This is a genomic window from Bacillus sp. FDAARGOS_1420, assembly GCF_019344915.1.
GTDB classification, from domain to species: domain Bacteria; phylum Bacillota; class Bacilli; order Bacillales; family Bacillaceae_G; genus Bacillus_A; species Bacillus_A mycoides.
In genome coordinates, this window is the sequence record NZ_JAHWJB010000001.1 from 705,001 (window position 1) to 820,343 (window position 115,343).

Annotated in this window: 125 protein-coding genes, 9 tRNA genes, 3 rRNA genes, 2 pseudogenes and 3 riboswitches (2 of these 142 only partly in view); of the genes and pseudogenes, 27 read left to right on the forward strand and 112 right to left on the reverse strand. The window is 37.0% G+C overall.

The features are described from left to right. Positions 1 to 305, reverse strand: partial view of a SprT family protein gene (locus tag I6L50_RS03675; RefSeq protein ID WP_219300594.1) — the 5' portion only. Its footprint begins 151 nt before the window's first position; only the first 305 of its 456 coding nucleotides appear in the window; it begins with the start codon at positions 303 to 305; the stop codon falls past the left edge of the window. 210 nt (positions 306 to 515) lie between these two features. On the opposite strand from I6L50_RS03675, the gene cmpA reads away from it, so the two are divergent. Then, positions 516 to 632 (forward strand): cortex morphogenetic protein CmpA, encoded by a 117-nt coding sequence (gene cmpA / locus I6L50_RS03680; RefSeq protein ID WP_001143642.1) that lies wholly within the window; start codon positions 516 to 518, stop codon positions 630 to 632. A 57-nt stretch (positions 633 to 689) separates the two neighbouring features. Here cmpA and I6L50_RS03685 read toward each other — a convergent pair whose 3' ends face one another. From I6L50_RS03685 to acpS, 6 genes are all read right to left on the reverse strand, one after another. Next, positions 690 to 2,858 carry a Tex family protein gene (locus tag I6L50_RS03685; RefSeq protein ID WP_002029442.1) on the reverse strand — a complete coding sequence of 723 codons (2,169 nt, stop codon included), beginning with the start codon at positions 2,856 to 2,858 and terminating at the stop codon, positions 690 to 692. Between the two features lie 68 nt (positions 2,859 to 2,926). Continuing rightward, positions 2,927 to 3,277 (reverse strand): type II toxin-antitoxin system endoribonuclease NdoA, encoded by a 351-nt coding sequence (ndoA, locus tag I6L50_RS03690; RefSeq protein ID WP_000635965.1) that lies wholly within the window; start codon positions 3,275 to 3,277, stop codon positions 2,927 to 2,929. Positions 3,278 to 3,281: 4 nt separating this feature from the next. Further along, positions 3,282 to 3,569, reverse strand: a complete 288-nt coding sequence (locus I6L50_RS03695) for an antitoxin EndoAI (protein WP_000004570.1) — start codon at positions 3,567 to 3,569, stop codon at positions 3,282 to 3,284. 311 nt (positions 3,570 to 3,880) lie between these two features. After that, positions 3,881 to 5,050, reverse strand: coding sequence for an alanine racemase (gene alr / locus I6L50_RS03700; protein WP_002009971.1), 1,170 nt, complete (start codon positions 5,048 to 5,050; stop codon positions 3,881 to 3,883). A 117-nt stretch (positions 5,051 to 5,167) separates the two neighbouring features. Further along, positions 5,168 to 6,118 carry a LolA family protein gene (locus I6L50_RS03705; RefSeq protein WP_219301287.1) on the reverse strand — a complete coding sequence of 317 codons (951 nt, stop codon included), beginning with the start codon at positions 6,116 to 6,118 and terminating at the stop codon, positions 5,168 to 5,170. 156 nt (positions 6,119 to 6,274) lie between these two features. Then, complete coding sequence (gene acpS, locus I6L50_RS03710; RefSeq protein WP_002029438.1) at positions 6,275 to 6,634, reverse strand: holo-ACP synthase; 360 nt, start codon at positions 6,632 to 6,634, stop codon at positions 6,275 to 6,277. A gap of 92 nt (positions 6,635 to 6,726) precedes the next feature. Between acpS and I6L50_RS03715 the strand changes: the two genes are divergently transcribed. After that, complete coding sequence (locus tag I6L50_RS03715; protein WP_219300596.1) at positions 6,727 to 7,275, forward strand: rhomboid family intramembrane serine protease; 549 nt, start codon at positions 6,727 to 6,729, stop codon at positions 7,273 to 7,275. A gap of 171 nt (positions 7,276 to 7,446) precedes the next feature. Here I6L50_RS03715 and uvsE read toward each other — a convergent pair whose 3' ends face one another. The 14 genes from uvsE to I6L50_RS03785 all read right to left on the reverse strand — a co-directional run bounded on the left by uvsE (position 7,447) and on the right by I6L50_RS03785 (position 19,247). After that, positions 7,447 to 8,409, reverse strand: coding sequence for a UV DNA damage repair endonuclease UvsE (gene uvsE / locus I6L50_RS03720; protein WP_002029436.1), 963 nt, complete (start codon positions 8,407 to 8,409; stop codon positions 7,447 to 7,449). Positions 8,410 to 8,501: 92 nt separating this feature from the next. After that, a complete protein-coding gene (gene cshA, locus I6L50_RS03725; protein ID WP_002063522.1) occupies positions 8,502 to 10,118 on the reverse strand; it encodes a degradosome RNA helicase CshA in 1,617 nt (538 codons plus the stop codon). A 306-nt stretch (positions 10,119 to 10,424) separates the two neighbouring features. Then, positions 10,425 to 11,801 (reverse strand): UDP-N-acetylmuramoyl-tripeptide--D-alanyl-D-alanine ligase, encoded by a 1,377-nt coding sequence (murF, locus tag I6L50_RS03730; protein ID WP_219300598.1) that lies wholly within the window; start codon positions 11,799 to 11,801, stop codon positions 10,425 to 10,427. 60 nt (positions 11,802 to 11,861) lie between these two features. Beyond that, complete coding sequence (locus I6L50_RS03735; RefSeq protein WP_219300600.1) at positions 11,862 to 12,950, reverse strand: D-alanine--D-alanine ligase; 1,089 nt, start codon at positions 12,948 to 12,950, stop codon at positions 11,862 to 11,864. A 300-nt stretch (positions 12,951 to 13,250) separates the two neighbouring features. Then, a complete protein-coding gene (locus I6L50_RS03740) occupies positions 13,251 to 14,525 on the reverse strand; it encodes an MDR family MFS transporter (RefSeq protein WP_002009960.1) in 1,275 nt (424 codons plus the stop codon). A gap of 245 nt (positions 14,526 to 14,770) precedes the next feature. Continuing rightward, positions 14,771 to 15,943 (reverse strand): homogentisate 1,2-dioxygenase, encoded by a 1,173-nt coding sequence (locus I6L50_RS03745; RefSeq protein ID WP_113938346.1) that lies wholly within the window; start codon positions 15,941 to 15,943, stop codon positions 14,771 to 14,773. Beyond that, a complete protein-coding gene (locus I6L50_RS03750; RefSeq protein WP_113938345.1) occupies positions 15,909 to 16,865 on the reverse strand; it encodes a fumarylacetoacetate hydrolase family protein in 957 nt (318 codons plus the stop codon). The genes I6L50_RS03745 and I6L50_RS03750 overlap by 35 nt, the downstream gene beginning before the upstream one ends. Before the next feature lie 66 nt (positions 16,866 to 16,931). After that, on the reverse strand, positions 16,932 to 18,050 hold the full coding sequence (gene hppD / locus I6L50_RS03755; RefSeq protein WP_219300602.1) for a 4-hydroxyphenylpyruvate dioxygenase: 1,119 nt from the start codon (positions 18,048 to 18,050) through the stop codon (positions 16,932 to 16,934). A 310-nt stretch (positions 18,051 to 18,360) separates the two neighbouring features. Beyond that, complete coding sequence (locus I6L50_RS03760) at positions 18,361 to 18,471, reverse strand: DUF3948 family protein (RefSeq protein ID WP_001083697.1); 111 nt, start codon at positions 18,469 to 18,471, stop codon at positions 18,361 to 18,363. A 42-nt stretch (positions 18,472 to 18,513) separates the two neighbouring features. Next, complete coding sequence (locus I6L50_RS03765) at positions 18,514 to 18,630, reverse strand: DUF3948 family protein (RefSeq protein WP_002029425.1); 117 nt, start codon at positions 18,628 to 18,630, stop codon at positions 18,514 to 18,516. A gap of 35 nt (positions 18,631 to 18,665) precedes the next feature. After that, a complete protein-coding gene (locus tag I6L50_RS03770; protein ID WP_374108350.1) occupies positions 18,666 to 18,776 on the reverse strand; it encodes a DUF3948 family protein in 111 nt (36 codons plus the stop codon). Positions 18,777 to 18,819: 43 nt separating this feature from the next. Then, positions 18,820 to 18,939 carry a DUF3948 family protein gene (locus tag I6L50_RS03775; protein WP_002074222.1) on the reverse strand — a complete coding sequence of 40 codons (120 nt, stop codon included), beginning with the start codon at positions 18,937 to 18,939 and terminating at the stop codon, positions 18,820 to 18,822. 34 nt (positions 18,940 to 18,973) lie between these two features. Further along, positions 18,974 to 19,084, reverse strand: a complete 111-nt coding sequence (locus tag I6L50_RS03780; protein WP_001058532.1) for a DUF3948 family protein — start codon at positions 19,082 to 19,084, stop codon at positions 18,974 to 18,976. Between the two features lie 43 nt (positions 19,085 to 19,127). Then, complete coding sequence (locus I6L50_RS03785) at positions 19,128 to 19,247, reverse strand: DUF3948 family protein (protein ID WP_002009865.1); 120 nt, start codon at positions 19,245 to 19,247, stop codon at positions 19,128 to 19,130. 465 nt (positions 19,248 to 19,712) lie between these two features. Between I6L50_RS03785 and I6L50_RS03790 the strand changes: the two genes are divergently transcribed. Beyond that, a complete protein-coding gene (locus I6L50_RS03790; RefSeq protein ID WP_219300606.1) occupies positions 19,713 to 20,585 on the forward strand; it encodes a Cof-type HAD-IIB family hydrolase in 873 nt (290 codons plus the stop codon). A gap of 181 nt (positions 20,586 to 20,766) precedes the next feature. On the opposite strand, the gene I6L50_RS03795 is transcribed toward I6L50_RS03790, so the two are convergent. The 5 genes from I6L50_RS03795 to I6L50_RS03815 form a co-directional block, all read right to left on the reverse strand. Next, entirely contained in the window at positions 20,767 to 21,732 is a 966-nt protein-coding gene (locus I6L50_RS03795; RefSeq protein WP_219300608.1) for an ABC transporter ATP-binding protein, read from the reverse strand. Next, positions 21,729 to 22,709 (reverse strand): ABC transporter ATP-binding protein, encoded by a 981-nt coding sequence (locus I6L50_RS03800; protein WP_002091396.1) that lies wholly within the window; start codon positions 22,707 to 22,709, stop codon positions 21,729 to 21,731. Before I6L50_RS03800 ends, I6L50_RS03795 begins: the two co-directional genes overlap by 4 nt. A 10-nt stretch (positions 22,710 to 22,719) precedes the next feature. Next, positions 22,720 to 23,640: an oligopeptide ABC transporter permease gene (opp4C, locus tag I6L50_RS03805; RefSeq protein WP_219300610.1), complete on the reverse strand. Its 921-nt coding sequence runs from the start codon at positions 23,638 to 23,640 to the stop codon at positions 22,720 to 22,722. Between the two features lie 12 nt (positions 23,641 to 23,652). Further along, complete coding sequence (locus tag I6L50_RS03810) at positions 23,653 to 24,609, reverse strand: ABC transporter permease (RefSeq protein ID WP_061689743.1); 957 nt, start codon at positions 24,607 to 24,609, stop codon at positions 23,653 to 23,655. Positions 24,610 to 24,716: 107 nt separating this feature from the next. Further along, positions 24,717 to 26,444, reverse strand: a complete 1,728-nt coding sequence (locus tag I6L50_RS03815; protein WP_219300612.1) for an ABC transporter substrate-binding protein — start codon at positions 26,442 to 26,444, stop codon at positions 24,717 to 24,719. A gap of 348 nt (positions 26,445 to 26,792) precedes the next feature. Here I6L50_RS03815 and I6L50_RS03820 point away from each other — a divergent pair, with 348 nt between their 5' ends. Beyond that, positions 26,793 to 26,990: a hypothetical protein gene (locus I6L50_RS03820; RefSeq protein WP_000369259.1), complete on the forward strand. Its 198-nt coding sequence runs from the start codon at positions 26,793 to 26,795 to the stop codon at positions 26,988 to 26,990. A gap of 15 nt (positions 26,991 to 27,005) precedes the next feature. On the opposite strand, the gene I6L50_RS03825 is transcribed toward I6L50_RS03820, so the two are convergent. From I6L50_RS03825 to I6L50_RS35645, 7 genes are all read right to left on the reverse strand, one after another. Beyond that, on the reverse strand, positions 27,006 to 28,151 hold the full coding sequence (locus I6L50_RS03825; RefSeq protein ID WP_219300614.1) for an ABC transporter permease: 1,146 nt from the start codon (positions 28,149 to 28,151) through the stop codon (positions 27,006 to 27,008). 11 nt (positions 28,152 to 28,162) lie between these two features. After that, positions 28,163 to 29,359, reverse strand: coding sequence for an ABC transporter permease (locus I6L50_RS03830; protein ID WP_219300616.1), 1,197 nt, complete (start codon positions 29,357 to 29,359; stop codon positions 28,163 to 28,165). Positions 29,360 to 29,374: 15 nt separating this feature from the next. Next, positions 29,375 to 30,307 carry an ABC transporter ATP-binding protein gene (locus tag I6L50_RS03835; protein WP_000960163.1) on the reverse strand — a complete coding sequence of 311 codons (933 nt, stop codon included), beginning with the start codon at positions 30,305 to 30,307 and terminating at the stop codon, positions 29,375 to 29,377. A gap of 138 nt (positions 30,308 to 30,445) precedes the next feature. After that, entirely contained in the window at positions 30,446 to 31,102 is a 657-nt protein-coding gene (locus I6L50_RS03840; RefSeq protein ID WP_063218196.1) for a response regulator, read from the reverse strand. Beyond that, positions 31,099 to 32,292: a sensor histidine kinase gene (locus I6L50_RS03845; RefSeq protein ID WP_078185466.1), complete on the reverse strand. Its 1,194-nt coding sequence runs from the start codon at positions 32,290 to 32,292 to the stop codon at positions 31,099 to 31,101. The genes I6L50_RS03840 and I6L50_RS03845 overlap by 4 nt, the downstream gene beginning before the upstream one ends. Before the next feature lie 153 nt (positions 32,293 to 32,445). Next, entirely contained in the window at positions 32,446 to 34,332 is a 1,887-nt protein-coding gene (gene abc-f / locus I6L50_RS03850; protein ID WP_113938338.1) for a ribosomal protection-like ABC-F family protein, read from the reverse strand. 124 nt (positions 34,333 to 34,456) lie between these two features. Beyond that, positions 34,457 to 34,591: an RAxF-45 family protein gene (locus I6L50_RS35645; RefSeq protein ID WP_002139888.1), complete on the reverse strand. Its 135-nt coding sequence runs from the start codon at positions 34,589 to 34,591 to the stop codon at positions 34,457 to 34,459. Between the two features lie 420 nt (positions 34,592 to 35,011). Here I6L50_RS35645 and I6L50_RS03855 point away from each other — a divergent pair, with 420 nt between their 5' ends. After that, on the forward strand, positions 35,012 to 35,146 hold the full coding sequence (locus I6L50_RS03855; RefSeq protein WP_219300618.1) for a spore coat protein B: 135 nt from the start codon (positions 35,012 to 35,014) through the stop codon (positions 35,144 to 35,146). Positions 35,147 to 35,281: 135 nt separating this feature from the next. Further along, the gene (locus I6L50_RS03860) at positions 35,282 to 36,076 is read left to right on the forward strand and encodes a DUF4931 domain-containing protein (RefSeq protein WP_434088081.1); all 795 of its coding nucleotides are present in this window, start codon (positions 35,282 to 35,284) and stop codon (positions 36,074 to 36,076) included. 11 nt (positions 36,077 to 36,087) lie between these two features. Here I6L50_RS03860 and I6L50_RS03865 read toward each other — a convergent pair whose 3' ends face one another. Then, positions 36,088 to 36,621, reverse strand: coding sequence for a transglycosylase SLT domain-containing protein (locus tag I6L50_RS03865; protein WP_000713256.1), 534 nt, complete (start codon positions 36,619 to 36,621; stop codon positions 36,088 to 36,090). Positions 36,622 to 36,869: 248 nt separating this feature from the next. Between I6L50_RS03865 and I6L50_RS03870 the strand changes: the two genes are divergently transcribed. Beyond that, positions 36,870 to 38,519: a DUF2334 domain-containing protein gene (locus I6L50_RS03870; RefSeq protein ID WP_219300620.1), complete on the forward strand. Its 1,650-nt coding sequence runs from the start codon at positions 36,870 to 36,872 to the stop codon at positions 38,517 to 38,519. 31 nt (positions 38,520 to 38,550) lie between these two features. On the opposite strand, the gene I6L50_RS03875 is transcribed toward I6L50_RS03870, so the two are convergent. The 5 genes from I6L50_RS03875 to I6L50_RS03895 form a co-directional block, all read right to left on the reverse strand. Next, positions 38,551 to 39,321, reverse strand: coding sequence for a TatD family hydrolase (locus I6L50_RS03875; protein ID WP_219300622.1), 771 nt, complete (start codon positions 39,319 to 39,321; stop codon positions 38,551 to 38,553). A 744-nt stretch (positions 39,322 to 40,065) separates the two neighbouring features. Next, a complete protein-coding gene (locus tag I6L50_RS03880) occupies positions 40,066 to 40,422 on the reverse strand; it encodes a YxeA family protein (protein WP_002029403.1) in 357 nt (118 codons plus the stop codon). Between the two features lie 260 nt (positions 40,423 to 40,682). Continuing rightward, positions 40,683 to 41,519, reverse strand: coding sequence for a YitT family protein (locus I6L50_RS03885; protein WP_002009911.1), 837 nt, complete (start codon positions 41,517 to 41,519; stop codon positions 40,683 to 40,685). 117 nt (positions 41,520 to 41,636) lie between these two features. Further along, positions 41,637 to 41,966, reverse strand: coding sequence for a PH domain-containing protein (locus tag I6L50_RS03890; protein ID WP_002139893.1), 330 nt, complete (start codon positions 41,964 to 41,966; stop codon positions 41,637 to 41,639). A gap of 160 nt (positions 41,967 to 42,126) precedes the next feature. Further along, positions 42,127 to 43,104, reverse strand: coding sequence for a LacI family DNA-binding transcriptional regulator (locus I6L50_RS03895; RefSeq protein WP_113938335.1), 978 nt, complete (start codon positions 43,102 to 43,104; stop codon positions 42,127 to 42,129). 305 nt (positions 43,105 to 43,409) lie between these two features. On the opposite strand from I6L50_RS03895, the gene I6L50_RS03900 reads away from it, so the two are divergent. Further along, positions 43,410 to 43,505: a DUF3948 family protein gene (locus tag I6L50_RS03900; RefSeq protein WP_002124767.1), complete on the forward strand. Its 96-nt coding sequence runs from the start codon at positions 43,410 to 43,412 to the stop codon at positions 43,503 to 43,505. Positions 43,506 to 43,575: 70 nt separating this feature from the next. Here I6L50_RS03900 and I6L50_RS03905 read toward each other — a convergent pair whose 3' ends face one another. Then, entirely contained in the window at positions 43,576 to 44,181 is a 606-nt protein-coding gene (locus tag I6L50_RS03905; protein ID WP_002063482.1) for a lysophospholipid acyltransferase family protein, read from the reverse strand. Between the two features lie 336 nt (positions 44,182 to 44,517). Between I6L50_RS03905 and I6L50_RS03910 the strand changes: the two genes are divergently transcribed. Continuing rightward, on the forward strand, positions 44,518 to 44,613 hold the full coding sequence (locus tag I6L50_RS03910) for a DUF3948 family protein (protein ID WP_002124767.1): 96 nt from the start codon (positions 44,518 to 44,520) through the stop codon (positions 44,611 to 44,613). A gap of 69 nt (positions 44,614 to 44,682) precedes the next feature. Here the strand turns inward: I6L50_RS03910 and I6L50_RS03915 are convergent, their stop codons facing one another. Further along, on the reverse strand, positions 44,683 to 44,823 hold the full coding sequence (locus tag I6L50_RS03915) for a YrzO family protein (RefSeq protein ID WP_002063481.1): 141 nt from the start codon (positions 44,821 to 44,823) through the stop codon (positions 44,683 to 44,685). A gap of 21 nt (positions 44,824 to 44,844) precedes the next feature. Beyond that, positions 44,845 to 45,813 (reverse strand): DMT family transporter, encoded by a 969-nt coding sequence (locus I6L50_RS03920; RefSeq protein ID WP_219300625.1) that lies wholly within the window; start codon positions 45,811 to 45,813, stop codon positions 44,845 to 44,847. 105 nt (positions 45,814 to 45,918) lie between these two features. Between I6L50_RS03920 and I6L50_RS03925 the strand changes: the two genes are divergently transcribed. Together I6L50_RS03925 and I6L50_RS03930 are read left to right on the forward strand one after the other, a co-directional pair. Continuing rightward, positions 45,919 to 46,785, forward strand: a complete 867-nt coding sequence (locus I6L50_RS03925) for a LysR family transcriptional regulator (protein WP_219300627.1) — start codon at positions 45,919 to 45,921, stop codon at positions 46,783 to 46,785. A 254-nt stretch (positions 46,786 to 47,039) separates the two neighbouring features. Next, positions 47,040 to 47,141, forward strand: a complete 102-nt coding sequence (locus I6L50_RS03930) for a DUF3948 family protein (protein WP_219300629.1) — start codon at positions 47,040 to 47,042, stop codon at positions 47,139 to 47,141. A gap of 65 nt (positions 47,142 to 47,206) precedes the next feature. Here the strand turns inward: I6L50_RS03930 and I6L50_RS03935 are convergent, their stop codons facing one another. Further along, positions 47,207 to 48,154, reverse strand: coding sequence for a helix-turn-helix transcriptional regulator (locus I6L50_RS03935; protein ID WP_113938332.1), 948 nt, complete (start codon positions 48,152 to 48,154; stop codon positions 47,207 to 47,209). Between the two features lie 134 nt (positions 48,155 to 48,288). On the opposite strand from I6L50_RS03935, the gene modA reads away from it, so the two are divergent. From modA to I6L50_RS03950, 3 genes are all read left to right on the forward strand, one after another. Further along, positions 48,289 to 49,095, forward strand: coding sequence for a molybdate ABC transporter substrate-binding protein (gene modA / locus I6L50_RS03940; RefSeq protein ID WP_219300631.1), 807 nt, complete (start codon positions 48,289 to 48,291; stop codon positions 49,093 to 49,095). A 5-nt stretch (positions 49,096 to 49,100) separates the two neighbouring features. Next, entirely contained in the window at positions 49,101 to 49,775 is a 675-nt protein-coding gene (modB, locus tag I6L50_RS03945; protein ID WP_002029397.1) for a molybdate ABC transporter permease subunit, read from the forward strand. A 297-nt stretch (positions 49,776 to 50,072) separates the two neighbouring features. After that, positions 50,073 to 50,924 carry a GRP family sugar transporter gene (locus I6L50_RS03950; protein ID WP_002009926.1) on the forward strand — a complete coding sequence of 284 codons (852 nt, stop codon included), beginning with the start codon at positions 50,073 to 50,075 and terminating at the stop codon, positions 50,922 to 50,924. 67 nt (positions 50,925 to 50,991) lie between these two features. Here the strand turns inward: I6L50_RS03950 and pnuC are convergent, their stop codons facing one another. Then, positions 50,992 to 51,642 (reverse strand): nicotinamide riboside transporter PnuC, encoded by a 651-nt coding sequence (gene pnuC, locus I6L50_RS03955; RefSeq protein WP_002091429.1) that lies wholly within the window; start codon positions 51,640 to 51,642, stop codon positions 50,992 to 50,994. A gap of 196 nt (positions 51,643 to 51,838) precedes the next feature. Here pnuC and proC point away from each other — a divergent pair, with 196 nt between their 5' ends. The 4 genes from proC to I6L50_RS03975 all read left to right on the forward strand — a co-directional run bounded on the left by proC (position 51,839) and on the right by I6L50_RS03975 (position 57,655). After that, a complete protein-coding gene (gene proC, locus I6L50_RS03960; RefSeq protein WP_113938330.1) occupies positions 51,839 to 52,642 on the forward strand; it encodes a pyrroline-5-carboxylate reductase in 804 nt (267 codons plus the stop codon). Position 52,643: 1 nt separating this feature from the next. Continuing rightward, positions 52,644 to 53,477, forward strand: a complete 834-nt coding sequence (locus I6L50_RS03965; RefSeq protein WP_002063472.1) for an aldo/keto reductase — start codon at positions 52,644 to 52,646, stop codon at positions 53,475 to 53,477. 154 nt (positions 53,478 to 53,631) lie between these two features. Beyond that, a riboswitch (SAM riboswitch) is annotated at positions 53,632 to 53,736 on the forward strand. Positions 53,737 to 53,868: 132 nt separating this feature from the next. Beyond that, the gene (locus I6L50_RS03970; protein WP_219300633.1) at positions 53,869 to 55,509 is read left to right on the forward strand and encodes a peptide ABC transporter substrate-binding protein; all 1,641 of its coding nucleotides are present in this window, start codon (positions 53,869 to 53,871) and stop codon (positions 55,507 to 55,509) included. 505 nt (positions 55,510 to 56,014) lie between these two features. Continuing rightward, entirely contained in the window at positions 56,015 to 57,655 is a 1,641-nt protein-coding gene (locus I6L50_RS03975; RefSeq protein WP_219300635.1) for a peptide ABC transporter substrate-binding protein, read from the forward strand. A 45-nt stretch (positions 57,656 to 57,700) separates the two neighbouring features. On the opposite strand, the gene I6L50_RS03980 is transcribed toward I6L50_RS03975, so the two are convergent. The 3 genes from I6L50_RS03980 to I6L50_RS03990 are packed head-to-tail and all read right to left on the reverse strand — an operon-like array spanning position 57,701 to position 59,730. Further along, a complete protein-coding gene (locus I6L50_RS03980) occupies positions 57,701 to 58,840 on the reverse strand; it encodes a YhgE/Pip domain-containing protein (RefSeq protein WP_219300637.1) in 1,140 nt (379 codons plus the stop codon). A 58-nt stretch (positions 58,841 to 58,898) separates the two neighbouring features. Continuing rightward, on the reverse strand, positions 58,899 to 59,480 hold the full coding sequence (locus tag I6L50_RS03985) for a TetR/AcrR family transcriptional regulator (protein ID WP_113938326.1): 582 nt from the start codon (positions 59,478 to 59,480) through the stop codon (positions 58,899 to 58,901). A gap of 55 nt (positions 59,481 to 59,535) precedes the next feature. Then, positions 59,536 to 59,730: a hypothetical protein gene (locus I6L50_RS03990; RefSeq protein ID WP_113938325.1), complete on the reverse strand. Its 195-nt coding sequence runs from the start codon at positions 59,728 to 59,730 to the stop codon at positions 59,536 to 59,538. Positions 59,731 to 59,883: 153 nt separating this feature from the next. On the opposite strand from I6L50_RS03990, the gene I6L50_RS03995 reads away from it, so the two are divergent. Next, positions 59,884 to 60,351 carry a YusW family protein gene (locus I6L50_RS03995; protein WP_113938324.1) on the forward strand — a complete coding sequence of 156 codons (468 nt, stop codon included), beginning with the start codon at positions 59,884 to 59,886 and terminating at the stop codon, positions 60,349 to 60,351. A 29-nt stretch (positions 60,352 to 60,380) separates the two neighbouring features. On the opposite strand, the gene I6L50_RS04000 is transcribed toward I6L50_RS03995, so the two are convergent. Genes I6L50_RS04000 through I6L50_RS04020 form a run of 5 tightly spaced genes read right to left on the reverse strand, consistent with a single transcriptional unit; the run spans position 60,381 to position 65,660 of the window. Next, positions 60,381 to 61,970 (reverse strand): peptide ABC transporter substrate-binding protein, encoded by a 1,590-nt coding sequence (locus I6L50_RS04000; RefSeq protein ID WP_219300639.1) that lies wholly within the window; start codon positions 61,968 to 61,970, stop codon positions 60,381 to 60,383. Between the two features lie 13 nt (positions 61,971 to 61,983). Next, complete coding sequence (locus I6L50_RS04005; RefSeq protein WP_219300641.1) at positions 61,984 to 62,757, reverse strand: ABC transporter ATP-binding protein; 774 nt, start codon at positions 62,755 to 62,757, stop codon at positions 61,984 to 61,986. Beyond that, on the reverse strand, positions 62,754 to 63,764 hold the full coding sequence (locus tag I6L50_RS04010) for an ABC transporter ATP-binding protein (RefSeq protein WP_219300643.1): 1,011 nt from the start codon (positions 63,762 to 63,764) through the stop codon (positions 62,754 to 62,756). The genes I6L50_RS04005 and I6L50_RS04010 overlap by 4 nt, the downstream gene beginning before the upstream one ends. After that, positions 63,721 to 64,725: an ABC transporter permease gene (locus I6L50_RS04015; RefSeq protein ID WP_219300645.1), complete on the reverse strand. Its 1,005-nt coding sequence runs from the start codon at positions 64,723 to 64,725 to the stop codon at positions 63,721 to 63,723. The genes I6L50_RS04010 and I6L50_RS04015 overlap by 44 nt, the downstream gene beginning before the upstream one ends. Positions 64,726 to 64,742: 17 nt before the next feature. Next, positions 64,743 to 65,660 (reverse strand): ABC transporter permease, encoded by a 918-nt coding sequence (locus I6L50_RS04020; protein WP_113938320.1) that lies wholly within the window; start codon positions 65,658 to 65,660, stop codon positions 64,743 to 64,745. Between the two features lie 137 nt (positions 65,661 to 65,797). Further along, a riboswitch (SAM riboswitch) is annotated at positions 65,798 to 65,903 on the reverse strand. A gap of 173 nt (positions 65,904 to 66,076) precedes the next feature. Between I6L50_RS04020 and I6L50_RS04025 the strand changes: the two genes are divergently transcribed. Continuing rightward, complete coding sequence (locus tag I6L50_RS04025) at positions 66,077 to 66,292, forward strand: DUF3951 domain-containing protein (RefSeq protein ID WP_000371390.1); 216 nt, start codon at positions 66,077 to 66,079, stop codon at positions 66,290 to 66,292. Between the two features lie 18 nt (positions 66,293 to 66,310). On the opposite strand, the gene I6L50_RS04030 is transcribed toward I6L50_RS04025, so the two are convergent. The 6 genes from I6L50_RS04030 to I6L50_RS04055 form a co-directional block, all read right to left on the reverse strand. After that, complete coding sequence (locus I6L50_RS04030; protein WP_219300647.1) at positions 66,311 to 66,814, reverse strand: hypothetical protein; 504 nt, start codon at positions 66,812 to 66,814, stop codon at positions 66,311 to 66,313. A 249-nt stretch (positions 66,815 to 67,063) separates the two neighbouring features. Further along, a complete protein-coding gene (locus tag I6L50_RS04035; protein WP_088038167.1) occupies positions 67,064 to 68,323 on the reverse strand; it encodes a multidrug effflux MFS transporter in 1,260 nt (419 codons plus the stop codon). Positions 68,324 to 68,440: 117 nt separating this feature from the next. Next, on the reverse strand, positions 68,441 to 70,159 hold the full coding sequence (locus tag I6L50_RS04040) for a DUF3981 domain-containing protein (protein ID WP_012260186.1): 1,719 nt from the start codon (positions 70,157 to 70,159) through the stop codon (positions 68,441 to 68,443). Between the two features lie 78 nt (positions 70,160 to 70,237). Further along, positions 70,238 to 70,771, reverse strand: a complete 534-nt coding sequence (locus I6L50_RS04045) for an MFS transporter (RefSeq protein WP_219300649.1) — start codon at positions 70,769 to 70,771, stop codon at positions 70,238 to 70,240. Further along, positions 70,768 to 72,204, reverse strand: coding sequence for an FAD-binding oxidoreductase (locus tag I6L50_RS04050; protein ID WP_219300651.1), 1,437 nt, complete (start codon positions 72,202 to 72,204; stop codon positions 70,768 to 70,770). Before I6L50_RS04050 ends, I6L50_RS04045 begins: the two co-directional genes overlap by 4 nt. Before the next feature lie 118 nt (positions 72,205 to 72,322). Then, on the reverse strand, positions 72,323 to 73,087 hold the full coding sequence (locus I6L50_RS04055; protein ID WP_219300653.1) for a hypothetical protein: 765 nt from the start codon (positions 73,085 to 73,087) through the stop codon (positions 72,323 to 72,325). 156 nt (positions 73,088 to 73,243) lie between these two features. Between I6L50_RS04055 and I6L50_RS04060 the strand changes: the two genes are divergently transcribed. From I6L50_RS04060 to I6L50_RS04075, 4 genes are all read left to right on the forward strand, one after another. Beyond that, positions 73,244 to 74,152, forward strand: coding sequence for an NAD(P)-dependent alcohol dehydrogenase (locus I6L50_RS04060; RefSeq protein WP_219300655.1), 909 nt, complete (start codon positions 73,244 to 73,246; stop codon positions 74,150 to 74,152). 80 nt (positions 74,153 to 74,232) lie between these two features. Beyond that, a riboswitch (SAM riboswitch) is annotated at positions 74,233 to 74,346 on the forward strand. Positions 74,347 to 74,431: 85 nt separating this feature from the next. Next, positions 74,432 to 75,244: a MetQ/NlpA family ABC transporter substrate-binding protein gene (locus I6L50_RS04065; RefSeq protein ID WP_219300657.1), complete on the forward strand. Its 813-nt coding sequence runs from the start codon at positions 74,432 to 74,434 to the stop codon at positions 75,242 to 75,244. A 12-nt stretch (positions 75,245 to 75,256) separates the two neighbouring features. Continuing rightward, entirely contained in the window at positions 75,257 to 76,297 is a 1,041-nt protein-coding gene (locus tag I6L50_RS04070) for a methionine ABC transporter ATP-binding protein (RefSeq protein WP_219300659.1), read from the forward strand. Continuing rightward, positions 76,272 to 76,940, forward strand: a complete 669-nt coding sequence (locus I6L50_RS04075) for a methionine ABC transporter permease (RefSeq protein WP_002124718.1) — start codon at positions 76,272 to 76,274, stop codon at positions 76,938 to 76,940. Before I6L50_RS04070 ends, I6L50_RS04075 begins: the two co-directional genes overlap by 26 nt. A 48-nt stretch (positions 76,941 to 76,988) precedes the next feature. Here the strand turns inward: I6L50_RS04075 and I6L50_RS04080 are convergent, their stop codons facing one another. Then, the gene (locus tag I6L50_RS04080) at positions 76,989 to 77,765 is read right to left on the reverse strand and encodes an SDR family oxidoreductase (RefSeq protein ID WP_002124715.1); all 777 of its coding nucleotides are present in this window, start codon (positions 77,763 to 77,765) and stop codon (positions 76,989 to 76,991) included. A 373-nt stretch (positions 77,766 to 78,138) separates the two neighbouring features. Between I6L50_RS04080 and I6L50_RS04085 the strand changes: the two genes are divergently transcribed. After that, entirely contained in the window at positions 78,139 to 78,645 is a 507-nt protein-coding gene (locus I6L50_RS04085) for a DoxX family membrane protein (RefSeq protein WP_219300662.1), read from the forward strand. Between the two features lie 181 nt (positions 78,646 to 78,826). Here the strand turns inward: I6L50_RS04085 and I6L50_RS04090 are convergent, their stop codons facing one another. From I6L50_RS04090 to I6L50_RS04190, 22 genes and pseudogenes are all read right to left on the reverse strand, one after another. After that, positions 78,827 to 80,794 carry a S9 family peptidase gene (locus I6L50_RS04090; RefSeq protein ID WP_219300664.1) on the reverse strand — a complete coding sequence of 656 codons (1,968 nt, stop codon included), beginning with the start codon at positions 80,792 to 80,794 and terminating at the stop codon, positions 78,827 to 78,829. A 78-nt stretch (positions 80,795 to 80,872) separates the two neighbouring features. Next, positions 80,873 to 81,045 (reverse strand): annotated as a pseudogene (locus tag I6L50_RS35650) (TnsA endonuclease N-terminal domain-containing protein); the annotation flags it as partial. A 109-nt stretch (positions 81,046 to 81,154) separates the two neighbouring features. Continuing rightward, on the reverse strand, positions 81,155 to 82,957 hold the full coding sequence (glmS, locus tag I6L50_RS04095; protein WP_002139926.1) for a glutamine--fructose-6-phosphate transaminase (isomerizing): 1,803 nt from the start codon (positions 82,955 to 82,957) through the stop codon (positions 81,155 to 81,157). Between the two features lie 12 nt (positions 82,958 to 82,969). Continuing rightward, positions 82,970 to 83,155 (reverse strand): annotated as a pseudogene (locus I6L50_RS04100) (hypothetical protein). A gap of 285 nt (positions 83,156 to 83,440) precedes the next feature. Beyond that, on the reverse strand, positions 83,441 to 84,787 hold the full coding sequence (gene glmM, locus I6L50_RS04105; RefSeq protein WP_002139928.1) for a phosphoglucosamine mutase: 1,347 nt from the start codon (positions 84,785 to 84,787) through the stop codon (positions 83,441 to 83,443). Beyond that, positions 84,780 to 86,255, reverse strand: coding sequence for a CdaR family protein (locus I6L50_RS04110; RefSeq protein WP_219300666.1), 1,476 nt, complete (start codon positions 86,253 to 86,255; stop codon positions 84,780 to 84,782). The genes glmM and I6L50_RS04110 overlap by 8 nt, the downstream gene beginning before the upstream one ends. Further along, positions 86,248 to 87,069 (reverse strand): diadenylate cyclase CdaA, encoded by an 822-nt coding sequence (cdaA, locus tag I6L50_RS04115; RefSeq protein ID WP_002091475.1) that lies wholly within the window; start codon positions 87,067 to 87,069, stop codon positions 86,248 to 86,250. Before cdaA ends, I6L50_RS04110 begins: the two co-directional genes overlap by 8 nt. 248 nt (positions 87,070 to 87,317) lie before the next feature. Further along, entirely contained in the window at positions 87,318 to 88,211 is an 894-nt protein-coding gene (rocF, locus tag I6L50_RS04120) for an arginase (protein WP_113938306.1), read from the reverse strand. Positions 88,212 to 88,481: 270 nt separating this feature from the next. Next, a complete protein-coding gene (locus tag I6L50_RS04125; RefSeq protein ID WP_219300668.1) occupies positions 88,482 to 89,627 on the reverse strand; it encodes a glycerate kinase in 1,146 nt (381 codons plus the stop codon). 126 nt (positions 89,628 to 89,753) lie between these two features. Further along, positions 89,754 to 89,826, reverse strand: a tRNA-Ala gene (locus tag I6L50_RS04130). 10 nt (positions 89,827 to 89,836) lie between these two features. After that, positions 89,837 to 89,908, reverse strand: a tRNA-Gly gene (locus I6L50_RS04135). A gap of 5 nt (positions 89,909 to 89,913) precedes the next feature. After that, positions 89,914 to 89,989: transfer RNA gene (locus I6L50_RS04140), tRNA-Lys, on the reverse strand. Between the two features lie 5 nt (positions 89,990 to 89,994). Continuing rightward, a tRNA-Gln gene (locus I6L50_RS04145) sits at positions 89,995 to 90,069 on the reverse strand. 65 nt (positions 90,070 to 90,134) lie between these two features. Further along, positions 90,135 to 90,218 (reverse strand) — tRNA-Tyr (locus I6L50_RS04150). Between the two features lie 16 nt (positions 90,219 to 90,234). After that, positions 90,235 to 90,310 (reverse strand) — tRNA-Val (locus I6L50_RS04155). 5 nt (positions 90,311 to 90,315) lie between these two features. Continuing rightward, positions 90,316 to 90,390, reverse strand: a tRNA-Glu gene (locus I6L50_RS04160). Between the two features lie 23 nt (positions 90,391 to 90,413). Continuing rightward, positions 90,414 to 90,486 (reverse strand) — tRNA-Thr (locus I6L50_RS04165). A 4-nt stretch (positions 90,487 to 90,490) separates the two neighbouring features. Next, positions 90,491 to 90,565 (reverse strand) — tRNA-Asn (locus I6L50_RS04170). A gap of 9 nt (positions 90,566 to 90,574) precedes the next feature. Further along, positions 90,575 to 90,690, reverse strand: a 5S ribosomal RNA gene (gene rrf, locus I6L50_RS04175). Between the two features lie 91 nt (positions 90,691 to 90,781). Then, a 23S ribosomal RNA gene (locus tag I6L50_RS04180) occupies positions 90,782 to 93,703 on the reverse strand. A 146-nt stretch (positions 93,704 to 93,849) separates the two neighbouring features. Further along, a 16S ribosomal RNA gene (locus tag I6L50_RS04185) occupies positions 93,850 to 95,401 on the reverse strand. Together the 16S, 23S and 5S rRNA genes with 9 tRNA genes alongside form the textbook arrangement of a ribosomal RNA operon. 224 nt (positions 95,402 to 95,625) lie before the next feature. Next, positions 95,626 to 95,844, reverse strand: a complete 219-nt coding sequence (locus I6L50_RS04190; RefSeq protein WP_002139933.1) for a hypothetical protein — start codon at positions 95,842 to 95,844, stop codon at positions 95,626 to 95,628. 193 nt (positions 95,845 to 96,037) lie between these two features. Here I6L50_RS04190 and pdaB point away from each other — a divergent pair, with 193 nt between their 5' ends. Beyond that, a complete protein-coding gene (gene pdaB / locus I6L50_RS04195; RefSeq protein WP_113938444.1) occupies positions 96,038 to 96,802 on the forward strand; it encodes a polysaccharide deacetylase family sporulation protein PdaB in 765 nt (254 codons plus the stop codon). Between the two features lie 124 nt (positions 96,803 to 96,926). Here the strand turns inward: pdaB and kbaA are convergent, their stop codons facing one another. Then, entirely contained in the window at positions 96,927 to 97,538 is a 612-nt protein-coding gene (gene kbaA, locus I6L50_RS04200; protein ID WP_002167158.1) for a KinB signaling pathway activation protein KbaA, read from the reverse strand. Positions 97,539 to 97,677: 139 nt separating this feature from the next. Between kbaA and gerD the strand changes: the two genes are divergently transcribed. After that, positions 97,678 to 98,292 carry a spore germination lipoprotein GerD gene (gene gerD / locus I6L50_RS04205; protein ID WP_002009716.1) on the forward strand — a complete coding sequence of 205 codons (615 nt, stop codon included), beginning with the start codon at positions 97,678 to 97,680 and terminating at the stop codon, positions 98,290 to 98,292. Between the two features lie 53 nt (positions 98,293 to 98,345). Here the strand turns inward: gerD and I6L50_RS04210 are convergent, their stop codons facing one another. The 30 genes from I6L50_RS04210 to rpmC all read right to left on the reverse strand — a co-directional run. Continuing rightward, positions 98,346 to 99,413 carry an Mrp/NBP35 family ATP-binding protein gene (locus I6L50_RS04210; RefSeq protein WP_113938445.1) on the reverse strand — a complete coding sequence of 356 codons (1,068 nt, stop codon included), beginning with the start codon at positions 99,411 to 99,413 and terminating at the stop codon, positions 98,346 to 98,348. A gap of 144 nt (positions 99,414 to 99,557) precedes the next feature. Continuing rightward, positions 99,558 to 100,271, reverse strand: a complete 714-nt coding sequence (cwlD, locus tag I6L50_RS04215) for an N-acetylmuramoyl-L-alanine amidase CwlD (RefSeq protein ID WP_219300670.1) — start codon at positions 100,269 to 100,271, stop codon at positions 99,558 to 99,560. Positions 100,272 to 100,337: 66 nt separating this feature from the next. Next, the gene (locus I6L50_RS04220; RefSeq protein ID WP_002029335.1) at positions 100,338 to 100,766 is read right to left on the reverse strand and encodes a DUF2521 family protein; all 429 of its coding nucleotides are present in this window, start codon (positions 100,764 to 100,766) and stop codon (positions 100,338 to 100,340) included. Between the two features lie 162 nt (positions 100,767 to 100,928). Next, complete coding sequence (gene rpsI, locus I6L50_RS04225) at positions 100,929 to 101,321, reverse strand: 30S ribosomal protein S9 (protein ID WP_002009728.1); 393 nt, start codon at positions 101,319 to 101,321, stop codon at positions 100,929 to 100,931. A 21-nt stretch (positions 101,322 to 101,342) separates the two neighbouring features. Next, the gene (gene rplM / locus I6L50_RS04230; RefSeq protein WP_002029337.1) at positions 101,343 to 101,780 is read right to left on the reverse strand and encodes a 50S ribosomal protein L13; all 438 of its coding nucleotides are present in this window, start codon (positions 101,778 to 101,780) and stop codon (positions 101,343 to 101,345) included. 152 nt (positions 101,781 to 101,932) lie between these two features. Further along, positions 101,933 to 102,676: a tRNA pseudouridine(38-40) synthase TruA gene (gene truA, locus I6L50_RS04235; protein ID WP_002124694.1), complete on the reverse strand. Its 744-nt coding sequence runs from the start codon at positions 102,674 to 102,676 to the stop codon at positions 101,933 to 101,935. A gap of 14 nt (positions 102,677 to 102,690) precedes the next feature. Continuing rightward, positions 102,691 to 103,485 (reverse strand): energy-coupling factor transporter transmembrane component T family protein, encoded by a 795-nt coding sequence (locus I6L50_RS04240; RefSeq protein WP_219300672.1) that lies wholly within the window; start codon positions 103,483 to 103,485, stop codon positions 102,691 to 102,693. Beyond that, entirely contained in the window at positions 103,473 to 104,354 is an 882-nt protein-coding gene (locus tag I6L50_RS04245) for an energy-coupling factor ABC transporter ATP-binding protein (protein WP_219300674.1), read from the reverse strand. The genes I6L50_RS04240 and I6L50_RS04245 overlap by 13 nt, the downstream gene beginning before the upstream one ends. Continuing rightward, positions 104,330 to 105,172 carry an energy-coupling factor ABC transporter ATP-binding protein gene (locus I6L50_RS04250; protein ID WP_219300676.1) on the reverse strand — a complete coding sequence of 281 codons (843 nt, stop codon included), beginning with the start codon at positions 105,170 to 105,172 and terminating at the stop codon, positions 104,330 to 104,332. Before I6L50_RS04250 ends, I6L50_RS04245 begins: the two co-directional genes overlap by 25 nt. A gap of 106 nt (positions 105,173 to 105,278) precedes the next feature. Continuing rightward, positions 105,279 to 105,641, reverse strand: a complete 363-nt coding sequence (gene rplQ / locus I6L50_RS04255; RefSeq protein WP_000331490.1) for a 50S ribosomal protein L17 — start codon at positions 105,639 to 105,641, stop codon at positions 105,279 to 105,281. Between the two features lie 35 nt (positions 105,642 to 105,676). Next, positions 105,677 to 106,621, reverse strand: a complete 945-nt coding sequence (locus tag I6L50_RS04260) for a DNA-directed RNA polymerase subunit alpha (RefSeq protein ID WP_002009743.1) — start codon at positions 106,619 to 106,621, stop codon at positions 105,677 to 105,679. A 180-nt stretch (positions 106,622 to 106,801) separates the two neighbouring features. Further along, positions 106,802 to 107,191, reverse strand: a complete 390-nt coding sequence (gene rpsK, locus I6L50_RS04265) for a 30S ribosomal protein S11 (RefSeq protein ID WP_002009745.1) — start codon at positions 107,189 to 107,191, stop codon at positions 106,802 to 106,804. Between the two features lie 24 nt (positions 107,192 to 107,215). Continuing rightward, positions 107,216 to 107,581, reverse strand: a complete 366-nt coding sequence (gene rpsM / locus I6L50_RS04270; RefSeq protein ID WP_002063431.1) for a 30S ribosomal protein S13 — start codon at positions 107,579 to 107,581, stop codon at positions 107,216 to 107,218. 21 nt (positions 107,582 to 107,602) lie between these two features. Beyond that, positions 107,603 to 107,716: a 50S ribosomal protein L36 gene (rpmJ, locus tag I6L50_RS04275; protein WP_000868344.1), complete on the reverse strand. Its 114-nt coding sequence runs from the start codon at positions 107,714 to 107,716 to the stop codon at positions 107,603 to 107,605. 35 nt (positions 107,717 to 107,751) lie between these two features. Continuing rightward, positions 107,752 to 107,970 carry a translation initiation factor IF-1 gene (gene infA / locus I6L50_RS04280; protein WP_001029884.1) on the reverse strand — a complete coding sequence of 73 codons (219 nt, stop codon included), beginning with the start codon at positions 107,968 to 107,970 and terminating at the stop codon, positions 107,752 to 107,754. A 68-nt stretch (positions 107,971 to 108,038) separates the two neighbouring features. Continuing rightward, positions 108,039 to 108,785, reverse strand: a complete 747-nt coding sequence (gene map, locus I6L50_RS04285) for a type I methionyl aminopeptidase (protein WP_113938447.1) — start codon at positions 108,783 to 108,785, stop codon at positions 108,039 to 108,041. Further along, positions 108,785 to 109,435: an adenylate kinase gene (locus I6L50_RS04290; RefSeq protein WP_113938448.1), complete on the reverse strand. Its 651-nt coding sequence runs from the start codon at positions 109,433 to 109,435 to the stop codon at positions 108,785 to 108,787. The genes map and I6L50_RS04290 overlap by 1 nt, the downstream gene beginning before the upstream one ends. A gap of 54 nt (positions 109,436 to 109,489) precedes the next feature. Next, complete coding sequence (secY, locus tag I6L50_RS04295) at positions 109,490 to 110,791, reverse strand: preprotein translocase subunit SecY (RefSeq protein ID WP_002124688.1); 1,302 nt, start codon at positions 110,789 to 110,791, stop codon at positions 109,490 to 109,492. Beyond that, entirely contained in the window at positions 110,791 to 111,231 is a 441-nt protein-coding gene (rplO, locus tag I6L50_RS04300; RefSeq protein ID WP_002009754.1) for a 50S ribosomal protein L15, read from the reverse strand. Before rplO ends, secY begins: the two co-directional genes overlap by 1 nt. A gap of 33 nt (positions 111,232 to 111,264) precedes the next feature. Then, on the reverse strand, positions 111,265 to 111,447 hold the full coding sequence (rpmD, locus tag I6L50_RS04305; protein WP_001085231.1) for a 50S ribosomal protein L30: 183 nt from the start codon (positions 111,445 to 111,447) through the stop codon (positions 111,265 to 111,267). Between the two features lie 13 nt (positions 111,448 to 111,460). Beyond that, positions 111,461 to 111,961, reverse strand: a complete 501-nt coding sequence (gene rpsE, locus I6L50_RS04310; RefSeq protein ID WP_002063426.1) for a 30S ribosomal protein S5 — start codon at positions 111,959 to 111,961, stop codon at positions 111,461 to 111,463. A 21-nt stretch (positions 111,962 to 111,982) separates the two neighbouring features. Next, a complete protein-coding gene (rplR, locus tag I6L50_RS04315) occupies positions 111,983 to 112,345 on the reverse strand; it encodes a 50S ribosomal protein L18 (protein WP_002009761.1) in 363 nt (120 codons plus the stop codon). A gap of 31 nt (positions 112,346 to 112,376) precedes the next feature. Then, on the reverse strand, positions 112,377 to 112,916 hold the full coding sequence (gene rplF, locus I6L50_RS04320; RefSeq protein ID WP_002063425.1) for a 50S ribosomal protein L6: 540 nt from the start codon (positions 112,914 to 112,916) through the stop codon (positions 112,377 to 112,379). 32 nt (positions 112,917 to 112,948) lie between these two features. Further along, the gene (rpsH, locus tag I6L50_RS04325; RefSeq protein WP_002091529.1) at positions 112,949 to 113,347 is read right to left on the reverse strand and encodes a 30S ribosomal protein S8; all 399 of its coding nucleotides are present in this window, start codon (positions 113,345 to 113,347) and stop codon (positions 112,949 to 112,951) included. Between the two features lie 29 nt (positions 113,348 to 113,376). After that, positions 113,377 to 113,562 carry a 30S ribosomal protein S14 gene (gene rpsN / locus I6L50_RS04330; RefSeq protein ID WP_001085700.1) on the reverse strand — a complete coding sequence of 62 codons (186 nt, stop codon included), beginning with the start codon at positions 113,560 to 113,562 and terminating at the stop codon, positions 113,377 to 113,379. A gap of 33 nt (positions 113,563 to 113,595) precedes the next feature. Next, positions 113,596 to 114,135: a 50S ribosomal protein L5 gene (gene rplE, locus I6L50_RS04335; protein WP_002091528.1), complete on the reverse strand. Its 540-nt coding sequence runs from the start codon at positions 114,133 to 114,135 to the stop codon at positions 113,596 to 113,598. Between the two features lie 26 nt (positions 114,136 to 114,161). Beyond that, positions 114,162 to 114,473 carry a 50S ribosomal protein L24 gene (rplX, locus tag I6L50_RS04340; protein WP_000558201.1) on the reverse strand — a complete coding sequence of 104 codons (312 nt, stop codon included), beginning with the start codon at positions 114,471 to 114,473 and terminating at the stop codon, positions 114,162 to 114,164. 38 nt (positions 114,474 to 114,511) lie between these two features. Then, positions 114,512 to 114,880: a 50S ribosomal protein L14 gene (gene rplN / locus I6L50_RS04345; protein WP_002063420.1), complete on the reverse strand. Its 369-nt coding sequence runs from the start codon at positions 114,878 to 114,880 to the stop codon at positions 114,512 to 114,514. Positions 114,881 to 114,923: 43 nt separating this feature from the next. Continuing rightward, positions 114,924 to 115,187, reverse strand: a complete 264-nt coding sequence (rpsQ, locus tag I6L50_RS04350; RefSeq protein WP_002091526.1) for a 30S ribosomal protein S17 — start codon at positions 115,185 to 115,187, stop codon at positions 114,924 to 114,926. Between the two features lie 20 nt (positions 115,188 to 115,207). Continuing rightward, positions 115,208 to 115,343 carry the 3' portion of a 50S ribosomal protein L29 gene (gene rpmC, locus I6L50_RS04355; RefSeq protein ID WP_002091523.1) on the reverse strand. 65 nt of this gene lie beyond the right edge of the window, so only the last 136 of its 201 coding nucleotides appear in the window; its start codon lies off the right edge, out of view — the gene reads right to left on this strand; its stop codon occupies positions 115,208 to 115,210.

Consider the following 115,343-nt stretch of genomic DNA (forward strand, 5'->3'; position numbering starts at 1 on the left):
TTACAAAAACGTGGTGCACCTACTTTCTTTAATAACTCACGAAAATCTCTATCTCGATGCTTATACCCTTTTCCTGTGATATGTAAGTGATAATGACAAAGTTCATGTTTAACAATCCCGACTAACTCTTCTTTTCCATATACTTCGTAATATCGATAATTCAATTCTATATTATGATTCTTCAATAGATAGCGCCCACCAGTTGTACGTAACCTACTATTAAACATCGCTTTATGTAAAAACGGCATTCCAAAGCATTGTAACGATACCTCTTCCACTAACCGCTGAATTTCTTGCTCATCCATTCTCATTCCTCCTAAACTAAAAAATATTTCCACACTTTTCTCCCTTCTTATACATATAGTAAATAGTACATATACCCATCCTCATTCAAGAAGCGTGATTTCTAAAAATGCAGCATTGCTAGAAATCCACTCACCAACCTCTCATCAAAGTTACTTTAACTAAAAGGAGCTACTTTTTTTGAGAGCAGGATTAAACAAGGAGGGATTCCTATGCCCACGTGGCTAAAGAAGCAAATGCAACGTGCATATTTTGAGAAAAACCGGTATCAAATCAAGTTACTAAATGAATGCTGGTTTTATTATAGTAAAATACATCAAAGCTCATAATCAATTAAACTTTCCAGTTCATAAAAAAAGAGCAGTTTCATCTGCTCTCTTTTCTTACTATTCAATCGGTAACATTGATAATGCAACACGACCTTTTTTCGTATCAATATCATCTACCCATACCTTTACAATTTGTCCCACGGATACAATATCTAATGGATGCTTTACAAATTGTTTGCTTAGTTTAGAAATATGTACTAAACCATCTTGCTTCACACCAATATCAACAAAGGCACCGAAATCAACAACATTGCGGATCGTTCCCTCTAATTCCATACCACGCTTTAAATCTTCTAATTTTAAAATCCCTTTTTTCAGAAGTGGCTTTGGCAACTCATCCCTCATATCTCGCTCCGGGCTAATTAAAGCATCCATAATATCAACTAATGTCGGCTCACCAATCTCCGTCTCTTGAGATAATTTAGAAATATCTACTCCTTCGAAACTCTTTTGCAAGTTTGGTTTCCCCACATCATTCTTTGATAACCCTAAGCTCTTCAATAGCAATTCAACATTTTTATATTGTTCTGGATGAATCCCTGTGCGATCTAACGGATTCGCTCCTTCTAATATACGTAAAAACCCGATACATTGTTCATATGTTTTTGCACCTAGACGTGGGATTTTCTTTAATTCAGTACGCTTCGTGAATTTCCCATCTTCCTCACGCTTAGCTACAATATTTTTCGCAACTGTTTTTGATAATCCCGAAACATATTGCAACAATGCAACTGAAGCTGTATTTACATTAACACCAACTCGGTTAACTGCCGTCTCTACTACAAATGTTAATGATTCATTTAATCTCTTTTGAGATACATCATGTTGATATTGCCCCACTCCAACAGATTTAGGGTCAATTTTCACAAGCTCTGCAAGCGGATCTTGTAGACGTCTCCCAATTGAAACAGCACTTCTTTCTTCAACCTGTAAATTTGGAAATTCCTCGCGAGCTACATCAGATGCTGAGTACACACTAGCACCCGCTTCATTTACAATAATGTAAAATACATCTCGCTCTACATTTTGTAATACATCTACTATAAATTCTTCCGTTTCCCTCGAAGCTGTACCATTTCCAATCGCTATCATTTCAACTTCATATTTATCTATAATTGAAATGATTTTCGTTTTTGCATCCTCATATTTACGAGCAGGCGGATGCGGATAAATAACATCTATGTGAAGAACTTTCCCTGTATCATCTACTACAGCTAATTTACAACCGGTTCTATACGCTGGATCTACCGCTAACACAACTTTCCCTTTCATCGGAGGTTGTAATAATAAATTACGTAAATTCTCAGAGAAAATATGAATCGCTTGTTCTTCGGCCGTTTCCATTAATTCTTTACGAATTTCTCTTTCTATTGAAGGTTGAATTAATCGCTTATATCCATCTTCCATCGCTAATTGTACATAATGCGCACTTTTAGAAGCTTCATCAAGAATCATTTTTTTATGTAAAAACTGAAGAATTTCTTCAATTGGCGTGATAACAGAAACTCTTAATACGTCTTCCTTTTCACCACGATTCATAGCTAGTACACGATGCGGCACTACTTTTTGCAACGGTTCTTCATAGCCATAATACATTTCATATATATTCTTTTCATCTTTTTCTTTATCTTTTACAGATGAAGACATAATCCCTTTTCGGAAAGTAGTATTGCGAATCCAGCTACGATATGCCGCATTATCCGAAACAAGTTCCGCAATAATATCCTGCGCACCTTGCAACGCATCTTCTGCAGACGCCACTTCCTTTTCTGCATTAACAAATTCCATAGCCTTCTCTGCTGGATTTTCTTTTTTATATAATAATAGCCACTCAGCTAACGGTTCTAATCCCTTTTCTTTAGCAATTGTAGCTTTCGTTCTTCTTTTTTCTTTATATGGACGATATAAGTCTTCTACTTCTTGAAGTTTTGTTGCAGCAACAATATGACGACGCAACTCCTCGGTTAGTTTACCCTTTTCACCAATAAGACGAAGAACCTCTTCTTTCCTATCTTCTAGTTGCATCATATATTGCCATCTTTCTAAGATTGCACGAATTTGCACCTCATCAAGAGACCCTGTCCATTCTTTTCGGTAACGAGCGATAAATGGAACTGTGTTACCTTCTTCTGTTAATTGAATAACATGACGAACTTGCTTTTCTGTAAAGCCTAATTCTTTCACTAACATTTTCATTAACCCTTGTCGATTATCTACCATTTCCATATCCAACCGTAACCTCCTCTATAATAAAAAAAAGTTGCCCTGTAAAGAGAGCAACTTAAACTGCCGATTTAAAAATCTATTAGTCCTAAACTAATTTGTAACGCTTCATCTACACGACTCATCATCACTTCATCCAAATGAGTGATTTTGTCCGTTAAGCGTTGCTTATCGATTGTTCGAATCTGCTCAAGTAAAATAACAGAATCCCTCTCAAAACCGTACTTTTTCGCATCAATTTCCACATGAGTGGGTAATTTCGCTTTTTGAATCTGTGCAGTAATAGCCGCTACAATCACAGTCGGACTAAAACGATTTCCGATGTCATTTTGAATGACAAGAACCGGACGAACGCCTCCTTGCTCAGAACCAACAACTGGGGAAAGGTCTGCAAAATACACGTCGCCGCGTTTTACAATCAAAATATTACCCCCCGCTAACTAAGCGTTCTACTGTATGAGCTGCTTCATACTCTGCTAAGAAAGCTTCAGATGCAATACCAAGATTAATTTTTCCCATTTCAATGTACCCACGTCGCATTGATTCATGTTGGTAGCGTTTCTTCGTCTTATGTTGACGCAATAACAGTTGTGTTGCCTGGCAAATTAGTTCATGGCGATTCTTATTCTCTTGTTTTCCAATTCCGTCCAATTCCGTTACCATTTGCTTTGGCAACCGAACCACGATTTCAGTAGTTACACTTGATTCGGACACAAAAATACACCTCCACCGTCAACTACACACCCAAATATATATATGACACCTATTGTAATAATACCATTGTATGGAGCCTGTTGCAAAGACTTCCTTATTCCTTGCTTATGTTTTCCAATTCATAAATAAAACATTCATCTTCTTTTACTTTTTATCTCTTTCAAACAAGAAATAAAGCAATCCTTCCATAATATTTCATTGCAACTTATATTAATAACAAGTATAAAAAGAAGCTCCCCAGCGAAAAAGAGCCTATTCTTTATTAGTGAAACTCCTCCAAATGACGAGATGCTGAGTAATAATACCTTCTTCTATATATCGTTCAAATAATTGATTACTTCTACAACTTTACCGTGTCGTATAAATATTCTCGGTACACGGAAGCTTATCGTTGCAATAATTTCATAATTAATAGTCCCGGAATATTCAGCAACCTCGGTAGCACTAATATACTCATCACCTTGTCTCCCAATGAGTGTAACTTTCGTACCAAGTGGCACTTCACAAGGAAGATGTATCATGAATTGATCCATTGTCACTCGCCCTACAATCGGTACTCTTTCACCGTTTACAAGTACCTTAAACCCTTGCAATCTTCTAAGCCAGCCATCTGCATACCCAATCGCAACTGTCGCAATCCATTCTTCGGTTCTCGTTCGGTATGTGACATTATAACTAATCCCATCCCCTTTAATCACTTGCTTAATATGAGCAACTTTCGTATGAAGTGACAACGCCGGTTCCAATTTAAACGGTAAAAAAGGACGTATTTCTACAGATGGGGATAGTCCATACATCGCAATACCAATTCGCACTGCATTAAATGTAATCCCTTGAAATCTTAACGTTGCAGCACTATTGGCTGTATGGACAAATTTAGGGTTCACTCCAAATTCTTTCAACCAACTTAACTGCTGCAAGAACGTATTATATTGCTTATCAAAGTAAGAAGTCTCAACCTCATCGGATGTTGCAAAATGTGTATATACTCCTTCTAACTCTAAAAATGGCGCGCCTTCTAAACTCTTTAAGAACCCCTTTAATTCTTTGCGTTCGCGTATTCCAATTCTCCCCATACCACTATCAAAATTAATATGGAATTTCATTATTGATGAACCATCCCAGAGCTTTATCGCGTCTTCTACCCATTCTTTTTGAAAAACAGTTAATGCTACATCATTTTCAGCAGCAACATTTACATCACGAGGAGGGGAAGGACCTAATACTAAAATCGGTGCAGTAATACCAGCCCTCCGAAGCACTAAAGCTTCATCTAAAAAAGCAACTGCTAATCTTGTTGCCCCTGCTTCTAATGCGGTTTTAGCCACTGGTACATAATCGTGCCCATATGCATTCGCTTTAACTACAGCAAAAATTTCTACATCACTTGGAATGAACTCTTTAATATGCGTAACATTGTTATAGATCGCATCTAAATCCACTTCCACCCAAGTGTCACGGTAAAACGGCGCTTCTTCCATAAATACACTTCCTTATACACGATATGCGAAGCTTATTCTTTTATATGCTTCTTTTATGAAATCCACCTTCAAACTAAGAAAAGACGTGGTGCACATATATCACCACGTCTAAGAAGTTTACTTCACCTGCTTCGCTGTAACCGAACGAGCAACCATCAACAACTCATTCGGCTCTAAACCTTTAGACACGAGCATATATTCTACTCCGTTATATGACCACGTTACAGAGTCTTTCGTCAATGCACCAATCGCGAAACCAAGATCAACCGGCTCTCCACTTACACTTACCGCCGATGAGGCCTCTGCAACTTTTGACTTTTCTTGTATTAAAGTAAAGGATTTCTTACTTCCAGTGTATGTGAGTATTGCACGCTTGCCACTGTCTGTCTTCAACTCTTCTTCCTCTTTCAAAGTCATACCTTGCGGTGTATCACGTGGATACAAAATAGCAAACGGTTTGTCTTCTTTCGCTGCCGTCTGAACATCCACTTGTGCTCTAGACATATTTTGTTTCGTATCAAATGCACCTTTATCAAACTTTGCATCAAATTTTACTTTAGTGAAATCTACTTTTACAAGGACATTTTGATCATTATCCATCAGTTTCACAGAAACTGGCGTTAGATCACTTTTATTCAGCTTAATCTCTTGTTTCGGCAACATATTTTGATGTTGATAATTTGTTTTTGTTTTAAACACATAATACTTATCTGTTTTCTCGAAAGAGAGATTTTTCTTATCTTGCAAAATATCTCTTACAAGTGATTCATATAAATAAGCCTGGCTACTATTTTGCGGCCAATCACTTTGAAAACGGAAACTCTTATTAAGTGCCGGTGTTAATACAAATACACCTTCATCATTCCTTAAAATAATTTGACTCTGATCCTTTTTCGCATTCTGCAAATTCACACGATAATACGAAGGTTCTTTATGCCAAATTTCTACATTGTACTCTTGAGGTTCATTTCCTGTTTTAATAGATAATTTCGCTTCAGCTTGATAACTCTTCATACTTTTAACTTTCGTTTCTAAATCTCTCACAACATCTTCTTGTTTCTTTTCCATACAACCCGCCAACACAAAAACGGTCAATAAACCGACAAGAACTAAAAACAGACGCCTTTTCATCACTTCAGCCCCTTTGCCCCTATAAATGAATGGAAGATATGCCTTCCTTATCGCTACCTCAAATATATGAGACAAAGATATAAAATATGCAGACTAGCGTGACGAGCTTTCCAAAACAACTTGAGCAACGGCAAATTCTTTACTATGACTAATTGATAAATGAACAATATGCTCTGTATTTGTAATGATAATCGGCTTACCTCTATCATCATTCCTTACTTCAATATCTAAAAAACTCACTTCTTTCCCGATACCGGTCCCTACCGCTTTAGAATACGCCTCTTTTGCTGCAAATCTTCCAGCTACGAATTCTGTAAGACGACTTCCTTTCAGCCCCTCGGCAACACCACGTTCTCTTTCAGTTAAAATACGTTCCATAAATTTAAGCTTTCCATCTAGCATTTTTTCAATTCGATTTAACTCAATAATATCGATTCCAATCCCTATAATCATTTCAAAATCCCCTTCTTCTATTTAGCTTTCTTCATTCATATTGTAAGAATAACAGAGAATCTTTCTGATGCAAAAGGAGGGATACTAACAACATGCTAATACCATCCACTCGCATTTCCTTACAACCGATTATCATTTCTTTACTTCTTATACAATTAGTCATGATTATATTGAGCGACTTTTCCCTCTTTCACCTGGCAGCCTACAATGAATATATCGCTAAAGGAGAATGGTGGCGTGTCATAACTTCCTTACTTGTACACGTAGACTTACAACATTTCCTTTCTAATAGTATTTGTTTATTCGTATTTGGTTCTTCTATCGAAAAACAACTAGGACACTTTTCTGTCATCATTATTTTTTTCCTTTCTGGCATTCTCGGGAATATTTCTTCTTATATTATTATGCCTCTTGAATATATTCACGCCGGAGCATCTGGTGGTATTTTCGGATTACTAGGCGCCCAATTATTTTTATTGTATAGTCGATATCGTTCTTCAAAACCAAGAGACATCGCTATTTTTTCAATAATGATACTTATATTACTACTATTTACTTTCTTTAATCCCTCTGCCAATCCTATAAGCCATTTAACAGGACTGATCATCGGCGGCATGTGCACCCCTTTTTTAATAAAGTGAAACTTTAATCAGTGGAGGGGATTTTCCATCCCCCACTGATTATTAGCCCGCACCAATCGGGCTTTTACGGTCAGCCCGGCTCCCACCTAACTCCCTCGCATTCGCCGAATTTTGAGGCGGGAGTCTTACTGCCCGGCAAATAGCGGGACCAAAAAAACGATGGCGCAGAGCTTATTTAATATAGAAGCTCGCACCATCGATAATTTCCACATCTGTTTGTTTACTTAACTCTCTCATTAGTTGAAATAAAGACTCGTCCTTTTTCTTCGCCTCAATCATACAATCAATTCGCGGAACGCTCCCCTTTATCTTTTTCAAAAAAGATAAGAAAGTATCTACATCAATAAAATCTGCATGTGCTCTCGGGTTTTTTCCATCTCTAGGACTGGAGATGTGCATTTTAACCGGTAACAAAGACGATTCCCACGTATGTACAACACGCGCCCAATCTTCATGCCAATCTTCCTGGTCATTATTCATCATATGATGGTGCAAATCAAACACGACTGGAATGTCTAATTTCTCACCTAAATACAATGTTTCTTCTAAAGAAAAGGTCGTGTCATCATTTTCTAATATAATCATCTCTTGAATACCTCTTGGAACAGTTGACCAATTTTCTATAAAGCGTTCTAATGCAAGCTCCTTATCTTTATAACCTCCTCCCACATGTAATACACATCGTTGCTTATGTTCAATTCCCATGCCCTTTAACAATTTTTTGTGCATCTGCAATGTCTTTACAGATTGTTTGAAAATACTCTCCTCAGGTGAATTTAGTACAACAAAGTGATCTGGATGGAAGTCAATTCGCATATTCATACGAATTGCATATTCACCTAATTCTTTCAGATTTTCTTTTAAAGGACGAATATAGTTCCAATCTAACAACTCCTCATGATTCGCTAAAGGAATAAGCTTGGAACTAAGTCGAAAGAAAGATATATCATGCCCTTTATTATGTTTTAATAACCGTAAGCAATTTTCCAAATTCGAATTAGCGATTCTTTCAAGTTTACGAATTGCAGCCTCTCGATCATCAATCCGCTGAAACTGTGCATATGTCATCGTTTGAGATGGAGAAGCATTCTTCAAATGTACACTCATCGCAACATACCCAAGTCTTACAAGCATATAGCACCTCATTTCTATACGAGTTACTATGTAGTATGCACAATTACAGAAATAAAAAAAGAGAATGCCAGCAAAGGGCATTCTCTTTTTTATTAAGCTTGTGGACGGCTATGATGTTTTCTTTCGCCGCGTCCATTTGAAGATCCAGGGCGACCTTCACCTTTACGACCACGGTTACCATCACGGCTACCAGCATCACGGCTACCGCCATCACGATTACGATCACGGTTACGACCATCGCCACTTCCGCTTCCACGTCCATCACGATTGCGATCACGGTTACGACCATCGCCACCGCCGCGTCCATCACGACTACGATTACGGTTACCATCACGGTATCCACTTCCGTTACCACCGCGTTTTTTAGAACCGCCACCGCCACCTCTTGAAACAACTGGTGGTTCTGATGTTAAAGCGATCGGAGTTGTATCCGGCTCTTTTGTCATCATTTTTAAAGCAGCAGCTACTACTGTTACAGAATCATTCTCTTCTAACATTTCTTCTGCAATACGCTTGTAGTATGATAAGTTATCATTTTCAATTGTGCTTTGAAGTTTTTCAGCGATTAAACGTTGTTGACCTTCTAACGCCTCGTCAAGTGTCGGTGCGTCCATACGATCAACCTTACGTTTTGTTGTACGCTCGATATTTTTTAATTGTCCTGATTCACGTGGTGTTACAAATAACATTGCAATACCTTTTTTACCAGCACGGCCAGTACGACCGATACGGTGAACGTATGATTCTGGATCTTGTGGGATATCGAAGTTGTATACGTGTGTTACGCCTGAAATATCAAGACCACGTGCAGCAACGTCTGTTGCAACAAGAACTTCAATAGTACCTTCTTTAAATTTACGTAATACAGACATACGCTTCGCTTGTGTTAAGTCACCGTGAATACCTTCTGCTGCATAACCACGTAAGTTTAATGCTTCTGATAATTCATCAACACGACGCTTTGTACGACCGAATATGATTGCAAGCTCTGGAGATTGAATATCTAGTAAGCGTGTTAACACGTCAAACTTTTTCTTTTCTTGCACTTCTAAATAGAACTGCTGAATGTTTGGCATTGTTACTTCTTTTGCTTTTACTTTAATGTGTTGAGGCTCAGTCATGAAACGCTCAGCAATACGACGGATTGGATCTGGCATTGTCGCTGAGAATAATAATGTTTGATGTGTTTCTGGCACATCTGTTAAAATCGCTTCAATATCTTCAATGAAGCCCATGTTTAACATTTCATCCGCTTCGTCAAGAACAACAGTCTCTACGTTTTGTAAGCGAAGTGTTTTACGGTTGATATGATCTAAAATACGACCCGGCGTACCTACAATAATGTGTGGGTGTTTTTTTAGAGCACGAATTTGGCGGTTAATATCTTGACCACCATAAATTGGTAGAATACGAACACGTTTATGTTTACCAATTTTGTATAGCTCTTCTCCAACTTGAATTGCTAATTCACGCGTTGGCGCGATAACAATACCTTGAACTGCTTCTTTATTTGTATCCACTTTATCTAATAGTGGTAATCCGAATGCTGCTGTTTTCCCTGTACCTGTTTGCGCTTGCCCAATAATATCCTTACCTTGCAATGCATGTGGAATTGTTTCAGCTTGAATCGGCGTAGCCTCTTCAAAGCCCATACTTTCAACAGATTGTAGTAAAGACTCACTTAATCCTAGTTCTCGAAATGTTGTCAATGTTACTTCTCCTTTTCTATCCTATACTTATCATTTAAAAAAAGGCGTTTTCCGAACTTGCGGAAAAGCCATTTTCCTGAATACTTACGTATATAACCGGGCGTATATTCTTCACGAAAATACTTCTAAACGTTATTACACTTTATCAATTATAAGTTTTGTAGGTGTAAAAAGCAAACCCCAACTGTTACCTTATTTCATATTCAGAGCTTTTTTCTTTACTTTTATTTTTTTATCGTTTACTGTAAGCGCTTATTATAAGTTTCCACTATTTTCGTGGCTATCATCCCTATTTATATACACCAATTATTTCAACATCGTAATTACTTCTTCTAATTTCATGCCGCGAGATGCTTTTACTAATACAACATCTTTCGTACCGACTACTGCTTGCAACTCTTTTATTAACTCTTCTTTACTATCATACGCTTTTACACGGTCTTTAGGGAAATTAATTTTTGCACCTTCAGCAATTTGAGCCCCTAATTTACCATATGTGAATACATATGAAATTTTTGCTGGATCAATTAATTTACCTACTTCATAATGAAATTGCACTTCTTGATTTCCAAGTTCTAACATATCACCAAGCACAACAATTTTTTTAGCAAATCCATCTAAACCATTCATTAGGTGGAACGCAGCTTCCATAGCTGTTGGACTAGCATTATAAGCATCATTGATAATTGTTAAACCACTATCTGTTTTTACAATTTCCATACGCATACCTGTCATTTGAAGTGTTACTAAACCTTGTTTCATTTCTTCCCACGTTACACCAAAATGTTTTGCAATTGCCATTGAAGCAAGCGTATTATATACATTATGCTTTCCTAGTACTGGCAAATAGAATGACAAAGTTTCATCCCTGTTCATCTTAAAGTGTGTCCCAGTAGCCTGCAATGTTACAGTAGTTGGATAGTAATCATTTGCTCTCGCATCACCAAATGTAACTGTTTCAGCTGCTAAATTCATTTCTGGAACACGATTCGTTAATAGCGGCTCATCTCCATTATATACGAACACGCCACCCTTTTGTAAACCTGTAACAATTTCTAACTTCGCTTCAGCAATCGCCTCACGAGAGCCTAAATCCATTAAGTGCGCCTCACCAATGTTCGTAATAATAGCTGCATTAGGACGAGCTAACTTAGATAGAAATTCAATTTCTCCTCGGCTTGACATGCCCATTTCTAATACAGCTACTTCTGTATTTTCCTCTAAATTTAAAATAGTAAGAGGTAAACCGATGTGGTTGTTGAAATTACCTTCTGTTTTTTGAACTTTAAATTTAGTCGCAAGAATACTTGTTACAATATCTTTCGTAGATGTTTTACCATTACTACCCGTTACACCAATAACTTTTACATCCAATTGATCACGATAGTTTTTCGCTAACATTTGCAATGCTGCTAGTGTATCTTCTACAAAAATAACCGGAAGATTTTCAGGTGGGTTTTCTACATCTTTCATCCATAATGTAGCAATCGCCCCATTTTCAACAGCTTTGTCTACAAAAGCATGTCCATCGAAACGTTCACCTTGAATTGGAACATATAAATTTCCATTTTCAATTTTCCTCGTATCAATAGACACTCCTTGTATAGTAATTCCCTCATACTGCTCTGCTAATCCAGTACCATTTATCATCTGCTCTACTTGTTTTAACGTTCGATTTATCATGAAAACACTCCTTACATAGAGGAAGCACTATTCCTTCGAATAGTGCTTCCTCCTTTTTTGTTAGATTGTATATTTAATTTTTTGTTTTTCTTCGTGACGCTCAATCGCTAAGCGAATTAGCTCTTCAATTAATTCCGGATACGGTAACCCTGTATGTTGCCATAATAGAGGGAACATACTAAACGGCGTGAATCCTGGCATTGTGTTTACTTCGTTAATATATACTTCTCCATCTTTCGTTAAGAAGAAATCAGCTCGTGTTAAGCCCGAACCATCTAATGATTGGAATGCGATAATTGCATCTTGCTTAATTACATTAGACTCTTCTTCTGTCATTTCAGCTGGAATAATTAACGCTGTATCACCATCGATGTATTTCGATTTGTAATCATAAAAATCTTTTTTCGGTACAATTTCACCTACAACTGAACATTTCGGCTCATCATTACCTAATACACCAACTTCTACTTCACGACCTACAATATTTTCTTCTACAATAATTTTACGGTCAAATTGGAATGCCTCTTCGAATGCATTCTCAAGCTCTTCACGATCGTTACACTTATTAATACCAACACTTGAACCAAGGTTTGCTGGTTTTACGAAGCAAGGATATCCTAATACTTCTTCTACTTTTTCATACGCTGTTTCACGATCTTTTTCCCATGCGCTACGAATGAAAGATGCATATTTCGCTTGTTTCAATCCAGCTTCTGCAAAGATATTTTTCATAACAACTTTATCCATACCAGCAGATGATGCTAATACACCGTTACCTACATATGGAATGTTTAGTAATTCTAATAACCCTTGTACTGTTCCATCTTCGCCATTCGGTCCATGTAATAATGGGAAAATAACATCAATTGCATCTTCTTGTTTAGAAGTTGCCGTTGGGATAATTTCTGTACTTAATGATACAGGAGAAATTGTATTCTCTTCCCCACTCATTTGTAATGCCTCAACATTTGTTACTTCGCCTTCAATACGCTCTCCACGCATCCATTGGCCTTGTTCTGTAATATAAATTGGATGAATCTCGAATTTATCTTGATTTAATGCTTTAATAGCAGCAAGAGCCGTTTGTAACGAAACTTGATGCTCAGCTGATTTTCCACCGTATAATAAACCTAATTTAATTTTTGTCACTGAAATCACCCTAACCAATTGTTTTCATTTTTCTATTTTAGCACTTTTTATAAAAATAGGTAGTTCCTATTTGAAATAAAATGTAACTTCCACAAATAATTAAAAGACACCACTTATTGGTTTTCTACACTTTTTCTCTTTAATTTCTACACACCTAAACAAAATTAAACTTTAGAGCAAAATTGCTATCTAATCTAGTTATGTACCTAAAATATGTAGAAATCCACTTTGTGTGTATGTCATCTATATTACCCTACCATTTGTGGAGGGTGAAAAAACATTGATTAAAGTTTTATTTTATTAAGAAGACTGTTTTGTAGGCGTATCTTTTTGCCTCTGCTCAACAAGACGATCTAAAGAAACATATACAAAGCCTGCAACTACACACCCTACACTTAAAATTGTAAATAAGTAGTGACCAAGCAAACGATCCAATAAAAAACCACCAAGAAGTGGACCGAATGCACTTCCTGTAATCCACTGCAAACTCGCCGCCCCCATATAGGTTCCTCTCAAATGCTCAGGGGCCAAATTCGCTACAAACGTCATCTGTACAGGCGACATAATCATCTCGCCTAACGTATATATGGCATAAACAAACATTAACGTCATTAAAATAATTGTAGCATTTGTATCATATTCTCCAAACCACTTCGGTAACCATCCTATAAAAAACAAACCAATTCCGAACAAACACGCACCGTATAACATCGTCTTTCCAACAGGTTTATCTGTCGCCCATTTTGAAATTTGAAATTGAAATAAAACAACTAATAGACCATTTAATGCCATTAAATATGGGTATGGATTGTTGACTCCAAAAATATCCTTCATTTCGTTATCAAAGTGAAGCGGTAACATGCCTTCTGTTTGAGAAAACCCCATAGAAATAATGATCCCCGCTAACAAATAAATCATTAACGCCTTATCTCTCATTAAAATTTTCCAAACTGCTCCGGATTCCTGCTCTTTACTTTTTTCCGTCATATCCGTAATTTTTGGCATTGTTTCTTTAATAAGTACTAACACTAGTAGCGCATAAAACAACATAGCGGATGAAGCAATAATAAACACGAGGTTCTTTGATAAAACAACTACTGATGCTCCCATTATCGGTCCAATTGCAGCACCAATATTGTGTCCCATTCGCAATAAACCATATGCTTCTGTTCTTTTTTCTGGCGCCGTCACATCTGCAACCATCGCTGATGCTGCTGGATGAAATAAAGAATTACTTAACCCTAAAAAAATAGATAAAATAGCGTATGGAATAAATCCTTCGATAAATAAAAAACCGAGCATTAATAACGCATTACTCGCCATTGAAAATATCATAATTGGCTTTCTTCCATATATATCAGCTATTCTTCCGCCTATAAGCGAGCCAAAGCTTGCAGCTATTGGAGAAAGCGCCATAATGATTCCAACTTGTAATAAAGAATCTACCTTATCTTTTAAATATAGTGCAAAAAAAGGCATTAACATCATCATCGCAATTCCGTTCAATGTCTCACCGATAAATCGAATCCATACGTTACGATCCATCTCTCTTAACTCACGCCATGTATTTTTCATAAATTCCCCCCTTAGTTCCCCAACAATTATATTATATATAATTAGAAAAATGTAAATTTTCAAACACAAAATTTAGCCATAACAATCCCTGTCGAAATAAGTAGAAATTCTTCTGAATATGCACGATCTTTATCACTCTTTCTATATATCTTTCTATATATCTTTCTATAACTTTTTTTGGTATTATTATACATGTCGATTCCATAAAAGAGGCATGCTCCCGTAGTGAGCATGCCTCTTTTTACTTATTTAGCAGTATATGAACCCTCTTCAATCCAGCTATACATATATTTTTCATCTTCCGTCTCATGTGCTTGTTTTACAATACGAAGCGGACGGAATGTATCTATCATAACAGCCAGTTCAAGTGTCTCTTTCTTCCCTATACTCGCTTCTGTTTTCCCTGGATGTGGCCCATGCGGGATTCCGCTTGGATGAAGCGTAATAGAACCTTCTTCTACACCTTTTCGGCTCATAAAATTACCTTCTACATAGTACAGTACTTCATCACTATTCACATTACTATGATAATATGGTGCCGGAATAGATTCTGGATGATAATCGTATAAACGCGGTACGAAAGAGCAAATGACGAAATTATGCCCTTCGAATGTTTGATGTACTGGTGGTGGCTGATGAATACGACCTGTAATTGGTTCAAAATCCTCCACATTAAAGACCCACGGATATAAATACCCATCCCATCCAACAACATCTAACGGATGGTGCCCTAACACATGCTTGTGCATATAACCTCTCGACTTTGTCATTACGACAAACTCACCTTTTTCATCATATGTCTCCAATTTCTCCGGTCCACGCATATCTCTTTCACAAAACGGACTATGTTCTAACAATTGCCCATATTCATTGCGATAGCGACTTGGTGTTGTAATTTGGCTATTTGCCTCTACAACAAGAAACTTAGTCTCTCCCTCATCTGGAATAACACGATAAATCGTTCCAATTGGAATTGTTACATAATCACCTTTTCTATAGTGAATCGTTCCAAACATCGTTTCAATTTTTCCTGTTCCATAATGAACAAATAACATTTCATCGCCATCACCATTACGGTAAAAATAATCCATTTTTTCTGTTGGACTCACTACTCCAATTAATAAATCCTCATTCCCAAGCATAAAGTTTCTTCCGCTTACTGCATCACCAGTTTTTTTATTTTCTTTCGTACGGAAGTGGCGATGAGCAAGAGTAACATCCTCTTCATACTGTAACTGACAAGAATGCGATAATGCCGCATGCCCTACTTCTGTTGGCATATAATGATGATACAAAATAGACTGGGTACCAGAGAAACCTTTTGTCCCCATTACCTGCTCACGATAAAGCGATCCATCTTTTTTACGAAATTGTACATGTCGTTTATGAGGTAGCTCCCCCATGTGACGATAAAACATGCCCATCACCTGCTTCCATTTCTTTTTTGACCGTATTACGTAACGTACCTAAACCCGTAATCGACAGCTCTACAACATCTCCATCTTGCAGCCACTCTTCCGTACCAAGCTCCAAAATACAGCCCGTTCCCACTGTACCAGACCCGATAACATCCCCTGGATATAACGTAACATCTTCCGAAGCACGTTCAATCATTTCAGAGAATGCATAATAAATATCTTGGAAATTCCCTTTTGATAACAGTTGCCCATTTACATGAGCAGTCATCTCTAAATCATAACGATCACCATTACGATAAACGTCTAATTCCTCTTTCGTAACGAGATACGCTCCTAATGAAGTTGCAAAATCTTTTCCTTTCGCTGGACCGAGTCCCACTTTCATTTCTGTTGCTTGTAAGTCCCTTGCACTCCAGTCGTTCATAATGCAGTAACCAAAAATATATTCCTCTGCTCGTTCACGAGAAATGTTTCGTCCTTCTTTCCCAATTACGCAAGCAATCTCTAACTCATAATCAAGCTTTTTAGACTTCTTCGGACCAATAACAAAATCATCTGGTCCAATAACAGCACGGTGGTTCGTAAAATAAAAAACCGGGATATCATACCATTCAGGTACAACATCTAGCCCCCTTCTCCCGCGGGCTGTTTTTACATGCTGCTCAAATGCATAAAAATCTCGAATGCTACTCGGATTAGGAATTGCCGCTGCTAATTGAACTTCCTCTAAGGAATATATACCCTTTTCAGGATTCTTAATATTACGCAATACTTCTACATACTCATCTGCTTTCTCTAAAAAGGCGAACATAGAAGAAGGTAATTGTCCATTACTTGCAAGATTCATATCGATTACTTTGTCACCTTCAAGCCATCCAGCTCGCATTTCTTTCGATGGGAGACGAAATGTAACAAATTTCATCGTGATTCCTCCCTATGAAAATGAAATTTCCACCAACAAAGGAACTCTTGCTGGTGGATACAAATTTTATAAATTTCCGCGACGCTCTTGTTCTCTTTCAATTGATTCGAATAACGCTTTAAAGTTCCCTTCGCCAAATCCACGAGAACCTTTACGTTGGATGATTTCAATAAATAGAGTTGGACGATCTACAATTGGTTTCGTAAAGATTTGTAATAAATAACCTTCTTCGTCACGGTCTACTAGAATCTTCAATTCTTTTAATCTATCAATTTCTTCATCAATTTTTCCAACACGTGCTGTTAACTCATCGTAATACGTATCTGGCGTATCTAAAAACTCCACGCCATTTGCACGAAGTACTTCAATTGTTTTTACAATGTCACTTGTTAATAAAGCGAGATGCTGTACACCTGCTCCGTTATAGAACTCTAGATATTCTTGAATTTGTGATTTTCTTTTTCCATCCGCTGGTTCATTAATCGGAAACTTAATACGGCTTCCATTCGTCATAACTTTTGACATTAATGCCGAATACTCTGTACTAATATCATCATCGTCGAAATGGATCATTTGTTTAAATCCCATGACGTTCTCATAATAACTAACCCATTCTTCCATTTTCTCAACGTTACCAACTACATGGTCTACAGCAATTAAACCAGACTCTTCAAATGGAATATTAAATTCAACCTTTTGGAATCCTGGCATGAATGTTCCTTTATAATTTTTACGCTCTACAAGCGTATGAATTGTATCACCATACGTACCAATAACCGCTTTCTTCAAGGTACCTTCCTCATCTGTTAACTCTTCAGGAGGAGTAATCGCAACAGCGCCACGTTTTACAGCTTCAGAGTAGGCTTTATCAACATCATCAACAAGTAAAGCCACATCCTTCACTCCATCACCATGAGTCTTTACAAACTCTGCAATACGACTATCGCTACTTAAAGCTCCAGACACAACAAAACGCATATTTTTTTGCACAAGAACATAAGATACCTTTTCACGGTTTCCTGTTTCTAATCCAGAATAAGCTACAATTTTGAATCCAAACGCTCTCGCAAGATAATAACTTGATTGCTTTGCATTCCCTACGTAAAATTCCAAATGATCTACATCACGTACCGGAAAAAAGTCCTCCATTTGTGCAGCTAGCGTATCCATAGATTTTTGTTTCATAATATCTTCATCCCCCTGTAAATAGATTAAATGGTCCATACTTAAAACCAACCGAAAACGCTTCCAACATCAACTAATAGAAATTAGTTAGCAAGCTAACAATTTCCGACCTTTAAAATTTTCTATCTTTTCTGTCAAATTCCTCTTTTTTTCTTACATATAAAATTCGACTTTTTTCTCTTTAAAGTAAGGGGAAAATATTAATACTTGAAGGTATATATGAGAGGAAAACAAAAAAGACTCCAACATATTAACTACTTACTAATACGTTAGAGTCTTTATTTTTTTTGAATGATTGTATTTATATTTTTCATACTAATATATTTGCAAGGAATAGAATAAATGATGTTAATATTACCGCTCCGCCTAATGATCCTAATAAATCTGTTTTTGTTACTTGTAACACTTGTTCACTGTTCATATTCCTCATTCTCCTTTCATTTTGTACAATTTAAAACTTTTATTATACTAATACGCTTGATAGAAATACGATTAATGCTGTTAATACTACTGCTCCGCTTGCTGATCCTAAGAAATCACCTTTTGTTACTTGTAATACTTGCTCTTTCATATCTTTCATTCTCCCTTCATTTATCTTTTTTTACAAAACTTCTATTATACTAATACGCTTGATAGAAATACGATTAATGCTGTTAATACTACCGCTCCGCTTGCTGATCCTAAGAAGTCACCTTCTGTTACGTTTAATACTTGCTCGTTGTTCATAATTTTCATTCTCCCTTCTCTTATTTTTATTACAAAACTTCTATTATACTAATACGCTTGATAGAAATACGATTAATGCTGTTAATACTACCGCTCCGCTTGCTGATCCTAAGAAGTCACCTTTTGTTACGTTTAATACTTGCTCGTTGTTCATAATTTTCATTCTCCCTTCTCTTATTTTTATTACAAAACTTCTATTATACTAATACGCTTGATAGAAATACGATTAATGCTGTTAATACTACCGCTCCGCTTGCTGATCCTAAGAAGTCACCTTTTGTTACGTTTAATACTTGCTCGTTGTTCATAATTTTCATTCTCCCTTCTCTTATTTTTATTACAAAACTTCTATTATACTAATACGCTTGATAGAAATACGATTAATGCTGTTAATACTACCGCTCCGCTTGCTGATCCTAAGAAGTCACCTTTTGTTACGTTTAATACTTGCTCGTTGTTCATATCATTCATTCTCCTTTTTTGTAAGTTATCTATATGTAATTTCTAAGAAATGTTTAGTTCATAGTTTTCATGTTAACGTTACATTGAAATTAATTACGTAACGTTTGTAACATTAATGTAACATAACTATTATTACGTTGCAATATAATTACGTAAATTTTATTACACTTTTTTTACGTTTTTTTAAATAAACACTCAAAAACCTTGTTTTAATGCGTTTTCTACTACAATTACATTTGTAACACTAGTGTAACATTAAGGTCATAAAGCGAAATATAATATTATTCATCTCTATTTTGTTAAAAACCAAAGTGAAACTTTAATCAACGAGAGTTCCATTCCCTACTAATTATTCCCCCTCACCAATCGCACTTTTACTAGAAATTAATGCGGGATAAAATACTATCTTTCCAAGATAAGTTTATATGTTTCCTCTATATAACTATGTATAATGGAAACAAAGAGGTGGTCATTTTGAAATTAATCGCACTAGATATGGATGGTACACTACTATCATCTAATCTTGAAATCTCCAAAGAGAACTTACAAGCTATCCAAACCGCAAAAGAAGCTGGTCATATTGTAATGATTTGTTCTGGCCGCGCGAAAGAGGACGCTTTAAAATTATTGGAAGAATATAAACTAGCTCTTCCAGTTGGAGCAAGCAATGGGGCAATTGTTTATGTGGATGGAAAAGTAATTAACTCGCGTTGTTTACAAAATGATAAAGTATACAAGCTTGCAAAGTTACTAGAATCTGAAGGTTTTCCATATAAGTTGTACACAAATAAAGGGGTTTACTCTCCTTATACATGGCAAGATCAAGTTATGCAGGCATTCGAAGAAAACAAGCATACACTAGATGTTACACTTGAGGAACTTGAAAGAATTACAGAAAAACAAAAGAAATCAAACTTAATTACTGATTTCCAAAAAATCGAAGATGTTGTAAATAATCCAGAATTAGAAATATCTAAATTCTTTATTTTGACATTTAATGCTGCTCATCGTTCGCAGCTATTGCAAACTTTACAAGAAGATACGGATATTTCAGTTACCGCATCAGCCCCTACTAATGTAGAAATTATGGATAAGCATGGTCATAAAGGGAACGGCCTACAAGAAATGGCAGCTTATTTCAATATACCAATTGAAGATACTGTTGCAATCGGTGACAACTTTAATGATGTGCCAATGCTACAAGTAGCCGGCTTATCAGTTGCAATGGGAAATGCTGAAGAAGACGTAAAAAAATTATGTGACGTTGTTACATTAACAAATAATGAAAACGGTGTTGCTCATGCAATTGAGCAATTTGTATTGAAACAAACTTCATCTAGTAAATAAAGTGAAACTTTAATCAGAGGTGGGGTTCCTCTGATTATTAGTTGAACCAATCGGGCTTTTACGGGCAGTTAATCTCCCACCTAACTTCCCCGCATGCGTCGAATTTTCAGGTGGGAGTCTTACTGCCCGTTAATGCGGTGTAAAAAAAAGGACTCTTTCACTTTTTGAAAGAGTCCTTTTTTTACACATGGTGACAAGCAACAAAATGATTTTCGCCCACATTACGGAATTCTGGTACATTCGTTTTACAAATATCTGTAGCAACGGGGCAACGTGTATGAAAACGGCAACCTGATGGTGGATTTGCAGGACTTGGAATATCCCCTTCTAAAATAATCCGTTCTCGCTTAACCGTTGGATCCGGTATTGGCACTGCTGATAACAATGCTTTTGTATATGGATGAAGCGGATTTGCAAATAACTCATCACGTGGTGCTGTTTCCACAATAGTTCCTAAATACATAATTCCAATTTTCGTACATAAGTGCTCCACAACACTTAAATCATGTGAAATGAATAAATAGGATAATCCCTTTTTCTCCTGTAATTCACTAAACAAATTAATGATTTGCGCTTGAATAGATACATCTAATGCCGCAACAGGCTCATCAGCCACAATAAATTCTGGATCTAATACCATTGCCCTTGCAATAACGATACGCTGACGTTGCCCACCGGAAAACTCATGAGGGTACCGGTCAATATGATACGGCGCTAAACCACATAACTCCAATACTTCTATCACCTTTTCACGGACATTTTCTTTCGTCGCTAGTCCGTGAGCCAACATTGGCTCACCAAGTGCTTCTCCAATTCTCATTCTAGGATTTAATGAGCTAAATGGATCTTGGAACACGAGCTGCATATTAGGACGGTGCTTTCTCAGCTCCTCTTTTGATAAAGCATGAACATCTTGACCTTTAAACTTCACTTCACCTTCTGTTTTTTGAACGAGACGGAGAATTGTTTTCCCTATCGTCGTCTTCCCACTTCCAGACTCTCCTACAAGGCCAAACACTTCTCCTTTATCAATTGTAAAGCTTACCCCATCTACCGCTTTCACATGTCCAATCGTTCTACTAAATACGCCGCCCTTAATCGGAAAATACGTTTTTAAGTTCTTCACTTCTAATAATGGTTCACTCATTGCCCAGCACGCTCCTCATATAACCAACAAGCTACTTTATGATCCTCGTCATGCACATTAAGATTTGGCGCTTCATTTTTGCATATTTCCATGCAATGTTCACAGCGGCCACTAAAGTAGCAAAACTCATCTAAGCCAACTAAATTTGGAACTTGCCCTGGAATAGAATAAAGTTTATCTGTTCGTTTCCCCATTACTGGTTTTGATTTTAGCAGCCCTTGCGTATATGGATGTTTCGGATTTTGAAATATCTCTAGTACCGGTGCCTCTTCAATAACTTTCCCGCCATACATAACGACAACATAATCGGCCATTTCTGCTACAACACCTAGATCATGTGTAATTAATAAAATCGATGTTTTAAATTCCTCTTTTACTTGCCTTAGTAAATCTAATATTTGCGCTTGAATCGTAACGTCTAGAGCTGTTGTCGGTTCATCTGCAATTAATAACTTTGGATTACAACTAAGTGCAATAGCAATCATAATACGTTGTAACATGCCACCGCTTAATTCGTGCGGATAAGAATGGACAATTTCATCAGCACGAGCAATACCAACTTTACGAATTAATTCAATTGCTTTTTTGTATGCTTCGTTTTTGCTAAGTAGTTCATGCTCTCTTAACGTCTCAACAATTTGCTCTCCAACAGTAAAGACCGGATTAAGTGATGTCATCGGTTCCTGGAAAATCATCGCGATATCATTTCCTCTTAAACTACGAAGTTCTTTCTCTTTCATTCCTAAAAGACTTTTTCCTTCATAAAGAATGTCACCACCAACGATGCCGCCAGATTCAGCAATAAGTCCCATAATAGATAAAGCCGTTACACTTTTCCCGCAACCTGATTCGCCTACTACACAAACTGTTTCACCTTCTCGAACTGAAAAGCTAACATGATTGACAGCCTTTACTGTACCTTCTTCCGTCTGAAAGTGTGTTTGTAAATCCTTTAGCTCTACTACTGCTCTACTCATGCTTTCTCACCTACCGCTTCATCTTTGGATCTAATGCATCACGAAGTGCATCGCCAAGTACATTAATTGATACAACTGTTATAAAGATTGCAAAACCGGGCGGGATCCATAACCACGGACGCTTTTGGAAATCGATTAATGAGTTTGCTGCGCTAATCATATTTCCCCACGATGGTGTAGGCGGAACAACACCAAGACCTAGGTAGCTTAGTGCAGATTCACTTAAAATAGATCCTGCCACACCTAACGTCGCTACAACAATTAATATTGGAAAAACGTTTGGAATTAAATGATGGAGAATTTTACGAGAATCTTTTAATCCCAAGACGTCCGCTGCCTGCATAAATGCTTGCTCCCGCAGCGTTAAAATTTGACCTCGTACGAGGCGTGCAAGTCCTGGCCATCCTACTAAACTTAAAATAATCATTACGACATATAACCGATATTCTGATGGTAGTTTCCATTCTGATAAAATTGCCCCCATTATAATAAGCAGCGGTAATCCTGGAATGGACATTAACACATCTGCAATACGCATAATTAGATGGTCTACAACGCCACGATAAAAACCAGCAATGGCTCCTAACAGAGCACCGAGTATAACAGATAGTAACATCGATGCTAAACCGATTGTTAATGAAATACGTCCTGCTTGCATAAGCCTAGTTAAAATGTCCCGTCCTAATTGGTCTGTTCCGAGCCAATGTGAAAGGTTAGGTGGTTTATTGATTTGCGTTACTTGTACTGTCCCCGAAACATATGGTGAAAAGATTGGACCAATGAAACTAAATAAAAACATAAATATTAAAATGTATAAACCAAACAATGCCAACTTATTTTGCTTTATTTTTTTATAGGCTTGACGCCATGGTGATGATTCGTTTCTTTTTTTCGGTTCTTTCTTTTTCTTTATTGTTGTAATAGTCTCCATATCTTCCCCCCCTTACTTCAGTCGAATTCGTGGATCAACAAGCCCATATACAATATCTGCAAAAAAGTTCGCCATAATTGTTAAACAAGAAAGAAACATCGTAAATGCCATTAATACTGTATAATCACGAAAGTTCAATGCTTCTAATTGAATACTTCCAATCCCTGGCCAGTTAAAGATTTGTTCAATAATAATTGCGCCAGAAAATAAGCCTGGTAATTCAAACGCAAGTAAAGTAATCGCTGGTAAAATTGCATTTTTCAATGCATGCTTATAAATAACTTTTCTTTCTTTCAACCCTTTTGCACGTGCAGTACGAATATAGTCTTGTCTTACAACATCCAACATACCTGTTCTAAAATATCGTGTTAATGACCCTACACCGAGAAGCGTTAAAATAAATACAGGCAGAATCATATGACGTAATACTTCCAATATGTATGTGATACCTGTCGAATTACTTCCAATATCAATCATGCCGCCAATTGGTAATAAATTTAAATCAACTGCCAATAATTTAATTAAGAACAATCCTATAAAAAATGATGGGAATGACATTGCAGCAAAAACACCAATTGTTACAAGTCTATCAAACCATGAATGCTGTTTTGTTGCTGAAACAACACCAATTATAAGAGCAATAATCCAAGTGAAAAATAAAGCTGCAACTGCAACAATAAATGTATTCCAAATGAACTTATTAAGTAATGATGTTACTGGTTCTTGATATTGTAATGAGAAGCCAAAATCACCGTGCAGTGCGTTACCTAGCCAGTGAAAGTATCTTTCAATAATCGGCTTATTTAAACCATACAGTTCCCTTAATTCTTGAGCTCTCTCTGGTGTTAACTTTGGATTAGAATCAATATAATCACCTGGCAAGAGTGCAAATAAGAAAAAGATAATAATGGACGTACCAAACAATGTAGGAATCATTTGTAGAAACCTACGAATGATGTATGTTTTCACCTTTTGTCTCCCCAATCCTATTTACTTAAAAATAGAAGAACATTTTTTCAAAGCAGCGTTTATTCCTTGCTGTATGAAAAAATGTCTTCTATTATTTCAGTTAATCTTTATTTTTCAACTGATAGCACTGGTAAGTTAGAACTAATACCATCATATTTTTCTGGATTGATGCCTTGTATACGTGCATTGTGAGCGTAAAGTAGTTTACGATAGTTTAGTAAAATAACCGGTGGATCATCGCTTAACTCTTTATACAGTTCTTTATAAACTGCTTTACGTTTTTCAATATCTGTCGTCTCTATGCCTTTTACAATTAATTCATCAACTTTCGGATTACTATAACCTGTATCACTTTTTGGGTTAGTTGATAAGTAGTCACTTACCACTTCACTTGGATCACTAATTCCTGGTGTTGAAACCGCTGCTAAATCATAGTCACCTTTTCCCACTTTTGAAAGCATCGTATTAAAGTCCATTAGCTCTGGATTTATTTCAACACCGATTGCTTTGTAGCTTTCTTTTGCAATTGGAATAAAGATATCATTTGTTTTTCCTGTATTTGATGCGTAGTATGTTAATTTTAATTTTTGACCATCTTTTTCACGAACCCCGTCAGAACCTACTTTCCAACCAGCTTCATCCAATAATTTTTTAGCCTTTTCTACGTCGTATGGATATTTATTAATTCCTTCTTCCGTATATGCCCACGAAACTGGAGCAATTGGTACGTTAGCAACAGAACCATATCCTTGTAAAGCTGTATCAACATACTTCTTACGATCTAACCCATAAATAAGTGCTTGGCGGACTTTCTTATCTTTCAAATATGGCTTCTTATTATTCACATAAATATAAGCGATATCACTAGAAGACTCGAGATTAATATTCGCAAAACCTAATCCTTTTAATTGTTCTATATTTTCAGGATTTGCTCTAAATCCACTATAATCCAGTTCACCTGTTTGGAATAATTGGAATCCAGTATCGCCTGATGTTATTTTGTAAATAAAGTTTTTGATTTTCGGTTTTCCTGCATAATAATGTTCATTGGCAACAAAGCGAACTTCTTGACCTGGAACATATTTCTCAAATTTATATGGTCCCGCAGCAATTGGTTGCCCATACAACGCTTTTAAATAGTCTAAACTTGTATTTTGTTTATATTCTTTTCCATAATAAGCTTTTGATAACACTGACCCACCTAAAGCAGTTAGTGCCTGAGAATTAACTTTTTCAGTTATAATTTTAATTGTTTGTGGATTAACAACTTGAACTCCTTCAATAGAAGTTGCTTTTCCTTCTTTATATTCTTTCCCACCTTTAATGGCATACTGAGCAATATCCACCCCACCTTCATATGCTTTATCATGGAGTAGTGTTAATGTGAATGCTACGTCATCCGCTGTTAAAGGTGAACCATCACTAAACTTTAAATCTTTACGTAAATGGAATGTATATGTTAACTGATCAGCAGAAATATCCCATTTTTCTGCAAGGTCTGGAGTAGGTTTACCTTGTTTGTCTGTTGTTACTAGTGATGCAAAAATAACAGACGTTACGTTTCCATCCCAACCATTCTCTTGGAAATATGGTAAGAAAACGCCTCCTGGCTTAGAAATAGCCGTGATAAAAGTATCCTTGCGCTGATTTGCTTTTTCTGGGCTTTTCTTCTTATCTGTAGCTGGAATTGTTTCAATCTTAGAGTCTTTTAAATCCTGTTTTTGCACTGGTTCTGTAGAAGCCGTATCCTCCTGTCCCCCACAAGCAGATAACACAAGCGAACTACTCAGTAATACCGAAAATACACCAGCCCATTTTTTTGTCTTTTTCTTCATTGTCCCCACCCTAACTTTTTTTTAATAATTACACCTTATGAACTGCTTGCCTAATGTATGCCTCCCACAGCAACATTTCATAGCCAATCGGAAAAGTCGGTTTTAAACGTAAAAAAAGATGTTTTTGAGGGGTAACAATCTTATTCCGACCTTTCCGGTAGACTTTATGGTTATTAGCTTATATCTTTCAGTATATTTTGTCAATTATTTCTATATAAATATTTTGAGAATTCTTTCGAAATTATTGATCAATCTTTAATTTAAATAAACTTAGCAAAAAATTCATTCTATTACCTAATAGTCCCGCATAGAATAATAACAATTAACTACCAAGAAGGGGGCGAAAATATGGACAACCTATTCCAATATGTCCTGCACTATGTGCTATTAACAATCATGATAGTCGGGGCGTTATTACTATTCCCTTTCTTCCCAAAGTTCGTCCTCTTTTTAGCTTTTTTTATTATGCTCGGGATCGCTATTATAATTTCAACAAGGGAAGATACCACACAAAAAGAAAGCAGAGTTCAGCGCGTAAAGCTGTAACTCTGCTTTCTTTTTTCAGTCATAACGTATTCTTGTTAAACCAATTACGAAAAATACTCCTGCAAATAAAATGAGTATACCAATATATACTCCTATATCTGCTAATGTACCTCCCCTTACAATTAACTCAGTAAAGCCACGCATCGCCCACGTTTGCGGAACAAAATTTGCCGCCGCTTGCATCCATGAAGGCTCAATTTCAATTGGCCAATAAAGACCACTAATCATACACGTTGAAATTACAACGATATTCCCTAGTGCGGACTGCTGTTCTGTTGTTTTCACGATACTTGCCAATAATAAAGCTAGACCAATAACCGCTAATAGCAATACTGAAACGAGTGTAATAACCCCTAATAAATTTCCCCACTGCACATCAAATAATGAATGCGTTAATATCATTAAAACACCAAATTGAATCCACCCTATTAAAAAGAAGGAAAGGATATATCCTGCTAGTATTTGAACTTTTGAAACTGGTGCCCCTAATAAACGAGACCAAACACCAAGTTGTCTAGCTTTCAAAATGGTTCCCGTCGCACTTAACATGACAATCATGACGAATAGAATTGAAAAACCTGCCGCTCGCCCTGTAACGTTATTTAACTTTTGATCATCGTGTAAAATCAATTCTTTTTGAATCGAAACAGGATCTATTTTTGTATAAATTGTTTCATACATCGTTTCCCACGAAGTGTTACTTTTCTTCTCAAAATCTCTTGCTGCACTAACTTCTATCTCCATCTTTTTTAATGCACTTGCTAATACTTGCTCTACAGAAGTTCCACCCGTAAAATCAGCACTGGCTTGAAATTGGATATTTTCTACTTTTCCATCTAGCATACTCTTTTGAAAATCTTTCGGAATGATGATTATACCAGATGATTTCTTATCTTCGATCCTCTGTGTCCCTTCCCTATACGTTACCTTTTCTATAGAAATTAAATCACTTTTCTTTATTTCCTCATAATACTTGCCAGATAATACAGAACCATCTTTATCTACTAAACTAACATTTACTTTCTCATTCCCACTTCCGCCTAAAAGTCCACCGAAAATGAGTGTAAAAATAATAGGCATTCCAAACATGAGTATATAACTTTGTGGCTTAATTAAAATTTGTTTTAATTCTAGCCAACAAAGCGCCCAAACTTTCTTCATCATTTCCCCTCCTATCTCGTACGTAAACGTAACGTTCCAATCATAACGGAGATAATTCCTGCACTACATAAACTTAAAATGACAGGAAATAGCACATCCCAAGATGTTCCCGACATAATATTTAAGAAGCTCGTAAGTGCCCATTTATTCGGAGCAATATTCGCAACTGTTTGAAGTGTATCGGGAAATACGTAAATCGGTAACATTGATCCTCCTAATATAGCTAGTATTTGAATACCGATTCCCCCCATTAAATCTGCCGTTTTTTCCTCACGAATAAAAGCGGCGATTAACATAGATAAACCAGAAACACAAATTGCATAAGAAATTCCCAACACTACTATTTGAGACACATCTGCGCCCCATTCCACATGAAACATAAAGTGTGTAGCAACTATAAATATTCCAAATTGTATACAGGCAAATAGTAATGTACCTAAAAACTTCCCGAATAAAATTGAAAATGAGCTCGTCGGTGTACTGAACAAACGCGCCAACGTTTCAGTTCGTTGCTCTGTTACAACTGACTTTGCACCTACTGTTATGTTATATAGTAAAAACATGACTAACATTGCTGCTGCATAATATTGCATCGCTGCAACTGTTTTTTTGCCTACCGTTCCTTTTTGGATGTTACCCACACTTGCAGTTGCTATCGTCTGTAGACTTCCACTTACCTCTTTTGCAACTTGTGCTACATCACTCTGCTGAGATTTTGCTAATTCTGTTACAACACTTTTAGTAGATACTGCGACTGTTTGAACACGTTCTGAAAAAGAGCGGATCATTGACTCAGCAATTTTTGCTTGTATATCTTTTGATGGGTCTATAAGCACCTTTGGTTCTTTTAATTTTCCATCTTGTACTTGTTCGCTCCATTTATTTGGGATGACAATTCCTACATCGATTTTCTTTCCCTTTAACATATCTTCAAGCTCTTCCTGAGAATTAACTACCTTTACTTTCACATCATCTTTTATTTCTTTAGATTGCAATACATCTTTTTGAAAGACATCGGCAAACTCATCCGTTCCCTCTTGATAATAGCCAATTACTGTTTTCGGTAGTCCACCACTCTCAAATACATTACTTAATGCTGAACCTAAAATGGCCGTTAATACAAGTGGCATAATTAACATCATCATAAATCCGCGCCGATCAATTAAACGGATTTTTAAATCTTTCCATGCAATAATGAAACTTCTCATCTCGTACTAACCCCCTTAATCACGAAGTGAACGTCCTGTTAATTGTAAAAAAAGTGCCTCTAAATTCGGTTCTTTTACTTCCAGTTTTAAAATTTGAGCTTTGTTTTCAACAACTTCTGAAACAACTATGCCAATTGCCTCGCCACCATTTAGTCCAATATCAATCGTGCTACTATCTTCGTCAAAAATAATCCGCTCAACAACAGGTAGTGCCTTCAACTTTTGTAGCAGTTCCGTACTGTAGCGATTTAATTGTAATTTCACCATAAACCCATCTGTTAGACGATTACATAGCTCTCTTTTCGTTCCTAGTGCAATTACCTTTCCATGATCAACGATGGCAATTCGCTCACATAAATACTCAACTTCTTCCATGTAATGACTCGTATAAATGACCGTCATACCTTTTTCATTTAACTTTTTAACAGTCTCTAAAATATGATTTCTCGATTGCGGATCAATCCCGACTGTCGGTTCATCCATAATTAATAACTCTGGTTCGTGCATAAGTGCTGCACCAATATTAATACGCCTTTTCATTCCACCTGAAAATGTTTCAATTTTATCTTTTCCCCGATCCTGTAAACCGACGTAAGCTAACACTTCCTCTGCCCGTTCTTTTGCAACTTTTCCATTTAAACCGTACATCTTTCCCCAGAAGATTAAATTTTCCTTTGCTGAAAGTGTCGGATACAGCGCAATGTCTTGCGGGACAATACCGATTTTCTTTTTCGCTTCTAATGGATACTCTTTTACAGATTTCCCACCAACTTTTATATCACCACTATCGTATGGAATTAACCCGCAAATCATTGATATCGTCGTTGATTTCCCCGCTCCATTTGGTCCAAGCAACCCAAATGTTTCACCTTTTTTCACTTCAAAAGAAACATTCTTTACGATTTCCTTCTTGCCAAATGATTTCGTAATATGATCTATGACTAACATATTGATTCAGCCCCTTTGTATTCATCTACACTTTCATTGTAGAAAAATTTCTTTTCTTCTCCATCAGCCTTAAGATAGAAATACAAAATAAAAAAGCAGCAAATTCCGCTGCTTTTTCACACTTATATATGCCAAAAGTCATGTGTACATCGTGACGCCATACCTTACTGCGTATATCGCAGCTTGTGTTCGATCTCTCAGTTCTAGCTTACTAATCAAATTAGAAACATGATTCTTAACAGTTCCCTCGGTAATAAATAGCTTTTCGGCAATCTCTTTATTATTTAACCCCAGTCCAATTGCTCTTAAAACATCTACTTCTCGCTCAGTTAATTGTTTTAGTTGTTCTGGTGGGTTACACTCTACTGCCACTTTCGTCTTTTTTAATTCCTCTATAATTTGCGCTGTTATATCCTGAGGAAGCACAACCCCGCCACTATGCACCGTTAAAATTGCTTGCGCGATTGCATCTGTCTCCATATCCTTCAATAAATAACCACTCGCTCCTTGCTCCAATGCTTCAAAAATAAGCTCACTATCATTGAATGTCGTCAACATAAGAACCTTTATATGAGGGAACTGTTCTCTAACTAAACGTGTTCCTTCAACACCATTCATACGAGGCATCCGAATATCCATCAAAATAATTTCAGGATGTAGCTCTTTCACTTTTTGTATCACTTCGTCTCCATCCGTAGCCGTTCCCACTACTTCAAGTTCTGGACGTAAATTTAATAACATCGCTAAACCATCTCGAATGAGTGATTGATCATCAACAATCATAATGCGAATCATACCGTTCCCCCTATTACCCATGTTTTCTCCTGAAGCGGAAATTCAATCTGTAACTGGAAGCCTTTTTCTATCTCACTCTCAAATTGAATAGTTCCACCATGTTCCTCTACACGTTCTTTCATATTAAGTAAACCAAAACCTGGACTTACCTCGTTGACTCCCACACCATTATCCGAAATACAGAGTTTAACTTGTTTCATTGAACAAGTTAAACTCACTTCACATAAACTCGCTTTCCCGTGACGTTTTGCATTTGTTAAAGACTCTTGCATAATACGAAGTAATGTAGGATGTAGCGACAATGGAATTGTAACAGGATCTCCTTGTAATCGAAAAGATGCTTGTACTTTCGTCATTTTAGAATATTCATTCAACATTCCACGCATATTTTCTACTATGTTTCCTAGTTTGCTTTCCTCTTTTAAAGCATGAACAGAAGCTCTTACTTCTTGAAGTGACTTTCTAGCCAGTTCATAACATGTATGTAAAACCGTTTCTGTCGTATCTGAGTTTTGCTTCCATAGCGCTTCCGCTAGTTGCAACTGCACAAGCAAAGCTGTCATATTATGACCCACGGTATCATGAATTTCTCGGGCAATATCATTTCGCTCCCGAACCGCCGTCAATTCCTCTACCTCTTTGGCATATAGCCTTAATTGTTCATGTGCTTCTTTTAAAGCTGTATGAGATAATGCTAATTCCTCATATTGCTCATCTACCATTTTCCGCGCAGCTGTAAGTTTTTTTATTAAGTTTCCAGCTAAAGCACTGAAAATGATAAACATAAAGTTAATTGCATTACTCTCCAATTCCAGACTCTCTGTATGTTGATACGTATGTAGTATATTTATAAACCAACAAAGAAAGAAAAAAGCGATAAAAAAATAAGTCATCCTTTTACGCCAATCATGAATAAATAATCCTACCGCATCAATTCCAAATATAATTAAATATAAACATGTCTCGGGAAATAAAAACCCTAATAACGCTGTGACAATACCATTTGTGAGCAAGGTATAAAAAACAAGTTTCCTACTCCCTTTTGCTTTTACAAGCAAAATATGATTCACAATATAAATAAAAAGTGCAATACCGACAAAAATTTGTAAATTTTCTGTTTCACGTGAAACATGATTTGCGTAAACTAAGCAAATCATGACGATTGTAGCAATCCGCGCATATCCTAACATAAAATTCTCCCCACGTTTTAGTGACCTAAAGTTCATTCTCTTATCACATTAACAAGAAAATTATACCAATTTTTCTACTTTCATTATACTAAAAAGAGCAAGCCCTCCCCAAAAATATGAGAAAACAACTTGCTCTTTTTCATTCTATTTTCTTTACTCCACAATATTCTCTAACTCATTATATAACTCCGCTCGCAAAAACTCGTTTTTCGTTTTTTCTTCATACAATTGTTCAAGCATTTCAACATCAACTACATGTTCCATTTTACATTCGAGTGCATATATATCTTCTTCTATATGCATTAACTCGTTTTCAACTTCCTCTAAATTCCTAGACTCCTTCTTTTTTATAGGCATTACTTTTAACACTTTATTCCCTTGCTGTTGCTGCTTCTGTTTTGCTACTTGTTTCTCAATTCTTTCTTCCCACTTTTGACGAGCCCATGCATAGTTCCCTGCAAACTCAAATAATTTGTGCTCATCAATCCAATATGTTTTTTCAAATAACTTATTTAAGAAATAACGATCATGTGAAACAGCTAAAATAGTCCCATTATATTGTTCAAGGGCCTCCTCTAAAACTTCCCTTGATTCAATATCAAGATGATTCGTCGGTTCATCTAAAATAAGAAAATTAACATCTTGATACATAAGTTGCGCGAGTCTTAACCTCATTTTTTCTCCGCCGCTAAGTTGCGTTACTTTCTTAAAAACAGCTGGACCATAAAATAAAAATCGCGCTAATATATGTCTTGCTTCTCCCTCTGTTACAGCCACGCAATCTCTGAAAGCTTCCAATACATTGTTCTTCATATTCCCGTGCGCATGTTGCGATAAATAACCGATTTTCACACTACTACCAATTCGAATTTCTCCAGCATCTTGCTGCATTTCTTTTAGTAATAGTTTTAATAGCGTAGTTTTTCCTGTACCATTACGTCCAACGATAGCTGCGCGCTCCTGAAAACGAAGATGCAAATTTACTTTCTCAAATAAAGATCGTTCAGCAAATCCTTTACTCACTTCTTTCATTACAACAACATCTTTCCCGCTTCTCTCTTGCCCTTCAAACTGAAGTCCCATCTGTTTTCTATCCAAAATGGGTCTCTTTAGTTTCTCTATACGCTCTAATGCACGTTCCATATTTCTCGCTCTCTTATGCAATCCTTCATTCGGCGGATTCGCTTGATTTGCCCATTCACGTAGACGCTTAATTGCTTCTTTCATTTTCTTTATTTTCTTTTGCTGTTCTTGATACGCTTGAAATTCTTGAAGCAGCCTTTCTTCCTTTTCCTCAACAAACTGTGAATAGTTCGTATGATATACGTGAATTTCTCCATCTTCTAAATCAAAAATTTTCGTTACAACTTCATCAAGGAAATAGCGATCGTGCGAAATGACCATAACTGTTCCTGTATATTCTTTTAGAAATTGCTCTAACCACTCGACTGCAAATAAGTCCAAATGATTTGTTGGTTCATCTAACAAAAGTAGATCTGGTTTCTGCAATAGCATATACGCAAGGCTTACTTTTGTTTGTTCTCCACCACTTATCTCCATAAATGACCTTCGAAATAGTTCCGTCACCTGTAGACCATTTGCTACCTTCATAATATTCGCTTCTATTTCATAACCACCGAGAAACGCGTACCTTTCTTGAATTACTCCGTATCTCTCCATCAATTTTTGTAAAGCAGATGATTCCTGTTCTTCTGCCATATTTTTTTCTAAAGCATGCATTTCTATCTCCAACTCTTTTTCCTTTTTAAAAGCGGAGCTTAATACATCATATACATTCATTTCATTATTGAATTTTGGAATTTGTGCTACATGACCGATGCATGTACCTTTCTTCATATGAATGGCTCCTGCATCCAAACTCTCCATTCCTGTTAGAAGCTGAAAGATAGTTGTCTTCCCACTACCGTTACGACCAACTAATCCAATACGTTCTCCATTCTTTATTTCAAGCGATATATTTTCAAATATGATGTTTCCACCAAAAGATTTCTTTACATTATTTACACTACAAATTGTCATTTTCCGTACTCCTTTCAATATAAAAAACCATGGGAAAGAAACATTCCCCATGGTTTTTGTCATAGAAAAAGGAAGCCAAATAGCTCCCTTTTCACACGTTTATCAAAAATGGGTGAAGAGACTTCTATCGTTCAATAGCTACTATGCAATTGTTAAAAAAGGGCATACGTATCCCGTTAACAACTACATCATGAAAAATCGCACGACAAATATAGATATAATCTAAAAATTTTGCGCGCGTAGCTAAAGAACATTTCATCTCATTCACTCCTTTCGTACGGAATTTAATACTTACTTCTTTATTATACTTCCCCGATTTATGTTTGAATAGTCATTTTTCTGAAAATAATGAAGATAGACTAAACATTTCAATAAGTGACATCAAATCTTACAAAACTGTTATGTTCACGTAATGGAAAGCGATAGTACGAAAAGATGCCTCCCTATACAATAAAGATATAAACAAGAGAGACAAAAACAAGGAGGAAACAATCATGATGAAAGAACTCGTAAAAGCAATCTTTGAGGTATTAGTGAACGGACAAGCAGTTGTAAAAGAACTAAACGAACTATAAAAGGGAGGAAAGAACTATGATGAACATGGTAAAAATGATCTTACATGCTTTAGTTGATGCGAAAGCAGTTAGCCAAGAATTAAACCAACAATAAAAAGGGGTATATGAATATGAAGAAAGCCATTATTGTAATCGCAAGTACAGCAATTGCCTTATACACAATAAAAAATAGAAAAAAGAAACAAAATGAAAATGAAAATGCTCTATATTATCCATACACACTATTAAAGAAAAAATAAAAGACAAGGTACCCTATTGCAATGAGGATATCTTGTCTTTTATTTTTCCCTATTCCCTTTAAAGGATTTCCTTCTCCTTTTCCCGAATGTATTAAGCGGGATTTTTACATATATTTTAAAGGGGCATATATACAAATGGATACACAACAACTATATTTTTTAAATGATATCGGTAAACAAAAACCAGAAAGCATTCGGAACAGACGTGCTGCATGTCCTTTTTGTGACAGAAAAAATTTAACGGATATTTTAGCAACTGAGGGCTCTATTATTTGGTTAAAAAATAAATTCCCTACATTAAAGGATACCTTTCAAACCGTGCTAATCGAAACAGATAATTGCGAAGACCATATCGCAACATATACAGAAGAACATATGAGAAAACTAATTCGCTTCTCTATTCTCCATTGGTTAAACTTACAGGAAAATGAAGAATTCACTTCTGTGATTTTATACAAAAATCATGGTCCATTTTCAGGCGGAAGTTTGCATCATGCACATATGCAAATTATCGGAATGAAACATGTAGACTATCTTGAAAATATTGAAGAAGCAAATTTTCAAGGGGTAATTGTTCAAAAAAATGAACGCATTGAACTCAACATTTCAGGGCGTCCTATTATCGGCTTTACTGAATTTAATATCATCATTGAAGATATTGCATTTATAGATGAAATGGCCAATTATATTCAGCAAACTGTACGTTACATACTGACAGATTTCCATAAAGGATGTAGTAGTTATAACTTATTCTTCTATCATCTAAATGGAAAAATCATTTGTAAAGTTGTTCCTAGGTTTGTCGTTTCACCGTTGTATGTAGGATATAAAATACCACAAGTTTCTACAAAACTAGAAGAGGTGAAAATACAACTAGCGCAGTATTTCACGAAAGAAAAGGATGAAATTATTCATAAAAAAACAGAGTAGGTATAAAAAACCTACTCTTTGATTACACCTTTATTTCGATAGTATACATCCTCTAATCCGATGTTATACTTCATATTGTTATCCGTCCACTCTGGTCCTAAATTCCCTGGCCATCCAGATGTATTCGCTATATATTTCAGTAATGCAAAATCAGTCAAACCTTTTTGCACCCCGCGCTTATAACCTTTCATTAAATGCGGCATTGCAATTTGCGCATTTGTACGTGGATCTTTCAGCTCTTCATCAGTTAAATGATCTGGCGCAAGCCCACCACCGCGGTGTAATTGAAACAATCCGAATGAAGTTCCGTTATCTCCAACACTTCTTGGATTTAACCTACTTTCGTGTTCGGCAATTGTAAGAGGTATCCATTCCGGAAGGTTTACTTTCTTTGCTTCCTCTATAATGATTTGTTTCATCTGTTTTGCTTCTTCTGAATCAACATAGCTTGTCTCATTCATTAGCTTACCCATTCCTTCAGACTTTCCTTGGAAATATAAATACACTCCAAGAACAACTAAAAATCCTACAAAGAATTTCTTCACTACCTCTACCTCTTTCTCCGCTGAAATTTGTCCCCTTTCAGCCTTTCTTTTACAATTACCAACACTCTATCATTCTCTTACCTTTCAATCATAGCAAATTACTATACATATTATCATCATGCTTTAGACCGATTTTGCGAAAAAAAATATGGTAAATACGTGCAAAAATGTAACTTACATGGACTATAACTTATTTCTTGTATATAATTGTAAATTGAATTCCATATATAGAATAGGAGCATAAATAAATGAAAAGAACTCTACTAATCTTTTTCAGCATTTTACTACTCATTCCTATACATACCTCTGCACAAACATCATCAAAATCAAAAGTACTCGTTTTGTATAGTACAGAAGACAACAAAATTACAAACAATGTACAAATCCTTAATACTCAGTTAGGGCACTTTACAAAAGATATAACAGTAAAAAGCTTAAAGGAAGTAAAGGAAATTACTGAATCATCTTCTTATACACATATTGTTTATATCGGAGAGAAAAAAGAAGATTTTTCTATTGCAGCAAAACAATTTCCAGAAAACTTCTCAGGTCCCATATTAGTTTTAGGACAAAATGTTGAACAATTATCTAATCGTTTTTCTTTCATTACCTCGAAAGAAACCGATATACGAATTCACACTATAGAATATCCGACTAACCAGTTAAAAAATGAATTACATGAAGAACGCTTAATGAAGAAAATTGAAACAAAAGGAACAACTCTTGCTTACGCCTTGAGTGCTGATGGAACTCATCCGTTAATCATTCAGCAAGGAACATCCTATTATGTTGCAACTCCAAACCTTTTCGATTGGATATCTCATTACGTCGGTGAAATGTTATTTTCTTATTTCGGACAAAAACCTGAAACAAATAAAACTTCAGCTTATTTACGCCTTGAAGACGTTCATCCAGCTGTAGATGTAAAGCAATTAAAAGAAATCGCTGAATTACTAAAAGAGAAAAAGCTCCCTTATATGATTACCGTTATCCCTGTTTACAAAGATCCAGACACAGGAAAAACAGTACATTTAAAGGATAACTCTGAATTAATCGATGTTTTACACTTTATGCAAGATAATGGTGGCTCTATCGTTATGCATGGTTACACACATCAGTTTTATGATAGTGAAACTGGCGAAGGTTTTGAATTTTGGGATGTAAAAACAGATCAACCAATTCGCCAACCAAACCATGAAAAATCAAAAACAAAAAAAGATTTTCAGTCTACAGAAGACTATAATAAATACGTAAAAAACGGGAAAGCCTTCGAAGAAAAATATATTAAAGATCATATTGAAAAAGGGATTACAGAGCTTGTAGAAGCTAAATTATATCCAGTTGCCTTTGAAGCTCCGCACTATACAATGTCTCAAAAAGGATATGAAATACTATCACAATATTTTTCAACTTATGTAGGACAAATACAACTAAACGATACAACTTGGAAATCAATGCACTCACCGGCTTATATAAGTACACCGTCATTTTTACATGGGATGAAATTAATTCCTGAAACTGTTGGCTTTATTGAAGAAGGGAAGCCACAAGCTATAGCAAAAATGAAAGAACGTGCTTTATCTATCACTAAACTATCTGATGGAATTATCGGTGCATTTTATCATCCTTACTTGGGCGTTGAACCATTAAAAGAAGTATTAAAAGAACTAGAAAGTATTCCAAACATAGAGTGGATTGATTTACAAAAAGACATGAATGAAGTAAAAATGAAAGATATTCATATTACTACTAATAAAGAAGGCATTCACGTTGAAAAACCAACAAGTGCGAATGACATAATTGATTATATAAAACAATATGGGTTCTTCCTTATAATTGGGTTCATTATAATTGTCTTTCTTTTATTATTAAGACGTGCGAAAAAATTAGAGTCATAAAAAAACACCAAGCGAGATGCTTGGTGTTTTTTTATGACTCACTAACTTTATAAAATCGCACCGTATTCGCATATATTTTCTCAGTAACTTTCTCTACTGATATTTTTTTTATTATACTAATTTCTTGTAATACATCTTTTATCATATAAGGATGTGTCATCGTATCCTTCTGAAATTCCCACGGCCCATCTGTTTCTACCATCATATATTCAAGCGGATAATACGAAACGATTTTTCTAATTTTCTCCTTATGTAAAACATCCGGTGTGATAGAAATATAATAACCGTTCCTCATCATCCGTTTCATTGTCTCTTCACTTCCTTTAAACCAATGAAAGTGTGCACGCGAAACTTTATATTCTTCAAGTAAACCACATACAGTGTCAGTATCTTCATAAACCGCATGCAATATAATTGGTAAATCGTATTTACTAGCTAGTTCCACAAACTTTTTTAACACCGCTATGTATGGATCAATAGCAATATTTTCATCTTCTTTCCTTAAATAATATGGCAAGCCCACTTCACCAATCGCAACGATTTCCTCTACATGATCTTCAATTAATTTATAAATTTGCTCACATTCCTCTTTATGAATCAGCTGCTCCGGATGAAAACCTATTGCTGGATGTACAAAAGGATATCGCTTTGCTAAAGATAAAGTTTCTAGACATGATTGATAATTCATAGATACTGCAATAAGCCCTTGTATCTCTTTACTGTTTTCCACATCTATAAATAATCTACTTTTCTCTTCATTCTCATATTGATCAACATGTATATGGCTATCAATCAATTTCATCTTTATGCCCCCATAAAAAAAACAAGAAAGGGTCTTCCTTCTTGTTTTATCATCTATATTAGTTAACAATTAAATTTGTTATTATATCAAATAATCCAATACATACTACGGCAACAGTAAAGTAGCTACAGAAATCTTTAATTGGAAACTTCACTACTTCTTCTTTACGCATCCCAGTTTTCTCCCTTCTTAATATATCCCTAATTATTTTTTATCTATTTGTATCTATTATGCAAAAAATATGACAAATTTACTATCGAATTAACTTACGTAAACCTTACAATGTTGTAAGGTTTGAAAAAGAGCCTCATCTAAATAGAGATGAGGGCTATTAAAAATTAGTTGGTTTTTCATTCTTCATTAACATTACAAACAGAAAGTGATACAGTGAGACTTTCTAGTTACACTATATGAAATTTACTATATTTTAACCATCGAATTACATTACAGAAGGCTTACATGTTTGTAAGCTATGTGTAATGTAATTCGATAGTTTCCCTTACCTATATTTCGTACAATAAAGTTAGAAAGTAAGCCAAATAAGAAGAATACTCACATAACCAAATTACATTGCTAGTAGCCGACTCTTCTTATACCTTTCACTCATGCTACTACAATGTACCCCCTTCCCCTTTATATAATAAGAAAAACCTTAGTCCATATGGACTAAGGTTTTTTCACGAACCTAAAATACCACTACCTAGTATTTTTATTTTCGACAAAAAATAGGCGGGGTATAATTCGCTATCTCATCGTTAAAAGTTTACTCTTCGCATTAATAGGAATATTTACAGCTTCAATTTCTTCAATTGCCTCGCCGTAGCGTCCTTTTGCGTACACCTTTAATGCTTCATCTCTCTTTAACATATGCTTAACAGTCTTCTTTATTTTTTGTTCTCTTCCACGTTCATCAAATGCAATAAATTCATATTCATACCATTCATCACCGACATGCTGACCAATCGCATCCACAATTGTATAGTATTCTTTCGTCGTATAAAGCGGATTATATTTATCAATAACTGGTCCAAGTTTCGTAGGTAGTAATACTACTACTATCACTACCATAGCTATTACAGTAGTAATTATTTTTTTCTTCATAATACTGATCTTCCTCCTCTGCAGGATACTTATACATCCATTCTAAAGAGCAGGAATTTAATCTACCATTCAATCCCATTACATTACCCTTACATTTTTGTAAGAATAAAGTGAAACTTTAATCAGCCCTCACCAATCGGGCGTTTACGGGCAGTTGATCTCCCACCTAACTTCTTTGCTCCAGCTGAATTTTGAGGTGGGAGTTCTACTGCCCGTTAATGCGGGATAAAAAAAGATGAACGAATTTTCTCGTTCACCTTTTAGCTTGCTTTAAAGCCACCGCCAAGTACATCACGCACATCGTGAATGACAACGAAGGCATCTTCATCAACTCTACTAATAACTTGCTTTAACTTAACAAGCTCTTGTTTATTAATAACGATATATAAAACTTCTTTATTTTTACCAGTATATCCGCCGCGTCCTTCTAATACAGTGACACCGCGCGTCATGTTTTTCGTAATAGTCTCTCGAATTAAGTCTGGTTGATTCGAAATAATCGTAACAGCTGTTTTTGTATCCATACCTTCCACGATGAAATCAATTACTTTCGCTCCGACAAATACAGCTACAAGTGTATACATTGCCTTTTCTTGTCCTATTATAAATACAGAGCCAGCAATTACAACGATATCAATAATAAGTACGCCTTTACCAACGCTCCAACCTAAATATTGATTTGCTAGTCGAGCTAAAATTGCCGATCCTCCTGATGTACCTCCAGCTTTGAACATACAGCCTAATCCGATACCTACAAATACACCAGCAAATAAAGCTGCTAGTAACGTATCACTATTTACTTGATATTCGATATGTTCTGTAACATATAAAAACAAAGATGTTTCCACAATACCTATAATTGTGTAAACCATCGTTTTCTTATCAAAAAATTTATAACCTACAGCTAATAAAATTGCATTCAAACCAAAATTCACAATTCCCGGTGACCAATCAAATAAATAGTACGTAACAACTGTTAAACCAATAATTCCACCCTCTGATAAACGGTTTGGAATTGCAAAGTAATTAATACCAATTGCGAATAATAATGAACCAATTGTAATTAGTGTTATTTCCTTTATACGTTGATTAACCATAGTTCATACCTCCCCCCATTTGACATTGTATCACTATCTCCTAGAGGTTTAGAAGTTGTTTTTATTCCGCATTTCCCCTCACAAAGACCAAGATATTATGTTTAAACAAAGGGGTGATTAATTATTCATATTCGCTCTAACTGTACGGACAAAGCGCTCCACATTCCCACTCTGAATATACTTAGCTCTAATGGTTTCACGATTACAAGTACATTCGAAATATGGACGGAAATCTATGTCATCTATATGCAAATACGAATACTCTTCAAATATCGCAGGATAGCACGGAAATTTCCCGTAAAATAGAAGACGTCTAGTAGTGGCAACAAAAATCCCATGTTGATAACATAAAGTAAAGTCATCCTTTTCAAATATCCCTACGACAAACGCTAAAATCTTTTCGTCATCCTCTACATATTTTTTCATACTTAATAAAAGCTCATTCATGCATATCCCTCCAAATTCTATTCATTGTTTTAACACTTGAAAAGAATCCATGGATTATTACAGACCGGTGTAACTCTTTTATAAAGTATGAAACGCGTTTCCTGTCAAAGACATTTCAAAAAATAATCCGTTATGTGATTATACACATAACGGATTATGACTAAACTGTAGAACGTTCCACAAGTTTATATGGAATTTCCATCTTTTCTTGTTTAGAACTCTCATCACTTACTTGCCTGTAAAACATTTCAAAAGCCGTCTTACCTATTCCCTTTAAATTTTGGTCAATGGTTGTCAGTTGTAAAACTTGAGAAATCGGTTGGTTATCAAAACCAATAATCGCTAAATCCTCTGGAACTTTAATACCTAATTTTTCAACTTCTGTCATGATCCCAATAGCGACCTCATCTCCTGCCACTATTAATGCTTCAGGAGGATTCTCCATCTCCTTGAATTGATGTGCAACTCTTACACCATCTTCTAACGTAAAGCATTCTGTGAAAATCCAATCTTCCATCACTTCTTCATCTATTAATTGTAGCTGTTGTTTATAAGCATCAAAACGTTTCTTACTACTTGGCCCTAACTTTCTTCCCGTACAATATCCAATCTTCTTATAACCTTTTTCAATAAGGTAACTCATCCCTAATTGAAAGGCATTAAAATGATCTGTATATACACTCGATATGCTTTCAATATCATTATCCTCACAAGCAATAACCGCCCCATACGCTGCATAAGGCTCTATAGTTTCCCACTCATTAGCACGAGAACAAATGATAAGACCGTCTAGTTGCTTTGTTTTCAACATATGTAAACTTTTCATTTCTTCTTTTTTATTGTAGTTCGTTTGACAAAGAAGCACTCGATAGTTGTGAGCTAACGCAACTTCCATCATTCCACCCACCATCGCATCAAAAGACGGATGATTAATATAAGGTAAAATCACGCCAACAATATTCGTCTTCCCTTTTGATAAATGAACAGCATTTGCATTTTGCGAGTAATTCAATTTCTCAACTATTTCTAAAACAACTTTCCTTTTTTCTTCACTTACATATGGATGATCATTTAATACCCTCGAAACAGTCGTAACTGAAACCCCAGCCATCTTTGCAATATCTTTAATATTAGCCATACACTCACCTCTACTTTTAACTTAATGAATCACATGAACATATGTCAACTCTTCTCATCATGACACTTTCATTCGTTTTTCTTACAAAAGTGTAATTTCCCTGTAAGCTAATTCGATAGTGACTCTCCGCAACATTTCATATAATTAAGTCAGAAACAGGGCAACAACCATTTGAAAAGGAGCGGATCTATATGATGAACAAAATGAAAACGAACAATTTCTTAAATACAATGGGCATGGTATTTTCCGCTCTTATCGATGCAAAAGCTGTTGCTTCTACATTAAACAAGTAAGGAGAATTTATAATGAATAACATGACTTTTAACAAATTAGATTTTTTAGGACTGGCTAGCGGCTCGATTCTTCTTACTGCTTTCATTTACGCTGCTACGCTTATATAACTTTGTGTCCCCTTTCCCCTTTATATAAATAATAATAGAAAAGACGACCGTCTATACCCGGTCGTCTTTTTTAGCTTTGATTCGGCTGCAAAACTTCCTTTAGTTCTTCAAACTTTGCATTTAATTCATCTGTCATCATCTTCATAGCCGTTTTTCGATCTATTTGTTCTTCAGCATCAATTTGAATTGGGTCTCCAAAAACTAATCGCGCTTTTTTTCCTTTTATCAATTCTTTTATACTTGATGGACCAACATAAGCTGCCGGTATTAACGGAACGTTAGAACGCATTGCAATCGTAACAGCCCCAGCTTTTAGTGAAACGTCTTCTGATGACCTCGTCCCACTCGGGAAAATCCCTACTACTTTTCCTTCTTTTAATAAACGTGATGGAATTTTTAATGTGCTTGGCCCTGGATTCGCACGGTCTACAGGGAATGCATTTACATTTTTAAAAAACCAATTTTTAAATTTCCCTTCAAACAATTCTTTTTTTGCCATGTAATGAATTTGGGTTGGGTACATTCCTGCCGCTAACATTAAAACATCCATAAAACTTGTATGTGTACATGCAACAACGTAAGGGCCATCTTCCGGTAATTTCTCTCTCCCTTGTACTTCTACCTTCCCAGCCATTTTAAATATATATTTCAACGAAAATGTAATTGGTTTATACATTTGTTTCGTTCCTTTCTGAATATCCGAAGTATAATCATTTTCTTACAACGATTATAACACTAAGTTTTAGGAGTTGGTAATAAAAATAAGTATTTATTGTTAAATTTCAATTCTTACAAAAGTGTAATTTTCTTGTAAGCTAATTCGATAGTGACTCCCTCCACTATCTTATACAATTAAGTTAGAAAGTAACAACAACCATTTGAAAAGGAGCGGATCTATATGATGAACAAAATGAAAACGAACAACTTCTTAAATACAATGGGCATGGTATTTTCCGCTCTTATCGATGCAAAAGCTGTTGCTTCTACATTAAACAAGTAAGGAGAATTTATAATGAATAACATGACTTTTAACAAATTAGATTTTTTAGGACTGGCTAGCGGCTCGATTCTTCTTACTGCTTTCATTTACGCTGCTACGCTTATATAACTTTGTGTCCCCTTTCCCCTTTATATAAATAATAATAGAAAAGACGACCGTCTATGCCCGGTCGTCTTTTTAATTTTTTCTTTCCTTCAAGTCTTTTAAAAGCTGTATCAGTTCAGCTTGTTGTTTTATATTTTTACGACCGTTTCGATTAATTGCTGCAAGCTCGCAGGCAACTCCAGCAGCAAAGAAAAACAATAAACTTTCTAACATATAAAATCCTCCAGTTGCCTATTAAACAGCTTGACGCAATTGCTTTTCTTGCAAAATTTGTTTATTTATATTTTCTTCTTTTCTCTGACAAACATTATTACGAATAAGCGCTGCAATAACAAATAATGTTCCTAATACATCAAATGTCGTTATTTTATATCCTTGTATCATCATAATAACTAAAGTAGTAATTGGCACAAAGTTAATAAATAAAATACCATTAATTGATGATAAGATTTTCACACCGTAGTTCCAAGCAAGTAGCGCTACAATACCTGGTAATGTCATCATAAATAATAAATCATATTTCACAATAGAAATCGTTTCCATACTTGGGACTGAAACGTATCCAAGCGCCGTAATGATTACCGTTATAATTCCTGTGACAGCCGTACCAAATACACAGGTCAACGTAGAATAACGTAACGTAGACCAATCACTACACGTTTGACCACCCATCGTATAAATAACCCATCCTACAACACCAACAAATATAAATGCTAGTGAAAACATGTTATCTTTCAATGTTAAAAAGAAACTCATATCACCTTTCGTAATAACAAATACAGCCCCTACAAATGCGATAATCATGCTCGTTATCATATACTTCTTCGGCTTTATATTTTTATATCCCCATAAAATACAAATTGAAATCATCGGCATAAGCGCCTCCATAATAGAAGCTACCATCACACCTGATTTTCCCATTAACATTTGTCCTAGAAAAATTAATACATTATATACGGTAAACGCCATTGTTCCAAAAAAGACGAGTAACTTTCCTCTTCCTTCTAAGCGAAATGCTTTCTTTCCTTCTTTCATTAGCAATAATACAATCAGTACAATTGCTACCGCTCCATAGCGAATAAGTGAAAAATAAAATGGATCTATGTATTCTAGAGCATGATCAGCAACCGGAAACATTGCTCCCCATGACATACTTGCAACTAAACATGCCAACGCACCTATTATCATTTGACTTCTTCTCACCGCAATCCCTCACTTCTTTCTATTTGCACAAAGAGAATTGTAAAAGAAAAAATATATCACGTAAAATGATTCAAAATGATAGTTAACATCAAGGAGGAGCATAAAATGGAATTACGAGACTTACAAATCTTCCAGAGCGTTGCCAACCGCGGTAGTGTAAGCGGCGCAGCAAAGGAATTAAATTATGTACAATCAAATGTAACCGCACGTATTAAACAATTAGAAAACGAGCTGAAAACACCTCTATTTTACCGTCATAAGCGAGGCATGACTTTAACAGCTGAAGGAAGAAAGATGCTCGTTTACGTTCATAAAATTTTGCAAGATGTTGAAGAGCTAAAACAAGTGTTTTTAGATAGTGAAACACCATCTGGCATATTAAAAATTGGTACAGTTGAAACAGTCAGTACATTACCTACCATCTTGTCTTCTTACTATAAAAGCTATCCAAATGTCGATTTATCATTACAAGCCGGTCTAACGGAAGAACTTATTAGAGAAGTACTTGATCATCAATTAGATGGCGCCTTTATATCAGGTCCTATTAAACATCCACTAATTGAACAATACGATGTTAGTACTGAGAAATTAATGCTTGTTACACAAAATAAAGCTTTTCATATAGAAGAATTTACTACGACGCCCCTACTCGTTTTTAATCAAGGATGTGGATACCGTTCAAAATTAGAGCGATGGCTTAAAGATGAAGGTTTGCTGCCAAAAAGAATTATGGAATTTAATATATTAGAAACAATACTAAACAGTGTTGCACTTGGCCTTGGTATTACACTCGTACCGCAGTCTGCTGTCCACCATCTTTCTAAAGCTGGCAAGGTACATTGTCATGCAATCCCTGAAAAATACGGTAGTATTTCAACGGTTTTCATACGCCGCAAAGATAGCTACATGACCAATTCAATGCGTAGCTTTTTAAAAACAATTGAAGAGCATCATCATATCAATATGCTGTGAAGGACATTCTTACACGAATGTCTTTTTTTCTTACAAAAGTGTAAGTCTCCCGTAAGCTAATTCGATAGTTGTAACTGATCATATTTCCTATAATTAAGACATAAGCAGGGCAACAACAATTCGAAAAGGAGCGGATACGCATGATGAACAAAATGAAATCAAACAAATTTTTAAATACAATGGGCATGGTGCTATCCGCACTTGTCGATGCAAAAGCAGTTGCAACTACATTAAACAAATAAGGAGAGATTATTATGAACATCATTACATTTAACAAATCAGACTTTATCGGACTTGCAAGTGGAGCTACTCTTCTTACTGCATTCATTTATGCACTTGCTCAAAGTCTTATTTAACACTTTGTTTCCCCCAACCCCTTTATATATAGAAAAGGCTGCTCGTCTTATAGACAAGCAGCTTTTTAGTTTGTTTCATATATAATTTGGCCTGTTTTGCTTATATCATATCCACCAATTGCTTTTAATTCATTGTGAAACTCTTCAGATTGCAAAACCTCTTTTATAACCTCAATAAGTTCCTCATTTTCTCTATTCTTCAGAAGTACTAAATCATACTGTTCTTTCATTATTGGAATAAAGTCTACATTTACAATTTGCGAAAACTTTTCTGACCCTACTCCAACATCAGCTTTTCCATTCGCAACTTGCGAAGCAACACCAAGGTGATTCGATTCTTCCCATTCATAACCGCTAATATCTTCTTTATTTATTTTTTGAATTCGCAATTGCTCATCCACTAATACCCTAATACCGGAACCCTTTTCTCGATTTACAAATCGTATAGATGACTGAGATAAATCAGCCCATGTTTTTATATTTTTGGGATTCCCTTTTTGCACATAAAACCCTACATTCCTTGATAATAAATTAATCATAATACATGGTTGTCCAACTAAAATACGTTTTACGTAAGGAACATTATATGTGCCCGTTTCACCATCAAATAAGTGTAAACTAACGACGCTTCCTTCTCCTTGGTACATCTTCACTAAACTCGTTAAACTACCTTGATACGCTCTCAATATATTAGAATTTGGCAATCGATTTTCTATATGCTTTGCCAACATATCTAACGTTAGTTCTTGACCACTAATGATGCGTGTATTCGAACTACTAATTTCGTCCTTCTTTACAGGAGTAAATTGTACCTTCCCTGTTTTCATTTGCTTTATATATTGTTCTAAATCAGCTGCATCAATGCGCATTTGTCTACCAACCCTATAAGAAGGAAGTTCTCCCTTTTTAATCAAGTCATATACAGTTAATTTTGATACCTTTAATCGCTTCGCTACTTCTTCCGTTGTGTAGGAATGATGATCCATAGACGATTCCTCACTTTCTTCCTTCATTGTAACAAAGAAAAGAATATTTCTCCTATTTTTTAAAAACAACTCAATCGTTCAAATTATATTCAATTATAACTAGTTATAATTAGTTATATTTAGTTATAATTGAATATGTCAAAACGAAAGGGGATTTTTTTATGAACAAATTCACATTACGATCCATCGGGGCACTTATACTTTCTTTCCTTCTTATATTTAGTGCTGCTTGTACAAGCGGGGAAAAGAAAGAAAAGTCAGCTGCTAAAGAGGGACAAACAGTCGAACTTACTATATCCGCTGCTGCAAGCTTACAAGATGCACTAAAAGAAATTGAAACAAAATATAAAGAAAAAGAACCTAATATTAAACTTTCTTTTAACTTCGGTGCTTCTGGTGCACTTCAACAACAAATTGAGCAAGGTGCACCTGCTGATTTATTCTTCTCTGCAGCAGAGGATAAATTCCAAACTCTTGTTAAAAAAGGATTTATTGATGAAAAAGAAGGGAAAAACCTTCTTGGAAATGAACTAGTTCTAGTCGTTCCAAAAGATAGTGCTCTTACAAAATTTCAAGATTTAAAGGATGAGAAAATCAAGAAAATCGCACTTGGTACACCCGAATCTGTACCTGCAGGAAAATATGCAAAAGCTTCTCTCACATATGAAAATCTTTGGAATGACGTTCAAAATAAAATCGTATTTACAAAAGATGTTCGCCAAGTGTTAACATATGTAGAAACAGGTAATGTTGATGCTGGTATTGTATATAAAACAGACGCTCTCGTTTCAGACAAGGTAAAAATTGTAGAAGCGGTAGCAGCTAATTCTCATGAGCCAATCCACTATCCTTTAGGTGTTATAAAGGAATCTAAGCATAAGAAAGAGGCAACTTCATTCTATGAGTATTTACAATCAAAAGATGCACAATCTATCTTTAAGAAATATGGATTTACAATCCTGCCATAATCGCTATGAGCTTTGATGCAATTTTGTCACCTGTCTTTCTATCCTTGCGAGTAGCTGCGTGCGCCACAATAATCGTTACGATCTTAGGAACGATTATTGGACGAGCATTAGCGCGCTCCTCGTGGCGATATAAAGTACTACTAGAAACTATTTTCTTATTACCAATGGTGCTTCCACCAACTGTTATCGGCTTTTTTCTAATTATCATTTTTGGAAATAACAGTCCCATTGGAAAGTGGATTGAATCATTATTTCAGCAGTCCATTATGTTTACATCTACTGCTGCTATCATTGCTTCTACAGTCGTTGCATTTCCGCTCATGTACCAATCAGCAAAAACAGGATTTTCTATCGCAAATGTACAAATTGAAGATGGCGCGCGCGATCTTGGTGCAAGTGAATATCAAGTTTTTCTACATGTTACACTCCCGCTTGCATTCCCCGCACTACTTAGCGGTATGATTTTAAGCTTTGTTCGCGCACTCGGTGAATTTGGTGCAACTTTAATGTTTGCAGGAAATATACCTGGCAAAACTCAGACGATTCCAACGGCGATTTATATGGCTATTGATGCGAGTAATATGCAACTAGCTTGGACACTTGTAATCATAACGATTAGTATGTCCCTTCTATTCTTACTATGCATTCAACTCATTAATAGAAGAATTACTACTTCTTAAAGCAACTTTCGACAAAAGTTGCTTTTTATTTCCCGAAAAATAAAATGATTTGATTAATAACTGAATTTTTACCCTTATTTAAATATACATTTTATTTGAATTCACTTTCTAAAATAGGCAATTTCCTGTTATTATATGAAAGTGTTTCAAAAAATGAAGAAATGAAAACGCATTTATATCGTAAATTCTTCATCCTGTTTTAGCGATCGGTAATCTTCTACTCTATTAGTGGGGCATTACCGATCGTTAGAACGATATGTAATTATATTGGTATAGAAAACCGAAGGGAGTCTTGTAATGGACATTTTATTAGCGCTTCTTCCTGCAATCGCATGGGGAAACATCTTATTAGTAAGCGTAAAAATGGGCGGTGGTGCATATAGCCAAACGGTAGGTATGACAATCGGTGCTCTATTCTTCGCAACAACTATGTATGTATTTACTCAACCAACTTTAACAATGACAGTCTTGATTGTTGGCTTTATTTCAGGTTTATTCTGGGCTTTAGGACAAGTAAACCAATTAAAAACAGTTGAAAAACTAGGTGTTTCAACTACTGTAACTATTTCTACTGGTATGCAACTTGTTGCAACTTCTATCTTTGGAGTTATCGCTTTTCGTGAGTGGACTACTACTACAACGATTGTTCTGGGAACGATTGCAATCCTATTAATCGTAGTTGGTGTAGTATTCACATCACTAGATGATAAAGAAAATGCACAGCCACCAGGACAATTGAAAAAGGGACTTCTTACTTTAATTGTTTCTACTTTCGGTTATCTTGTATATGTAATTATTATTCGTTGGTATAACATTGATGGTTGGTCTGCTATTTTACCACAGGCAGTTGGTATGTTCGTTGGTGCGGTTGTACTGACGTCTAAACATAAACCATTTAACAAATATGCAATTCGTAATGCTGTATCTGGTTTACTTTGGGGAACAGGAAACTTATTCTTACTTCTTTCATTACCACGTGTCGGAGTAGCGACAAGCTTCCCATTATCTCAAACTGGAATCGTTATCTCAACATTCGGTGCGATTGTCTTCTTAGGTGAAAAGAAAACAAAACGTCAATTGATCTTTATTGCTCTAGGTAGTGTTTTAATTATCGGCGGCGCTGTATTGCTTGGTATGACAAAAGCATAAATTTATACTATATTTAAACCCCCTGAAACGTATATGCTTCAGGGGGTTTTTTGATTACAATTATTTTCTAAATATAATTATTTACACGTTCTCGCTCTTTATGGTTTTTCTTCCATTCTAGCAAGCCATCGATACATAAAAATAGATTAATAATAGCTAATACTAACATGACGTATAAGCCCGTTGAAATATAAATCACAATGCTAACTATGTTATACAAAATCCATAAATGCCAATTTTCTAAGATTTTTCGACTCAGCATAAATTGAGCTACTAATCCTAATACAGCGTTTAAAGCATCTAAATATGGACTTGTCGATTCTAAATAACGGACTTGATAATATCCCCAACCAATCCAAGCAACTAAAATAAAAAGTATATAAATAATCCATCCTTTCAAATCTAAGCGAACTGTCGGTTTTACCTTCTCCTCCCCACTACGCGCAATCCAATAATACCAACCGTACACATTAAATATAAATTGGAAGGCTGCTAATACTGCCATTGCGTATAAGCCTTGTGTAGTGAAAATATACAGAAATACCGCAACTGTAATCATCCCAAATAAAAAGTTTGATACCTTTTCCCTTGCAAGTAACCAAACATTAATAATCCCCATAACCGATGCGAAAATTTCAATATAACTTGATCGGATATAGAATCCAACTAATATGCAAATAATACTAGAAATGAGTAAAAAAAGTGGACTTCTAACCATATTTATCTCTCCCCAGATATGTAATAAACTCCCTATCAACAGTATAAGAAATAACTCTTATACTTACTATAAATTTTCTCCTGTAAAACTCCCCACTCATCTATTCCACTTACGATAAGCCGTTTCTTTTTACAAAATTCTCTTAAAAATGGTATCGTTTTTTATAACATATTCTCATCAGAAAGGAATAAAGGATATGCCTAATAAACATCGAATTTTATTTATTGGTGCCGGTCGTATGGCAGAAGCTATATTTGCTGGACTACTTACAACAAGTAAAGAATACATCGAAGAAATTATTGTTTCCAACCGAAGTAACATAGAAAAACTAACGCAATTACAAACTCAATATGATCTATCGATTACAACAGATTGGAAACAGCATATTAAATCTGTAGATACAATCGTTTTAGCAATGCCGCCTGTCGCACATGAACAGCTATTAGCGGATCTATCCCCTCTTCTAACTAATCAATTTGTCGTGACAGTTGCTGCCGGAATCGGACCATCTTATCTAGAAGAAAGACTTCCCCAAGGGACACCTGTTGCTTGGATTATGCCAAATACAGCTGCTGGAATTGGAAAGTCTATCTCCTTATATACGACGGGACATTCTGTAGCTGAAACACATCAAGAAACGTTACAACTTCTTTTAAAAGGTATCGGTACCTCACAGTTTTGTACCGAAGAGGAAGTTCACCAACTTACCGCAGTTACTGGTAGTGCACCCGCTTTTCTCTATCACTTTGCTGAAGGGTTAATTGAAGCAACGAAAAGCTATGGTATTGATGAGGAAACAGCAAAACACCTTGTTATTCAAATGATTGCTGGCTCTGCCGCTATGCTCCAGCAAAATCAGGATCCAGCTATGCTCCGCGAACAAGTAACAACACCGGGAGGTTCAACGGCTGAAGGCTTAAAAGTTCTATATGAAAATAATTTTTCAGAAGTCATTCAACAAGCAGTTGAAGCGACCAATAAAAAAGCTAGGGGGAATTAATATGACTTTAACAAGTTTAAACGACTATACAACATTACATAACGGCGTGAAAATGCCTTGGTTCGGCTTGGGTGTTTTTAAAGTTGAAGATGGTACAGAAGTAATTGATTCTGTAAAAGCAGCTATAAAAAATGGATATCGTAGTATCGATACTGCTGCGATATATAAAAACGAAGAAGGCGTTGGACAGGCAATTCAAGAATCTGGTATTCCTCGTGAAGAGTTATTCATCACTTCAAAAGTGTGGAATAGTGATCAAGGTTACGAGTCAACACTACAAGCATTTGAAACTACATTAGAAAAATTAGGTCTAGAATATTTAGATCTATATTTAGTACATTGGCCTGTAAAAGGAAAATACACTGAATCATGGAAAGCTTTAGAGCAGCTTTATAAAGATGGTCGTGTTCGTGCTATCGGTGTGAGTAATTTCCATATTCACCATTTGCAAGACGTATTTGAAATTGCAGAAATTAAACCAATGGTTAACCAAGTGGAATACCACCCACGTTTAGCACAAGAAGAATTACATGCCTTCTGTAAAGAACATAACATCCAGCTTGAAGCTTGGTCACCATTAATGCAGGGGCAGCTACTTAATCACCCAACATTACAAGAAATCGCTACGAAATATAATAAATCGACTGCACAAGTTATTTTACGTTGGGATCTACAAAATGAAGTTGTAACAATCCCTAAGTCTATTAAAGAACACCGCATTATTGAAAATGCAAACATCTTTGACTTTGAATTAAGCTCGGATGATATGAAAGCAATTCAAGCTTTAAATGAAAATCATCGCGTTGGTCCAGATCCTGATAACTTTAACTTCTAGTAGGGAAACCACTGCCATATGCAGTGGTTTTTTTATTTTTAATAAAACTGAAAATTTAAACTATATTCCATTTGATTGACACTTCATTATCTAAGGTGTAAGATTTTGAATTATCAAAGAAACACAAAAATTAATAAAATTTATTTGTTTACTCATTGTATCAAGAGAGGTGGAGGGACTGGCCCTTTGAAACCTCGGCAGCAGGTTCATTTTGAATACTGTGCCACTTCCTGCAAGCTTTGTGCTTGAAAGATAGAATGAGGGACTTCGTTTATATACGGGCGCATAACTTGTACGTAAAAATCCCTCTTTCTCAATACGAAAAGAGGGATTTTTTATTTTTCATTTCCCTCATCATCATCCAAACTTAATTATTTAGGAGGAAAATCAAATGAAAAAGAAGTTTGTACCCGGTATTGCATCAGTTGTAGGAGTAAGTATTTTATTAACTGGTTGCGGTAGTTATAAAAACGAAGCGAGCGGAGCAAATGCAAAAGACGAGGCACCTAGTAAACAGGTTTTAAACTTATCTTCACCTACCGAAATACGAACAATGGATACGGCTCGTGCTACAGATACTGATTCTGGTCAAGTAATGAGAAACGTATTTGAAGGTTTGTATAATCTTGGCGAAGGTAACAAGCCTGTCCCTGGCGTTGCAAAATCTCATGAAATAAATGGCGATAAAACGAAATACACATTCCATTTACGAGATTCAAAATGGTCAAACGGCACTCCTGTTACAGCGAAAGATTTTGTCTTCGCTTGGCAAAGAGCTGTCGATCCAGCAACAGCCTCTGAATATGCATTTCTATTCTTTGATATTAAAAATGCAACAAAAATTAACAACAAAGAACTTCCTGCCGATCAACTTGGTATAAAAGCAGTTGATGACCATACGTTTGAAGTAGAATTAGAGCGCCCTGTTCCATATTTTATTAGCTTAACGGCGTTCCCAACATTTCTACCAATCAACGAGGAATTCTTTAAAGCACAAGGTGATAAGTACGCTTTAGAAGATAACAAAATCTTGTACAACGGAGCTTTTACACTAAGCGATTGGAAGCATGAACAAAGCTTTAAATTTAAGAAAAACCCTACCTATTGGGATAAAGATAATGTCAAACTCGAAGAAATCAATTTCAACGTTGTGAAAGAGAAATCAACAGAAGTAAATTTATTCGAATCCAAACAATTAGACCGTATAAAACTAACATCTGACTTCGTTGATAAATATAAAAAGGATGCTAACTTTAAAGAACGTCCGAACGTAGGCGTACAGTTTTTACGTATGAATCAGCAAAACAAAATACTTCAAAACGTTTCTGCACGCCAAGCAATCGATCAAACAATTGATCGAAAATCTTTTGTAAATACGTTATTAAATGATGGCTCTACACCAACCTTTAGTCTCGTGCCGAAAAACTTTGCAAAAGGGCCTGATGGAAAAGACTTCCGTACTGCAAACGGCGATTTAACAAAAGTTGATACAACATCTGCACAAGAATTATGGAAGAAAGCAAAAAAAGAACTTGGTTCTGAAAAGATAACATTAGAATTATTAACAAGTGATGGTGACCTTGAGAAGAAAACTGGTGAGTTCCTAAAAGGACAACTAGAAAAGAATTTAGATGGCTTAACGGTAAATATAAAACCGCAACCACGTAAACAACAAGTTTCACTCTTATTAAAAGGTGACTACGAGATTGGAATTGACGGTTGGAGCCCTGACTTTGCTGATCCAATTACATTCCTTGAACTATTTACGACGAATAACCCTTACAATTTAGATCATTACTCTAATAAAGAGTTTGATGACACAATTGAAAAAGTTAAAACTACTTTGGCTGGTGATGAAAAAGCTCGCTGGGAAGCGTTACTAGCATCAGAAAAAATCTTATTTAAGGACTCTGTTATTGCTCCTCTTTACCAAAAAGGAGAATCTTATCTAGAGCGTTCTTATGTGAAAGGCATTGTGCAAGTAGACTTTGCAGGTCAATTAAACTTCAAATGGGCAAAAATTGAAAAATAAAGTGAAACTTTAATCAGCCCTCACCAATCGGGCTTTTACGGGCAGTTGATCCCCCCTAACTTCTTTGCTTTCACTGAATTTTGAGGTGAGGATCTTACTGCCCGTTAATGCGGGATAAAATGCAACTTAGATCATCGTGTTCTCACCCACACCCATTGTTTTTTTAGCAAAATATATTAAAAGCAGATTCCCTAATATGAGGAAATCTGCTTTTTCAATATATTATTCCAAGAAATTAACACTCCACTTTTTATTATTTACATATAGTTCTTTCCAGTGTTAATATTCTAAATAATCAAAGAAACAAAATATTTTACCATCAAAATGTAATGTCTACTAAGTTGAAACATATAACGATAGATTATAGTTCAACATGTATATACATATAGAATACCTGATTACCTATATACACATATTTATAATAGGTTTTCTCTCCTTCTATAGCTACACTTCAAGACATGGACATTATGACGTTACGAACAACACATTTAGGGAGGAAAGAACAATGAAGAAAAAAGTTGTACCTGTTGTTGCATCTGTTTTAGGGGCAAGTCTACTACTAACTGCTTGCGGGGGAAATAAAGATAATGCAGGCGGAGCAAAAGCGAATGATAAAGCACCTGATAAACAAGCGATTAACTTATCATTTGCTTCAGAAATTCCAACAATGGATGTTGCAAAAGCAACGGATGGGGAATCCATGAACGTAATGCGAAATGTTTTTGAAGGTTTATATGCTATAGGAGAAGATAATAAACCGATTCCTGGTGTTGCTGAGTCGGTTGACGTAAGTCCCGATAAAACAAAATATACATTCCACCTGCGTGATTCAAAATGGTCAAACGGTACTCCTGTAACAGCAAAAGACTTTGTATTCGCTTGGCAACGTGCCGTAAACCCTGAAACAGCAGCTGAATATGCATTCTTATTCTTTGATATAAAAAATGCGAAACAAATAAATCAAAAAGAAGCAGCGATCGATCAATTAGGCGTTAAAGCTCTTGACGATAAAACTTTAGAAGTACAACTGGACCGCCCTGTTCCCTACTTCTTAAGCTTAACGACATTCTCAACATTCTTACCAATTAATGAAGACTATTTAAAATCTCAAGGCGATAAATACGGTTTAGAAACAAATCATTTAATTTACAATGGTGCTTTCACATTAGATAACTGGAAACATGAACAAAGCTTCCAATTGAAGAAGAACCCTAACTATTGGGATGCTAAAACTGTAAAACTAGAAGAAATCAACTTCAATGTCGTTAAAGATAAATCTACAGAAGTTAACTTATATGATTCAGGACAAATTGATCGCGTTGCTTTAACTGCGGAGTTTGTTGATAAGTATAAGAACGATACCAACTTCAAGGAACGTGCTGAAGTCGGTATCCAATTCTTACGACTAAATCAGAAAAATGCAGTATTAAAAAATCAACATGCACGCCTCGCTATTAACGAAGCAATGAATAAAAAAGCGTACGTAGAAACAATTTTAAATAACGGTGCAATTCCAGCCGAAGGAATGGTTCCTGCGAAGTTCGCAAAGAGCCCAGACGGCAACGACTTCCGTAAAGAGAATGGAAATCTAGTCAAAGATGATGTAAAAACGGCAAAAGAAAACTGGAAAAAAGCGAAACAAGAACTTGGTACTGACAAAGTAACAATTGAACTATTAACAAGTGATAATGCTTTAGCTAAAAAAACTGGCGAATATTTAAAGGGTGAACTAGAAAAAAATCTAGATGGATTAACAGTGAACTTAAAGCCTCAACCACGTAAGCAACAGTTAAAACTACTATTAAGTGGTGATTACGAAATCGGAATCGATGGCTGGGGTCCTGACTTCGCGGATCCTATTACATTCTTAGATCTATTCACAACAGATAGTGCTTATAACTTCGATAAATACTCTAACAAAGAGTACGACGAGCTTATTCGTAAAGTAAAAACTGATTTAGCTGGTGATGAAAAAGGTCGCTGGGAAGCAATGAAGCAAGCTGAAAAAATCTTATTACAAGATGGTGCTGTTGCTCCTTTATACCAACAAGGCCGTTCTTACCTACAACGCGGATTTATTAAAGGACTTGTAACAACTGACTTCGGTGGTGAATTTAACTACAAGTGGACAGAAGTTGCAAAATAATCAACGCTAGTAAAAAGGTATCCCATGAAGGATACCTTTTTTATTTTATATTTCTTTAACTACAGAACTTCTTCCCTTCACCATCTCTTTTATACCTATAGTAATTCCCGCTACCAATTGTGTAACTAGTATAATAAGTAATAATGAAATAATATTTTTCTCCAAACTAACTCCGCCGAATATTATTGTATAATAACCATTTACTGCGTATGTTGCGGGAAATAATTCACCGATCGTTTGATATGTTTTAGAAAGCATTGCATGTGGTACGATTACACCTGAACTTACAAGTTGTAACGATAGCGAGATAATATTAAAAATCATACCTGCATTTCCGAAAACAGTTATGAACATTTGTGTTAATGAAAGAAATGCGAAGAAGACTATTGCTTGAAACATCAATATACTCCATACTGTTTCATGCATTTCAATTTGAAATCCTTCCATCAAGCCAATTGTAATACATGCAAGTAAAATTGATACTGTACCGTTAATGATTTGTCTTGATACGAAATTACTCCAACCGTTCTTTACTTCCTTTGCAACTTTTGAAAGTTCCATACTCATGATCATTGCTCCTACAAATGAAGCTAATACCATCATTAGTGGTACCATATTAGCCGAAAATCCTTTTGCATCATTTACTTTGTGAACTGTAAAGCCAATTGAATCTTCGGTTAAACCTTTTATCATTCCTAAATTCTTAGGTCCTACAGCTTGTAATTTTCCAACAATCGCTTGTTTCTTATAACCTGCTATCTCTTTATTTACGTTGTCTCGAATTTGTTTTGCAGCCCCTTCCATCATTTGCTTTGCCATCATGGCATTCGCTTGATTAATGTGGAAGTTTAAATTTGCTTTTCCTGTTTCATTTATATCTTTTGAAAAAGAAGTAGGAATTTCAATAATCATATCGTACAAATGGTCATTCATTTCTTTATTTGCTTTTTCCACAGACTGTTCCGCTTTCACCTTAAATGGTAAATTTCTCTGCAATCCTTCTGCTATTTTATTGCCTATATTTCCATCCTCATTCACAATAGCGATACGCATTTGATCTGCTCTTTCATTCACTCCATCATACGCCGTTAACCAAACACAAAAGAAAATCAGTTGGAACGATAGCGCTACTACCATCCCTACATACGTACCTGGTCGTTTTAAAAACTGTTTTAATGTATCCATATTCCCGCTCCCCTACATAGCAAGCAAGTACTTACTTGCATTTTATTTTAAATAAATACTAGGGTCTTAAAGCCCTAGCATATAAAACTATATTATTCTCAATAAATTTCTCATCATCAATTTCCATAATTCGGTTTTCAAAGCGCAATTTAGATAGAAAGTAACCAAAATTAATCCATATAAAATTCATTACTTGCGCTTCAATATTTGTATGAATAATCTTGCCCTGTTCCTGCATCTTGGCAAAATAAATTATTAATTCCTCTTTTAATCCTTTTGGAATTTTAGAGATTTCCTCATCTAATTCCGGAAATTCTCTCGCCTCACGTATACCAATAGAAATAATATCTTTTATGCTATTTAAAAATTTATGATAATGCCTTGCTAAGTTCTTTAAATCAGTTTCTAATTCCCACACAATTTCTGTTTGCAAAAATTGTTTTAAATGCGGTATATATGAAAATTCAGCAACCGCCGCTTCAATAACACCCTTCTTACTTTTAAAATTGCGGAATATCGTTACCTCATTAACACCTGCACGCATTGCAATTTCTTTCGTTGTCGCTGCGGTATACCCTTTTTCTTTCACTAATTCAATTGCCGCTTGAATGATTTTTTCTGCAGTCTTTGAGCGCGCCATAAAACCCTCTCTCTCTAATGCAAGTGATCACTTACATTTAGATTATATAACTTTTTTAATAATTGTCAATAATCTTCTTGTACTTCTTTTGCATTGAAGTAAAGCTCATAATAAATATAAACATTAGATATGTTTTCCATTTCAAAGAAAGTATATGCCCTGACCAAAGGTAACTAATTAAATAGTTGATTCCCCTAATACATGAAGATACTACTAGACTTATACTCATTAGTTTTACATATTTGAGCATACTTTTCCTCCTTACTTTTTTATTTTTCTACTTCTTCAAATTGCGCATTAACCCTTGAAACTATAAGTAAATAATTTATTTTCAACACATACATAATTACATGATTTTGGGAAAAACTTGTATAGAACAAATTTACATAAGGAGGAATTTATAATGAGAATTTTACTATCAATTTTATTAGCTCTTATGCTAGTACCTGCATTAACAGGATGTAAAGCTCCTGCAAAAGAAGATACAACCTCTAATAAAAAGACTACAGAAGAGGCAAAAAAAGAAGCTCCTGCTGATTTAAAGCTAAACTTCAATGAATTCGATTTAAAAGCGGACTATCAGGATACAAAGAAAGACTACGAAGCTGATTATAAAAATGTAGCAGCCGATAAAAAAATGGAAGCAAAAGTTGAAGACCATAAAGCAGATGTAAAATTAACAGGCGACGAGGCTATTACAAAATTAAGCCCACTTCTACAAGAATTAAAATTTGATAAAGATACTCCTGACCAAGAAGTAATTGATCAAGTAGTAAACGTGTTCAAACTTGATAAAGACTACCAAAAATTCGCTTTAGAAGTTGTATTCTCTGATGGAACGAAAAAAGAATATAAAAGAGAAATAAAATAAAGAAGTAGGCGATTGCCTACTTCTTTATTTTATTTTTTAGCATATCGTAAGCTCGGTTGAGATCCTACGTAGTATTCTAATCCAGATACAGATGATTTTTGTAAATAAGAATCTGTTGGGAATACAAGTGGGATTAAAGGGTATTCTGTAAACATAATATCTTCTGCTTGATGTAATAAGTCAAAGCGTTTATTTTCGTCTTGTTCTAATTTTGCTTGATTAATTAAATTATCGAAGTCTTTATTAAACCATTTTGCATAGTTATTTGGTCCATCCCCTGCATAAATTTCTAATTGAGCAGCTGGATCTAATGTAGATCCTCCCCAGCCCATATATGCGATTTGGAAGTCACTTTGTTTATACATATCAATATAACTTTTCCACTCTTTACCTTCTATTTTTACATCTACACCAAGATTTTTCTTAAACATTTCTTGAAGTGTTTCAGCTATTTTCTTCTTATCTGAATATTTCACTGTCACTTCTGGAAGAGTAGTCCATCCTTCTTCTTTCATTCCTTCTTCTAATAACGTCTTAGCCACCGCAGGATCATATTTAAAATAGTCACCTTTCTCTTTACGGAAGTCGCGACCACTTTCTGTTTTTGCTCCTTCTGGTACAAATCCATATGCTTCTTTTGCATTATTCTTTAATACTTTCTCTACGATAAACTTACGATCTACAGCCAATGCAAAAGCTTTACGAATTTTCGCATTTGTAAATGGTGGCTTTTCTGAATTAAATGAGTAAATATGAGTTGAGTAGTCTTGCATTTTTTTAAACTCTTTATTGTTTTGTTCCTTTTCAATTAAATCTGTTGGTATGTGAGATAGTAAATCTAGTTCTCCAGATTTGTATAATTGATACGCTGTTTTACCTTCAGGAATAATACGGAATTCAATTTCTTTTGATGCTACTTTTTTATCATGAAACTCTTTATTTTTTTCTAGAATAATCGCTTGATTATGCTTCCATTCTTTCAATGTGAAAGGACCATTTGTAATTAATTCTTTTGGATCTACTTTTAGTTTACCTTTTTCATCAATAGATTTTTTATTAAGTGGAATATATAACGACTGAGATAATGTTCGTTTAATAGATGTTACTGGATGTTCAAATTGTAGCTTTAGAGTTACATCATCTACCGCTTGAATTCCTACTGCATCTTCTGCACCTTTCCCTGTATTAAATGCTTCTCCACCTTTAATGAAATATAGTTCTGTTGCATTCATAGAACCCGTTTTAGGATTTAATATTCTCTTCCAAGCGAATTCAAAATCTTTTGCTGTTAACGGGGAACCATCAGACCATTTCAATCCTTTTTTCAAATAGAATGTGTACTCTTTTCCATCTGCCCCAGCTTCCTCTTTCTCTACTAAATCCTTTTCAAATTTCCCATCAGTTGTCTGTCTATACAAAGTTGCAAATAAGTGCTCAATTACATAATTAGAGTTATTATCCGTTGAAATTGCTGAATCTAGCGTATAAGGATCACTACCAAGATTCGTCACAAAACGGTCTCCTTTACTAGCACTTGCTTTTGAAGTATCTTTCTTGCCACAAGCGACAGAAGTAATTGCTAATACGGTCATAATGACAAATAATAAAAACTTCTTCATCTTACATTCCCCTTTAACCTAAAATTTTTGGTGTTGATGCTAATAATGTTTTTGTATAAGAATGTTGTGGATTACGGAATACTTCGTCCGTATATCCAAATTCAACAAGTTCTCCTTTGTATAAGACAGCCACTTTTTCACATAAATAGTGAACCATCGGTAAATCATGTGCGATAAATAAATATGTATAGCCTTGTTCCTTTTGAATCTTTTGCAGCAAATGTACAATTTGGATTTGCAGTGAAACATCTAATGCTGAAATTGGTTCATCAAGGATTAATACTTCTGGCTCACATAATAGCGCTCTTGCAATGGCAATACGTTGACGTTGTCCTCCGCTAAATTCGTGTGGGTATCGATCAATATATCGCCTATCTAATCCAACACGTTCTAGCGCATCACCTGCCACCTTATCTTTCAATCCTTTATCTCCTAAACCGAATGAGATATATCCTTCTGTTACGCTATCTCGTACTTTCCAGCGCGGATTTAATGCAGCCGTTGAATCTTGAAAAATGAACTGTACTTTCTGTAAAAAATCTCGCTTATGAGCTGACTTCAGCTTGTGAACAACTTGGCCGTTATAATCAATTTCACCAGACGTTGGGCCCTCGATCCCAGCTATGAGCTTACCAAGTGTTGTCTTTCCTGAACCACTTTCTCCAATAATGCCCAGAGTTGTTCCTTTTGGAATAGAAAGTGATATATCTTTTAACGCTGCGATTTCTTTCTTTTTACTTCCATACGTTTTCGTTACTTGCTTTACAATAATTAAATCTGTCGTCATGAGGCATTCACCTTCTCTTTTGATTTCGCTTGGTCATGCTCTAGAACATGTTGCCAACAATGTGAACTGTGTTCCTCAGAATATGATGTTCTATCAGGGAAACGATGAATACATTCTTTTATTGCTACTGGGCATCTATTTACAAATGGGCATCCAAAGCTATTTAACGTTTCAATTGATGGCGTTGTTCCCTCAATGGACCTAAGTACCTTTTCAGAATCATCCATATTCGGAATAGCTTGCAATAAACTTTTCGTATATGGGTGCTTAGGTGAACCTATTACTTCTTGTATCGTTCCTTTTTCAACAACACGTCCCCCGTACATCACAACTACTCGATCCGCTACTTCACGTACAAGTGCCAAATCATGTGTAATTAATAAAATACTCGTATTTTGTTTTTCCTTTCTTTCTTTTAACAACTCCATAATTTGCTTTTGAATCGTTACATCTAATGCTGTTGTAGGTTCATCTGCAATAACGAGCTTCGGGTGACAAGCAAATGCAATTGCTAAACAAATACGCTGCCTCATACCTCCGCTTAACTGATACGGGTATTGTTCAAAACGTTTCTCTGCCTCATGTATCCCTAAATCATTTAGTAAGTTAATTGCAATTTCTTTTGCTTCTTTTTTCGATTTCTTTTCATGCTGCACAATTACTTCTGTAATTTGTCTTCCAACCTTCATCGTCGGATTTAAAGATGAAAGCGGGTCTTGAAAGATAAAGGAAATATCTTTCCCGCGAATGTGATTCCATTCTGATTCTTGTAAATCTGTTAATTCCTTTGATTGGAAAGATACATTTCCATCATCAATATGAATCGATTCTTGATTTAAGCCGATAATTGATTGCGCTGTAACACTTTTCCCTGAACCACTTTCTCCAACAAGTGCAACTATTTCACCTTCGTTAATAGAAAAGGAAACATGCTTCACAATTGCTTGCTTACTATTCTCTTTTTCAACGGCCAACGTTACGTTTTCTAAAGATAAGATTTGTGCCATGTTTTTTCTCCTTTCGATTACGTTTTGCGATTTTCGGATCAATCGCATCTTGCAAACCGTCACCAATTGCATTAAATGCGAACATGATGAGCGCAATCATCAGCGATGGGAAGAAAAGTTGCCACCATTCCCCGCTTAATAATGTCCCGAGCGCATCATTTGTCATCGTCCCCCAGCTCGCTGCTGGTGATTGTACCCCTAGTCCGATAAAGCTTAAAAATGATTCTGAGAAAATAGCTGCTGGAATTGTAAATGATAAATTTACGATAATAATACCTGTTAAATTCGGAATGATATGTCCGTATATAATCTTCATATGCGATGTACCTAATCGTTCTGCCGCAATAACAAATTCTCTTTGCTTTAAAGATAAGACTTGCGCCCTAACGAGACGTGCCATACCAATCCAACCTGTTAATGCAAGAGCAATAATGATTGTAAAAAGTCCTGGTTTCATAATGATTAGTAGTAAAATAACAATTAATAAATATGGAATACCGTATAGTACTTCAATCCCTCGTACAATCCACTCATCAATTAACGTTCCAAGGCGATTACGCCCTCTCACATATCCACTAAAGCCCCCAATTAGTACACCAAGTCCTATATCAAGAACGGCCGCTACTAATCCAACTACTAATGAAATTTTCCCTCCAGCCCAAGTACGTGCCCAAATATCCCGACCTAAATCATCTGTTCCAAACCAATGCTCACTACTAGGAGGTAAATTTGTCGCCTCTTTTACTTGTTCACTCGCAGTAAAAGGAGTTAAACTTTCACCGATAAGAGAGAAAATAATAATGAGTAATAATGTCACCGTTCCTAGAACTGCGATTGGATTTGATACAAACTTACGAAACACTTCTTTTTTTCGGCTAATCGTTTGCTGCTCTTTATTTATTGTTAATTCTTTTTTCTCTTCATTCGTTAATAGCTGTTTATTGATTTCATAAGCTCCCATTTAAATATCCTCCCTCCTTATGTAATAGAACGAATACGCGGATCAACAATACGGTGAATAATATCTGTAATAAAAATACAAGAAATTAATAATGAACTATAGAAGATTGTTGTTCCCATAATGACTGGATAATCCCGGTTAAAAATACTATCTACAAAATATTTTCCGAGACCAGGAATTGCAAAAATCTTTTCAATAATGAACGTCCCTGTTAAAAGCCCAGCCATTAACGGCCCAACAAACGTTAGTACTGGAACAATCGCATTTCGAAGGGCATGCCTTATAATAATCTTCTTAATTGGTATACCTTTCGCTCTTGCTAATTTAATATAATCACTCTGCAAAACTTCAATCATATTAGAGCGAACAAATCTTGTAATAACCGCGATTGGCCCTAATGCTAATGCAAAGGATGGCAATACCGTATGTTCGAATGTGCCCCAAGATGCAACCGGTAAGAGTTCAAATTGAATAGCAAATACTTGTATAAACAATGGTGCTAAAATAAAACTTGGAATAGAAATACCGAGAATCGCAAGTAAGCTCACACTATAATCAATTACTTTCCCATGATATAGAGCTGCAAATGTACCTGCTGCAATTCCGACTAATAATGAAATAACAAGTGCTTGTAAACCAATAATCGCTGATGGACCAAATCCTGTCGTTATAATTTCTGATACGCCTTGCCCCGTCGATTGAACGGATTCACCAAAATCAAAATGAACTACACCGTCTAAATAAGCAACATATTGATTCCATAATGGTTCATCAAGGTGATACTTCGCTCTCATATTCTGCACAACTTCCGCCGGAAAGATCTTTGCATCCGATGAAAATGGGTCCCCCGGAATAATGTGCATAATCAAAAATGTTACTGTTGTAATAATCCATAGTGTAAATACCATAACTGATAGTTTTTTAATAACATACACTTCGATAACCACCTAAACAAATGGATTTACTCTGTTTTATTGACATATTTGTTGCCATTACTCCTTCTCTACTTCTTAAAACACAAAAAGCCTTGATCTTAAAAAATAAGATCAAGGCTTAATAAACGAAGGCCCATCACTTATCTTTCAAGACTTGCTTGCTGGAATTAGCACGGTGTTCCTGTTACAGAACCCGCTGCTGAGGTGTCATAGGGCCAGTCCCTCTACCTCTCTGGATAAGTAAATTGCTATATTATTATTTGGTTCAAATTGTATATTTTGAATTATAATTCTGAAAAAATGAAAAGTCAATCAAATTGGATATATTTAGAAAAATCAGTTTTCTATTATATTAGTTATTGAAATTACAATCTTTCGCTTATAATAAAAAGAAATTGTATTAAAGGAGTTATAAGATGGATCCACTACTTCTGGCTACTATAGGATTGCCATTAACAATCGTCATACTCGTCATCATCGGCTTCTATAAACTCTTCATTAAAAAGAAAAGCATCACTTCTTTTTACACTCCATTCGATAATATTACTGGCCAAACAATTTCAGAATTTCACGAAGAACAGAAGGTATTAGTATCCGAGGATGAAGACGGAGATGGTAAAAAGAAAAAATAACCTTGCGCATGCGCAAGGTTATTTTTTCGCCTCTGTTTGAAAGCGTTTATAGTATGTCGATGCTGTTGAAAAATTAACTTCTATATCACGAATCAACGATGAGTCTTCTTCTGCTGCTAACTTCTGCAATTTTTTCATTGCTTGTTCTGATTCATTTAAGAAACCAACATATAGTTCATGTTCGTCCTCTTTCGACTTCGGCACACGAATTTCTTTACGCATATGATCAATATCTTCTAACATGCCCGTCGTTACCTTCTGCACCTCTTCTTTATATTTAGCATTAGTTATTTCCTTACCGCCCTTTTCTTTTGCCACTTCAAATAACTGTAACGTTTTATTAATTTCTTTGTTCATCTTCACATCATATTTTTCATGTAACTCGTTATATACTTTCATATCTTCTGTTTGCTCAGTAGATTGCTCTACCTTTTCTTTTGGTTCTTTCGTGTCTTTATTTCCATTACATCCCGCTAGAAGGAGCATACCCCCAAGCATAGCAATACCCAAAACCTTCTTCATCTCTTCTTCTCCTTTTATCTACAGCTATTACTCATTATAGTTTCTTTTATCTCCACTTGTTATTATACCGAGAACGCCCTACTTTTTACACTTAAGACGATACCTTAATATACATGCCTACATTTTTGTCACAGTATCGTCACTTTATACAAATAACTTTTGCATCACCTTACGAAACTGTATGAGTTATTTCAAAGAAATGAAAAAAGAGCTGATTCAAAACATGTTTGAATCAGCTCTTTTTATGAATTAAGCCTCTAAATTTTGTCTTTGTTGCAGTTCAAACTGCTTCTCACTTCTTCTGGCCATAAATAGATAACATAACACAGCACCAATTTCACAAAGCGCTATCACAACCCCCATCGGTAATGCGGTATTGCTTCCGCCAATACCTACTAATGGTGCAACAAGTGCTCCTGAAATGAACTGTAATAAACCTAGTAAAGCTGATGCTGTTCCTGCTGCTTGTTTTTGATTTCTCATCGCTAACGAGAAGCCGGTTGTTGATACAACCCCAACACTTGATACAACAAGAAATAGTGAGCATAAAACACCGATTAGCCCTATTCCAAGTGCGATTGTAAGTAGTAATGATAGACCGCCAACAGCCGCAATAATAATACCAGCAACAAATAAAGTTTTCTCATTAACTTTCCCCGCTAAGCGGCCAGTAACTTGGCTAGCAATAATAATACCAATACCGTTAATTGCAAAGAACAAACTAAACTGTTGTGGTGATGCCCCGTATATATTTTGCAACACGAACGGTGAACCAGAAATATAAGCAAACATTGCAGCTGTTACTAACCCTTGCGACAATGCATATCCCATAAATAAACGATCTTTCAAAAGCTTTCCGTATGTTGCCAGCGTTCCTGATAATCCACCTGTCTCTCTTTCTTCAGGAGGTAATGTTTCACGTAATACGAAAGTAGCTGATATTAGCATGAATACACTAATTGCTCCAAGCACGATAAAGACGCCGCGCCATGATGTGAACTGTAATAATTGTCCTCCAATAATCGGTGCCAAAATAGGTGCTGCCCCGTTTACTAACATAAGTAATGAGAAAAACTTCGTCATTTCAGAACCTGAATACATATCGCGTACCATTGCACGTGATATAACAATACCAGCAGATCCTGAAGCACCTTGTAAGAAACGTAAAAGCACTAAACTCCAAATAGATGGTGCAACAGCACAAAGTAAAGAAGAAGCAACATAAATAATAAGAGCGATAATAAGAGGTTTGCGTCTTCCGTAAATGTCACTGATTGAACCAATAAATAACTGCCCTACTGAAAGCCCAAGCAGACAAGCAGTTAATGTAAGCTGCGCGAGGGATGCACCCGTTTGTAAATCATCCGTTAACTTTGGTAAAGAAGGCAAATACATATCAATAGATAATGGCCCAATTGCCGTAAGTGTCCCTAATACAAGAATCATCCATAACCTGTTTGTCTTTACAGGTTTATATACTTCGTGATTAACTCCATTCACTTTTTCCATTCACCCTTTCATATAAATACTCAATCGTAACAATTATAGTTACAACATAAATATACGTCAAGTATACCGTATTTTCCTGTTTAATAATGTAAAAAAAGCGATAGAATCTCTATCGCTTTACTTTTTCAAATTACTATTTGTAAATTTAGATACAGATGCCATCATTTCCCCTGTGTCTAAATATGTGATTTGAATTGGATCTCCTACTTCTGTAAACATTGCATATGGGAATTTCTTCGCCGGTACCATGAATACTTTTTGCTCGTTTTCTAATAGTACGTACACAATCGTATTTTCACCTGATTTTTCTTTATACACACGTTGTACAGTACCTTCTTTTTGCGCTTCTTTCCCATTTGAAGTCGGTCTAAATGAATCACCACTTCCGCTCAGCGCATTTTTATAATTCTCAAGTGCTTCTTTTTGCGTTGAACCTGTTGCAAACACTTTTGCATTAGAAGCATATATGACAGTATGAGCACGTACTAATCCGCCGTCATCAATAACCGGTACAATCCAAGAAGGTTTACCATATACGTTATAAATAACCGGCATTGTTCCATGCCATTTCTCTCTCTTAAAGGAATTATCCACTACTTCTGTAGCAGCCGAACCGTCCATAATTCCCTTCACTTCTTTTCCGTTATAGTAATACAACTTTCCTGTACGTGCATCAACTAATGAGTAACCGAGAGCAGAATCTACTCCTTCTTTCGGAGAGGTAAAGTCTGTAAAGTAATACAATTTACCATCCTTCCCAAAGATTGGCGTAACGCCTTCCTTCGTCCCCCACTCAGTCGGCATCTTCATGTCAGTTTGTGAGAATTTCGTATTCCAAAATCCGTGAATATATTTTCCGAAGTACGTATTTAACGTAGATGCTGTTTCATGATTTAATACACCATCAATGAATTTAGGTGCATTCCCTTTATCATATCGTTTCACATCACCTGTTTGTGCATCAACAACGACAACGCCTTCTACTTCAAACCCTGATCTTCCTGAAATAAACTCACCGTATGTCATTGTATAATACGGTTTTCCTTTATCATCAACTTCAAATTTGGGTTTCCCTTTAAAAACTAAATCTGGCTCTGCTTTTCGAACGACACGTTCTAATTTATTACCGAAAAACATACTTGGTACATACTTCATTTTATATCCAAGATGTAATTTCGCTTCCGCATCAGGATTTGTACCTGACATTGTTACGTAACCTGGAATTGTTTCCGCTTTACGTGCTTTAAAAAATCCCGAAACTTCTATCGGTGCTACATACAATGCTTCACCATTTACCATTTGTGGCGTTAATTCCCCTAGCTCAAAATAAGCTACTTTCGGAATATCACCAAATACCTTTTTCATTTTATTCTCCGCTGTTTTAGGCGGAACTGTAAACGGTTGGTCATTTTCAGTAAATGGCTCTGAAATATCTTTCTCTACTTTCACGACCGAATCATATTTCTTTTGCGAGATTACTATATCGTGCAAATAACCAAAATAGCCGTAACTTGCGAGTAAAACGAACATTAGAAGTCCTTTTAGCGTACCTTCTAATTTCCCTACCTGCTCTTGTGAGAATAAAACAAGCCCAATTAAAATCGCTACTGCAACAGAATAATGAGTAAGAATAGAATCTGCTCGATCATCAATTAGCCAAAAATATTCATAGATTGCAATACCTATCCAAAATAAAACAGGAATAACTAAAATAGATGATTTCTTACCCTTTACAACTTTCTCATTTCCTCCTTTATCCACCGCGCGAATTTTATTACCGCTTCTAGTCCATGGAATCAAAAACAAAGTGAGAATAGCTAAAACTATAAATTTCATCAAAGGCAATGTCCCCTTTTCTTTTGTCTTCTCCATAAGTATAACAAATAAAGGGTAATCAGGTAAAAATGGGTATGATTATATTTTTTTGCTACTTAATACAATTCCACTCACTGCATATAAAATAGATGCAATATAAAAAATGGTGCCAATCGTAAAGAAATCTACTAAATATCCCGTTGCAATAACTGCTACTGCTCCTCCAACCGATGTCCACACATGATATTTTCCAATCTCATAACCAGCTTTTTTCTGTTCTACCTTTCGTGCTAACGACGTCTTCTCCGTATTGCGCTGCACAGCACCTAAAATACCCATTAAAATTTGGAGAATGTATACATGCCAAACTTCTGTTGCAATAGGAAAACAAAGCATTAATATAGCCATAGACCAAGCGTATACAATTAATAGCTTTCTATCTCCCATTCTGTCAGAAATTCTCCCAACTAACGGATATACTAGAGCTGAAGTTAAGGCAAATAAGCCGTACGCCCAGCCAAATTGCGAGAAACTATTTCCTACATTTCGAAGCAATAGTATATAAAAAGGAAATACCATACTACCCGCCATCATAATAATGCTTTGTGAGGCTACAAATCTTCTATATGTCATTTGCTATACTCCTTATAAAATAAATTCACAAACCTTTCCTCTGGATCTACTTCCTTCTTCTTCCGAAGGAATTCTTCTATGCGAGGATACGCTTTCTTTAGTTGCCCCTTTTCCGGATAAGAATAATACGGTAAATAATAACTTCCATTATGCTTTAAAGTAACATCAATCATCTTCTGAATGACCACTTTTGTTTTCTTTATTTCATCCTCAGAACGCCCTTGATTAATTAGAAGCACAAGCGCAAACATATCATCTTTCGCATAAGATAGCACCGCATTCTCATTCTTTTCTACATAGCGGATTGTAATGTTAAGAAGGTTTAATTCCTCTTCATTTAAAACAATTCGCAAATCATCTATATACTCTGCAAAACCATCTATCGGTACAAAGTACTCTTGTAAAACTTCGGTCAAGTTTGGATTATCGTATTCCATAAAAGCACTATCTGATCTCATTACGTTATTTCGAGTTTCGTACTTACCATCTGTACGTTCAAAATAACTTCTTTGTATATCCCAAAATGCGCCCTTTCCCCAGTCACTATAACGCGATAACCCAAGTAAGAATTTCGGCGCAGCTATAATATTTTCTTCTTTTAATTTGCTGTACTCTTTCAACTTCTGTTGATCTTCTGCCAGTACATAATCTGTCACATACATTTCTTTTAAAAATGAATTTGGGGCAACAGAAATACGTGCTAAATGCATACGTATATTCTCGTCCCTTCGCACTTTATTCTTAAAGTATGAAGAGTATTCTTTATAATCTAGTACCTTCGTATGCGTTTCATACAATTCATCGTTTGTTAACTGTAGCGTCACATCTAAAATCACACCAAACAATCCGTATCCCCCAATTACATACGGAAACAAGTCAGCATTTTCTTCTCTACTTACATTACGTACTGTACCATCTGCCATTAACAATCTGAACGACTCTACTGTATCAATCAATGCTTCATGACGAATATCACGCCCATGTACATTTACACTTAATGAACCACCAACAGTAAAAATATTTTGAGATTGCATCACTTGAACTGCAAGACCATATGGATTGATTTTCTTTTGAATGTCATTCCATGTGACACCGCTTTGCACCCTAATCCTCTTCTTCTCCGGATCGAATTCTAATATTTCATTATACCCTTTCATATCAAGCATCGTACCGTTCGGATAATACGTCTGTCCGCCTTGGCTATGTTGCATACCTGCAATAGAAATCTTCTCTCCAGAAACAGTTGCATCTTGTACTAACTTTTTTAATGAACTTTCATCCTCAGCATTTTCAACACGTTTAATTTTCGTTGGAAGCAACTTCCCTACATCACTCATAATAGGATGATCCAGTTGCTCTTTGTATGTATATATAGAAGTCGCGAGCAACACTGTATACGCTACAATAACAACTACTATCTTTCTTTTTTCCAAATGGCACTCTCCTCTTCTAACGTTCTTCCTCTTCATATTGTACCTACTTTCCTACGAAGAAGGTATTAACAAAAAAGAGAGAGACCCTTTATTTTAGGTCCCTCCCTCATCCAGACTGTTACTTTGCTGCTGGCAGCTGTATTGGCTCAAACTTTTCGTAAGATGTATATTTTGCATTCGTAATAATGTGTGCCTTATCCTTACCATTACTACTCATAATCATATCTATCTTCGCTGATTCATATTTAAAATCTTTTGTAATGATATATTCTGCATCCACTTCTTCTATCTTTGCGTTTTGTGCTTGTAGCATTTTCTTCTGCGTTTCATCCATGCTAGCTAACATACTCTCTGTTTCTTGCCCTTTTAATATGAACTTCAGTTTATATTTGTCTCCGCTTTTCTCCATCTTCATTTTATCTAAAACTACTGCTGGTACTTCTAAATTATCTACAATATCTTGAGTTGCTTTCATTCCGCTAGCATTTAATTGCTCCTCCGGTACAGATATAACTTCTCCTGTATTAGGATTTTTCACCTGACCAGCAACTTTACCATCCACAGCATACACTACAACATCTGTACCAGAAACATTCATTTCAGAACGAGAATTCTTTTTCTTTGGCTCTAATTGCATTTTAGCCTTTAGTATATTCATCTCTGTTCCTTCAGCTTTTATCTCTACATCATATGTCATCGTTACATGTTCTTCATTTTTAAAAGCTTCATTCGCTTTCTTGAAAACATCCTTCGCTGCTAATTCCTTCTCTTTTTGCATCGATTCTTTTTTCGGTTCATCCGTCTTTGTTGTTTTTTCATTACTACACCCTGCACCTAAAATAACTGCAAGGATCATACTAGAAGTTAAAATAAGTTTTTTCATAATTCCTCCTCCTTTCCAAAAGGATATCATCTATTTTCCTTTGAAATCTATATACTTTTTAATATTTCTATTTCACTTTATTTCTCGAATAACAACATGTTTAAAGAAATACTTAAATATGATGTAAATAAAAACAACTAAATTCAGGAGGTCATTATGAAAGCAATTATTTGCACAAAATACGGGCCACCTAACGTTCTCAAGCTTCAAGACGTAAAGAAACCCACTCCTAAAAAGAATGAAGTGTTAGTTAAGATTCACGCAACAAGTGTAACAACTGGAGATTGTAGAATGCGAAGCTTTACTAGTCCCCTTTTATTTTGGATTCCTATGCGAATTGTATTAGGTTTTAGGAAACCGAGAAAGCCTATACTCGGTGTAGAGTTATCTGGTGAAATTGAGGAAGTAGGAACAGATGTAACTCAATTCAAAAAGGGGGATCACATCTTTGCATTAACAGGACTTAACGTTGGTGGTTATGCTGAATACACATGTGTACATGAAAGCGGATTGATAGCATTAAAACCTACCAATGTGACGTATGATGAAGCTGCAGTTATTCCTTTCGGCGGAACTTCAGCATTACATTTTTTGAGAAAAGGACACATAAAAAAAGGACAGCAAGTACTTATATATGGCGCTTCCGGATCAGTAGGTACTGCCGCTGTACAACTTGCTAAATATTTCGGCGCGACTGTTACAGCTGTTTGTAGTAATTCAAATTTTGAGCTAGTGCAATCTTTAGGGGCTGATAACGTAATTGATTATATGAAAGAAGATTTTGCTGAACGAGGCGAACGCTACGATATTATATTTGATGCAGTTGGAAAGTATAAAAAATCCCTTTGTGAAAGAGCGTTAACGCCTAATGGAAAATACGTATCTGTTAATGGAACAATGGCAAAGGTCAGTAAAGACGATATGAACCTATTAAAACAACTAGCTGAAACAGAAAAGCTAAAACCTGTTATTGATAGAACTTACCGATTGGAAGAAGTTTCAGAAGCTCATACGTATGTAGAGATGGGACATAAGAAAGGCAATGTTTCGATTACCTTAAAATAAAATATATTCAGAAAATAACATTGACAATTCCTTTTGTAAGATTTACTATTAGTACCATATTTAAAAACTACATACACATACTCTTATCAAGAGTGGCGGAGGGACTGGCCCGATGATGCCCGGCAACCGAGCTTATAACGTATAAGCTAAGGTGCTAATTCCTGCAGAACGATTTTCGTTTTGGAAGATAAGAGAGGAACCTATTTCGTCTATTCGGCACCTCTCTTATTTTTGAGAGGTGCTTTTTATTTTGGAACGTATATTAAGGGGGAATTATAGATGAAAAAGATATTATTAAGTATTGTAAGTGGAGCTGTATTATTGTTAGGCGCATGTGGTGCTAATTCGGATAAAGAGGTAAAAGCATTAGATGAGAAAAAGATTACAGTTGGTGTAACAGGCGGACCGCATGAACAAATTTTTGAAAAGGTGAAAGAAGTTGCAGCAAAAGATGGCCTCCAAATCGATATAAAGGTATTTAATGATTATGTAGCACCAAACGTATCTTTAGATGAAAAAAGCCTCGATGTAAATAGCTACCAAACAAAATCTTATTTAGACGTATTTAAAGCTGAACGTAATATGAAATTAACTGAAGTATTTTCCACAGTAACATTCCCTATGGGTATATACTCTAAAAACTTAAAAGATGTAAAAGAATTAAAAGAGGGCGACGCAATTGCTGTCCCAAATGACCCAACAAATGAGTTGCGTGCTTTAAAGCTATTTGAAAAAGCAGGTGTTTTAAAAGTTGATCCAAAAGCTACAGAAAAAGCGACTGCAAAAGATGTAATTGAAAATCCGAAAAATTTAAAGATTGTTGAATTAGAGGCATCTCAATTACCAACGCAGCTAAGTGAAGTGAAGGCAGCTGCGATTAATACAAACTTTGCATTAGGTGCAAAATTAAGTCCAGCAAAAGATTCTATTTTCCGCGAGGGAAAAGATTCACCATATGTGAACTGGGTCGTTGTTCGTACTGAAAATAAAGATGATGCTGTTGTAAATAAATTAAAGAAAGCTTATCAATCTAAAGAAGTAAAAGATTTCATTGAGAAAAAATTCGATGGTTCTGTTTTACCGTCTTGGTAGGAGCTGACTATAATGATTGAATTAAAAAACATCTCCAAAGTATTTTCAACAAAAAAAGGGAATGTTGAGGCCCTTAAACCAACTTCCCTTAAAGTAAAAAAGGGTGAAGTATTTGGAATCATCGGATATAGCGGCGCTGGTAAAAGTACATTAATTCGTTGTGTAAATTTATTAGAAAAACCAACGACAGGAAATATCATTATAAACGAACAAGATTTAACAACCTTATCGACGAAAGAACTCGCAAAAGCGAGACAAAAAATCGGCATGATTTTTCAAGGATTCAATTTACTTAAAACCGTTAGCGTTTATGAAAACATCGCACTACCCTTACGCCTATCTGGTCTTCCCAAAAATGAAATTGCAAAAAGGGTAGAAAAGTATTTACGCATTGTTGATCTCTTTAATAAAAAAGATGCCTATCCAAGTGAATTATCTGGTGGTCAAAAACAACGTGTAGCAATCGCTCGCGCACTATCTCATGAGCCAGAAGTTTTATTAAGTGATGAAGCAACGAGCGCATTAGATCCGGAAACGACCGATTCTATTCTTGATTTATTATTAAAGATCAACGAAGAAATCGGAATTACGATTTTGCTAATTACACACGAAATGAATGTCATCCAGCGTATTTGTGACCAAGTTGCTGTAATGGAACATGGATCTGTCGTTGAAAGTGGAACAGTGAAGGACATTTTTACAGATCCACAACATGTAACAACGAAGAAATTTGTAAATAGCGCGTTTGCAGCTAAAATTCCAGAAGAGGTACAGAAAGAACTACAAAGCACCGGGGAAATCGTAACACTTTCATTTATAGGAACCGCTTCAGGAGAACCAGCGTTAGCTGTCGCTACAAAACGTTTCCACGTATATCCTAATATTTTATCAGGCAATATTACGCAGTTAAAACATGAGGCATATGGGAAACTGGTCGTTCATATGCAAGGTGAAAAAAGTGAAGTACACCGTGCCTTATCATTTTTACAAGAACAAGGAATTATCGTAGAAGGAGGTAGAACAGATTATGGGAAACAAGTCCTTTTTGGATGAGTGGGGTAACGTAATATGGGAAGCAACAATTCAAACCTTTCAAATGACATCTATTTCACTACTTATCTCTATTCTTATTGCATTACCACTCGGCGTCACACTTGTTTTAACGAGACCTGGTGGACAGCGAGAAAATAAAATTATCTATCCTATTCTTAATACAGTTATTAATATCATTCGTTCTCTTCCATTTATCATTCTATTATTCTTCATTTTACCTTTTACAAAGTTTCTAATGGGAACGTCCATTGGCGTGCAAGGTGTTATCGTACCACTTGTTGTCTTCACAGCCCCTTACATTGCCCGTTTAATGGAAACTGCTTTATTAGAAGTGGACCGTGGTGTCATTGAAGCATATCAAGCAATGGGAGTCTCTACTTTAAAAATCATTTGGCACGTTATGGTTAAAGAAGCTCGCCCGTCTCTCGTACTTGGATTAACAATCGCAACGATCGGCTTAATCGGTGCAACAGCAATGGCTGGACTTGTAGGTGCTGGCGGCCTTGGTGATTTAGCATATCGATTCGGGCATTTACGCTACGAACCTGAAGTAATGTATGCAACAGTCTTTATTTTGATTATCCTCGTTCAAGGATTACAGTCATTAGGGAATGGTGTTGCACGAAGATTGAAGAAAGATTAAAAAGAAGGTATCTCACGGAAATGAGATACCCTCTTTTTAATTATAAAATTATCTCTTAAATCCACCTTCTGAATGAATAACTTGCCCTGTAATCCATTCGGCTTCTTCGCTCACTAAAAACTTAATAAGTCTTGCTGCATCCTTTGGCTCACCAATTCTGCCGAAAGGAAACATCGGTCTTAATCCTTGCTTTATCTCCTCAGTCATCCATCCTGTACTAGTTGGACCTGGATTAATTGCATTCACTGTTATCCCTAAATGGGCCACTTCCGCTGACAACGTACTAGTAAGAGCGTCAATTGCTCCCTTCGTTGTTGCATACGCTAATTCTCCTGCCATAGGTCCTTTAAATTGTCCCGACGTCATATTCACAATTCTACCACCAGATTTCTTATCAAAACCTTGGGCAAATTGACTACTTAACAATGTAGTCGCACGAACATTTACCATGTAGTGCTTATCTAGTTCTTCAGCAGTCAAATTAGAGAAATCATTATTTGTAGAATATGCTGCATTATTAATTAATATATGAGGGTACCCTAATTGTTCAGTAACTTTATTTATAAGCTGATTTGATGCATCATTCTGAGTTAGATCTAACTCCATGCTCGATACTTTGACACCGTTTTGTATCAACTTTTCTTTTAATTGTATTTGTTCATTTTTATCAACGCCCCAAGGCATCTCTTTATCGTATTCTGTCCAATACGTAAAAAATATATCGTATCCAGCCTCTGCTAACTCCGTGCAAATAGCTGCTCCTATACCGTCTAGACGACTTACACCTGTAACAACAGCTACTTTATTTTTTAATTGATTCATCATATACTCCTCCAAAGTTAAAGGGCGCATATTTTATATAAGAGATATAAATTTCCCCACATAGGCATCTATCCTTACAAAAGGGATTTACAAGCTAAATATGCAGTCCTTGAATGATTTACAGATAGCTAAATAAACCTCACTTACGAGAGAAAAATTCATCTATCTAATTTCTAATCATTACAAGTTCATCCACATATCTACTCTTTGCCTCCTTTTGATATATCTCCATTATTAGTCTACCAAAATAGATGAAATGTTACAAAAAATATAACAATTACTCCTAACCTATTTTTGTTCACATTTCCTCCATTGTGAATTTATTCACAATGGATATATAATAAACATGTAAATACAATACATTGGAGGGATTTCAATGGTTATCAATTTTTTAAGAACTGATAAACGCGCTACTTTCATATTATTATTTTTACGACTTTACATAGGATATGCATGGCTCGCTGCTGGAATAGGAAAAGTTTTTGGACAGTCTTTTGATGCAAGTGGTTTTCTAAAAGGAGCTATCGCTCAAGCATCAGGTGACCACCCTGCAGTACAAGGTTGGTGGGCAGATTTTCTTCAACATTTTGTTCTTCCAAACGCAGACCTATTTAGCTTTTTAGTTCAATGGGGAGAAATTTTAGTAGGGCTAGGTTTGATTTTAGGTGGATTAACAAAAACAGCTGCATTTTTCGGCATCATAATGAACCTTTCATTTTTATTAAGCGGAACTGTTAGTGTAAACCCAAACCTGCTTATTTTAACTATGTTCATTTTAGTTGCAGGACATAATGCTGGACGTATTGGATTAGATGGTTATGTTTTCCCAAAACTTTTCAAAAAAAATAACCGTGAAGCATATAAATTAAATAAAACTGCATAAGAATAGTTCATCTTTTAAATATAAATAAGGAAAGAGCCTACATTCAGGCTCTTTTCTCATTTACACCAAAACATTTCACAGTTTGCCTTATCCGAAATGTTAAACTCAATCCTATATAACCGAATAAATGTGTACGACTTTATTTCAAGCACCTAAAAAGCTTAAAGACTAAAACAAGCCATTATAAAACCCTAAATTCTTTCATACTTTCTCCAAGAATATAGTGTGAAAACCACATCAAATTCTGCTTCATAATAGCCACATTAATTCCTGGCTGGTCAGAACTATATGCCATTCCTTTAAAAATAATTAATTCTGTATCAACTTCCATATCCCTTAACCCTTGATATAGCTCATATGCATTGGAAGTTGGAATCCTTGCATCCTTTTCGCCATGTTGGATTAAGGTAGGCGTACAGGCTGATTTAATATATGTCATTGGCGATGTTTTCGTATATATATCTGGATCATTCCATGGAGTATTTCCTAAATGCATTCTAATAAAGTAAGGGATATCTGTATTTACATAATGGGTACTCCAGTTAGTAATTCCGCCCCCAACTGAAATAGCTTTAAATCTATTACTAAACGTAGAACAGAAGGCTGATATATATCCTCCGTTACTCCATCCCATAACCCCTACTCTATCTTTATCTGCAATCCCTTGCTCAACTAGTTTATCCACTCCAGATATAACATCATCGTAGTCAGCAATTCCCTGTTTTCTATAGTTGGCTTTTAAGAACTCATTACCATAGCCAGAACTTCCCCTATAGTTTGGCTCTAAAACGATAAAGCCTTTTTCAACAAACTGTTCAATCGGATATTTCTCATTAAAACAGTCTGAAAATATCGGAAAGGATGCCCAAGCCGGACCACCATGGATTACTACTAATAAGGGATATTTTTTATTTATATCAAACTCTACTGGGGTTGATATAACACCCTCTATTTCAAGACCATCACTACTTTTCCATGAGATTATTTCCCTATTACTTTTAAGCTTTCCTTCGAAAAAGATATTTTCATTCGTTATTTTTTTATCGTCTAAATAGATTTCAAAGGTTTCATTTGTAATAGCTTTATTATAGGATATATGTTTTCCATCCCTTGTTATAGAAGCATCCATTATAAAGCCATCTACGTTTTCACTTAACATTTCTACAGTGCCTTCCTCACATAGCAACCCAATGAGATAATTAGTTTTATCCTGCCATCTAATTAAAATCCCCTTATCTGTCCACTGTAATGGCATAACCGTACTATCAAAGTTTGTTAGAGGCTGAATTACCTCTCCAGTATTCATATCATATATCTCTAATGTACTGTCTTGTATATGAGTCTTATAGTACTCCTTCTCCCTTATGCTTGCTGAGTAACATATTTTGCTACCTTCAGGAGAAAAGCAAACGCTCCCTCCCAACAACTTATCTATATTCATCTTTTGTAGTTCTCCAGCTTCAATATCTAATATGTATAAATCACCATTCATATAATCATTTAGGCTTGGTGTAGCTATAAATACAACCTTTTTCCCATCATTTGAAATATCAAAGTTATGTATATAAAAATCCTTACCCTCAGTTAATTGATAAAGACCGCTAACCTCTCGTTCCTCTTTATCATTTTGTATCACTTTTTCTATTTCAATGTAATATAAACAATTATTCCGATGTTCCTTACCTGCATGTTGGAAGTCCCCATATAGCTCTTTACGTTTCTTTATTTCCTCACATTCTTTTGACTGTGCAACATAATAAAAACCTTTACCAGTAGGCTCCCATTTGAATGTACTGACCCCTTCTTCCTCATCAGTAATTTGTAACTCACTATAACCATCTATTGACTTAACAAAGATTTGATTTTTCTTATTATCCCCCTCACCAACTGGGCTAAGGTATGCGATATCCCTAGAATCTGGGGACCATAATGGGTGTATACTGTCTATATCCCCAGTTGTTAATGGGTAACTCTGCTCCTTATCTTTTTCATATATCCATATATGATTCCTATATGCATTGTCTTTCCAGTTAGCTGTCTTCTTAACAAATGCTACGCCTTTGCCGTCATCACTTATATTTGTACTTGATAAGGTTGGTAATGAAATAATCTCTTCTATACTTAAATATGTTTTTTCTTTCACCTTCATTAATAAACCCCCTCGTAATGTCTAGTAATCTAATTTGTTCAATAAAGTGAAACTTTAATCAGTGTTTTTTTTCCATCAACGAATATCTGAAAAAACAACAGAAAATTCAGTTAAATAAAAGTAGTTCCGTCCCAAATCCGATAAAACCTCATGCTGTCTGCCGGTTTTTATACTTTTTAAATCCCACTGCCAGTTCCTTGCCCCTCTTTAATCCACTTATCGATTTTAGATGTTCTTTTTTTTCGACACAAAAATGCCCCTTTAGATAATCATATCCAAAGGGGCAAAGCTTCACAACTTTTTTATAAACGTCGTGACTTTATTTTAAATTTACAATAATCTAGTTACTCTATCAATCTCCTACTCAACAGTAACAGATTTAGCTAAGTTACGTGGCTTATCAACGTCACATTCGCGGTGAAGCGCTGCGTAGTATGAGATAAGTTGGAATGGAATAACTGCTACTAGCGGTGCTAGTGCTTCGTGTACAGCTGGTAATACGAAGCTGTCTCCTTCCATTTCTAAGCCTTTCATTGAAATGATACATGGGTTAGCTCCGCGTGCTACTACTTCTTTCACGTTACCACGAATTCCAAGGTTTACGTGCTCTTGTGTAGCAAGGGCGATAACTGGTGTACCGTTTTCGATTAAGGCGATTGTACCGTGTTTTAATTCTCCTCCAGCAAATCCTTCTGCTTGGATGTAAGAGATTTCTTTTAGTTTTAACGCACCTTCTAAACCTACGAAGAAGTCTACGCTACGTCCGATGAAGAAGCAGTTACGCGTTGTTGCTAAAAATTGTTTTGCTAATGCGTCCATCTCTTCTTTTTGATCACAAAGTACTACCATTGCATTTGCTACAAGTCCTAATTCATGTGTTAAATCGAAATCAAGAACCTCACCTTTTGCTTTTGCAATGTCAGCCGCTAAGATTGAAAGTACTGCAAGCTGTGCTGTGTATGCTTTCGTCGATGCAACTGCGATTTCTGGTCCCGCATATAAAGGAAGTGTATAATCAGCTTCACGAGAAAGCGTAGAACCAGGTACGTTTGTAATTGTTAATGCTTTATGACCCATTTCATTTGTTTGCACAAGTACTGCACGGCTATCAGCTGTTTCACCACTTTGTGAAATGTAAATGAAGAATGGTCTTTCTGTTAATAATGGCATGTTGTAAGAGAATTCACTTGCTACATGTACTTCAACTGGTACTTTCGCAAATTTCTCAATGAATTGTTTTCCAACAAGACCTGCATGGTAACTTGTTCCACATGCAATGATGTAAATACGATCGCTATCTAAAATCGCATTACGGATATCTTGATCTAATTCAATTTCGCCATTTTCATCTTGGTACTTTTGAATAATATTACGGATTACAAGTGGTTGCTCGTCGATTTCTTTTAGCATGAAATGAGGATACGTTCCTTTTTCAATATCACTTGCGTCTAATTCCGCTGTAAACGGTGCACGTTCAATCGTTTCACCTTGTAAGTTTTTAATTGTAATGCTTTCTTTTGTTACGATTACCATTTCTTTATCCATTAACTCGATAAATTGATCTGTAACTTGTAACATCGCCATAGCGTCGCTTGCAATAACATTAAAGTTATCACCAGCACCTACTAATAGCGGGCTTTTGTTTTTAGCAACATAAATCATGTTTGGATTTTCAGCATCAAGTAGTCCGATTGCGTAAGAACCATGTAAAAGAGATAACGTTTTTCGGAACGCATCTTCTACACTTAGTCCTGTACTTACTTGTTGTTCCATAAGCTGCACGATAATTTCTGTATCTGTTTCACTTACGAACGTTACATCTTGTAAATATTCTTTTTTCACTAATTCATAGTTTTCAATTACACCGTTATGAACTAGTGTAAAACGTTTTGATGTACTTTGATGCGGATGCGCGTTTAATTTGCTTGGAACACCGTGTGTAGCCCAGCGTGTGTGACCGATTCCCACGCTTGCTGCTACATTCTCTTCTACGACTTCGCGAAGTTTTGCAATACGGCCTTTTTCTTTGTATACAATAACACCGTTCTCTGCTTGTACTGCAATACCTGCTGAATCATATCCGCGATATTCTAGCTTTTCTAAACCTTTTAATAAAATTTCCTTTGCATCTTGCTCTCCAATAAATCCTACGATTCCACACATGTTTAGTCGCCGTTACAAATGCTTACACTGCTCTGCGAACATGTAACGACATAGTCCGATACCATTTTTATTTATACTAAAAAACGGATTACATATTGCTAGCCCTGTAAGCTTGTAACGGCTTTCACCTTCCTCTCGATTGGGTTAAAGTCCGTATATACTTATACAGCTAGTATTCATCCGTTCCTCTTCTCTCATCACACTTTCACCTTTGTCCACTAAGTCACCTTAATGTTTTAAGTAAAAGATTGCGGTTGTGATGAACAACCGGGAGTCATCCGCCGAAATCTCGATAAACTCCACCTCGTCAACTACACTACTTGTAGTTCTGGCGCTTTTATAATTTACAATATTTCCTTTGAGAAAAAGAACAAGACCATCGTATAACAAACAATATAAATCGTCAATGAAATTTTTTTCATTGTCTATAAAATATATGAAAAAGGAGCACTTTTTGTGCTCCTTTTAAATAAAATCGGTTAATTATTCAACGCCAACTTCAGCTTTCACAACTTCTACAATACGATGTACATACCCATCACAAATTTCTTGTGTCGGTGCTTCTGCCATTACACGAATAAGTGGTTCTGTTCCAGATGGACGAACAAGAATACGACCGTCTCCGTTCATTTCTTCCTCTACAACACGAATAATTTCTTTAATTTTCTCATTTTCTAGTGCTAGTTTCTTGTCTGTTACACGAACATTTACTAGTAATTGCGGGAATTTTGTCATCTCGCCTGCAAGCTCAGATAATGGTTTTTTCGTCATTTTCATGATATTTACAAGTTGAAGTGCACTTAACATTCCATCACCAGTTGTAATGTAATCAAGTAAGATAATATGACCTGATTGTTCTCCGCCCAGGTTATATCCACCACGTTTCATCTCTTCCATTACGTAGCGATCACCAACTGCTGTTTTATCACTTGTAATATTGTTTGCTTCAAGCGCTTTGTAGAAACCTAAGTTACTCATAACTGTTGAAACAACTGTATTATGTTTCAATTGGCCAGTTTCTTTCATATACTTCGCGCAAATAAACATAATTTGATCGCCATCAACGATGTTTCCTTTTTCGTCTACTGCGATTAAACGGTCTCCGTCACCATCAAAAGCAAGACCAATATCAGCACCTTTTTCTTTTACTAATTCAGCTAACACTTCTGGATGCGTAGAACCTACTCCAGCGTTAATATTCATACCGTTCGGTGAAGTTCCCATTGTTGAAATATCAGCTTCTAAATCTGCAAATAAATATGGAGCTAAAGAAGATGTAGCACCATGTGCACAATCTAAAGCAATATGTAAACCAGAGAAATCTTCCTCTACAGTTTGTTTAATGTATTGTAAATATTTTTGTCCACCTTCAAAGTAATCACTCACTTGTCCAAGGTTAGTACCTGTTGGACGTGGTAGCTCATCAACTTCTTTGTCTAATAACGCTTCAATTTCTGCTTCTTGCTCATCTGTTAATTTAAATCCATCTGAACCGAAGAACTTAATTCCATTATCTTGTACTGGGTTATGAGATGCAGAGATCATAACACCTGCTTGCGCCCCTAACGCTTTTGTTAAATAAGCCACACCTGGTGTAGAAATAACACCAAGGCGCATTACTTCCGCTCCAGTTGATAATAGGCCTGCTACTAAAGCTCCTTCTAGCATATGTCCAGATACACGTGTATCACGGCCAATAATTACTTTTGGACGATCTGTATCTTTTGTTAATACATAGCCGCCAAAACGTCCTATTTTAAAAGCTAATTCAGGTGTTAATTCCTTATTTGCAACCCCACGTACTCCGTCTGTACCAAAATATTTACCCATTATTATTCGCTCCTTTTTCGTGCTCTTTTTGATTATCTACTGTTGGTTCTTGGCTCGTTTCTTGGCCATTTTCTTTTTCTTTGTCTTTATCTTTTTCCTGATCCTTTTCTGGATTAGGTTCAGGATTTTTTGGTTTTTCAGTTTGATTTTCTTGATTGTTTTTTGAATCTGGTTGTTCAATATTACCCTGTACTTCTTTATCCGGCTTTTCTTTCTTCACAATTGTGACTTTAGCACTTTTTTGTTTTGCTTCTATCGAAATATTACCAGGACCACTCACTTGAATAGAAACATCTTTCGTCCCCGGAGATACATTTTGCAGATTAATCGCCGCTGTTATTTGAGCAGCTGTTATTTTATCTACTATACTTGCTTCTCCTGAAATATCAACGCTTATCTTTCCATCTTGTGGCGAAAGTAGCTGCGCAGTAACATCATTCGGAATTCCACTTTTTTGAATCGGGATACCATCAATAGTTTTACTTTTCGTTTGTTTTACTTTTTGTACCCCTATGGAAACCTTCACTTGATTTGGTTTTGCACTTGTTACACCTTTTGGCAATAAAACAGAGGCATCGAATGTTGTAGAATCCGTCAATTGACTAAGATCTACCTCGACCCCCTCTATAGATTGTATATTATCCAAAATGTCTTTTGGACCTGCTATCGTTACTTCTTTTGGTTCAACACTAATATTTGTAACAGCTAAACCTTCTGGTAGATTCCCTTTTTTCGAATATGTTAAAGGAACTGTTTTTTCGACATTATTTGCTGTAGCTTGTGTCGCTACATTCACCGTTACACTTATTTTAGATGGACTTGTTTTTACATTTAAACGTTTTCCTTCTTTATTGTATAATGTAACGTCTGCTGTTTTTGTAACTGTTTTATTAACACCTTTTAAATCTATATATGCCTTAGCAGATGAAATACTTTCTATTTCTTCTTTTGTTCCAACTACTTCAACAGTGTCAGGCTTAATACTTGATTTCTCAATGGTAGCACCTGCTGGCATCTGGTCTTCATTTGATAATTTTAAATCTACATGAACATACTTTTTCGCTTTTTCATGAAGAGTGACTTTAATTGTTGCTGGCTGAACTGTCCCCTTCACATCATCTGGAAGCCCGTTCGCTTTTAAAGAAACTTCATAAGTTCCTTTTTGACTATCTCGCAAATCAACTGATATATCAAATTGTTTTTTTGCTTTTGCTGTAGCAACTGCTGATTTTGGGCCTTCCAACTTCACCTTGACTCCACCTGCTGGAATACCACTTACAATATATTTCTCTTCATCATACTTAAGGGTAATAGGATAATCAGTTAATGTTTCTTTCGTTTCATTTACGAAAGGTAATATACTCGATGTCGTATTTTTTTCAGTTAAAGTTGCTGACATAAAAAGCATACACGCCAATAGTAATGAGATTCCTTTTAAAAACCAATGATTCTCCATTAACTTATCCATGACGCTTTCTCCTCCAATTCCATAAAGACGAAGAAGTCGTTTTTTCGTTCCCACTAAATTCAGCTAACAACATATCCTTTAGCTGTTCTGTCTTCAAATCACGATGTAACTCACCGTTTTTCGTTAAAGAAATTTGGCCTGTTTCTTCCGACACAACTACTGTAATACTATCGGTGACTTCACTAACTCCCATTGCAGCACGATGCCTAGTTCCTAACTCCTTAGAAATAAATGGGCTTTCTGATAAAGGAAGGTAACATGCTGCTGCTTTAATTGTACTTCCCTGCATAATTACTGCTCCATCATGAAGAGGGGTATTAGGGATAAAAATATTAATGAGTAATTCCGATGATACATTTGCATTTAGCGGAATACCCGTTTCTACATAATCATCCATCCCAGTCTCTTTTGACAAAGTAATTAGTGCACCAATTCTACGTTTTCCCATATATTCCGTTGCTTTAGCTATCGCTGTTGCAACAATTTCAGGTTCATCTTCCCCCTGATTTCCCACACGCGAAAATAAGCTACCCCGTCCTAGCTGCTCAAGTGCTCTTCTCAATTCTGGCTGGAAGATAATAATAACGGCTAAAAATCCCCACGTTAATACTTGTTCCGTTAGCCAATATAGCGTATGCAATTCAAGTAAAATACTAATCATCCGGACGACAATAATAACTGTAATACCTTTTAAAAGTTGCACAGCCTTCGTGCCCCGAATTATAAGAATTAGCTTATATATAATAAACCATACAACAGCAATATCTAATGCCGTACTAAGATATTTCAAAATGGTCGTATCTTCAAAAGGCATGCTAACCCTTCCTCCTACTTACGAGCAATTCTATCCATATATTGAAATATTATTTTATGCTCTATCTGTATGTATTTCCAACAACTAGTTAATTATACCATACATGAACCAAACGACAATTACAAACGCCCTCCTTTAGCTTAAATTGGTAAGATGTCAAACTTTCTTATCCTACAGTATAATATAAGTCATTATTATACGCCTATTTTCAAATAAAAAAAGCAACTTCTCAGTTGCTTTTCTTACATTTATTTTAGTTTTTCACCGAATAAAGAACCCATTAAAGCAACCGCTGTTGTTGCTGTTCTATTTCTCTCATCTAAAATCGTATTTACTTCAACAAATTCAGCAGATGTAACAATATCAGCTTCTGCTAACATTTCCATCGCTAGGTGGCTTTCACGATACGATAGACCACCAATTACAGGTGTTCCAACTCCTGGTGCGTCATGAGGATCAAGCCCATCTAAATCTAATGATAAATGAACACCGTCAGTATGAGATAAATACGCAATTGTTTCTTCCATAACAGCCGTCATACCCATACGATCAATTTCATGCATTGAGAATACTTTAATGCCTTCTTCACGAATAAAGTCCTTTTCTCCTTCATCTAATGCACGTGCACCGATAATTACAACGTTCTCTTTCTTCACCTTTGGATATGACCCGTATAAGTCTACAAGTGAAGAATGTCCATATCCTAAACTTGCAGCAAGTGACATACCGTGAATATTTCCAGATGGTGAAGTCTCTTCTGTATTTAAATCACCGTGTGCATCGTACCAAATAACACCTAAATTTTTATAATGTTTCGCCACACCAGCTAACGTACCGATAGCAATACTATGATCGCCGCCCAATACAAGTGGAAAACGACCTTCTTCTATAATATGATCAACCTTAGTCGCTAGTTCGTTACATACAGTTGCAACTTGAGTAAGGTTTCGTAATTTTGTATTTTCATCTACTTCTTTTTCTCTCTCTATACATATATCTCCCATATCTTTTACGTCATATCCAATTTGTTCAATTCTTTCAACTACCCCTGCATAACGGATCGCGCTTGGTCCCATATCAACCCCACGACGCATCTGTCCTAAATCCATTGGAACTCCAATAACTGAGATTTCTTTTTTCATAGATAGTATCCCCCTTTTATGCCTTCACTAAATATTTTAAATCTTTTATATAGTCTGACTCAACTCGACATTTTTCTGCATGGATATACATTTTATTCACTTATATTTACGATAGAATCCCAATTTTTAAACCATTCTATGTATAAAGTTAACTTAATGAACCAACTAACTTTTCTATCAGCTAATATTTTTATCAGTGCTTTTCTCCATCACCACCTAGGATTACACAAGATACCCTCAAATAACTGGATAAAAAAAACACTTCTACATTTAGAAGCGTTTTTTTGATGCTAGTTTCCACACTGCTGCAATATTTTTTGCTGTCATTTCGATATTCTCTTCTGCCGCTTTATATGCTTCCTCTAATGTCATTGGGCTAGCCGTAATACTAAACACTGCATCAATTCCCTTTTCGTAAACAGTCGTATAATTCGAGGATACAGATCCACCAATAGCAATTACAGGAATATGACGACATTTCGCCCGCTTCGCGACACCAGCAGGAGCTTTTCCATAAGCTGTTTGTTCATCTATCCTTCCCTCACCAGTTACAATAAGATCGGCATCCTCTATACACTTATCAAAATTTGTATAATCTAATACAATTTCAATCCCTTTTCTTAGCTGTCCCCTTAGTACTGCAACGACAGCCGCTCCCATTCCTCCAGCTGCCCCTGCACCAGGTATTAGGGACACATCAAAAGATACATACTGTTTAAGTATATTAGCATAATGTTTTAAATTACCGTCTAGCTCTTTCATCATCTCTACATTCGCACCCTTTTGTCTCCCAAATACGAAAGACGCTCCCTTTGGTCCAACTAATGGATTGTCGACATCACATGCTGCTTCTAGCTTTATATCCTTCAAACGTGTATCCATACGAGAAAGGTTAAGAGCAGTAATCAAATGTAATGTTCCTCCAGAGGGCTCAATTACTTCACCTTTCCTATTAATAAACTCTACGCCTAAAGCAGACAACATACCTGCCCCACCATCATTTGTAGCACTTCCTCCAAGCCCTAAAATAATGTGTTTAGCTCCTTGATCTAATGCATGTAATATCAGTTCGCCTGTCCCTTTTGTCGTTGTAATAAGTGGGTTTCTCTTTTCAATTGAAACGTGTTGTAATCCTGATGCTGCCGCCATTTCAATAAATGCTGTCTCCCTATCCTTAGACATACCATAATAGGCTTGCACACTCTCTCCAAGCGGCCCTGTCACATTAAGTGATATAATTTCCCCCATTGTAGCACCAACAAGAGATTCGACCGTTCCTTCACCTCCATCTCCAATTGGTACTTTAACGTACTCTGCTTTAGGAAAAACTGCTGCAAAGCCCCTTTCAATAGCTTCACATACCTCTATAGCTTTCAGGCTTTCTTTATATGAATCCGATGCAATGACAACTTTCATAATTATCCCCCCCTTATTCAACCCCTTTTTTTCATTTTAAACGATATACGGAAAAGTTTCCTTTTTGAGTGAAATTTAAACACAAAAAAAGCTTACATCATTTGATGTAAGCTTTCCCTATTTATATGGAGCCTAGCGGGATCGAACCGCTGACCTCCTGCGTGCAAGGCAGGCGCTCTCCCAGCTGAGCTAAGGCCCCTTAGTAATTAAGCGGAAGACGGGATTCGAACCCGCGACCCCAACCTTGGCAAGGTTGTATTCTACCACTGAACTACTTCCGCGAAAATGGTGAGCCATGAAGGATTCGAACCTTCGACCCTCTGATTAAAAGTCAGATGCTCTACCAACTGAGCTAATGGCTCGTAAATGGCTGGGCTAGCTGGATTCGAACCAGCGCATGACGGAGTCAAAGTCCGTTGCCTTACCGCTTGGCTATAGCCCATTAATATTTACTAGTATGGTTATCTTTTCAAAAAAATAAACCCTCTCAGGTTATTTTAAAGAAAATGGTGGAGGGGGGCAGATTCGAACTGCCGAACCCAAAGGAGCGGATTTACAGTCCGCCGCGTTTAGCCACTTCGCTACCCCTCCGACATTTAAAAATATATGGTGGAGGATGACGGGATCGAACCGCCGACCCCCTGCTTGTAAGGCAGGTGCTCTCCCAGCTGAGCTAATCCTCCAAAAGTGGTGACCCGTACGGGATTCGAACCCGTGTTACCGCCGTGAAAGGGCGGTGTCTTAACCACTTGACCAACGGGCCAAAAAAAACAAAAACTTTTCCCAAGCTTCCAACCGGGCTTGAACCGGTGACCTCTTCCTTACCATGGAAGTACTCTACCAGCTGAGCTATGGAAGCATAATGGCTCCGCAGGTAGGAATCGAACCTACGACCGATCGGTTAACAGCCGATAGCTCTACCGCTGAGCTACTGCGGAATAATATAAGCCTGGCAACGTCCTACTCTCACAGGGACAAGGTCCCAACTACCATCGGCGCTAGAGAGCTTAACTTCCGTGTTCGGTATGGGAACGGGTGTGACCTCTCTGCCATCATTACCAGACTTTTATCATTATACACATTCTTTTGAGAATGTCAAAAGGAATTTTAAATATATATTCCTTCAAAACTAGATAACATTTGCTTCATATTATATGGTTAAGTCCTCGATCTATTAGTATTCGTCAGCTCCACATGTCACCATGCTTCCACCTCGAACCTATCAACCTGATCATCTTTCAGGGATCTTACTAGCTTACGCTATGGGAAATCTCATCTTGAGGGGGGCTTCATGCTTAGATGCTTTCAGCACTTATCCCTTCCGCACATAGCTACCCAGCTATGCCCTTGGCAGAACAACTGGTACACCAGCGGTGCGTCCATCCCGGTCCTCTCGTACTAAGGACAGCTCCTCTCAAATTTCCTGCGCCCACGACGGATAGGGACCGAACTGTCTCACGACGTTCTGAACCCAGCTCGCGTACCGCTTTAATGGGCGAACAGCCCAACCCTTGGGACCGACTACAGCCCCAGGATGCGATGAGCCGACATCGAGGTGCCAAACCTCCCCGTCGATGTGGACTCTTGGGGGAGATAAGCCTGTTATCCCCGGGGTAGCTTTTATCCGTTGAGCGATGGCCCTTCCATGCGGAACCACCGGATCACTAAGCCCGACTTTCGTCCCTGCTCGACTTGTAGGTCTCGCAGTCAAGCTCCCTTATGCCTTTGCACTCTACGAATGATTTCCAACCATTCTGAGGGAACCTTTGGGCGCCTCCGTTACACTTTAGGAGGCGACCGCCCCAGTCAAACTGCCCACCTGACACTGTCTCCCGGGTCGATAAGACCCGTAGGTTAGAATTTCAATACAGTCAGGGCGGTATCCCACCAGCGCCTCCACCGAAGCTAGCGCTCCGGTTTCAATGGCTCCCGCCTATCCTGTACAAACTGTACCAAAATTCAATATCAGGCTACAGTAAAGCTCCACGGGGTCTTTCCGTCCTGTCGCGGGTAACCTGCATCTTCACAGGTACTATAATTTCACCGAGTCTCTGGTTGAGACAGTGCCCAAATCGTTACACCTTTCGTGCGGGTCGGAACTTACCCGACAAGGAATTTCGCTACCTTAGGACCGTTATAGTTACGGCCGCCGTTTACTGGGGCTTCAGTTCAGAGCTTCGCTTACGCTAACCCCTCTCCTTAACCTTCCAGCACCGGGCAGGTGTCAGCCCCTATACTTCGCCTTACGGCTTCGCAGAGACCTGTGTTTTTGCTAAACAGTCGCTTGGGCCTATTCACTGCGGCTTTCCGTTAAGAAAGCACCCCTTCTCCCGAAGTTACGGGGTCATTTTGCCGAGTTCCTTAACCAGAGTTCTCTCGCACACCTTAGGATTCTCTCCTCGCCTACCTGTGTCGGTTTGCGGTACAGGCACCTTTTATCTCGCTAGAAGCTTTTCTTGGCAGCGGGGAATCAAAGACTTCGCTCCATAAGGAGCTTCCCCATCACAGCTCAGCCTTCACGATAAGCGGATTTGCCTACTTATCAGCCTAACTGCTTGGACGTGCACAACCAATCGCACGCTTCTTCTATCCTTCTGCGTCCCTCCATTGCTCAAACGATAAAGAGGTGGTACAGGAATATCAACCTGTTGTCCATCGCCTACGCCTGTCGGCCTCGGCTTAGGTCCTGACTAACCCTGAGCGGACGAGCCTTCCTCAGGAAACCTTAGGCATTCGGTGGACGGGATTCTCACCCGTCTTTCGCTACTCATACCGGCATTCTCACTTCTAAGCGCTCCACCAGTCCTTCCGGTCTGACTTCACTGCACTTAGAACGCTCCCCTACCACTGATACCATTGGTATCAATTCGCAGCTTCGGTGGTGTATTTAGCCCCGGTACATTTTCGGCGCAGAGTCACTCGACTAGTGAGCTATTACGCACTCTTTAAATGGTGGCTGCTTCTGAGCCAACATCCTAGTTGTCTAAGCAACTCCACATCCTTTTCCACTTAATACACACTTTGGGACCTTAGCTGGCGATCTGGGCTGTTTCCCTCTTGACTACGGATCTTATCACTCGCAGTCTGACTCCTAAGGATAAGTCATTGGCATTCGGAGTTTGACTGAATTCGGTAATCCGATGAGGACCCCTAGTTCAATCAGTGCTCTACCTCCAAGACTCTTACACTTAAGGCTAGCCCTAAAGCTATTTCGGGGAGAACCAGCTATCTCCAGGTTCGATTGGAATTTCTCCGCTACCCACACCTCATCCCCGCACTTTTCAACGTGCGTGGGTTCGGGCCTCCATTCAGTGTTACCTGAACTTCACCCTGGACATGGGTAGATCACCTGGTTTCGGGTCTACGACCACGTACTAAACGCCCTATTCAGACTCGCTTTCGCTGCGGCTCCGTCTCTTCAACTTAACCTCGCACGGGATCGTAACTCGCCGGTTCATTCTACAAAAGGCACGCCATCACCCATTAACGGGCTCTGACTATTTGTAGGCACACGGTTTCAGGATCTCTTTCACTCCCCTTCCGGGGTGCTTTTCACCTTTCCCTCACGGTACTGGTTCACTATCGATCACTAGGGAGTATTTAGCCTTGGGAGATGGTCCTCCCAGATTCCGACGGAATTTCACGTGTTCCGCCGTACTCAGGATACATTCAAGAGAGAACGAAGTTTCGACTACGGGGTTATTACCCTCTGTGACGGACCTTTCCAGGTCGCTTCGTCTACCTCGTTCCTTTGTAACTCCGTATAGAATGTCCTACAACCCCAAGAGGCAAGCCTCTTGGTTTGGGCTAGATTCCGTTTCGCTCGCCGCTACTCAGGAAATCGCATTTGCTTTCTCTTCCTCCAGGTACTTAGATGTTTCAGTTCCCTGGGTCTGTCTTCCATACCCTATGTATTCAGGTAAGGATACCATACCATTACGTATAGTGGGTTTCCCCATTCGGAAATCTTCGGATCAAAGCTTACTTACAGCTCCCCGAAGCATATCGGCGTTAGTCCCGTCCTTCATCGACTCCTAGTGTCAAGGCATCCACCGTGCGCCCTTTCTAACTTAACCAAACTAAAATTAAAAAAATATGAGCTACACTGTTATCTAGTTTTCAAAGAACATACATTTAAACTTGAGAGATAGTTCTCTCAAAACTGAACGAAACAAAACAAGTCAACGTTTATTGATGAACTGCGTTCATCAATTCTCCATAGAAAGGAGGTGATCCAGCCGCACCTTCCGATACGGCTACCTTGTTACGACTTCACCCCAATCATCTGTCCCACCTTAGGCGGCTGGCTCCATAAAGGTTACCCCACCGACTTCGGGTGTTACAAACTCTCGTGGTGTGACGGGCGGTGTGTACAAGGCCCGGGAACGTATTCACCGCGGCATGCTGATCCGCGATTACTAGCGATTCCAGCTTCATGTAGGCGAGTTGCAGCCTACAATCCGAACTGAGAACGGTTTTATGAGATTAGCTCCACCTCGCGGTCTTGCAGCTCTTTGTACCGTCCATTGTAGCACGTGTGTAGCCCAGGTCATAAGGGGCATGATGATTTGACGTCATCCCCACCTTCCTCCGGTTTGTCACCGGCAGTCACCTTAGAGTGCCCAACTTAATGATGGCAACTAAGATCAAGGGTTGCGCTCGTTGCGGGACTTAACCCAACATCTCACGACACGAGCTGACGACAACCATGCACCACCTGTCACTCTGCTCCCGAAGGAGAAGCTCTATCTCTAGAGTTTTCAGAGGATGTCAAGACCTGGTAAGGTTCTTCGCGTTGCTTCGAATTAAACCACATGCTCCACCGCTTGTGCGGGCCCCCGTCAATTCCTTTGAGTTTCAGCCTTGCGGCCGTACTCCCCAGGCGGAGTGCTTAATGCGTTAACTTCAGCACTAAAGGGCGGAAACCCTCTAACACTTAGCACTCATCGTTTACGGCGTGGACTACCAGGGTATCTAATCCTGTTTGCTCCCCACGCTTTCGCGCCTCAGTGTCAGTTACAGACCAGAAAGTCGCCTTCGCCACTGGTGTTCCTCCATATCTCTACGCATTTCACCGCTACACATGGAATTCCACTTTCCTCTTCTGCACTCAAGTCTCCCAGTTTCCAATGACCCTCCACGGTTGAGCCGTGGGCTTTCACATCAGACTTAAGAAACCACCTGCGCGCGCTTTACGCCCAATAATTCCGGATAACGCTTGCCACCTACGTATTACCGCGGCTGCTGGCACGTAGTTAGCCGTGGCTTTCTGGTTAGGTACCGTCAAGGTGCCAGCTTATTCAACTAGCACTTGTTCTTCCCTAACAACAGAGTTTTACGACCCGAAAGCCTTCATCACTCACGCGGCGTTGCTCCGTCAGACTTTCGTCCATTGCGGAAGATTCCCTACTGCTGCCTCCCGTAGGAGTCTGGGCCGTGTCTCAGTCCCAGTGTGGCCGATCACCCTCTCAGGTCGGCTACGCATCGTCGCCTTGGTGAGCCGTTACCTCACCAACTAGCTAATGCGACGCGGGTCCATCCATAAGTGACAGCCGAAGCCGCCTTTCAATTTCGAACTATGCAGTTCAAAATATTATCCGGTATTAGCCCCGGTTTCCCGGAGTTATCCCAGTCTTATGGGTAGGTTACCCACGTGTTACTCACCCGTCCGCCGCTAACTTCATAAGAGCAAGCTCTTAATCCATTCGCTCGACTTGCATGTATTAGGCACGCCGCCAGCGTTCATCCTGAGCCAGGATCAAACTCTCCAATAAAGTTAGTTTGTCTAGCATCTAAAAATAAAAATTGACGTTCACGTTGTTTGTTTCGTTCAGTTTTCAAAGAACTACTTGGTCGCTCATTTGCGACTTCCTTATGTTAACATCTTCATTTTTCGATGTCAACTAAGTTTTTCAATTTCTTTTTTGCCGTTTTCTGCGTTTCTGCATCAGCGACGTTTATTAATTTATCATATACTTATTCTTAACGTCAATACTTTTTAATAAAAAATTCTTTTTCTTACATAACGAATACATTCTTCCCTATTAGCAACTCTCCGAAATAAACAAAAAATGATTTTATACCTTTCTTCCATCGCCTTTTTTACAACGCTATGTATACGCTCATCTTCAAAATCAAATAAAAGTTCCTCTAACTCTCTCTTCAGTATGTATTCCATTTCTTTTTTCTCTTCCTTCGTCAACATAATCCCAAGCAAATTATCACCCCAATAACTCCTTACGTGTACCTATAAACGCCCCACTCATTTTCAATTATCAATAATGTATCATCAAAAAACAAAATTCTATCACTCATTATATCCACCACTTACGATATTAATCCCTTGTTCTCTTTTTTTAATTTAAAGCATATATGTAACTGAAAAGGATTGGACAAAGGGGCGTAATATTATGTTTTTCTTTTTTATTACGAGTAAAAGAACATTTAAACACATTAGCTTAATAATCGTACTTTCCTTATTTACAGCATGGCTACTCTTTTTAAAAACATATTCACATGAATCTGCTTTTTCAACTGCTACTGGCCCTAAAGTGATTTACAAAGGGGACACTGCAAAAAAACAAGTTGCATTCACGTTTGACATTAGTTGGGGGGACAAAAAAGCTATTCCAATCCTTAATACACTCAAAGAAAGAGAAATTAAGAATGCAACCTTCTTTCTCTCTGCTGCATGGGCTGAAAGACACCCTGATATTGTCGAACGCATCATGAAAGATGGACATGAGATTGGTAGTATGGGCTATAATTACACATCCTACAATTCACTAGAAGCAAATGAAATACGACGAGATCTTTTGCGGGCACAAGATGTTTTTACGAAACTTGGCGTAAAACAAGTCAAGCTATTACGTCCACCTAGTGGCGATTTTAACAAAACAACTCTTAAAATAGCGGAATCACTCGGATACACCATCGTTCATTGGAGTAACAATTCAAATGACTGGAAAAATCCCGGCGTAAATAAAATCATTTCCACAGTCTCTAGCAATTTAAAGGGTGGAGATATCGTCTTATTACATGCTTCTGATTCTGCCCTTCAAACAAATAAGGCTTTACCATTACTCTTACAAAAATTAAAGAGCGACGGATATGAACAAACATCTGTATCACAACTTATTTCCAACACAAGTACAAAAAGTGAAGATATTAAGTAGTTCCTTTCTACACGGTTCTTCACACATAAAAAGCTCTGCTATCTTTTGTTAAGATAGCAGAGCTTTTTTATACTAGCATTTACAGACGATAAAAATCTGGATAATTAAAAATCCACTCTCCTCATTAAGCTGACTTACTCTTTTGTCCAATTAAACGATGCAATACAAGTAACTGATATGAATTACATAATAGAAGTGGTATCACCATTAAATATAGCCAATCTGTATCATTAATCCGGAGCGCTGGTACCCATTCAAGAATTGTTACAACGACCATAAAGAACAGAGCGGGAACAAATGCTTTTTTATTCGTTTCTTTACTCTTTATATAAGCGACAATTGCCCCAAACACAAATAACATCCCAGCAACAAGTATGTTATTCCCTAATGAAACTTCCCCATTTGCAATAAGTACTGACCTTAAATAAACGAAATCAAACAATACGAACGCAATAAAGAACAGTTGCACTGTATTCCATAAAGAAGATGACCGAAACATCCCTAATCCAAAACGATGGATCGTTAAATACGCAAAGAACCCCATTTGACTTATAACACTAAAAATAAATCCTACGCCCATCAACCAAAAGGAAATTGCTAAAATCTCTTTTCCGTCAAAATTTTGAAAAAATTTAGCGTACTTGTCCCACTCTAAAACAAAACCAATAAAGACTGTGCTAATCCCACCAAGAAACAACGTCGTAAAAAATAGTCGTACCCACTTGCGGCTATTCACAACACATCCCCCATTATTCTTATATTTCTAATTAAATTGTAACAATGACAATTTCAAAAAGCTAGCCATGTTAATGTATAAATTCCTTAAAGAGATTTATATTAAAAAAAGAGAACTTTGCTGAAAGGAGCTCCAACTTATGAAACGGATGCTGCTCGTTTTGATTTCTTCTTTTCTATTTATAGCACTAGCGGCATGTGCACAAGAAAAAGAAGCAAAATCCGAACTTGATTATGATCAAACAAAAAAAATGATTGTTGATATTTTAAAAACCGATCAAGGAAAAAAAGCGATCCAAGATGTATTAACTGATGAAAAAATGAAACAAGCACTCATACTAGATGAAACAGTAGTAAAGAAAACGATTGAAGATGCACTGGTATCTGAAAAAGGGCAACAATTCTGGGAAAAGCTCTTTAAAGACCCTGAGTTCTCATCGAAATTTGCTAAAAGTATGGGAAAAGAACAAACAAACTTAATGAAAACTTTACTAAAAGATCCTGAATACCAATCAGGTGTTATAGAAATTATGAAAAATCCTGAAGTAGAGAAAATTATGTTACAAACAATGAAGAGTAAAGAATATCGTCAATATTTACAGCAAGTACTAACCGAAACTGCCGAAAGTCCACTCTTCCAAGCTAAGATGATTGACATCATTAGTAAAGGTGTACAAAAAGCCGAAAAAGGTGGATCTGATAAGAAAGGCGCAGGTGGTGAAGGCGGTTCCCAAGATGGGAACAAAGAACAATAATAAAAATTATAGTAATGAGTGGACAATGTATATATTGTCCACTCATTACTACTTTATTTTTGCGCGACAGCTGTTTTATCAATAACTGTCTCAGCTATCGTACGATAAATGAGACCCGTTGTATGTGTATCTTCATATACTGACGGCGCAAAGTCCTCTTTATTCCAATCAGGTTGTTGAAGTGGAATTCGGCCAAGTACATCCGTTTGGAGTTCCGTAGCCAATTTATCTCCTCCACCTCTTCCAAACACATACTCTTTTTCACCAGTTGCTTTACTTTCAAAATACGCCATATTTTCAACAACACCAAGAATACTATGTTCTGTACGTAAAGCCATGGCTCCAGCGCGCGCTGCCACAAATGCCGCTGTTGGATGCGGCGTTGTTACAATAATCTCTTTACAAGCCGGCAACATCGAATGTACATCTAGAGCAACATCACCCGTACCTGGTGGTAGGTCCAATACTAAGTAATCTAAATCACCCCACTCTACTTCTGTGAAAAAGTGATTTAACATTTTCCCAAGCATCGGTCCTCTCCAAATAACAGGTGCGTTATCTTCTACAAAGAATCCCATTGAGATTACTTTCACGCCTAGACGCTCCACTGGTATTATCTTATCACCTCTTACGATTGGACGTTTTTCTATACCCATCATATCCGGTACACTAAAACCGTAAATATCCGCGTCAATGATACCAACCTTTTTGCCTAAACGAGCTAAAGCAATTGCAAGGTTAACAGAAACAGTTGATTTCCCTACTCCACCTTTTCCACTTGCCACTGCTAAAAATGTTGTATTTGAGTTCGGTGATAATAAGGATTCACTTTTCTCTTCCTCTTGCGGTGGTGCAAACTGAGCTAATTCCTCTTCTGTAAATTCTGCAAAACGAAGTCCAACTGTTGTTGCTCCAAGTTCTTTTACTAACTTTACAATTCCAGACTGCAACTGCATTTGTTCCGCTGTACCCGTCTTTACAATTGCAATTTTAACACTTACATGTTCCTTCTCAGGCTTGACTGTCACCTCTTTAATTGCATTTGTTTCTTTTAACGTTTTATGTATAAACGGATCTACAATCCCTTCCAATGCTTCCACTACCTGCTCTTTTGTTACCATAATTAGCCCAGCCCCCTGTATAAAAAATAACGTAATGTTAATTAAATTTATCTCTCTTTATTTTTGAAATAAATGCGTTTACATTTCCAGTATAACATATTTTCGGAAAACTTCGTTAACGAGAGAAACTCGAAAAAATCCTCCTTATTCTGGAGGATTTCCTTTTTCCGTAAAATAACGTAATATACCACGATATATTGCAGCAGCTACTTTTTGTTGGTATTTTTCCGAATTTAACATATATCTTTCATTCACATTCGATAAAAAGCCAGCCTCAATTAAAGCACCTGGTGTTTTGGCATACTTCAATAAATACACGTGAGGAATTGTTTTAGCAGAACGATTCGTATTTTCTAAGCTTGTTCTCAATTCAGCTTGTATAAATTTCGCAGCCCGTTCATTTTCAATCGAAGAACGATAGTAGAACATTTGTGCGCCCTTGGATCCACTACTAGTTAGGGCATTTAAATGAATACTCGCAAAAAAGTCTACATCAGGCTTATTAATGATCTCAACACGCTTTTTTAAATCCTCTGCTTTACGTCTACTATATGACTTTGTATCTTTATTAGCTAAATCATAATCTCCTTCACGCGTTAAAATAACTAAAGCACCTTGTTCTTGTAAATAATCTTGTACCTTTTTTGTAATCTCAAGTGTAATATCTTTTTCTACAATATCCTTTCCACCAACAGCCCCTCCGTCTGGCCCACCATGCCCAGCATCTAGTACAATCACTTTCCCTGATAAGGGTAAATTCCAAGCTCGCCACGATTTTGTAATTTGAAATTCTTGTTTAACTAAAAAAAACAAAACAACCGCAGCGAGCGCAAAAGAGATAATTCGAATTCTCTTCATACCTTTCCTCCTCCAGCTAGTCCCTCTAATTACTTATATGGGACAAGAGGAAAGTTTATGCTTGTCTTAGTGTAGCTTTAATCGATATCTTCTTTCGCCTTTTTCATACCCTTCCTGCCACCACAAGCCAATAAACTGCTGGCAAGATTCAAAAAGCAATTCCTCGTCTTGCAACTTAATTTCACGTATAGTCATACTCGTTAAAAATTGAAATAACGTTTCAGTTAATTGTTGTTCTTCTTCTAAAGCCCTATATTTCACATCAAAGAACGATTCACCATGATAACCAAATTTACTGTATCTCGCTCCTAATAAATAAGATTCTATCCCTAGTTCAATACAATAATCTTCATACTGACGATGAAGTTCTTGCATCTGAAAGGCATCACGAATATTTAAACGCAATGTTTTTAATGATAATTCTCGCAGCATCTTCCGCTCGTATTTTAACTGCTTTTCTTTTTGTTTTTCTTGTAAGCTGACAATGACATTCATAGTACTTATAAACCTCCCTAATACGTATTAGTCTAAACTTCTAAAGAAGAAGCATACGCGAGGCGGTAGCACTAAAATATTCCAAGCTAAAAAAATTACAAAAGAAGAATTAAACATAAAAAAACCCCAACCAAAATGGTTGGGGTTTGTAGTTCGCAAAAATTAACGTTTTGAGAACTGAGGTGCACGACGTGCGCCTTTAAGACCGTATTTTTTACGCTCTTTCATACGTGCGTCACGAGTTAATAGACCCGCACGTTTTAATGTTAGACGGTATTCTGGATCAGCTTTTAATAAAGCGCGAGAAATACCGTGACGAATAGCACCAGCTTGACCAGTGTATCCACCACCATTTACGTTTACAAGTACATTGTAGTTACCTAAAGTTTCTGTTGCAACTAGAGGTTGTTTCACTACTTCACGTAATGCAGCAAATGGGATATAGTTTTCAAAATCACGACCGTTAATAATAACGCGTCCTTCGCCTGGAACTAGGCGTACGCGCGCTACTGAACTCTTACGACGTCCAGTGCCATAGTATTGAACCTGTGCCAAAGTAAGCCCTCCTTTAATTAATTATCCGCGAAGTTCGTAAACTTCTGGTTGTTGTGCTTGGTGTGGATGCTCTGCTCCAGCATACACGTTTAATTTCTTAGACACTTGACGTCCTAAACGTCCTTTTGGAAGCATGCCTTTAATTGCAAGCTCTAACATTTGTACAGGGTAGTTTGTACGCATTTCTAGAGCTGTTCTTTGCTTAAGTCCACCTGGGTGGTTAGTGTGACGGTAGTAAATTTTATCGTTTAATTTATTACCTGTTAAATGAATTTTCTCAGCGTTAATAATAATTACATGATCACCCGTGTCAACGTGTGGTGTAAATGTTGGTTTGTGTTTACCACGTAAAATGGATGCTACTTCAGTAGATAGGCGACCTAAAGTTTGACCTTCAGCATCAACCACATACCATTTACGCTCAACTTCGTTAGCTTTTGCCATAAAAGTCGTACGCATGTGTTTCCCTCCTCGTTATCTTTTCCATAGAAAAAATCTATTGTTTATCTTAAACACGATTTCCTTCCGGGGCTAATCGTGGTTTTAGAAACAATACCATATGTTATGATATACTTTTGAGTTTCTAATGTCAAGCAAATGTTACACCAGGATTAGTTGTTATAGTTTACCTGCCATAAGTAAAGTCCATGACCTGGAGCCATCTTTCCAGCAAACTGGCGATTTTGTTTCGCTAAAATCTCTGGAATACTATCCGGATCAAGCTTTCCTTGACCTACGCTAAGTAACGTACCAACAATAATTCTGACCATATTATATAAAAATCCATTACCTACAAAGCGAAAAATTAATTCATCGTCTTGCTCAATTAATTCGATTTCATAAATTGTTCGCACTTTATCTTTTTTGTCAGTTTTTGCCGAACAAAAAGAAGTAAAGTCATGCGTTCCAATAAAATAAGGAATCGCTTTTCTTATAGAGTTTATTTCGAGCGGATATGGATATTGATATACGTAATTTCTACGGAATACATCCGCAGTCTTTGATAATAATACACGATAGCGATATTCTTTTTTCTCGACACCGTAACGTGCATGAAATTCTTCTGTTTTCTTCTCTACCTGCCTGATAATAATATCATCCGGCAACATTGTATTTAAAGCATTACTCCATTGCCACTCTTCAAGAGACAAAGGTGTATCAAAGTGTATCACTTGTCCTTTGGCGTGAACGGTAGAATCCGTTCTGCCTGATGCCTGCACACGAACAAGTTCTCCTTTATGCAACTTCTGCAATGCTTTCTCTATTTCTTGTTGAACAGTCCGATGCTGTGGTTGAATTTGGTAACCACAAAAATGAATGCCATCATATGCAACTGTACATTTTATTCTTTCCATTTCTCTATTCTCCATTACGACCGCACCCATGCCAAAATACAAGCTAAACAAAGTAAGCTTACAATTGTTACTGTATCACTTATTTTCCAGCGTAGTTGCCTAAATTTAGTACGTCCTTCGCCACTTTTATATCCACGAGATTCCATCGCAATCGCTAAGTCCTCTGCACGCTTAAAAGCACTGATAAATAATGGAACGAGTAGTGAGATAATAGCTTTCATCCTATCTTTTATCGGTCCCCCAGCAAAATCAATACCACGTGACGCCTGCGCTTTCATGATTTTACTCGTTTCATCCATTAATGTGGGGATAAATCGAAGAGAAATTGACATCATTAATGCGATTTCATGAACAGGAACTTTCATACGCTTCAACGGCTTTAATAACGTCTCTAAACCATCTGTAATCTCAATTGGTGTCGTTGTTAACGTTAATAATGTCGTCATTAAAATAATAACGAAAAATCGTATAGAAATGTATATCCCTTGCTCTAATCCTTTTTCATGTATCGAAAACCAACCAAGCTGGACTAGTACTTCCCCTTCTTTATTTGTAAAAATATGCAGGAAAAATGTAAAAAGAAAAATCCATAAAATTGGTTTTAAGCCCGAAAGTACATAACGAATCGGCACTTTTGCAAAAAATAAAGCAATGAGTGCATATAAAAATAAAAATCCATATGAAATCGCATTATTTGCTAAGAAAACAACAAATACATATAAAAAGACAATCAACAGCTTCGTACGAGGATCAAGTTGATGAATGAGTGACTGACCTGGAATATATCTCCCAATAATCAACTGCTGCATGATTCATGACCACCTTTTCGTAACACCTGTACAACTTCATGAGTAAGATCCTCTAAAGATAAGGTAGCCTTCGAAATTGAAATACCAAACTTCTCTTCAATTGCACGTTTATACTTTAAAGACATTGGAAGATCCACACCGATTTGTTCTAATTTATCAGCATATGAAAATACTTCCTCCGCTCTTCCTTGCAAAAAGACCGTTCCTTTATGCATGACCACTATTTGATCTGCATACTTAGCGGCATCCTCCATATTATGGGTAACAAGAATGACTGTAAGCCCCTGTTCCTTATGCAAATTGTAAAACATCTCCATGAGCTCGTGCTGTCCTTTTGGATCAAGCCCCGCTGTAGGTTCATCTAATACAAGCACTTCGGGTTCCATCGCAAGTACGCCTGCTATTGCAACACGCCTCATTTGCCCACCGCTTAATTCAAACGGAGAACGTGCTAATAACTCTATGTCCAATCCAACAAGCTGGATTGCATCTTTCGCCTTTTGTTTTGCCTCTTCTTCAGATACACCAAAATTAGTAGGTCCAAAACAAATGTCCTTTTCAACTGTTTCTTCAAATAGTTGATGTTCTGGAAACTGAAAGACAACCCCTACTTTTTTTCGTAGCGGCTTAAGTTTTTTCTCTTTCTTCCCTGCTGAAATTAAATGTTCACCAATTTGAACCGTACCATTTGTCGGCTGCAATAAACCATTTAAATGTTGAATCATCGTCGACTTACCTGAACCAGTATGACCGATAATGGCATAATAGCCCCCACTTGGAAACGACACGTCTACATCATAAAGTGCGCGTCTTTCAAATGGAGTTTTATATTGATAACGATGTTCTACTTTTTGGAATGTAATCTCCAAAGTTCGTTCACCAAGCTTTCCATTGTAAGATGCGTATTTTGCAAGTGAATTTCATTTCTTTTTAATAATTCTGCTATTTTCACCGAAAAAGGTACATCTAATCCAATCTCTTGGAGCATATGAGAGGATTTGAAAATTTGCTCTGGAGTACCTTCCTCTAATATTTCTCCCTTGTTCAAAATAATAATACGGTCTGACTGTGCCGCTTCTTCTAAATCGTGCGTAATCGATAACACCGTAATACCCTTTTGATCAACAAGTTGTCTGACTGTTTCTACTACTTCACGTCTCCCCTGAGGGTCTAACATTGAAGTTGCTTCATCTAGTATTAAAATAGATGGCTGAAGTGCTAGAACACCTGCTATTGCGACTCGCTGCTTTTGTCCACCAGATAACGAATGGGGTTCTTCATTTAAAAAATCTTCCATACGGACAAGTTGCAGAGCTTGTTCTAGTCTTTCTATCATCTGCTCCCTTGGCATTCCGATGTTCTCTAGGCCGAATACAACGTCATCTTGTACTGTCGTTCCAACAAATTGATTATCTGGGTTTTGAAATACCATCCCAATTTGCTTTCGAACATCCCATACTGTTTCCTCTGATAAAATCATTGTATCATTTAAAGTGATTGTCCCTGATTCCGGTAAAAATAAGCCATTCAATAATTTTGCAAGTGTAGACTTCCCTGAACCATTTTGTCCAATAACAGATACCCATTCTCCTTCATATAAGGAAAACGAAACATCTTTTAATGCATAAGAGGCTGCCCCAGGATATTGAAATGATATATTTTCTGTCCGAAGTTTCTCTTTTTTCAATACAAGGCACCCTTTCTTTCGCCAAGTTAGCCTATCTTTTTATACTTAAAAAAAAAGGGCCATGACCAGTTACTTGAAAAGAACTGTCCTGCCCTTTTAATCATCATTATACTAACTCGATAATTACCATTGGTGCTGCGTCTCCGCGACGTGGACCAATTTTTGCAATACGAGTGTATCCGCCTTGGCGCTCAGCATAGCGTGGAGCTACATCAGCGAATAATTTTTGAAGTGCATCTTGACCAGTCTCAGCGTTAGCAACCTCATTACGGATGAAAGCTGCTGCTTGACGACGAGCATGAAGATCTCCGCGTTTACCTAAAGTGATCATTTTTTCCACTACAGAACGAAGTTCTTTTGCACGAGTTTCTGTCGTTTGGATGCGCTCGTTGATAATTAAATCAGTAGCTAAATCACGTAACATAGCTTTACGTTGCGCACTTGTACGGCCTAATTTTCTGTATGCCATTCGTAGTTCCCTCCTTTGTTGATGGGTTTAAATCCTCAGTCGTCTTTACGTAAACCTAAACCTAATTCCTCAAGTTTATGTTTAACTTCTTCTAAGGATTTACGTCCTAAGTTACGAACTTTCATCATATCTTCTTCTGTTTTGTTCGCAAGCTCTTGTACAGTATTAATTCCTGCACGTTTTAGGCAATTATAAGAACGAACAGAAAGATCTAGTTCCTCGATAGTCATCTCAAGAACTTTTTCTTTTTGATCTTCTTCCTTCTCGACCATAATCTCAGCATTTTGTGCTTCGTCAGTTAAACCAACAAAGATATTTAAATGCTCAGTTAAGATTTTGGCACCTAAAGAGATAGCTTCTTTTGGCCCGATGCTTCCATCCGTCCATACATCAAGCGTAAGCTTATCATAATTAGCCACTTGTCCGACACGTGTCTTTTCCACTTGGTAAGTCACACGTGATACTGGAGTATAAATAGAATCAATAGGAATTACTCCTATTGGTTGATCTTCGCTTTTATTTGCATCAGCTGGCGTATACCCACGGCCACGCTTTGCAGTTAAACGCATGCGGAAATGCGCATTTTTTGCTAACGTCGCAATGTGTAAATCTGGATTTAAGATTTCAACATCACTATCGTGAGTAATATCAGCAGCTGTGACAATACCTTCGCCCTGTACATCGATTTCCAACGTCTTCTCTTCTTCAGAGTAGATTTTAAGAGCTAACTTTTTCAAGTTTAAGATCATCGTCGTAACGTCTTCTACTACGCCCTCAACTGTTGAAAATTCGTGTAAAACGCCATCGATTTGGATAGCAGTTACAGCGGCACCAGGGAGTGAGGATAAAAGAATACGACGTAAGGAGTTACCCAAAGTAGTACCATATCCACGCTCAAGCGGTTCAATCACGAATTTGCCATACTTAGCATCTTCGTTAAGTTCAACCGTTTCGATTTTCGGTTTTTCGATTTCAATCATTAACTAAACCCTCCTTCAAAACGTCGAAACCCCGGTTAAACAAAGGAAGAACCTCTGTTTAACCGAAAGTCCCCCTTAGGCAGTTCCCGATTGTGCACAACAAGCGATGTTTCTGTACGAAATTTCTCGATAATGCATCATATCCATTATAGACAAAAGGGAAAATTCTATACAGAAAAATTACACACGACGACGTTTTGGTGGACGACATCCATTATGAGGAACTGGAGTAACATCTCTAATTGCTGTTACTTCTAGACCTGCCGCTTGAAGAGCACGAATTGCAGCTTCACGACCAGCACCAGGACCTTTAACAGTAACCTCTAAAGTTTTTAAACCATGCTCCATTGCAACTTTAGAAGCAGCTTCAGCAGCCATTTGCGCAGCGAATGGAGTAGATTTACGAGATCCACGGAAACCAAGTGCACCAGCACTAGACCAAGAAAGTGCGTTACCATGAGTATCTGTAAGTGTTACGATTGTGTTGTTGAAAGTAGAACGAATATGAGCTATACCAGCTTCAATATTCTTTTTCACACGTTTTTTACGAGTGTTTGTTTTACGTGCCATTGTTAGTTCAACCTCCTTTACTTATTATTTCTTTTTATTTGCTACTGTACGACGTGGACCTTTACGTGTACGAGCATTGTTTTTAGAGTTTTGACCACGAACTGGTAAACCACGACGGTGACGAAGACCACGGTAAGAACCGATCTCCATTAGACGTTTAATATTAAGAGATACTTCACGACGAAGGTCTCCCTCAACTTTAATACGATCGATGATATCACGGATACGTCCTAATTCATCTTCCGATAAATCACGAACTCGTGTTTCCGAAGAAATACCAGCTTCTGTAATAATTTTTTCAGCAGTTGTGCGACCAATGCCGAATACGTAAGTTAAAGAAATAACAACGCGCTTGTCACGAGGAATATCTACACCTGCGATACGTGCCATTCTGAATGCACCTCCTTCTGATTAACCTTGTTTTTGTTTATGTTTAGGGTTTTCACAAATAACCATTACTTTTCCACGTCTACGAATAACTTTACATTTTTCGCAGATTGGTTTAACTGACGGTCTTACTTTCATGTCTCGAACCTCCTTAAAGATTACGGAGTGCTATATTATTTAAAACGGTACGTAATACGACCACGATTTAAATCGTACGGAGATAATTCTACCGTAACTTTGTCTCCTGGTAAAATACGAATGAAGTTCATACGGATTTTACCAGAAACGTGAGCCAATACGACATGCCCATTCTCTAATTCTACTTTGAACATAGCATTTGGCAACGTTTCAAGAACGGTACCTTCGACTTCAATTACATCATCTTTAGCCATTCAATAGTTCTCCCTTCTTCAAATCAGTAACATTTTACACTGCTCTGAAATCCCGGAGAGCCAGCTACTTATAAAGTGGTAAGGATTTCGTATCCTGCTTCTGTAAGAGCAATCGTGTGCTCAAAATGGGCACACCATTTACCATCTACCGTTACCACTGTCCAGTCATCAGATAGTGTTTTTACATATCGTCTTCCTTGATTCACCATCGGCTCAACACAGATGACCATTCCCGGCTTTAATCTAGGGCCTCTATTTGGTGGACCATAGTGCGGGATTTGAGGGTCCTCATGTAAGTCTTGCCCGATTCCGTGACCAACATACTCCCTAACGATCGAGAACCCATTCTCTTCAGCATGTGTTTGAACCACATGCGAGATATTTGATAATCTTTCGCCTGGTTTTACTTGTTCTAGACCAAGATACAACGATTTTTCTGTGACATCAAGTAGCTTTTGAACAGATTCAGAAATGTTTCCAACTGGATACGTCCATGCAGAATCTCCATGGTACCCATTGTATTTCGCACCAATATCGATACTGATGATATCGCCCTCTTCGAGCTTACGCTTCCCTGGAATCCCGTGTACAAGCTCTTCATTTACAGAAGCACAAATGCTCCCCGGAAATCCGTTGTATCCTTTAAAAGATGGCGTAGCACCATATTTTCGAATCGTCTTTTCCGCTATTTGATCGAGCTCTTTCGTTGTAATTCCTGGAGTAATATGTTGTTTCAACTCTTGATGAGTTAAAGCAACGATCCTGCCAGCTTCTCGCATGATTTCTATCTCGCGAGGAGTTTTGCAGATGATCATTACGCTAAGTCTCCGATGAGAACATCGATATCAGCAAATACTTTATTGATACCTTGCTCACCATTAATGCTTTGTAAGTAGCCAAGCTCCTCGTAGAAATCAAGCAAAGGTTTTGTTTGCTTAATATTTACATCTAAACGATTTGCTACAGTTTCTTCATTGTCATCAGAGCGTTGATATAATTCGCCACCACATTTATCGCACACATCAGCTTTTGCTGGCGGATTGAATTCTAAGTGGTAAGTCGCACCGCATTCTTTACAAATGCGACGGCCTGTAAGGCGTGTTAATAACAAACCTGAATCCACATTAATGTTTAAAACATAGTCGATTTTTTTGCCAAGATCTTTCATAATCTCTTCAAGAGCTGATGCTTGTGCAACAGTTCGTGGGAAACCATCTAATAAGAAGCCTTTAATACAGTCTTCTTGGCTTAAACGTTCACGAACAATTCCAATTGTAACTTCATCTGGAACAAGCGCACCTTTATCAATAAAAGATTTTGCTTGTAAACCAAGTTCAGTTTCAGCCTTCATAGCTGCACGGAACATATCTCCTGTTGAGATGTGAGGGATGTTATACTTGGCAACAATCTGTTCGGCTTGTGTACCTTTACCAGCACCAGGAAGCCCCATTAAAATCAAGTTCATCCTTGTTCCCCCTCAGTACATGAGCATGTAGGGAAGACAGTTCTTCCCACTTACTCACTGCTTGATAAACCCTTTGTAATGGCGTTTTACCAATTGGCTTTCTAGCTGCTTCATTGTTTCTAAAGCAACGCCGACAACGATTAACATACTCGTTCCACCAATCTGTGCAGATGGAGGAAGATTTCCCAATTTCGTAAAGATAACTGGTAAGATTGCAATCGCTGCTAGGAAAATTGATCCCACAAAGGTCAAACGATACAAGATTTTTGTTAGATATTGTTCTGTATTCTTACCCGGACGAATACCTGGAACATATCCACCTTGCTTGTTTAGATTCTCTGACATTTGCTCTGGATTAACCTGAACAAATGCATAGAAATATGTGAAGGCTACAATGAGCGCAACATATATGATCATTCCCACTGGGTGAGAATAGTTAAAGTTTGCAATAATCCACTGCGACACATCATGTTTCGGGAAGAACTGTGCAATAGTTGGAGGCGTAATTAAGAATGAAACAGCAAAAATGACTGGAATAACACCCGCACTATTTACCTTAAGTGGTAAATGAGTGTTTTGTGCTCCAGCATGATTCCCATTCCCTCCTGTTACACGCTTCGCGTATTGAATTGGGATCTTTCTAACAGCCTGTTGAATGAAAATAACACCAACAATAACTGCTAGCACAGCTAGTAAAATCAATGCAACTTTAACGATACTCATGAACAATTGATCTCCGATATTTTGAAACTGTTGTTGATACACTTGAGATATAACACTTGGGATCGCTGCGGCAATACCACCAAAGATAAGAATGGAAATACCATTACCTACACCTTTAGCTGTAATCTGTTCACCTAACCACATTAAAAATGCAGTACCAGCAGTCAGTACCGTAGCAATGTATAAATAAGTGCTCCAACCTGGATTCAAAATTAATTGCCCACCTACCATACCGTTAAAACCGATTGACATACCAAACCCCTGAATAAACGCAAGAACAATTGTAAAGTAACGCGTGAATTGCGTTAGTTTACGACGGCCCATTTCGCCTTGCTTCGACCATTCCGAAAATTTAGGAACAACATCCATCTGCAATAATTGCACGATGATGGATGCTGTAATATACGGCATGATTCCCATCGCGAAGATGGAGAAGTTCTTCAAGGCGCCACCGCCAAATGTATTTAGGATACCTAAGGCATTTAATTGATCTTGTGCTTTCAGTACGTCTCCATTTGTAAATGGCACTGGGATAAACGTGCCAATCCTGAATACGACTAACATGGCTAAAGTGAATAATATTTTACGTCTTATCTCAGCAACGCGCATAAAGTTGGAGATTGTACGAAACATTAGATCACCTCAACTGATCCGCCAGCTGCTTCAATTGCTTCTTTAGCACTTGAAGAGAACTTGTGCGCTTTAACAGTTAATTTTTTCTCTACTGCTCCGCTTGCAAGAATTTTAACACCGTCGTTTAACTTGCTGATAACGCCAGTTTCCAGCAATAATTCAGGTGTTACTTCTGTACCATCTTCAAAACGATTTAACGTTGATAAGTTTACAATAGTAAACTCTTTACGGTTAATGTTTGTGAAGCCGCGTTTTGGTAAACGACGGAATAGTGGAGTTTGACCACCTTCGAAGCCAAGACGAACACCGCCGCCAGAACGTGCGTTTTGTCCTTTATGACCTCTACCAGCAGTTTTACCGTTACCAGAACCGATACCACGACCGACACGGTTACGTACTTTACGAGAACCTTCTGCAGGTTTTAATTCATGAAGTTTCATTCCCAGGCACCTCCTTATATTAATGAGTTATCCTTAAGCTTCTTTTACAGTTATAAGGTGAGAAACTTTGTTGATCATACCAAGAATAGCAGGAGTTTCTTCCTTAACTACAGTTGAATTCAACTTTTTAAGACCTAAAGCTTCTACCGTCGCACGTTGATCTTGTGGACGACCAATTACACTACGAGTGAGGGTAATTTCTAACTTTTTCGCCATTTGTTTTCCCTCCTTAACCTAGTAGCTCTTCTACAGATTTACCGCGTAATTTTGCAACATCTTCAGCGCGCTTAAGTTCGCTTAATCCGTTCACAGTAGCGCGAATCATGTTGATTGGTGTGTTAGTACCAAGAGATTTCGAAAGAATATCTTGTACACCAGCTAATTCTAGTACCGCACGAACAGGTCCACCAGCAATAACACCAGTACCCTCAGCAGCAGGTTTTAAGAATACTTCACCAGCTCCAAAATGACCGTTGATTGTATGTGGAATTGTTGTACCAACTAATGGTACTGCGATTAGGTTTTTCTTAGCGTCTTCGATAGCTTTACGGATTGCGTCTGGTACCTCTTGTGCTTTACCAGTACCGAATCCAACATGACCGTTTTTATCGCCAACTACAACTAGTGCAGCAAAGCGGAAACGACGACCACCCTTAACAACTTTCGCGACACGATTTATCGTAACTACACGTTCTTCAAGTTCTAATTTACTTGGGTCAATGCGTTGCATCAATTTTCCCTCCTTTGACCATTAAAATTGTAATCCAGCCTCACGAGCAGCTTCAGCTAGAGCTTTAACACGGCCATGGTATAAGTAACCACCGCGATCAAATACTACTTCTTTAACGCCTTTCTCTACAGCACGCTTAGCAACTGATTCTCCAACTTTCGTAGCAGCTTCAGTATTGCTAGTACCGTTAAGAGCAAGGTCTTTATCAAGAGTAGATGCACTTACTAATGTTACACCATTTACATCATCAATAACTTGAGCGTAAATATGTTGGTTAGAACGGTACACGTTTAAACGTGGACGTTCTGCAGTACCAGTAAGTTTAGCACGTACACGTGCATGTCTTTTCTTACGAGTCGCATTTTTAGCAGCTTTAGTGATCATTCTTGTCACTCCTTTCTTTCACCTAACGGGTTTACTTAGCAGTTTTACCTTCTTTACGACGAACAACTTCGCCTTCGTAACGAATACCTTTACCTTTATATGGCTCAGGAGCACGTACAGCACGGATGTTAGCAGCAAATTCGCCAACACGTTGCTTGTCGATACCTTTAATTACGATTTTAGTTGGTACAGGTACTTCAACTTCAAGTCCTGCTTCTGGAGTCATTTCTACTGGATGAGAATAACCTACGCTTAAAACAAGTTTATCACCTTGTTTTTGAGCACGGTAACCAACACCGACTAATTCAAGTCCGCGTGCAAAACCTGTAGTAACACCTTCAACCATGTTTCCGATTAAAGCACGAGTTGTACCGTGTAATGCACGGTGTTCCTTCTGTTCAGATGGACGCTCAACTGTTAGTGTATTTTCTTCAATTTTGATAGACATATCAGTTTTGAAAGTACGAGTTAATTCACCTTTAGGGCCTTTTACTGTTACAGTATTGTCTTCTGCAACTGTAATAGTAACACCTGCAGGGATTTCAAGAATCTTTTTACCAATACGAGACATGTGGTCACACCTCCGTTCGTTTTAAATATATATTACCAAACGTATGCTACTACTTCTCCACCAGTTTGTAATTGACGAGCATCTTTGTCTGTCATTACTCCCTTAGATGTAGAAACAAGAGCGATACCTAATCCGTTAAGTACACGAGGTACTTCATCAGCTTTTGCGTAAACGCGTAAGCCAGGCTTACTGATACGCTTTAATCCAGTGATTACACGTTCATTGTTTGCACCATATTTCAGGAAAATACGAAGGATACCTTGTTTGTTATCCCCGATGTATTCTACATCACGAATGAAACCTTCACGTTTTAAAAGATCAGCGATCTCTTTTTTGATTTTAGAAGCAGGAACCTCTAATTTCTCATGACGTACCATATTCGCATTACGGATGCGAGTAAGCATGTCTGCAATTGGATCTGTCATCACCATGTGTTTTACCTCCTTCCCATTTGTGGGTTTTACCAACTAGCTTTTTTAACACCAGGAATTTGACCTTTATATGCAAGTTCACGGAAACAAATACGGCAAAGCTTAAATTTGCGGTATACAGAATGCGGACGACCGCAGCGTTCGCAACGTGTATACTCTTGTACTTTAAACTTAGGAGTACGCTTTTGTTTCGCGATCATAGATTTTTTAGCCACGTTTTCGCCTCCTCTACTTAGCGTTGGCTTCCATTATTTTTGGAATGGCATACCGAATTGTGTTAAAAGTTCACGAGCTTCTTCATCAGTTTTCGCTGTAGTAACGATTACGATGTCCATACCTCGGACTTTACTTACTTTATCATAATCAATCTCAGGGAAAATTAGTTGCTCTTTAACACCTAATGTGTAGTTCCCACGACCATCAAATGATTTCTTAGAAACACCACGGAAATCACGTACACGTGGTAAAGAAACTGATACTAATTTGTCGAAGAACTCATACATTTGCTGACCGCGTAAAGTTACTTTCGCACCGATTGGCATACCTTCACGAAGACGGAAACCAGCGATTGATTTTTTAGCGCGAGTTACAACAGGTTTTTGACCTGCGATTTGAGTTAATTCTTCTACTGCATTGTCTAAAGCTTTTGAGTTAGATACCGCGTCACCAACACCAGTGTTGATTACGATCTTTTCGATTTTCGGTACTTCCATCACAGATTTATAGTTAAACTTGCTCATTAGAGCAGGAGTAATTTCCTTTTGGAACTTCTCTTTAAGGCGATTCAATGAAGTGACCTCCTTTCTTAAGAAAATTATTTATCTAATAATTCACCAGATTTTTTTGCAATACGCACTTTTTTACCATCTTCTACTTTGAAGCCTACGCGAGTAGGTTCGCCTGTTTTCGGATCTAATACCATAACATTAGAAACGTGAATAGGTGCTTCTTTCGTAATAATTCCACCTTGTGGATTTAATTGAGATGGCTTAGAGTGTTTTTTAACGATGTTAACACCCTCAACGATAACACGGTTTTGCTTTGGGAAAGCCACAAGGATAACACCTTGTTTTCCTTTGTCTTTACCAGTGATTACCTGAACTTTATCACCTTTTTTTACATGCATCTTAATTCTGCACCTCCTTAGCAAGGCAATACCTTAAATTATAGAACTTCTGGAGCTAAAGAAACGATCTTCATGAAGTTGCTATCACGTAATTCACGAGCTACTGGTCCGAAGATACGAGTACCACGTGGGCTCTTATCGTCTTTGATGATAACCGCTGCGTTTTCATCAAATTTAATGTAAGAACCGTCCGGACGACGAGCTCCGCTCTTCGTACGTACCACTACTGCCTTAACAACGTCACCTTTTTTAACAACGCCACCTGGTGTTGCTTGTTTTACCGTAGCAACGATAATATCACCAATATAAGCATATTTACGACCAGAGCCGCCTAATACTTTAATTGTTAAAAGTTCGCGGGCACCAGAGTTGTCAGCAACTTTCAAACGAGATTCTTGTTGGATCATGTTATGAAACCTCCCTTCGGACTAAAAATTCCGATTCGTCTATTTAGATAACAACCGCTTCTTCAACGATTTCAACTAAACGGAAACGCTTAGTAGCAGAAAGCGGGCGAGTTTCCATGATTTTAACGATATCGCCAAGTTTCGCTTGGTTTTGCTCATCATGGGCTTTATACTTTTTAGAATACTTAACACGTTTTCCGTATAAGGAATGAGTTTTGTAAGTTTCAACTAAAACTGTAATCGTTTTGTCCATTTTGTCAGAAACAACACGACCAGTATAAACTTTGCGTTGGTTACGTTCGCTCACTATGCAAACCTCCCCTCAATTTATCGATTAATTCCGATCTCTCTTTCACAAACTACAGTTTTCATACGAGCAATCGCTTTACGTACTTCACGGATGCGAGTTGGGTTCTCTAATTGTCCTGTAGCAAGTTGGAAGCGAAGATTAAACAACTCTTCC

Bases quoted from the DNA above. Each gene is read 5' to 3' on its own strand.
- cmpA (WP_001143642.1), top strand. From the start codon at position 516: ATGCCCACGTGGCTAAAGAAGCAAATGCAACGTGCATATTTTGAGAAA.
- I6L50_RS03685 (WP_002029442.1), bottom strand. From the start codon at position 2,858: ATGGAAATGGTAGATAATCGACAAGGGTTAATGAAAATGTTAGTGAAA.
- alr (WP_002009971.1), bottom strand. From the start codon at position 5,050: ATGGAAGAAGCGCCGTTTTACCGTGACACTTGGGTGGAAGTGGATTTA.
- I6L50_RS03705 (WP_219301287.1), bottom strand. From the start codon at position 6,118: ATGGAAAAGAAACAAGAAGATGTTGTGAGAGATTTAGAAACGAAAGTT.
- acpS (WP_002029438.1), bottom strand. From the start codon at position 6,634: ATGATTATAGGGATTGGAATCGATATTATTGAGTTAAATCGAATTGAA.
- I6L50_RS03715 (WP_219300596.1), top strand. From the start codon at position 6,727: ATGCTAATACCATCCACTCGCATTTCCTTACAACCGATTATCATTTCT.
- uvsE (WP_002029436.1), bottom strand. From the start codon at position 8,409: ATGCTTGTAAGACTTGGGTATGTTGCGATGAGTGTACATTTGAAGAAT.
- murF (WP_219300598.1), bottom strand. From the start codon at position 11,801: ATGATAAATCGAACGTTAAAACAAGTAGAGCAGATGATAAATGGTACT.
- I6L50_RS03740 (WP_002009960.1), bottom strand. From the start codon at position 14,525: ATGAAAAATACATGGCGTGAGTTAAGAGAGATGGATCGTAACGTATGG.
- I6L50_RS03745 (WP_113938346.1), bottom strand. From the start codon at position 15,943: ATGTTTTATCGTCACATGGGGGAGCTACCTCATAAACGACATGTACAA.
- I6L50_RS03750 (WP_113938345.1), bottom strand. From the start codon at position 16,865: ATGAAATTTGTTACATTTCGTCTCCCATCGAAAGAAATGCGAGCTGGA.
- hppD (WP_219300602.1), bottom strand. From the start codon at position 18,050: ATGAAACAAAAATCTATGGATACGCTAGCTGCACAAATGGAGGACTTT.
- I6L50_RS03760 (WP_001083697.1), bottom strand. From the start codon at position 18,471: ATGAACAGTGAACAAGTGTTACAAGTAACAAAAACAGATTTATTAGGA.
- I6L50_RS03765 (WP_002029425.1), bottom strand. From the start codon at position 18,630: ATGAAAGATATGAAAGAGCAAGTATTACAAGTAACAAAAGGTGATTTC.
- I6L50_RS03770 (WP_374108350.1), bottom strand. From the start codon at position 18,776: ATGAACAACGAGCAAGTATTAAACGTAACAGAAGGTGACTTCTTAGGA.
- I6L50_RS03775 (WP_002074222.1), bottom strand. From the start codon at position 18,939: ATGAAAATTATGAACAACGAGCAAGTATTAAACGTAACAAAAGGTGAC.
- I6L50_RS03780 (WP_001058532.1), bottom strand. From the start codon at position 19,084: ATGAACAACGAGCAAGTATTAAACGTAACAAAAGGTGACTTCTTAGGA.
- I6L50_RS03785 (WP_002009865.1), bottom strand. From the start codon at position 19,247: ATGAATGATATGAACAACGAGCAAGTATTAAACGTAACAAAAGGTGAC.
- I6L50_RS03795 (WP_219300608.1), bottom strand. From the start codon at position 21,732: ATGAGTGAACCATTATTAGAAGTGAAGAACTTAAAAACGTATTTTCCG.
- I6L50_RS03800 (WP_002091396.1), bottom strand. From the start codon at position 22,709: ATGAGTAGAGCAGTAGTAGAGCTAAAGGATTTACAAACACACTTTCAG.
- opp4C (WP_219300610.1), bottom strand. From the start codon at position 23,640: ATGGAGACTATTACAACAATAAAGAAAAAGAAAGAACCGAAAAAAAGA.
- I6L50_RS03815 (WP_219300612.1), bottom strand. From the start codon at position 26,444: ATGAAGAAAAAGACAAAAAAATGGGCTGGTGTATTTTCGGTATTACTG.
- I6L50_RS03820 (WP_000369259.1), top strand. From the start codon at position 26,793: ATGGACAACCTATTCCAATATGTCCTGCACTATGTGCTATTAACAATC.
- I6L50_RS03825 (WP_219300614.1), bottom strand. From the start codon at position 28,151: ATGAAGAAAGTTTGGGCGCTTTGTTGGCTAGAATTAAAACAAATTTTA.
- I6L50_RS03830 (WP_219300616.1), bottom strand. From the start codon at position 29,359: ATGAGAAGTTTCATTATTGCATGGAAAGATTTAAAAATCCGTTTAATT.
- I6L50_RS03835 (WP_000960163.1), bottom strand. From the start codon at position 30,307: ATGTTAGTCATAGATCATATTACGAAATCATTTGGCAAGAAGGAAATC.
- I6L50_RS03840 (WP_063218196.1), bottom strand. From the start codon at position 31,102: ATGATTCGCATTATGATTGTTGATGATCAATCACTCATTCGAGATGGT.
- I6L50_RS03845 (WP_078185466.1), bottom strand. From the start codon at position 32,292: ATGTTAGGATATGCGCGGATTGCTACAATCGTCATGATTTGCTTAGTT.
- abc-f (WP_113938338.1), bottom strand. From the start codon at position 34,332: ATGACAATTTGTAGTGTAAATAATGTAAAGAAATCTTTTGGTGGAAAC.
- I6L50_RS35645 (WP_002139888.1), bottom strand. From the start codon at position 34,591: ATGAAATGTTCTTTAGCTACGCGCGCAAAATTTTTAGATTATATCTAT.
- I6L50_RS03855 (WP_219300618.1), top strand. From the start codon at position 35,012: ATGAATATGAAGAAAGCCATTATTGTAATCGCAAGTACAGCAATTGCC.
- I6L50_RS03860 (WP_434088081.1), top strand. From the start codon at position 35,282: ATGGATACACAACAACTATATTTTTTAAATGATATCGGTAAACAAAAA.
- I6L50_RS03870 (WP_219300620.1), top strand. From the start codon at position 36,870: ATGAAAAGAACTCTACTAATCTTTTTCAGCATTTTACTACTCATTCCT.
- I6L50_RS03875 (WP_219300622.1), bottom strand. From the start codon at position 39,321: ATGAAATTGATTGATAGCCATATACATGTTGATCAATATGAGAATGAA.
- I6L50_RS03880 (WP_002029403.1), bottom strand. From the start codon at position 40,422: ATGAAGAAAAAAATAATTACTACTGTAATAGCTATGGTAGTGATAGTA.
- I6L50_RS03885 (WP_002009911.1), bottom strand. From the start codon at position 41,519: ATGGTTAATCAACGTATAAAGGAAATAACACTAATTACAATTGGTTCA.
- I6L50_RS03890 (WP_002139893.1), bottom strand. From the start codon at position 41,966: ATGAATGAGCTTTTATTAAGTATGAAAAAATATGTAGAGGATGACGAA.
- I6L50_RS03895 (WP_113938335.1), bottom strand. From the start codon at position 43,104: ATGGCTAATATTAAAGATATTGCAAAGATGGCTGGGGTTTCAGTTACG.
- I6L50_RS03900 (WP_002124767.1), top strand. From the start codon at position 43,410: ATGAATAACATGACTTTTAACAAATTAGATTTTTTAGGACTGGCTAGC.
- I6L50_RS03905 (WP_002063482.1), bottom strand. From the start codon at position 44,181: ATGTATAAACCAATTACATTTTCGTTGAAATATATATTTAAAATGGCT.
- I6L50_RS03910 (WP_002124767.1), top strand. From the start codon at position 44,518: ATGAATAACATGACTTTTAACAAATTAGATTTTTTAGGACTGGCTAGC.
- I6L50_RS03915 (WP_002063481.1), bottom strand. From the start codon at position 44,823: ATGTTAGAAAGTTTATTGTTTTTCTTTGCTGCTGGAGTTGCCTGCGAG.
- I6L50_RS03925 (WP_219300627.1), top strand. From the start codon at position 45,919: ATGGAATTACGAGACTTACAAATCTTCCAGAGCGTTGCCAACCGCGGT.
- I6L50_RS03930 (WP_219300629.1), top strand. From the start codon at position 47,040: ATGAACATCATTACATTTAACAAATCAGACTTTATCGGACTTGCAAGT.
- I6L50_RS03935 (WP_113938332.1), bottom strand. From the start codon at position 48,154: ATGAAGGAAGAAAGTGAGGAATCGTCTATGGATCATCATTCCTACACA.
- modA (WP_219300631.1), top strand. From the start codon at position 48,289: ATGAACAAATTCACATTACGATCCATCGGGGCACTTATACTTTCTTTC.
- modB (WP_002029397.1), top strand. From the start codon at position 49,101: ATGAGCTTTGATGCAATTTTGTCACCTGTCTTTCTATCCTTGCGAGTA.
- I6L50_RS03950 (WP_002009926.1), top strand. From the start codon at position 50,073: ATGGACATTTTATTAGCGCTTCTTCCTGCAATCGCATGGGGAAACATC.
- pnuC (WP_002091429.1), bottom strand. From the start codon at position 51,642: ATGGTTAGAAGTCCACTTTTTTTACTCATTTCTAGTATTATTTGCATA.
- proC (WP_113938330.1), top strand. From the start codon at position 51,839: ATGCCTAATAAACATCGAATTTTATTTATTGGTGCCGGTCGTATGGCA.
- I6L50_RS03965 (WP_002063472.1), top strand. From the start codon at position 52,644: ATGACTTTAACAAGTTTAAACGACTATACAACATTACATAACGGCGTG.
- I6L50_RS03970 (WP_219300633.1), top strand. From the start codon at position 53,869: ATGAAAAAGAAGTTTGTACCCGGTATTGCATCAGTTGTAGGAGTAAGT.
- I6L50_RS03975 (WP_219300635.1), top strand. From the start codon at position 56,015: ATGAAGAAAAAAGTTGTACCTGTTGTTGCATCTGTTTTAGGGGCAAGT.
- I6L50_RS03980 (WP_219300637.1), bottom strand. From the start codon at position 58,840: ATGGATACATTAAAACAGTTTTTAAAACGACCAGGTACGTATGTAGGG.
- I6L50_RS03985 (WP_113938326.1), bottom strand. From the start codon at position 59,480: ATGGCGCGCTCAAAGACTGCAGAAAAAATCATTCAAGCGGCAATTGAA.
- I6L50_RS03990 (WP_113938325.1), bottom strand. From the start codon at position 59,730: ATGCTCAAATATGTAAAACTAATGAGTATAAGTCTAGTAGTATCTTCA.
- I6L50_RS03995 (WP_113938324.1), top strand. From the start codon at position 59,884: ATGAGAATTTTACTATCAATTTTATTAGCTCTTATGCTAGTACCTGCA.
- I6L50_RS04000 (WP_219300639.1), bottom strand. From the start codon at position 61,970: ATGAAGAAGTTTTTATTATTTGTCATTATGACCGTATTAGCAATTACT.
- I6L50_RS04005 (WP_219300641.1), bottom strand. From the start codon at position 62,757: ATGACGACAGATTTAATTATTGTAAAGCAAGTAACGAAAACGTATGGA.
- I6L50_RS04010 (WP_219300643.1), bottom strand. From the start codon at position 63,764: ATGGCACAAATCTTATCTTTAGAAAACGTAACGTTGGCCGTTGAAAAA.
- I6L50_RS04015 (WP_219300645.1), bottom strand. From the start codon at position 64,725: ATGGGAGCTTATGAAATCAATAAACAGCTATTAACGAATGAAGAGAAA.
- I6L50_RS04025 (WP_000371390.1), top strand. From the start codon at position 66,077: ATGGATCCACTACTTCTGGCTACTATAGGATTGCCATTAACAATCGTC.
- I6L50_RS04030 (WP_219300647.1), bottom strand. From the start codon at position 66,814: ATGAAGAAGGTTTTGGGTATTGCTATGCTTGGGGGTATGCTCCTTCTA.
- I6L50_RS04035 (WP_088038167.1), bottom strand. From the start codon at position 68,323: ATGGAAAAAGTGAATGGAGTTAATCACGAAGTATATAAACCTGTAAAG.
- I6L50_RS04040 (WP_012260186.1), bottom strand. From the start codon at position 70,159: ATGAAATTTATAGTTTTAGCTATTCTCACTTTGTTTTTGATTCCATGG.
- I6L50_RS04045 (WP_219300649.1), bottom strand. From the start codon at position 70,771: ATGACATATAGAAGATTTGTAGCCTCACAAAGCATTATTATGATGGCG.
- I6L50_RS04055 (WP_219300653.1), bottom strand. From the start codon at position 73,087: ATGAAAAAACTTATTTTAACTTCTAGTATGATCCTTGCAGTTATTTTA.
- I6L50_RS04060 (WP_219300655.1), top strand. From the start codon at position 73,244: ATGAAAGCAATTATTTGCACAAAATACGGGCCACCTAACGTTCTCAAG.
- I6L50_RS04065 (WP_219300657.1), top strand. From the start codon at position 74,432: ATGAAAAAGATATTATTAAGTATTGTAAGTGGAGCTGTATTATTGTTA.
- I6L50_RS04070 (WP_219300659.1), top strand. From the start codon at position 75,257: ATGATTGAATTAAAAAACATCTCCAAAGTATTTTCAACAAAAAAAGGG.
- I6L50_RS04075 (WP_002124718.1), top strand. From the start codon at position 76,272: ATGGGAAACAAGTCCTTTTTGGATGAGTGGGGTAACGTAATATGGGAA.
- I6L50_RS04080 (WP_002124715.1), bottom strand. From the start codon at position 77,765: ATGATGAATCAATTAAAAAATAAAGTAGCTGTTGTTACAGGTGTAAGT.
- I6L50_RS04085 (WP_219300662.1), top strand. From the start codon at position 78,139: ATGGTTATCAATTTTTTAAGAACTGATAAACGCGCTACTTTCATATTA.
- I6L50_RS04090 (WP_219300664.1), bottom strand. From the start codon at position 80,794: ATGAAGGTGAAAGAAAAAACATATTTAAGTATAGAAGAGATTATTTCA.
- glmS (WP_002139926.1), bottom strand. From the start codon at position 82,957: ATGTGTGGAATCGTAGGATTTATTGGAGAGCAAGATGCAAAGGAAATT.
- glmM (WP_002139928.1), bottom strand. From the start codon at position 84,787: ATGGGTAAATATTTTGGTACAGACGGAGTACGTGGGGTTGCAAATAAG.
- I6L50_RS04110 (WP_219300666.1), bottom strand. From the start codon at position 86,255: ATGGATAAGTTAATGGAGAATCATTGGTTTTTAAAAGGAATCTCATTA.
- cdaA (WP_002091475.1), bottom strand. From the start codon at position 87,069: ATGCCTTTTGAAGATACGACCATTTTGAAATATCTTAGTACGGCATTA.
- rocF (WP_113938306.1), bottom strand. From the start codon at position 88,211: ATGAAAAAAGAAATCTCAGTTATTGGAGTTCCAATGGATTTAGGACAG.
- I6L50_RS04125 (WP_219300668.1), bottom strand. From the start codon at position 89,627: ATGAAAGTTGTCATTGCATCGGATTCATATAAAGAAAGCCTGAAAGCT.
- pdaB (WP_113938444.1), top strand. From the start codon at position 96,038: ATGTTTTTCTTTTTTATTACGAGTAAAAGAACATTTAAACACATTAGC.
- gerD (WP_002009716.1), top strand. From the start codon at position 97,678: ATGAAACGGATGCTGCTCGTTTTGATTTCTTCTTTTCTATTTATAGCA.
- I6L50_RS04210 (WP_113938445.1), bottom strand. From the start codon at position 99,413: ATGGTAACAAAAGAGCAGGTAGTGGAAGCATTGGAAGGGATTGTAGAT.
- cwlD (WP_219300670.1), bottom strand. From the start codon at position 100,271: ATGAAGAGAATTCGAATTATCTCTTTTGCGCTCGCTGCGGTTGTTTTG.
- I6L50_RS04220 (WP_002029335.1), bottom strand. From the start codon at position 100,766: ATGAATGTCATTGTCAGCTTACAAGAAAAACAAAAAGAAAAGCAGTTA.
- rplM (WP_002029337.1), bottom strand. From the start codon at position 101,780: ATGCGTACGACTTTTATGGCAAAAGCTAACGAAGTTGAGCGTAAATGG.
- truA (WP_002124694.1), bottom strand. From the start codon at position 102,676: ATGGAAAGAATAAAATGTACAGTTGCATATGATGGCATTCATTTTTGT.
- I6L50_RS04240 (WP_219300672.1), bottom strand. From the start codon at position 103,485: ATGCAGCAGTTGATTATTGGGAGATATATTCCAGGTCAGTCACTCATT.
- rplQ (WP_000331490.1), bottom strand. From the start codon at position 105,641: ATGGCATACAGAAAATTAGGCCGTACAAGTGCGCAACGTAAAGCTATG.
- I6L50_RS04260 (WP_002009743.1), bottom strand. From the start codon at position 106,621: ATGATTGAAATCGAAAAACCGAAAATCGAAACGGTTGAACTTAACGAA.
- rpsK (WP_002009745.1), bottom strand. From the start codon at position 107,191: ATGGCACGTAAAACAAACACTCGTAAAAAACGTGTGAAAAAGAATATT.
- rpsM (WP_002063431.1), bottom strand. From the start codon at position 107,581: ATGGCACGTATCGCAGGTGTAGATATTCCTCGTGACAAGCGCGTTGTT.
- rpmJ (WP_000868344.1), bottom strand. From the start codon at position 107,716: ATGAAAGTAAGACCGTCAGTTAAACCAATCTGCGAAAAATGTAAAGTT.
- infA (WP_001029884.1), bottom strand. From the start codon at position 107,970: ATGGCTAAAGATGATGTAATTGAAGTCGAAGGTACCGTTCTTGAAACG.
- map (WP_113938447.1), bottom strand. From the start codon at position 108,785: ATGATCATCTGCAAAACTCCTCGCGAGATAGAAATCATGCGAGAAGCT.
- I6L50_RS04290 (WP_113938448.1), bottom strand. From the start codon at position 109,435: ATGAACTTGATTTTAATGGGGCTTCCTGGTGCTGGTAAAGGTACACAA.
- secY (WP_002124688.1), bottom strand. From the start codon at position 110,791: ATGTTTCGTACAATCTCCAACTTTATGCGCGTTGCTGAGATAAGACGT.
- rplO (WP_002009754.1), bottom strand. From the start codon at position 111,231: ATGAAACTTCATGAATTAAAACCTGCAGAAGGTTCTCGTAAAGTACGT.
- rpmD (WP_001085231.1), bottom strand. From the start codon at position 111,447: ATGGCGAAAAAGTTAGAAATTACCCTCACTCGTAGTGTAATTGGTCGT.
- rpsE (WP_002063426.1), bottom strand. From the start codon at position 111,961: ATGCAACGCATTGACCCAAGTAAATTAGAACTTGAAGAACGTGTAGTT.
- rplR (WP_002009761.1), bottom strand. From the start codon at position 112,345: ATGATCACTAAAGCTGCTAAAAATGCGACTCGTAAGAAAAGACATGCA.
- rplF (WP_002063425.1), bottom strand. From the start codon at position 112,916: ATGTCTCGTATTGGTAAAAAGATTCTTGAAATCCCTGCAGGTGTTACT.
- rpsH (WP_002091529.1), bottom strand. From the start codon at position 113,347: ATGGTGATGACAGATCCAATTGCAGACATGCTTACTCGCATCCGTAAT.
- rplX (WP_000558201.1), bottom strand. From the start codon at position 114,473: ATGCATGTAAAAAAAGGTGATAAAGTTCAGGTAATCACTGGTAAAGAC.
- rplN (WP_002063420.1), bottom strand. From the start codon at position 114,880: ATGATCCAACAAGAATCTCGTTTGAAAGTTGCTGACAACTCTGGTGCC.